We start from the raw sequence: 115,343 nt of genomic DNA, 5'->3' as shown, positions 1-115,343 counted from the left end.
TTTATGAACGCGCATGAGACAAACTCCGTCACCAATGGCGCCTTGGCCGAGGCGATCCATGGAGTGCGCGCCGTTCAGGGCATGCACCGGCAGAGCGTCAATTTCGGTCTCTTCGACGACAAGGCATATACCAACCTCAAGGCACATCTGACCGCTGCGAGATACGCACAGATCATGGTGCCGATCGTCGATACCTTGACGGGCATGGCCATGGCCATCGTCATCATCGTTGGCGGTTCCATGGTGCTGAACCACAGGCTCGATGTCGGCGTCATGGTCGCGTTCCTGTTCTACATTCAGCGCTTCTTCGACCCTATCCGCTCGCTCACTATGCAGTATTCCGTCATGCAGCGTGCCATGGCCTCTGGCCAGCGGTTGACGGATGTGCTCGATGTGCCCGTCGATATCAAGGATGCGCCGGACGCCAAGGTGCTGTCGGCGGATATGGACGGCTCGGTCGAATTCCGCGACGTCGTCTTCGGCTATGATCCGAAACATCCGGTGCTGAAGAATGTCAGCTTCAAGGTCAATCCGGGGGAGACCGTTGCGCTGATCGGGCCGACCGGCTCAGGCAAGTCGAGCTCCATGGCCCTGATCCATCGTTTCTACGACGTGCAGCAGGGTCAGGTGCTCGTCGGCGGCCATGATGTGCGCGCCCTCACCCAGGATTCGCTCGGCCGACAGATCGCCATGGTGCTGCAGGAGCCATTCCTGTTCACCGGCACCGTGCTGGAGAACATTCGCTATAACAAGGCCGAGGCCACGCGCGCGGAGATCGTCGAGGCCGCAAAAGCGGTGGGTGCGCATGAGTTCATCATGCGGCTTGCCGACGGCTACGATACCGTTCTCGGTGAACGTGGCAGCGGCCTGTCGCTCGGCCAGCGCCAGCTTGTCAGCTTTGCCCGCGCCCTCGTCGCCGACGCTAAGATACTCGTGCTCGACGAGGCAACCGCGAACATCGACAGCTATACCGAAATGCTGATCCAAAAGGCGCTGGTGAAGCTGCTCGAGGGACGCACCGGCCTTGTGATTGCTCACCGCCTCGCCACCATCCGCGAGGCCGATCGCATCATCGTCCTGCAGAATGGCCAATTGATCGAGAGCGGCAATCACCATCAGCTCATGGCCAACGGCAAGCTCTATTCGAAGCTTTATAACCTCAATTATGCGTCCTTCGACGATATTCCGGAGGAGGAAGTGAGTGCTTCGGTGCCAGTGGAATCGCGCACCTAGCAGTTCGCTTTTAAAACTGAAGACCTGGAGACTGAAGCGTTGATCACATTTTTCAGACGCTATGCAAAGGCCTCGTTGTCGATACTGTGGAGAGTTTGTCTGATCGTACTCATCGGAGGAGTGATATTTAACGGCGCTCCAGATCAGATCTTTCAACATTTCGTCGAACGCACGGAATTCAGCATAAAGCTCGAACCGGTCTTGCGAGCCACATATTTTGCGCTGATTTTCCTTGTTCTTGCCTTCTGGAGATCCCTTGCCAGAACAATATTGTTCGAGAAAAGCTCATTATTTACGGGCGAGGTGTGGCGTGAAATCTACTTGATGCTTTTTGCGTGGGCATTGGCTTTGGCAGCGCTAGACGCATTCTTAGCCCTGTATGCGTCAACCGACGTATGGGTCGCCATTGTCCGCTCAACACCGTTTCTCTTATTATTGATCTATATTTTTCTCATTTCCTTCAGATACCAAGGAAAACTCAAGCCCTTGGCCGAGCTTCCGTAACGCTGTTTAGCGAGACACCCCGCCATTCAAGCCTAGTGACTTGCATGATGATAGTAACTCATGCTATTCGCCTCGGCCATGCAGAGAACAAGCTTCAGCGCCTTCAAATGTCCTGCCGCCCGTGCGCTCGAAAGCGTCGGCGACTGGTGGAGTATTCTGATCTTGCGCGATGCGCTTCAGGGTCTGACGCGCTTTGATGAATTCCAGAAGAATCTGGGTGTGGCGCCGAATATCCTGACGCGACGGCTGAAACATCTGACGGACGAAGGCCTGTTCGAGCGCCGCCTCTATAGCGAGCGGCCGCCACGCTACGAATACGTGCTGACGGAAAAGGGGCGCGACTTCTTTCCCGTTCTCATGGCGCTGTTTACCTGGGGCAACCAGCATTTGCCGCCCGAGGAGGTTGCCATGCGGCTGGTCGACCCGACGACGGGTGAGGATCGCGATCCCCTTCTCATCGACCGCGTGACCGGCCGCGCTTTTCATCCCGAAGATACGATTCTGGTTCCCGGACCGGCGGCCGACGAGGCCGTGCATGAACGGATCGCGCAGATGAAGGCATGGTTCCTGGGCTTCGACGCCTGATAAAGATAGGAGTACTCCATTATGGATCGAATCGTCGTAACGGGCATGGGCTTGGTTTCGCCGCTGGGCGTCGGCGTCAATGCCGCCTGGAAGCGGCTGGTCGAAGGGCGCTCGGGTCTCAGGCTTCTGCCGGAGACGATGGTCGGCGATCTGGCCGCCAAGGTCGGTGGTGTCGTGCCGAGCCTTGAGGAGGATAGCGAAGCCGGGTTCGATGCCGATCGCTACGTGCCGGTGAAGGACCAGAAGAAGATGGATCGCTTCATCCTCTTCGCCATGGCGGCCGCAGAAGAAGCAATCAGGCAAGCCGGTTGGCAGCCGACCGATCCCGCAGAACTCGAACGCACCGCCACGGTCATCGCCTCCGGCATCGGCGGCTTTCCGGCAATTGCCGACGCGGTGCGCACTGCCGAGACGCGCGGCGTGCGGCGGCTGTCGCCCTTCACCGTCCCCTCATTCCTCGTCAATTTGGCAGCCGGCCAGGTCAGCATTCGCTATGGCTATAAGGGGCCGCTCGGCGCGCCGGTGACGGCCTGCGCTGCTAGCGTCCAGGCGATCGGCGATGCGGCGCGTCTCATCCGTGCCGGTGAAGCCGATGTCGCGATCTGCGGTGGCGCGGAGGCCTGCATCGACAAGGTCAGCCTCGGCGGCTTTGCCGCGGCACGGGCGCTCTCCACCGGCTTCAGCAACCGACCGGAAGAAGCATCCCGTCCCTTCGACGCCGGCCGTGACGGTTTTGTCATGGGCGAAGGCGCCGGCATGCTGGTAATCGAGACGCTGGACCACGCTCTCGCCCGCGGCGCTACGCCGCTCGCCGAACTCGTCGGCTATGGTACCGCCGCCGATGCCTATCATATGACCGCCGGTCCGGAAGATGGCGACGGGGCGCGCCGGGCGATGCTGGCGGCACTGTCGCAGGCGCGGATTTCTCCCAGTGAGGTCAAGCACCTCAATGCCCACGCCACCTCAACGCCGGTCGGCGATCGTGGCGAAATGGAAGCGGTCAAAACGGTATTCGGCCGCGACGGCGGCATCGCCGTCAGCGGCACGAAGGCAGCGACGGGCCATCTTCTTGGCGCTGCCGGCGGCCTGGAAGCGGTCTTCACCATCATGGCGTTGCGCGACCAGATTGCGCCTCCGACCCGCAATCTGCAGGAGGCAGACGCGGCGGCCGACGGTATCGATATTGTTGGCGCAACAGCTCGGCCGATGGCAATGGAATATGCCATCTCCAACGGTTTCGGTTTCGGCGGCGTGAATGCCAGCGCTCTGTTTCGCCGCTGGCAATGATCGGGTTCGGCTTCTCCGGGCTTCGGCGACTACATGGCTGATCCCTGCGATACTCCGCGTCCCTTCTGCAAAGGCATAAAGCGCGCTATGCTCTCCTGGATATTGCCGGAGATCGTCCATGCGCGCTTTATCTCTTGCAGCCGCCCTCTGCATTACCCTCGCCCTCGCCCCGGGCGCACGAGCGGAAGACCCCGTGCAATCGGCGCAGACGTTGATTCAGGAACAGATCGAAGCTTTCCTGCACAATGATGCGGATTCGGCCTATTCCTTCGCTGCCCCCGGCATCAAGGCGCTTTTTCCGGACAAGGACAGCTTCTTCGCCATGGTGAAGAAGAGCTATCAGCCGGTCTATCACCCAGGCAACTACGCCTTCGGCAAGAGCCGCGCCATCGACAACGGCGCGGTCGTCTATCAGGAAGTGCTGATCACCGGCACGGACGGCAAGGACTGGACGGCGATCTATCAGATCGCCCGTCAGCCCGATGGCAGTTATAAGATCAACGGCGTGCAGATCCTGCCGAACGCGACAAGCGAGGGAATCTGATCAGAATTCCCCTCGCCTCTTTTAGCCACCTGCCCTGCTGAAACTGACAGGCTGAACCGCCGCATCCAATGCTGGCCGCGGTAAGGGAACAGCTACAGTAGACGTTGGCGTTGCGCTGATGCTTGCAGTCGTCATTGGATCCGGCGCCGGGATCGGAATCTGGTCTGCAGGTGGCAACAAAACCGGAAATTGCGTTGTTGTGACCGTTTGCACAGGCACATAGTTCATCGCAACTTCGTAGGCCGGGAGCGGCGCTGGCGTTTCAAGGGCGCCATCCTGCCCACGCTTCTCATAGAAAGCGTTTCCGCCGGCCACGGCGACATAGTGCATGTTATTGTAAGGGAATTTCAGACCGTCCGTGTGGAAGAACATCGCATCCTTGACACCCGGATGTCGTTCTCCATTGAGAACCTCCGATGCCGCCTGGTTGAGATCAGGTTCGGCCAGGTCGCTGACCACCCTCGTCATCACGCCTGGCGCAAATTGCCTTTTTTGCGCGACGACGCCGCAGATCGACGAGGCGTAGGCACCGGAGGTCAATCTGTTCATCACGACCGATCCCACTGCCATGTATCCATCATGGTCCGAATGCTCGGACTCGAAATACATCGCTCGCTTCAAACAGTCGCGATCTTTTGCGGTGTAATTGTAGGTTACCTTCGTCGGTCGAATGGACTTGGAAGAGTTTTGGCTGGTCGAGGGTGCTTTCGCCACCGTCGTGCAGCCCGTCGCCGCCAATCCGACAAATATGAGTCCGGAAAGACAGGTCCCCAATGCGCGTTGCGCCCTCAACGGCAGGTGCCTCCTATTTTATTAGTGAGCCCTTATCGATAAAGTGGAACGCTTTGTAGCCGAAGTTCAAAGGAATTTCAAACGCAAAGCACCAAAATAGTCAGTGGATCTTACCACCGGCTGAAGGATCATTTATTACGATTCGCTGTTTTTGCAAACGCTTTCTTATCGCGCCGTCGTCTCAGGCGGCCTTTCGGAAGAGCCCAGTTAGACCACCTGAAAACGCCTAATTCATGAGACAAAGACTGAGACATAAGCCATTGCGGATATTATATTTTCTAATTGATATTTAGGTTCCGGACGCCAGCCGACTTCGACCAGAATTCGTCCTGGTGCGAAGCAATAAAACAACCAACCGCCCCGCATAGCCGACGGCGGTTTCCAGATTTCGCAGCCGGCCAATTTGGCGCGCTCGAATTGTGCGTCCACAGCCTCGCGCGACGGCAGCATGAAGCCGATGTGATAGGTGTTGCGGCCGACCGATATTGAATCAGCTCCGCCGAACCTCTCGACCGGATGGCTGATGACCAGTTCGAGCCCGGCATCGTCGCGCAGGATGGCGAGGCCGTTCGCTCCACGGGTTTCGATTTCGGTGAAATCAAAGACGGAAACAAAAAAATCCCGCGTCGCGGCGACGTCGGGAACATGTAAATCCAGGTGATTCAGTCGCATGACAGCTCCAAGGGGTCTCCCCGCAGAGGCGTGTCGCTCGAAACGGCCCACACCAACGCGGGGTACTCGGCCACAATGGCCAAGTTCCGCGTCGCGGGCCCTCATGCCTATGGCATGGAGCAGAGCTTCCGGATGGAAGGGATTGGGCCTACCGAAACCAACCCTGCCTTTTTCGACAGGCTTCAATTAGCGCGGAATCGGGACATGTTCAAGAGCAGCGCATCGCCACTCTAGCCGTTCTTGAATCACGCCGGCTCGAGATCGCCCCTTGCCCAATTCTCCTGAGTCTCTGCCATGAAATCGGCAAAGCGGCCCTCGGCGATCGCCTGGCGAATGCCGTGCATCAGTTCCTGGTAGTAGGCAAGATTATGCCAGGAAAGCAGCATGCCGCCGAGCGCCTCGTTGGCGCGGACGAGATGGTGCAGGTAGGCGCGGGAATAATCGCGCGAGGCCGGGCAGCTCGATTGATCATCGAGCGGGCGCATGTCCTCCGCGTGACGGGCATTGCGGATATTGACCTTGCCCCTACGCGTAAACGCGAGGCCGTGACGGCCCGAGCGGGTCGGCATCACGCAATCGAACATATCGATGCCGCGGGCGACGGACTTCAAGATATCGTCCGGCGTGCCGACGCCCATGAGATAACGCGGCTTCTCCGTCGGCAGCTCGGGAAGAGTGATCTCAAGCATGCGTAGCATGACTTCCTGTGGCTCGCCGACGGCAAGACCTCCGACGGCATAGCCCTTGAGGTCCATGCCGCTCAGCGCCTGTGCGGAACGGACGCGAAGCTCCGGAACATCGCCGCCCTGCACGATACCGAACATCGCCCTGCCGGGCTGATTGCCGAAAGCCACCTTGCAGCGTTCGGCCCAGCGCAGCGACATTTCCATGGCGCGCTCGATTTCCTTCGGCGTCGCCGGCAACGCCACGCATTCATCGAGCTGCATCTGGATGTCGGAGCCGAGCAGGCCCTGGATCTCGATCGAGCGCTCCGGCGACATGTGATGCGTGCTGCCGTCGACATGCGACTTGAAGGTGACACCCTTCTCGTCGAGCTTGCGCAGGCCGGAGAGCGACATGACCTGGAAGCCGCCGGAGTCAGTAAGGATCGGATGCTGCCAGCGGATCAGCTCGTGCAGGCCGCCGAGGCGGGCGACACGCTCCGCGGTCGGGCGGAGCATCAGGTGATAGGTATTGCCGAGAATGATGTCGGCGCCGGTCTCGCGTACCTGATCGAGATACATCGCCTTGACGGTACCGACCGTGCCGACCGGCATGAAGGCCGGCGTGCGGATCGTGCCGCGCGGCATGGAAACTTCGCCGAGACGGGCACCGCCATCGGTCTTTTTCAACTGGAACTGAAAGCTCTCGCTCATCTCGTCTTAGTCTTTCCGGTAGAGCAGGCTGCCATCGCCATAGGAATAGAAGCGATAGCCTGTCTCAATAGCATGGGTGTAGGCCGCGCGCATGGTATCAAGGCCGGCAAAGGCCGATACCAGCATGAACAGCGTCGAACGCGGCAGATGGAAATTCGTCATCAAGAGATCGACCGCCTTGAAGCGATAGCCGGGCGTGATGAAGATGCCGGTCGCGCCGTGCCAGGGCTTGATCGTTCCGTCATCGCCGGCGGCACTTTCGATCAGCCGTAGCGAGGTCGTGCCGACGCAGACGATGCGCCCGCCCCTCGCCTTCACCGCATTCAGCTTCGCCGCCGTCGTCGCGTCGACATAGCCGATCTCGAAATGCATCTTGTGGTCTTCAGTGTCGTCGGCCTTGACGGGCAGAAACGTACCGGCGCCGACATGCAGCGTCACGAAATGCCGCTCGACGCCCATGATATCAAGCGCGGTAAACAGCGACGGGGTAAAATGCAGGCCCGCGGTCGGCGCAGCAACGGCGCCCTCCTCACGAGCGTAGATTGTCTGGTAGTCCGTGCGGTCGCGCTCGTCTTCCGGCCGTTTGGCGGCGATATAGGGCGGCAACGGAATATGGCCTACTGCGGCAATCGCCTCATCCAGCGCCGGACCGGAGAGATCGAAGCGCAACGTGATCTCGCCGCCCTCACCCTTCTCCTCGACCACGGCGTCAAGAGCGCCAAGGATGCAAACATTTTCGCCATGGCCGAACTGGATGCGATCGCCGATCTTGATGCGCTTGCCCGGCTTGGCGAAAGCTTTCCAGCGGTCGGGCGCGGCGCGCATATGCAGCGTCGCCGACACCTGCTGGCCGGGCGCACCTTCCCGATGACGAACGCCCTCCAACTGGGCCGGGATGACCTTCGTGTCGTTGAAGACGACAGCATCGCCCGGTCGCAGGAAAGACGGCAGATCGCGGATGTGATAATCGCTCAGAGCCGCCTCGCCGTTATTCGGATCGACGACGAGCAGCCGCGCGCTGTCGCGGGGCTCGGCGGGCCTCAGCGCAATGCGCTCATCCGGCAGGTCGAAATCGAAAAGGTCAACGCGCATTCTGGCAATCTCAGCAAAGCGAAACCCGCCCCCACGCCAAAGCGCGAGAGGCGGGCTTCAGGAATAATCACGATCAGACGTCGGCGGCAACCCGAGCGGATACGATCGAGTCCGGATCCTTCACCGGCTCGCCGCGCTTGATCTGGTCGACAATTTCCATGCCGGAGATAACCTGGCCCCAGACCGAGTACTGCTTGTTCAGCCACGGAGCGTCGGCAAAGCAGATGAAGAACTGCGAGTTGGCCGAGTTCGGGTTCTGCGAACGAGCCATCGAGCAGGTGCCGCGAATGTGCGACGTTGCGGAAAATTCGGCCTTCAGGTCGGGCTTCGAGGAGCCGCCCATGCCGGCACGGCCGGGATTGAAGCTCTCGCTGCCCTGCTTGCCGTATTGCACGTCGCCGGTCTGGGCCATGAAGCCGTCGATGACGCGGTGGAAAACGACGCCATCATAAGCCTTCTCGCGGGCAAGTTCCTTGATGCGGGCGACATGCTCGGGCGCTACCTGCGGCAGCAACTGAATGACGACCTGACCCTTGGTGGTTTCCAGGACGAGGGTGTTTTCGGGATCCTTGATCTCAGCCATTTTTGTTTCCTCTTCTCTTCTCGAATTTTACTTCTTGCCGACCGTGACCTTGACCATGCGGTCGGGGTTGCTCACTTCGCCGTTCTGGCCTTCGCCGCGCTTGATCTTGTCGGCGAATTCCATGCCGGAGACGACTTTGCCGACGACCGTGTACTGACCGTTCAGGAAGTCGCCGTCGGCGAACATGATGAAGAACTGCGAGTTGGCGGAATTCGGATCCTGGGCACGCGCCATGCCGACCGTGCCACGCTTGAACGGAACCTTGGAGAATTCGGCCGGAAGATTGGGCATATCGGAGCCGCCCGTACCGGCCTTCTGAGGATTGTAGCCCTTCGACATGTTGCCGTACTGCACGTCGCCGGTCTGGGCCATGAAGCCGTCGATGACACGATGGAAGGCGACGTTGTCATAGGCACCCTTCTTCGCCAGCGCTTCGATCTGTGCGACATGCTTCGGAGCAACATCGGACATCAACTGAATGACGACAGGGCCATCCTTAAGCTGGATCGTCAGAAAATCGTCGGCCGCCGCCGAGAAGGCGCTGCCTGCGAAGGCGGCAAGGCTGAGAAAACCTGCCAATGCGAGATGAAAGAGTTTCATGGGTGCTCCGTTCGGAAAATGATTTCGGCCAGTCTTTATTGGACCGTATCTTTTAGCTTGCCTGTCAGGGCTTCAAGAACCGCTGCGGGCACGAAAGCGCTGACATCGCCGCCCATGGATGCGATCTGCCGCACCAATGTGGCGGTTATAGGCCGCGATGCCGTGCCGGCCGGCAGAAACAGGGTCTGAATATCAGGCGCCATCTGGCGGTTCATGCCGGCCATCTGCATTTCATAGTCAAGATCGGTGCCATCACGCAGGCCGCGCACCAAAAGGCTCGCGCCATGCTTGCGCGCCGCGTCGACCACCAGATTGTCGAAGGCGACAACGGAGATATCCCCAACCTTCTGCGGCAGCGCTTCGGCAAGCGACCGGGTGATCAATTCCGCGCGTTCCTCGAAGGAGAAAAGTGGTTTCTTGCCAGGATGAATGCCGATCGCGACAATAACCTTGGAGGCGACATTCAGCGCCTGCACGAGGACATCCAGATGTCCATTGGTCATCGGATCGAAGGATCCAGGATAAAAGGCTGTCGTCATACCAGACCGGCTCGTTGTTTGCAGCCTTTTGTCACGGATGGGCCGGTATCGCAAGTCATTTACAACCTCTTGGCTGCCTCTGAACAGCAGATGAATGCGACGTTCAAGCCCGTTTCAGATCAACGGTGCTTTATTCGCACCAACATCGAAACGGGCCGCTTTCATCGGCTCATCCGCCTCCGGCTCAGGGAAGATCAGGCCATGTTGGTCCTTATTGTTGCAGTCGCCGTTATCGGCTCTTTCGCTCTTGAATACGCCGTTCATCTTTTCGCGAACAACTACGAAATAGAATGGGCTTCCCCGGCTAACACCACCAATTCTGCTCAAGAAATCGCCAACGCCATGCGCAAAACGCATCGCGAATCTGAACGCCAGATGAACAAGGCATTCAAGGTCGCTTCAGATGGACGTTGGTAAACAGACGCTCAACATCAAGGCGGAACCATTCATCGGCCGCCGCGTTAAAGCCCGAACCTTAAGATTTGCTCATTGCGGTAAGAAGGAAACAGAGTATGCCCGATAAGATCACCCTTATTAACGTCGTTTGGATGACCATGATTTCGGGAATGCTTGCAGCGACAATCGCTCTCTACGATCAAAAGCCTGACCAGTCGAAGATCTACGGTCCCTTTGCTTCGGCTCGTCCCTTCGTTACCACCAGCCAGTATTAAGGGATCTGAACGCTAGTTCCACGAGAGGAAGGGAGCGATCATGTTCACGATATTAACGGTGCTTACGCTTTTCATCAGCAGCATGTTCGTTGTATCCGTCGCGTCCACAATCTCAGCGCTCCACCGCGAAAGCGAGGAGAGCAAGAAGCTGAACAAACACCATAAGGCCCTCTGAACCAAAGGGTGTTGCGATATTTCCTGATCCCGAGTGCGGCCCTCCAATCGCTCGGGTTAATTCGAACCGGACGCTCCCCCAGCGTCCGGTTTTTTTATGTCGTTACGCCGCGAACCTTTCTTCGCTCCCCGGGGCTGGTCTAGCGACAAGTAGCGCGGCAGTCGCTTCAATCGTGCTATGGCTATCGAGTTTCATAGAGGGATCGACATGCGAATTGTTCTTACGGGCAGCTCCGGGCGGCTTGGCCGTGCGATCTTTAACGCCTTAGCGACAAATCACGCGGTTGTCGGGATCGATCGTTCGCCGTTTTCGACGACGCATGTCGTCGGAGATTTTACGGATGCGATGCTGTTGCGCGAAGTGCTGAGGGGTGCGGATGCGATCGTCCATTGCGCGGCTGCCCGAAAACCACGAGATCAACAAAAAACCGGGCAGCCAAGCCGCCCGGTCGTCATTCCATGTGCTGAGTTCACTGAACCTTATTCTTCGGTCGTACCCTCGGCATCGCCGTTCGAGACTTCCGCATCGCCGTTCGCAGCGTCGTCCTCGGCACCATTGTCGCTCGCATCGTCCTCGCCGTCCGGCTCGCTGATACGCTCGACCGAAACGACCTTCTCATCCTTGGCGGTCGAGAAGATGGTGACGCCCTTGGTAGCGCGGCTGGCAATGCGGATGCCGCCGACGGGAACACGGATCAATTGGCCCCCGTCCGACACCAGCATGAGCTGATCACCCTCCTCAACCGGGAAGGCGGCCACAAGCTCGCCGATCTCGCCGGTTTTCGACGTGTCGGTAGCGCGAATACCCTTGCCGCCGCGGCCGGAAATGCGGAAATCGTAGGAAGACGAGCGCTTGCCGAAGCCTTTTTCAGAGACAGTCAGGATGAACTGCTCGAGCGCCTTCAGCTCTTCATAGCGTTCGTCGTTGAGCTGTCCCTCTTCGGTGACTTCTTCGCCAACCAGCGCGATTTCCTCGTCCTCGCCCGTCGCCGAGCGACGCTCGCTGACGGAGCGCTTGAGATAAGCCGCGCGTTCCCAAGGTTCCGCGTCCACATGGCGGACGATGGTCATCGAGATGATGCGGTCGCCGGATGCAAGGCTGATGCCGCGGACGCCGATCGAGTTGCGGCCGGCAAAGACGCGTACGTCCGAAACCGAGAAACGGATACACTGGCCGAGCGCCGTGGTCAGCAGTACGTCGTCATGCTCGGTGCAGGTCTCGACGGAGAGGATTTCGTCGCCCTCTTCCTCCAGCTTCATGGCGATCTTGCCGTTGCGATTGACCTGAACGAAGTCCGACAGCTTGTTGCGGCGCACGGTGCCGCGCGTCGTCGAGAACATGACGTCGAGATTGTCCCAGGTGCTCTCGTCTTCCGGAAGCGGCATGATCGTGGTGATGCGCTCGCCGGGCTCCAGCGGCAACATGTTGATCAGGGCCTTGCCGCGCGACTGCGGCGTGCCGATGGGCAGGCGCCAGACCTTCTCCTTGTAGACGATACCGTGCGACGAGAAGAAGAGAACCGGCGTATGCGTGTTGAGGACAAATAGCCGAGTAACGAAATCCTCGTCACGCGTGGTCATTCCGGAGCGACCCTTGCCGCCACGCCGCTGGGCACGATAGGTGGTCAGAGGCACGCGCTTGATGTAGCCGAGATGTGAAACGGTAACGACCATGTCCTCGCGGGCAATCAGGTCCTCGTCATCCATCTCCAGGCCGCCGTCGACGATTTCGGTGCGGCGCGGCGTGCCGAATTCGTCGCGAACGGCGGCAAGCTCTTCTTTTACAATGGCTTGGATACGAATGCGCGACGACAGGATATCGAGATAGTCCTTGATCTCGGCACCGATCTTATTGAGTTCGTCGCCGATTTCGTCACGGCCAAGTGCCGTCAAACGGGCAAGACGCAGCTCGAGAATGGCGCGCGCCTGCTCTTCCGACAGATTATAGGTGCCGTCTTCGTTGATACGGTGGCGCGGATCATCGATTAGCCGGATAAGGGATTCGACATCTGCCGCCGGCCAGCGGCGGGTCATCAGCTCTTCACGCGCCGATTGCGGGTCGGGCGCATGACGGATAACGCGGATCACTTCATCGATATTGGCGACCGCGATGGCGAGGCCCACCAAGACATGGGCGCGCTCGCGCGCCTTGCGCAACAGATATTTGGTGCGGCGGCTGACCACGTCCTCGCGGAAGGACACGAAGGCCCTCAGCATGTCGAGAAGGGTCAGTTGCTCCGGCTTACCGCCATTCAGCGCCACCACGTTGGCGCCGAAAGAGGTCTGCAGCGGCGTATAGCGATAAAGCTGGTTGAGGATAACCTCGGCGTTGGCGTCGCGCTTCAGCTCGATCACCACGCGATAGCCCTGGCGGTCGGATTCGTCGCGCAGGTCGGAGATGCCTTCGATACGCTTTTCGCGCACGAGTTCAGCCATCTTCTCGATCATCGACGCCTTGTTCACCTGATAAGGAATCTCGGTGATGATGATCTGTTCGCGGTCGCCACGCATCGGCTCGATCGTCGCGACGCCGCGCATGACGATGGAGCCGCGTCCGGTCTCGTAGGCCGAGCGGATGCCGGCACGGCCGAGAATCTTCGCGCCCGTCGGAAAATCCGGACCCGGGATGATCTGCATGATCTCCGGCAGCTCGATCGCCGGATTGTCGATCAGCGCGATACAGCCGTCGATCACTTCGGAAAGATTGTGCGGCGGAATATTGGTCGCCATGCCGACGGCGATACCGCCGGAGCCGTTGACCAGCAGGTTCGGGAACTTTGCCGGGACGACGACGGGCTCGCTCAATGTGCCGTCATAGTTCTCGCGGAAATCGACCGTTTCCTTGTCGAGATCGTCGAGCAGCGAATGCGCGACCTTCTGCAGGCGGCATTCCGTATAACGTTCGGCCGCCGGCGGATCGCCGTCGACGGAGCCGAAATTGCCCTGACCGTCGATCAGCGGCAGGCGAAGCGACCAGGGCTGCGCCATGCGCGCGAGCGCGTCATAAATCGCCAGGTTGCCGTGCGGATGGTATTTACCCATCACGTCACCGGTGACGCGAGCGCATTTTACGTATTTCTTGTTCCAGTCGATCCCGAGTTCCGACATGCCGTACAGAATGCGCCGATGGACGGGCTTGAGACCATCGCGAACATCGGGAAGTGCGCGGCTGACGATCACGCTCATCGCGTAATCGAGATACGACCGCTGCATTTCCTCCATGATGGAAATCGGCTCGATGCCTGGCGGGAGCTTCCCGCCGCCGGGTGGTGTTTGCTCAGTCAAAACAGATCACGATCTCTTTTAGAATCACTGCGAAATTTATAGCCGAAAGGCCCTGCAAGCGCCAATTTTGACGGGTGCTTTTGAACAGGCTTTTGCCCTCTTAACCCGCTAAATCGAACATTTCCGTGGCAGAACGTTTTGGCGAGCCCGCATTGCGCTTTGCGAAACGTCATTCCTCGCATATCAATGGGCCAACAACAAATAGAAACAAATGCCGGGGATCATATGGCGAGCGCGGACACGCTGATCAATGCCTTCACAACGCTGCTCGTCACAGTCGATCCGCCAGGTCTTGCTCCGCTGTTCATCGGCCTTACGGCTGGCATGAACCGGGCTCAACGTCATCAGGTGGCATTGCGCGGCTCGCTGATCGCATTCTTCATCATGGCGGCCTTCGCCCTGTTCGGCGCCAGCGTGCTTGGTATTCTCGGCATTTCCATCGGCGCCTTCCGCATTGCGGGCGGCCTGCTGCTGTTCTGGATCGCTTTCGAGATGGTGTTCGAGCGACGGCAGGACAGAAAGGAAAAGACGACGGAAGTCGCAATCACCAAGGATCATATCCAGAATATTGCGGTGTTTCCCTTGGCGCTGCCGCTGATCGCGGGACCCGGCGCCATTTCGGCAACCATCCTGCTGGCCGGTTCGCTGCAGACAATGCTCGACCGAGCTCAATTGATCCTCGTTATCGCGATCAATCTCGGACTGGTCTATGCGGCGTTAGCGATTTCCGAGAGGCTTGACCGTATGCTGGGGTCAACAGGCCGCGCCATCCTGACGCGCCTGCTCGGTGTCATTCTGGCCGCGCTCGCTGCCCAATTCGTCGTGGACGGCGCGAAAGCGGCGCTCAAACTCACATAAACCCATAGAAAGGCCCGCCGGAAATGCGGGCCGTTCAATTCATTTCGATACGACTTGCCGATCAAAGCGACGCGATCAAAACGGAATATCGTCGTCCAAGTCGCGCGAGAAGTTGCTGCCGCCGCTGCTTGCGGCGCCGCCACGGCCACCTCCAGCACTGCGGCCGGAGGATTGCGATGAAGGCTGGCCATAGTCGTCGCCGCCATAGTCGCCACCGTAACCACCGCCGAAGTCACCGCCGCCGCGTCCGCCGCGACCGCCTTCGACAGCGCCGCCGCCTTCGCCCCGGCCATCCAGCATAGTCAGCGTCGAATTGAAGCCCTGCAAGACGATTTCGGTCGAATAACGATCCTGGCCGTTCTGATCCTGCCACTTACGCGTCTGGAGCGCGCCCTCGATATAGACCTTGGCGCCCTTCTTCAAATATTGTTCAGCAACCTTGCAGAGACCTTCATTGAAGATCACGACACGGTGCCATTCCGTCTTTTCCCGGCGCTCGCCGGAATTGCGGTCGCGCCAGGTTTCCGACGTCGCGATGTTGAGGTTGGCGATCGGACGGCCGTCCTGCGTACGGCGGATTTCCGGGTCCGCCCCGAGATTTCCAACCAGAATTACCTTGTTCACACTACCGGCCATGATTACCTACCCTGCTTGCCGCCCATCGACGGCTCTGAAATTCTATCCACGCACCTTAGACCATTGCCGCCATGAGGCGCTATTTACGCGGCGCCATCTGCTGCGCTCATCCACAGACATTATATGAAATGCGAAATGATACGCGGCCTTGACCCGAAGGCAAATTTGTTCTTTCTTTGTTCTAATTCACCTCTATGATCCTGTCAACCGAATCGAAAACCTGGCGTTGCCCTTCATTTCAGCCTCGACTCACGGGCGGGCATCACTAAATAAGGGCAGACACCAAGGGACCGCAGACGACGATGAGCGAACTGAAGACTATTTCCATACGTGGCGCGCGCGAGCACAATCTCAAGGGGATCGATCTCGATCTTCCGCGCAACAAGCTGATCGTCATGACCGGCCTTTCCGGCTCGGGCAAATCCTCGCTCGCCTTCGACACGATCTATGCCGAGGGTCAGCGCCGCTATGTCGAGAGCCTGTCGGCCTATGCGCGGCAGTTCCTGGAGATGATGCAGAAGCCGGATGTCGACCAGATCGATGGTCTGTCGCCGGCGATTTCGATCGAGCAGAAGACCACGTCGCGCAATCCGCGCTCGACGGTCGGCACCGTTACCGAAATATACGATTACATGCGTCTTCTGTTCGCCCGCGTCGGCGTGCCCTATTCGCCGGCCACAGGCCTGCCGATCGAGAGCCAGACGGTCAGCCAGATGGTCGACCGTGTGCTTGCCTTCGGTGAAGGCACCAGGCTTTATATCCTGGCGCCGCTCGTGCGCGGCCGTAAGGGCGAATACAAGAAGGAACTGGCGGAGCTCATGAAAAAGGGCTTCCAGCGCGTCAAGGTCGACGGCCAGTTTTACGAGATTGCCGATGTGCCGGCACTCGACAAAAAGTACAAGCACGATATCGACGTGGTGGTCGACCGTATCGTCGTCAGGCCCGACGTGTCGGCGCGCTTGGCGGACAGCTTCGAAACCTCGTTGCATCTCGCCGAGGGCCTTGCCATTGCGGAATTCGCCGACAAGCCGTTGCCGCCGGAAGAAACCGCGGCCGGCGGCTCGGCCAACAAATCGTTGAACGAGACGCATGAGCGCGTGCTCTTTTCGGAAAAGTTCGCCTGCCCGGTTTCCGGCTTCACCATTCCGGAAATCGAGCCGAGGCTGTTCTCGTTCAACAATCCCTTTGGCGCCTGCCCTTCCTGCGACGGGCTGGGTTCGCTGCAAAAGATCGATCCGGCCCTGATCGTGCCGGAACCTGAGCGCACGCTTCGCGACGGCGCCGTCGCGCCATGGGCCAAATCGACCTCGCCCTATTACAATCAGACGCTCGAAGCACTCGGCAAGCATTACGACTTCAAGCTCGGCAGCCGCTGGAGCGACCTGTCCGACACGGCAAAAGATGTCATTTTGAATGGCACCGAGGACAAGATCGAGTTTCACTACGCCGACGGTGCCCGTTCCTATACGACGCATAAGAATTTCGAAGGCATTGTGCCGAACCTCGAGCGGCGCTGGAAGGAAACGGATTCCGCCTGGGCGCGCGAGGAGATCGAACGTTACATGTCGGCCGCCCCTTGCCCAGCCTGCAACGGCTATCGCCTGAAGCCGGAAGCGCTGGCGGTAAAAATCAATAAGCTGCACATCAGCCAGGTGGCTGAAATGTCGATCCGGATTGCCCGCGACTGGTTCAACGCGCTGCCGGAGACGTTCACCGACAAGCAGAACGAGATCGCCGTGCGTATCCTCAAGGAGATCCGTGATCGCCTGCGCTTCCTCAACGATGTCGGCCTTGAATATCTCAGCCTGTCGCGCAATTCCGGCACGCTGTCCGGCGGCGAAAGCCAGCGTATTCGCCTGGCCTCGCAGATCGGCTCGGGCTTGACAGGCGTGCTCTATGTTCTTGACGAACCGTCGATCGGCCTGCATCAACGCGACAATGCCCGCCTGCTGGAAACGCTGAAACATCTGCGCGACATCGGCAATACGGTCATCGTTGTCGAACACGACGAGGATGCCATTCTGACGGCGGATGACGTCGTCGATATCGGCCCGGCCGCCGGCGTGCATGGCGGCGAAGTGGTGGCGCATGGCACGCCGCAGGACATCATGGCCAACCCGAAATCGATGACCGGCAAATATCTCTCCGGCGAGCTCGGCGTGCCAGTCCCCGACGAGCGTCGCAAGGCCAAGAAGGGCAAGGAGATCAAGGTTATCGGCGCGAGAGGCAACAACCTCAAGAACGTGACGGCCTCGATCCCGCTCGGCGTCTTCACTGCAGTCACCGGCGTTTCCGGCGGCGGCAAGTCCACGTTCCTGGTCGAGACGCTGTACAAGTCGGCAGCCCGCCGCGTCATGGGCGCGCGCGAAATCCCGGCCGATCATGACCGCATCGATGGCTTCGAACATATCGACAAGGTGATTGACATTGATCAATCGCCTATCGGCCGCACGCCGCGATCGAACCCGGCAACCTATACCGGCGCCTTCACGCCGATCCGCGATTGGTTCGCCGGTCTGCCGGAAGCCAAGGCGCGCGGCTATCAGCCGGGCCGCTTCTCCTTCAACGTCAAGGGCGGCCGTTGCGAAGCCTGCCAGGGTGACGGCGTCATCAAGATCGAGATGCACTTCCTGCCGGACGTCTACGTTACCTGCGATGTCTGCCACGGCAAGCGCTACAACAGGGAGACCCTGGACGTCACCTTCAAGACCAAGTCGATCGCCGATGTGCTCGACATGACGGTCGAAGAGGGCGTCGATTTCTTCGCGGCCGTTCCTGCCGTGCGCGACAAGCTGCAGTCCCTGAAAGATGTCGGCCTCGGCTATATCAAGGTCGGTCAGCAGGCCAATACGCTTTCGGGCGGCGAAGCGCAGCGTGTCAAGCTGGCCAAGGAATTGTCGAAGCGATCGACTGGTCGCACGCTCTATATCCTAGACGAACCGACCACCGGCCTGCACTTCCACGACGTCGCCAAACTCTTGGAAATGCTGCACGAACTGGTCAACCAGGGCAATTCGGTTGTTGTGATCGAGCACAATCTCGAGGTCATCAAGACGGCCGACTGGATCCTCGACTTCGGTCCCGAAGGCGGAGATGGCGGCGGCGAGATCGTCGCGGCAGGCACGCCGGAGACTGTCGTCAAGGAGAAGCGTTCCTATACCGGTCAGTTCCTGAAGGAATTGCTGGAGCGGCGGCCGATGAAAAAGGTGGTAGCCGCGGAGTGAGCTAGCTTAAAGCGCGTCGCGATCTTTCAGACTCGCTTCTTGCGCTTTAAGTTTTTGGTTTTGTGCATGTCGTTATCGCAAAACCGCTGCACACTTTTGCGCGACATGCACTAGCCGATCAATGGAGGAGAGAATGACCACTGCAGGTACGATCCGAACCGGCATCGGCGGCTGGACCTTTGAGCCCTGGCGCGGGACATTTTATCCCGACACGCTCAAGCAGAAGGACGAGCTCAATTTCGCCAGCCGCAGGCTGAAGGTGATCGAGGTCAACGGCACCTATTACAGCACGCAGAAGCCGGAGGTTTTTGCGAAATGGGCTGCCGATGTGCCGGATGGTTTCATCTTCTCTCTCAAGGCGACACGTTTCGTCACCAACCGGCGCGTGCTCTCCGAAGCGGGAGAGTCGATGCAGCGCTTCCTCGACTCCGGCATCAGCGAATTGGGCGATCATCTTGGGCCGCTGCTTTGGCAATTCGCACCGACGAAGAAATTCGATCCGGATGACTTCGAGGCATTCCTGAAGTTGCTGCCGGATAAGCAGGACGGCTTGGCGCTGAAACACGTGGTCGAGGTCAGGCATGACTCGTTCAAGGTGCCGGAATTCATCGCTCTGCTCGCCAAATACAATATCGCGCCGGTTTGCGCTGAGCATTTCGAATATCCGATGATCGCGGATGTGACCGCCGATTTCGTCTATGCCCGTCTGCAGAAGGGCTCCGACGATATCAAGACCTGCTATCCGCCGAAAGATTTGAAGGCTTGGGCGAAGCGGTTGCAAACATGGGCCGAAGGCAAGATACCCGATGACCTGCCGTTGATCGATGAGACCCGCAAGGTCAAGGCTGAGCCTCGCGACGTCTTTGCCTTCATGATCCATGAGGGCAAGGTCAATGCTCCGCATGGCGCGATCGCGCTGCAGGAGGAAGTGGCGAAATAGTTGTTTTCAAAAGGGAGCGACACGGGCAACGAGGTCTTCGGCCGTCAGCCCTTTTCCCGCGCGCTGTCCGGCCAGGCCATGCAGCCAAACGCCAGCCGCCGCCGCTTCGAACGCAGACGCGCCCTGTGCCAGAAGTCCGCCGATGATGCCTGCAAGCACGTCGCCGGAGCCGGCGGTGGCAAGCCAGGGCGGCGCATTGGCATTGATCAAGGCTCGGCCGTCGGGAGCGGCAATGACGCTGTCGGCGCCTTTGTAGATGATGGCGGCATGAGCGCGCGCCGCCGCTGCCCTCGCCTTCTCGACCTTGCTCAACGCCTCATCGGCGGCGATATCGGGAAATAAGCGCGCGAACTCCCCCTCATGCGGCGTCAACACCAGCCGCGTCGGGCCATTGGCGAAAGCATCGAACAAGCGTTGGGGTTCATCGCGAAACGACGTGATGCCATCGGCATCCAGGACCAGATGGCGGTCACTCACGGCCAATGCGAATTGCCTGGCTTTCTCGCCGGCGCCGAAGCCAGGGCCGAGGACGAACGTCGAGAGGCGCTGGTCGGTGAGCCAAGCGCGTAACGCAGCTTCATCGTCGACCCCGTGCAGCATGATTGCCGTCAACAGTCCCGCGTTGACCATCAGCGCCTGTTCCGGGGAGGCGATGGTGACGAGCCCTGCCCCCGCCTTAAGCCCCGCCATGGCCGACATGCGCGCTGCGCCCGTAGCGGTCGCTCCGCCGGAAAAGACCACCAGATGGCCACGCTTGTATTTGTGGATATCCGTGGCAGCCGCCGGCAGGTCGGCCTGCCATTGCGCCGGCGTGTTTTCCGCGATCAGGCCGTTCGCATGGGCACGGACAATGCGCGCGGGAATGCCGATGTCGAAAACTTCCAGCACGCCACAAAGATCGCGCCCCGGCATTAGCAGGTGACCAGGCTTACGGGTCATGAACGTGACTGTACGCACGGCGCGAAAAGCGGCACCCAGCACTTGGCCGCTGCGACCATCGAGACCGGAGGGCAAGTCGACGGCAATAACGGGAATATGAGCCTCAGCAATCTCCGCGATGATCGCCGCTACCTCATCGGGGACGGGACGGGAGAGGCCGGCGCCGAAAATGGCGTCGATGACGACGTCTCCCGGGCGCGGCGAATAGCGCCCGAGTGTCTCGCCACCAACCGGACACTCCCCAAAGGCCCGGGCAGCGTCGCCTTTCAGCGTTTTGGGATCGCCGAGGTGAAAGAGTTGGACCTCCACGCCGGTTTGCCGCAGGGCACGCGCCGCGACGTAGCCGTCGCCGCCATTGTTGCCGGGGCCGCAGAGCACGATAAATCGCAATGTCTGGGGGAAATGCCGCAGGGCGCTCGCGGCCACCGCCTGGCCTGCTCTTTCCATAAGTCCGTAGGAGTCGATGCCAGACGCGGCGGCCGCTCGATCGACGGCGGCCATATCCTCGGGTGAAAGAAGCAGATCGGCGAGCGGTGACATCATGATGGCCATCATTGAATGCGAAACCTGCCTGAAAAACAACCATGATTTCGAGGCACCATTTGCTCAATCAGAATGCATTTGCATAATAATTACGCAAACGCACTCAAAATGCGCTTGAAGTACAATTGTGAGAAATACAGCACTTTTTTGCAAAATTTTGCTTCATCTCACGCGTTTCGGTGCGAAAACGCTTCCATTTTTCCGAAAAATCCTCATCAATCCGGGGTCTCGGCGCCAATTCGCCGAGATTTTTTACGGCAGGCCTCTGTGAACTGGCATGATACGTGCATCAGGTTGGGCAAGCGGGGAATGGTCCTGCTGTAACGGGAGAAGCGGAGAGACATTTTCTCATGAAAAAGATCGAAGCGATCATTAAGCCTTTCAAGCTGGACGAAGTGAAGGAAGCCCTTCAAGAAGTCGGTCTGCAAGGCATCACTGTCACGGAAGCGAAGGGCTTCGGTCGTCAGAAAGGCCACACGGAGCTTTACCGTGGCGCCGAATACGTCGTCGACTTCCTGCCTAAGGTGAAGGTCGAAGTCGTATTGGCGGACGAGAATGCGGAAGCGGTGATCGACGCCATCCGCAAGGCTGCGCAGACCGGCCGGATCGGCGACGGAAAGATTTTCGTCTCCAATGTGGAAGAGGTCATTCGAATCCGCACCGGAGAAACAGGTATAGACGCCATCTAACCGCCCGGCTGTTGCGGCCAGGCTCGTAATCGTCATCTAAGTCAAGGGAAGTAATTTTAATGACGACCGCAAGCGAAATTCTCAAACAAATTAAGGATAACGACGTCAAGTTCGTTGACCTGCGGTTCACGGATCCCAAGGGCAAGCTGCAGCATGTCACGATGGACGTCGTCTGCGTCGACGAGGACATGTTCGCCGACGGCGTGATGTTCGACGGCTCCTCGATTGGGGGTTGGAAGGCCATCAACGAATCCGACATGGTGCTGATGCCCGATACCGAAACGGTTCACATGGATCCGTTCTTCGCGCAGTCCACCATGGTCATCCTCTGCGACATTCTCGATCCGGTCTCGGGCGAAGCCTACAACCGCGATCCGCGCGGCACCGCAAAGAAGGCCGAAGCCTATCTTAAGGCATCCGGCATCGGCGACACCGCCTTCTTCGGTCCGGAAGCCGAATTCTTTGTCTTCGACGACGTCAAGTACAAGGCCGATCCGTACAACACCGGCTTCAAGCTCGACTCCAGCGAATTGCCGTCCAACGACGACACCGATTATGAAACCGGCAACCTCGGCCACCGTCCGCGCGTCAAGGGCGGCTACTTCCCGGTTCCGCCGGTCGACAGTGCCCAGGACATGCGTTCGGAAATGCTGACGGTTCTCGCCGAGATGGGCGTCGTCGTCGAAAAGCATCACCACGAGGTCGCGGCCGCTCAGCACGAACTTGGCATAAAGTTCGACACGCTGGTGCGCAACGCCGACAAGATGCAGATCTACAAGTACGTGGTTCACCAGGTCGCCAATGCCTACGGCAAGACGGCAACCTTCATGCCGAAGCCGATCTTCGGCGACAACGGCTCGGGCATGCACGTTCACCAGTCGATCTGGAAGGGCGGCAAGCCGACCTTCGCGGGCGATGAATATGCAGGCCTCTCCGAGAGCTGCCTCTACTACATCGGCGGCATCATCAAGCATGCCAAGGCGATCAACGCCTTCACCAACCCGTCGACGAACTCTTACAAGCGTCTCGTGCCGGGCTATGAGGCTCCGGTTCTGCTCGCCTATTCGGCCCGCAACCGCTCCGCCTCCTGCCGCATCCCGTTCGGCTCAAACCCCAAGGCAAAGCGCGTCGAAGTCCGCTTCCCCGACCCGACCGCCAACCCCTATCTCGCCTTTGCCGCCATGCTGATGGCCGGCCTCGACGGCATCAAGAACAAGATCCATCCGGGCAAGGCCATGGACAAGGACCTGTACGACCTGCCGCCGAAGGAGCTGAAGAAGATCCCGACGGTCTGCGGCTCGCTGCGCGAAGCGCTCGAAAGCCTGGACAAGGACCGCAAGTTCCTGACCGCCGGCGGCGTCTTTGACGACGACCAGATCGATGCCTTCATCGAACTGAAGATGCAGGAAGTCATGCGCTTCGAAATGACCCCGCATCCGGTCGAATACGACATGTATTACTCGGCATAAGAACCGAGGCGAAAGCCTCGGTCAGCCGGGGCTTTTGCTTGCTGGCAAGCGTGAGGCAGACGTATTTTCGGTCACGGCTGCCTTGCTGGACATTACAATTCGTGTATCGCGCAATCGAACAATGTAGGGCGAACAGCGTTGTTCGAATGTGACAACTGAATGAAGGAATCGGGGCAGAATCCTTGATATCGGCGGTGGAATTCACCACATGATTGCTTGAAAGGAAGTCGCGCCATGAAAGAACGCTACGCAAAATTCAACATAGGCGACGTGGTTCGGCACCGGATGTTTCCCTTCCGCGGTGTCATCTTCGACGTCGACCCGGAATTCGCCAATACTGAAGAATGGTGGAATTCCATTCCGGCAGAAGTGCGGCCCAGCAAGGACCAACCCTTCTACCACCTTCTCGCCGAAAACGACGAGACGGAATATGTCGCATACGTGTCCGAGCAGAACCTGATCAGCGACGAGAGCGGTGTCCCGCTTCGTAACCCGCAGATTGCTCAGATCTTCGATAAAGCGCCTACAGGCGAGTTCAAGCCCAAGATGAGCTTCGCCCACTAAGCGTCAATTTCATGCAAGTTTTCGAAGGGAAGACGCTCCCAACGTCTTCCCTTTCGTGTTTTTGGACTTATGGCCATTACAAAAAAGCCCGGCGCAGAGCCGGGCTTTTTTGTAAAATCTTGAAAGCGCTGCGGCTTACTGCTGCTTTGCGGCCTTCTGAGCGTCTTCCAGCTTCTTGCGGGCTTCTTCGGCCTTCTTCTGCATGCTGTCCTGCAGGCTCTTCTGGCTTTCGGCCAGCTTCGAGTCGGAGATCGCTGCGCCGTCATAGGCAGCGCCGAAGCCGTCGAGCGAGATCTTGATCGGGTTCGGAGCGCGACGGAAGTTGATCGAGGTGAAGGTCACGTCGGTGCCCTTCTTCAGGGCCGCGATCATGGCGTCGGTCAGCGGGACTTCGGCCGTGCACTTGTCCGGAAGGCAGACAGCGTAGTCGATCTTCTGGCCCTTGCCGCCGTCGACCTGCATGGTGATGCCCGGAGCGATCAGACGTGCCGTCGGAACGGAGATCTGCAGGATCTTGCGGTTGACCTTGCCGTCGACCGAGATGAGGCCGACTGCGGTCACCAACTGGCCGTTGTTGGCCATGATCAGGTTCTGAACGATACAGATATCGGCGTCGTCCTGCTTGGTGCAGGTCTTGTACCAGCCGAGGCGCGGCTGGTTGGCGTTGGCGCCACCGTCAGCGGGAGCTGCATCCGAGGCATCCTGAGCGAAAGCAGCAGCCGGAAGCGCTGCACCGATCATGAGAGCCAGAGCAGAGAGTCCTGCCCGCATTTTGTTGTCAGTCTTGAACGTCATAGCGAAACCGCCTCCTGAAATCCGATGCGGGACGACAGCCTGCCGCCCCATGCCAATCGGGTCAAACCGCCGTCCACCTGTCGAAAGATTAAGGCAAATGCATGACCCGGGAAACCCGGCACTCCTGTTACATCGCACGGGCGCGGATATCCAGCTTTTCTTTGGTCTTTTCTGTCAAGATCCAAGAATTCCGGTGGGCGCGTGTTGGATTCGGCACTCTCATGATAAGGTTCCGCAGAATCATGCCCCTTACCGGAAAGGATGCCATGCAAGCGCTCCGGATCGCTATTTTCCTGTTCTTCTCAGCATTCTGCAGTGCGGCGGCCGCCGAGCCGCTCTATGGCATCGCGATGCATGGAGATCCTGCCTTGCCGGCGGATTATACGCATTTTCCCTACGTCAATCCGAACGTCAAAAAGGGCGGCCATATCAACTATGGCGTCGTCGGCACCTTCGACAATCTCAATCCCTTTATTCTGAAGAGCATGCGCACGACTGCGCGGGGCATGTGGGATCCGGATTTCGGCAATCTCATCTACGAATCGCTGATGCAGCGCTCGCGCGACGAACCCTTCACGCTCTACGGTCTGCTGGCCCAAACGGCCGAATGGGACGACAGCCGAAGCTATATCCGGTTCAACCTCAATCCAAACGCCAAATGGTCGGACGGGCAGCCGGTGACGCCCGAGGATGTGATTTTCACGTTCCAACTGCTGCACGACAAGGGGCGGGTGCCGTTTTCCTCCTGGCTCGACACTGTCGGCAGCGTCGAGAAGGTCGGCGATCATAGCGTGCTGATCCGCTTCAACGACAAGGCCAATCGCGAAACGCCACTGATTATCGCATCATCGCTGCCGATCCTGCCGAAGCACGCGACAGACCCTGACAGTTTCGATCGGACGACGCTCAGCATCCCGATCGGCTCCGGCCCCTACAGGGTCAAGAGCATTGATCCCGGTCAACGCATCGTCTTTGAGCGCAATCCCGATTATTGGGGCAAGGATATTCCGTCGAAGGTTGGCGTCGACAATTACGACGAGATCGCCGTCAATTATTTCCTGCAGGAGACCACGCTGTTCGAAGCCTTCAAGAAAGGCGATATCGACATCTATCCTGACGGCAGTCCGGGCCATTGGCAGGCGGCCTATGATTTCCCGGCCGTGACTTCAGGCGCTATCATCAAGGACGTCTTCAGGCCGAAGCTGCCAAGCGGCATGTTCGGCTTTGTCTTCAATACGCGGCGGCCGATTTTTGCCAACAAGAAGGTTCGGCAGGGACTGACGCTAGCCTTCGACTTCGAATGGGTGAATCGGAACCTTTCCTCGAGCGCCTATACGCGCAGCGAAAGCTACTGGCAAAACTCCGACCTCTCGTCGTTCGGTGTGCCCGCGGATGCGCATGAACTCGCCATGCTCGGCCCGATCAAGGATCGCATCGATCGCGATGTGCTTGATGGCACCTACAAGCTGCCCGTCAGCGACGGTTCCGGTCGCGACCGTGCTATCCTGCGCAAGGCCGTAAATCTGCTCAAGGAAGGCGGCTACACAATCCGGGGCGAAAAGATGGTCGACAGCGCCGGGCGTCAACTCAGCTTCGAGATCATGACCCAGAACGCCGACCAGGAGCGCATCGCGATCGCCTACCGCCGGTCGCTGGCCCTGCTTGGCGTTGCGGTCACGATCCGCACGGTCGATGATTCGCAATATCAGCGCCGCACGATCAGCTACGACTACGACATGATCATCAAGTCCTATCCCTCGTCGCTGTCGCCGGGAACCGAACAGCTCGGGCGCTGGAGCTCGACCGCCGCCAAGACCGAAGGCAGCTTCAATTTTGCGGGCGTCGCCGACCCGGATGTCGATACGCTGATGTCGCATTTCCTGACGGCCCACTCGGCCGAGGATTTCCGCGATGCCGTGCGCTCCTTCGACCGCATCCTGATCTCTGGCTATTACCTCGTGCCGCTCTATCATATCGACCAGCAATGGGTGGCGCGGCGCAGCCGCATCGCTCATCCCGATGTCCTGCCGCTCTACGGTTATCAGTTGCCCGTCTGGTGGGATGCGTCGGTGCAATAAAACGCCTTTGCCGGCAGATGTTTACCCGGTTCCTTTTCGGTAACCGGTTGAAGCTGCCAGCCAACCGGCCTAGATGGGACCTTGAAGCCCCATAGAGTGGAAGGATTGAGCCATGGAACGCATCACGATCGATATCGTCTCGGACGTCGTTTGTCCGTGGTGCTATCTCGGCAAGGCCCGGCTGGAGCTGGCAATCGCCGAAGTGCAGGACGAAGTGGGCGTCGATATCAACTGGCGACCGTATCGCCTCAATCCCGACTATCCGCCCGAAGGCGTCGACCAGAAGAAGGCGCTTGAGCAGAAGCTTGGCGGCGCGGAGCGTGTCGCGCAGGGGCACAAGATGTTGACCGATCTCGGCCGCGAAGTGGGCATCAACTTCGATTTCGACGCGATCAAGATCGGCCCAAACACCCTTGACGCCCATCGCCTCATCCAATGGGCGGGAACGGAGGATCGCGAGAAGCAGGAAAAGGTGGTCAGCGCCCTGTTCAAGGCCAATTTCGAGGAAGGCCGCAATGTCGGCGACCATGCCGTGCTGCTGGATATCGCCGAAAAGGCCGGGCTCGACCGCTCCGTCATCGCCACCCTGCTCGCCTCGGATGCGGATCGCGCTCTCATCATCGGCGAAATCGACGCCGCCCAGAAGATCGGCGTCACCGGCGTCCCCTTCTTCATCTTCGATCAGCAATATGCCGTGAGCGGCGCGCAGACACCCGATGTGCTGGTTGGGGCGCTGCGCGATATCGCCAAGATGAAGGCCGAGGCGCGGGCTGGGATGAACTGAGGGAAGATTGGGGCTTTGGCGTTGGGCGGTGGATGTCGTCGGCGATGTCCAGGCCAAATTGGCGCAGGCCGCTTCCGGCTGTTGCAGCATGCGCAAAAGCCTCTATTTTGCGTCCTCAATTTAGCCGCCGGATTTGGATGATGAGCGCTTCTGCCCGCCCCGATTTAAGCGATATAAAGCTAGGCGACTGGGTGGATCGCCTGTTGCCTTCGGCATTGAGACCCTATACGCGGCTCGCACGGCTGGATCGCCCGGTCGGCATATGGCTCACTCTTTTCCCGTGCTGGGCCGCGCTTATCCAAGCCTCGCAAGGCTTTCCGGACCTTCGGCATCTGTTCATCTTCTCGCTCGGCGCATTGCTGATGAGGAGCGCAGGCTCCACGGTCAACGACATTGCGGATCGGAAGTTCGACGGCCATGTGGAACGGACCCGCTTTCGACCTTTGGCGAGCGAGCAGATCGGCGTGCCACAGGCGCTCATGTTTCTTGTAGCGGAACTCGCATTGGCGGCTTCGCTTCTGTTCTTCCTGACGCCCTATACACGCCTCGTCGCAATCTGCGTTTTGCCGCTCGTCTTTGTCTATCCGCTCTGCAAGCGGTTCACATATTGGCCTCAGGCCGTTCTTGGCGCGGCATTCAATTGGGGAATGCTGATGGCGTGGTCGGAGGTCATCGGCAAGATCCCGGCCGGTGCGCTTCTGATGTGGCTCGGAGCTATCGCCTGGCAGATCGGATACGATACCGTTTATGCCTATGTCGATGTTCGCGACGATAGGCGACTAGGCTTGAAATCGACCGCAATCCTGTTTGGTAAGCACGGCAAGGCGTGTATCGGCTTGTTCTACGCCATGACCGTTGCAGCATGGTCGGTTGGTGGATGGATGGTCGGCATGTCATTGCCCTACGTCATCGGGATGCTTGTCATCGCCGCACATCTCTGCTGGCAGACCTGGCGCCTCGATCTTTCGCGCCCCGAGGTGAATTACCGACTGTTTCTGGCGAACATTCTTACAGGCGTATTGCTGGCTGCAGCGGCCTTCGCCGGAACGCTATAATAAGCCAACCATAAAGAGAGTTGGCGTTCAACAGGCGTCTATTGTAGGCTGCGGATCGCAATTGGCGGACCGCTGAGACTTGCATGTTTCGGGGCTGCGCTAGAAGGAAAAACGCGGGATTTTCGGCACCAGATCGGGAGACAACCGGATATGTCGTCGATAACCTCTGTCAATGACAAGCAATATGCGGATAGCAGAAAGCTGGCTGCGCGCGGCCGGCTGAACAGCGAATATGCCGTTGCAGAAATCGGCTGGTTTCCATGGGTCGCCCAGCAGCTTCCGTTGAAATCCGGAGATCGCATTCTCGATATCGGCTGTGGCCCCGCTTGGTTCTGGGCGGCAACGGTCGCGTCACTACCGGCAAATCTGGACCTGACGCTTGCCGATCTTTCTCCCGGCATGATTCAAGAAGCCATGGAGCGATGCAGGGCATTGCCCTTTGCCGGCGTCACTGGTGAGCGGGCCGATGCTGCGGCCCTGCCCTTTGCGGATGGCTCCTTTGATGCCGTCATCGCGATGCATATGTTCTATCACCTGCCGGACCCTTTCAAAGCCATCGCGGAAATGCATCGCGTGCTGAAGCCGGGCGGCTTCCTCGCAGTGACGACCAACGGAGCCGGCAACATGCGCAAGATGTACGAGCTGACCACCGTATTCGGCAGCCCGCCCTATGACCCCGCCGGCGCGGCCTTCGGCTACGATGCCGCTGAACGGCTCATGCAGAGCCAATTCGGAAATGTCAGGATGACCGAGCATCCGGCTCGCCTTCGCGTGACGGAGCCGGAAGACGTGTACCGCGCCCTCACCTCCTATCCTCCCGGCGATGAGGCCGACGAGGCGCAGCTTGCCGAATTTCGCAAGGCAATTGCCGAGGCGTTCGAGGCTGGTAACGGCGTGCTTGAAACCGAGAAGGAAACGGGGCTCTTCATCAGCCGCAAAGGCGACTGATGAGCCTCCCGTCTACTTCGCCAATTCCGCCAACTGCGTCATAACCACAGCCGCGCCCTGCAGCCGCTTTTCCGGCGTCGGAAGATCTCGCGTCAGGAATACGCTCTGGTCGGGGCGGATTTTCGCCATCGTGCCCTGCTTGGCGATATAGCCGACGAGGTTGGCGGGGTTCGGGAATTCCTTGTTGCGGAATTGCACGACCACACCCTTCGGGCCGGCGTCGAGTTTTTCGACATTGGCGACGCGGCAGAGTGACTTGATATAGACGATCTTCAGAAGATGCTGCACTTCGATGGGCATCGGGCCGAAGCGGTCGATCATTTCGGCACCGAAACTGTCGATCTCCTTGATCTCGGTGATCTCGCCGAGACGGCGATAGAGCGCCATGCGCAGGTGCAGGTCCGGCACGTAATCGTCGGGGATCATGACGGGCGTGCCGACGGAAATCTGTGGCGACCAACCGGTATCCTGGATCTCGTCGATGCCCTTGACCTCGGCGACAGCCTCTTCGAGCATCTGCTGATAAAGCTCGAAGCCCACTTCCTTGATATGACCGGACTGTTCCTCGCCCAGCAGATTGCCGGCGCCGCGGATATCGAGGTCGTGGCTTGCAAGCTGGAAGCCGGCGCCGAGCGTATCGAGCGACTGCAGCACCTTCAGGCGGCGCTCCGCCGTCGTCGTCAGCACCTTGTTGACCGGCAGGGTGAACAGGGCGAAGGCGCGCACTTTCGACCGGCCGACGCGGCCACGCAACTGATAGAGCTGCGCTAGGCCGAACATGTCGGCGCGGTGGACGATCAGCGTATTGGCCGTTGGCACGTCGAGACCGGATTCGACGATGGTCGTCGAGAGCAGCACGTCATAGCGCCCTTCATAGAACGCGTTCATAATGTCTTCGAGCTCACCGGCAGGCATCTGGCCATGGGCGACGGCCACTTTCAGCTCCGGCACATCGGACTGCAGGAAGGCGTGGATGTCGGCGAGATCGGCCAGACGCGGGCAGACATAGAAGCTCTGGCCGCCGCGATAGTGCTCGCGCATCAGCGTTTCGCGGATGACTAGCGAATCGAAGGGCGAGATGAAGGTGCGCACCGCCATACGGTCGACCGGCGGCGTAGTGATCAGCGACAGTTCGCGCACGCCCGTCATGGCAAGCTGCAGCGTGCGCGGAATCGGCGTTGCCGACAGCGTCAGCACATGCACGTCGCTCTTCAGCTCCTTCAGGCGCTCCTTATGCTTGACGCCGAAGTGCTGTTCTTCGTCGATGACCAGCAGGCCTAGATTGGCGAATTGGATGCCGGCGCCGAGCAGCGCATGCGTGCCGACGACAATATCGGTCTTGCCGTCGGCCACTTCCTTCTTGGTCAGTGCCAGATCCTTGGCGCCAACGAGGCGCGAAGCCTGCTGCACACGGATCGGCAAACCGCGGAAACGCTCGGAGAAGGTCTTGAAATGCTGACGGGCAAGCAGCGTCGTCGGCACGACGACGGCGACCTGCACGCCGTTCATGGCGGCCACGAAGGCGGCGCGCAGGGCCACTTCCGTCTTGCCGAAACCAACGTCGCCGCAGACGAGGCGATCCATCGGGCGGCCGGCGCCGAGATCGTCGCGCACCGCATCGATGGCGTTCATCTGGTCTTCGGTCTCGTCGTAGGGGAAGCGCGCGGCGAACTCGTCATAGAGCCCTTCCGGCGAGGTCAGCACCGGCGCATGCCGCGTCAGCCGTTCTGCCGCGACGCGGATCAGGGCGCCCGCCATATCCAGCAGGCGCTTCTTGAGCTTGGCCTTGCGCATCTGCCAGGCGCCGCCGCCAAGCTTGTCGAGCTGCGCCTCGGTGCCCTCGCCGCCGTAGCGCGACAGGAGATCGATGTTTTCGACCGGCAGGAACAGCTTGGCCTCGTCCGCATACTGTAGCTCAAGACAGGCATGCGGCGCGCCGGCGGCCTCGATGGTGCGCAGACCGACGAAACGGCCGATGCCGTGCTCGGCGTGAACGACGATCGAGCCCTCGTCGAGACCGGCCACTTCGGAGATGAAATCGGCGGCGCGCTTGCGGCGCTTGGAGCGGCGCACCATGCGGTCGCCGAGAATGTCCTGCTCGCCGATGACGATGAGATCGCCAGCCTCGAAGCCTGCTTCCAGGCTCAGCACGGCCGCAGCCGCCTCGCCTTTCGCCAGGGTGTTGAGGTCCTTGAAAGCCTCGATTGTCTTGACGCGAGCCAGCCCGTGTTCGGCCAACACCTGCAACAGGCGATCGAGCGAACCTTCGGTCCAGGCTGAAATCAGCACCTTGCCGCCCGCAGCCCGCTTGTCGGCAATATGCTTGACGACGGCATCGAAGACGTTGACGCGCTCGCTGTCGGCACTCTCGGTCGCGGACCGCGCCCAGCGAGACCCCTGCCGGGCGTCGACGCTGACGACGCGGCGGGCCTCGCCTTCGTGTTCATTGAAAGGCGAGATGCGCATGGCATCGAAGGCATCGAGCGCCTTGGCGAAGGTGCCGCCGTCAAGATAGAGCTGGCCGGGCGTTACGGGCTTGTAGGGCGTACCCTGCGACATCTGCCCCTTGGCCGCCTGTCCGGAATTCAGACGGGCATCGTAATAGTCGAAAACGAGTTTGGAGCGCTCCTCGGCGGCTTCGCGCACTGTATGGTCGGTGACGAGCCGGAAGCCACGGAGATAATCGAAAACCGTCTCCAGCTTCTCGTAGAACAGCGGTAGCCAGTGTTCCATGCCGGCATAGCGGCGGCCTTCCGAGACGGCGACATAGAGCGCGTCGTCGCGTGTCGCGGCGCCGAAGGCGGAAAGGTAGTTCTTGCGGAAGCGGCTGATCGTATCCGGCGTCAGCGTTACCTCGCTCATGGGATTGAGATCGAGGGAGCGGATCTGGCCGGTGGTGCGCTGGCTGGCGGGATCGAAGCTGCGGATGCTTTCCAGCGTGTCGCCAAAAAAATCGAGGCGCACCGGCTCTTCCGTGCCCGGCACGAAGACATCGAGGATACCACCACGCACGGCATATTCGCCGACTTCGCGCACGGTCGCAACGCGATCGAAGCCATTGCGCTCCAGACGGCTAGCGATGTCGTCCATGCGCACCTGATTGCCCGGCCGGGCCGAGAAGGCCAGGCTTTCGATCACATCCTGCGGCGCGACCTTCTGCAGCATAGCATTGACCGTCACCAGGACGATCGCCGCATGCGGCTTGTGATGGTGGGCGATGAGGCCTGAGAGTGCCGCCAGACGGCGGGCTGAGGTATCGGAGCTTGGCGAAACGCGGTCATAGGGAAGGCAGTCCCAGGCGGGCAGCGTCAATACCGGAATTTCGGGCGCGATGAAGCCGAGCATCTGTTCGACATCGGCCATGTGCTGGCCGTCGGACATGACATAGGCAACCGGTTGGCCGGTTCTCGCCAGTTCAGCCAGCAGGAAAGGCTCCAGGCCGGCGGGAACGTGGCCGATCGTCAGCGGCTCGCTTGCCGCGATCAGTTTCTTCGCGTCGAAACCAGGGATCATCTGGTTATCCCAAGCTTTTCGGCGATCTGCTCGAAATCGGGCTTATAGGCGGCAAGGCGCGCAAATAGCGGCGTCCGTAGATGCTCCGGCACCGGCTGCGTTCCGAGTATCCATTTGACGAGATCGTTATCTTCCTCGGCCATGATGCGCTCGAGTTCATCAAGATCGGCCTCGGCAAGCCCGGGCAATTCGTTGTCGGCGAACTGACCGAACACAAGATCCATCTCGCGGATACCGCGATGCCAACAGCGAAACAGAATGCGCCGGCGGCGGGGATCGAGATCGGCACTGCTGAGAGTCAGCCCAGTCATCAAAAACACCTTTATGTTGATGCGTCTCTATAAAACCAGCCTTGAAAGGTGGGAACCGGTTTTTCGGAAAAAAGCATGCGGCGTGCAATTTTCCGGGGAGTGTGCGCCTCGAAAAGGCCAGCATGACCGTCAGGCCTTGCCAAGCCACCCTCCCCGTCGCATTTTGCCGGCCATGCGTCCCGCCGTGCTCGATCCACTCTTTGCTTCCGTCTCTTCGCTGCCCGGCGTCGGGCCGAAGCTTGCCGAACTGTTGGTGAAGCTGCTCGATCGGGAGAGCATAGACGACTGCCGCGTCATCGATCTGCTCTTCCATGCACCGCATTCCATCATCGACCGGCGCGAGCAGCCGGGCATTGCTCGCGCGCCCCAGGGCACGATCGTCACCATCACGGGCCGCGTCGACCGCCATCAGCCGCCGCCGAATCCACGCAGCAATGTGCCCTATCGCGTCTTCCTGCATGACGAAACCGGCGAACTCGGTCTGGTGTTCTTCCGGGGCAAGGCGCAATGGCTGGAAAAGCAACTGCCGATCGATGAGGTAGTGACCGTCAGCGGCAAGGTCGACTGGTTCAACGGCCGCCCGTCGATGGTGCATCCGGACTACATCATGCGCAAAAGCGAGGCGGAGAACCTGCCGCTTGTCGAGCCGGTCTATCCCCTGACCGCCGGGCTCTCGCCGAAATTCCTGCGCAAGACCATCGAAGCGGCGATGACGCGCATGCCGCAACTGCCGGAATGGGACGATGCGGCGCTCACGCAGAAGCAGGGCTTCCCCTCCATCACAGACAGCTTTCACATGCTGCACGCGCCGCGGGATGCCGCCGATATCGATCCCCAGGCGCCTGCCCGCCGCAGGCTTGCCTATGACGAATTCCTGGCCGGGCAATTGTCACTGTCGCTCGTGCGGCAGCGTCTGCGCAAGGTTGCTGGCCAGCCCGTGCATCCCTCAGGAAGAATCAGCCGGAACATATTGGAATCCCTTCCCTTTTCGATGACAAACAGTCAGAGGGAGGCCGTCGCCGATATTCTCAAGGACATGGCCGGAACGGAGCGCATGCTGCGGCTGCTGCAGGGCGACGTCGGCGCCGGCAAGACTCTGGTGGCGCTGATGGCGATTGCCGCCGTCATCGAAAGCGGTGGCCAGGCCGTATTGATGGCGCCGACCGAAATTCTGGCGCGGCAACATCATGCGACGATCTCGAAATTCGCGGCCGGTGCCAATCTCTCCGTCGAAGTGCTGACCGGGCGCACCAAGGGCCGCGAGCGCGACGCCATCCTGGAACGTATCGCCTCCGGCGAAGCGCAGATCGTCATCGGCACGCATGCGCTTTTTCAGGACAGCGTGAGCTACGCCAATCTCATGCTGGCCGTCGTCGACGAGCAGCACCGCTTCGGCGTACATCAGCGCTTGCGGCTTACGGCGAAGGGCATCTCGCCCCACATGCTGGTCATGACGGCAACGCCGATTCCGCGGACGCTTGTGCTCGCCGCCTTCGGCGACATGGATGTCTCCAAGCTCACGGAGAAGCCCGCCGGACGCAAGCCGATCCAGACGATCACCATTCCGACCGAGCGAACCGACGATATCGTTTCACGGCTAAAGAGCGCTTTATCCGAAGGCAAAAAAGCCTATTGGATATGCCCACTTGTGGAGGAAACCGAAGAATCCGATTTAATGTCGGTCGAGGAGCGGCACGCAAGTTTGACCAAGGCGCTCGGACCCGGGATCGGGCTCATTCACGGCCGCATGAGCGGACCGGAAAAAGATGCCGTGATGATGGCCTTCAAGAATGGCGAGATCCGCCTGCTGGTTGCTACGACTGTCGTCGAGGTCGGCGTCGATGTGCCGGATGCGACCATCATGGTGATCGAGCATGCCGAGCGTTTCGGCCTGGCGCAGTTGCACCAGTTGCGTGGGCGCGTCGGGCGTGGCGACGAGGCGTCTACCTGCATCCTGCTCTATAAAGGCCCGCTCGGCGAAACCGGCCATGCGCGGCTCTCGATCATGCGCGACACCGAGGACGGTTTCCGCATTGCCGAGGAAGACCTGAAGCTGCGTGGCGAGGGTGAGTTGCTTGGCACGCGCCAGTCGGGCACGCCGGGCTTCCGCATCGCCAGCCTCGAAGCCCATGCCGATCTCTTGGAAATCGCTCGTAAGGACGCCGCCTATCTCATTGAGCGCGATCCCGAGCTGACGGGCGAGCGCGGCATGGCGGTGCGCACCCTGCTCTATCTTTTCCGCCGCGACGAGGCGATCCGGTTCCTTAGGGCGGGATAGGTGGATGGACGCGGCAATCGCGTCCATCCAGATCAAAAGGCCGTTACTTGGCCGACAGGCCGGGGATCGTCACCTGGAACACCTGGAACATGGTGTCGACATCGCCTCCGCCATCGCCCTTATAGGCCGCGCCAACCTGGAAACCGTCCTGGGTGAGGAAATCGTTGTCGTTGGCGACAAACAGGAAGTAGTCATCCGGCAGCTTCGGATCCTGCACGCTGACGAGCGACATGGCCTCCCACTTTTCGGAGAGGTTGTTGCGATCGTTCGGCGCGCCATTGTGGAGACCGAAACGAGCCAGATCGGCGCTATCGTTGATATCGATGAACTGGCTGACCGCAGCCGGCTTTACCGACGGATCGAGAACGCCCTTGGGAGCGAGCGCCGTGTCGGCATCGAATTTGCTGCCGGCAATATCCGTGGCCGCCGAGACATCGACGACATTGATGCTGCGGTAAAGCGACTTATCGCCCTTCACACCGTAACCGTTGCCGCTATCGCGAGCGAGCATCAGGAAGTTTGTCGGCGACAGGGCCACGATTTCGCTCTGGGCAGCGACGAGCGTCTTGCCCTTGTCGTCCTTAAAGACCGGCAGCGGCACGACATATTCATGCACGAGCTTCAGATGCGCCAGATCAGCGGCATCGTAGATCAGCGCGCGGGTGTTCTGTCGGGTCGAGCTGGAATCGCCGCCATCCTGGCGGGTTGCCGACTGCAGCACGGCAATCAGGAACTTACCGTCCGGGGTCATCGACATGCCCTCGAGGCCCTGGTTGTTCTGGCGGCCGCTCGTCGGATCCTTCGGATCGGGAGCCGTTTCGCCCGGACCCGGATTGTTGGAAGCGAAGTTCACCGCGCCATTGCGCATCGGCAGCAGTGCAGCCGGCGGCTGGGTGGCAGACATCATTAGGCCCGTAGCGGAGAAGCGGTAGATATAGGGGCCATATTCATCGCTGATGAACATCGTACCGTCGGACAGACGGGCGATGGCCTCGTTGTCGAGCGAGATCTTGCCGTTCGGCGCTTGAGGCAGCAGCGGCATGCTGCCTTCCGGATGGCGAGTGCCGTTAGCAGGGTCGAGACCGGTCGTATCGGCGCCCTTGTTGTCGGTCAGCAGTATGGTGTCGGCAAGCTTGGCGACGACGCCAGACTGTTCCTTGCCGGCCGGCGGTGTTGCGCCCGGAGCAACCGGCGTCAACTGGATCTCGACGGTGTTGAGGCGCGGACGATAGTCGGTAGTGCCGACAGCATTATAGCCACGATCCGGCAGCAGCCACAGCGAACCCTTGTAGGAACCATCGGCATTGCGCACCCAGCTCTTGGTGTCGATGGACATGCCCGAACCGGAGCCGAAGGTCTCGCCGAACTTGTCGCGCTGATTGGCCGGGATGCGGCCGACGGCGACGCGGCCCTTGTTGACCAGCGTGACACTGCCGACGGTAACGGAATTATCGGCGAGGGCTGCGGCCGGCGCAGCGAAAATGAAAGTGGCGAGCGCTACGGAGAGCAGCGGCAAAGTCATTGAATGCACATTTTTCATGGCAATATCCTCCTGATGAAAAAGCCCTTTTGGCTGGAACGGCATTCACCTCCAGACCCGGCCTGAAGCCGCGTCGAACGATACGTCCGGCTCCACTGAGCCCAGACATTCGACAATGAGATGCGCCCGATTGCCTTTCCGGCAAACGGTCTAAGACGGCAACATGATAAGGACATGACAACTCGCCCCAAACGCGTGGGCGATAGAGGGGGAGATCAGGAAATGGCTGGCTCTAAGACAAAGTCTTTGCGGGAACAGGCGCCGGCGGAGGCAGTTCTTTGCCGATCAGCTTTTCCCGATATTCCGGTGAGACCAATCCGCCGGAGATCAGCAGTTTGGCGCCGTCTTCCGGGCTCATGTCGAGAATGGTGATCTTTTCACGCGGAACGAAAACCAGGAAACCGGCTGTCGGCACCGGCGTCGGCGGCAGGAAAACGGCCACCATGTCATGCCCCATGGCGTTAAACTTGGAGGCGATTTCACCCTTGGCATCGGTCGATATGAACACCATCGACCAGAGGCCGGGGCTCGGATATTCGATTAGGCCAACCTTCTTGAAAGACGTGCCCTGCTCTTTCAGCACGGTTTCGAAAATCTGCTTCACGCTCTTATAGATCGTTCGCACCAGCGGCACACGATGAACGATCGATTCGCCGAAACGGACGATGCTCTGACCGATGAGGTTTTTGGCGAGGAAACCAACGATCGTGATGAAGATCATCGCGATCACCAGGCCGGTACCGGGAACCGCGAAGTTCAGATAGCTTTCGGGATCATAGCGGGCCGGAATATAGGGCCTGACCCAGCTATCGGCCCAGTGGACCACAGACCAAGTGAGCCAGAGCGTAATGGCGATCGGCGCGCAGATAATCAGGCCCGCCAGGAAATTATTTCTGATCCGCGTTGCCACAGACACTTTGATGGGTTTTTCCGTCATTCGCCGTTCGAAAACTCCGTTCCGTCGCCACCGCTAACCGGCAAATTCCCCCACCATCTCCTCTGTAAAACGTGCCAGAAATCGGCGCGTCGCACAACCCGGCAGTCATGTCATCAATGGGGATCAGCGCCCCATTCACGACGACGTTATTTTAGGAAAACAGCGGGGAATGCGGCCTATTCTACCGTCACCGACTTGGCGAGATTGCGCGGCTGATCGACGTCCGTGCCCATAAAGACTGCCGTGTGATAGGCGAGCAGTTGGATCGGCAGCGAGAAGATGATCGGTGCGATGATTTCATCGACAACCGGCAGGGTGATCGTCGCCATTGTCGGCAAGGTGGAAGCCGCAGCCCCTGCCTCGTCGGTGATGAAGATGATGCGGCCGCCGCGGGCCGCCACCTCCTGCATGTTGGAGACGGTCTTGTCGAAGAAACGGTCATAGGGCGCAATGACGATAACAGGCATGTTCTCGTCGATCAGCGCGATCGGACCGTGCTTCAGCTCGCCGGCAGCATAGCCTTCGGCGTGGATGTAGGAGATTTCCTTGAGCTTCAGCGCGCCTTCCATGGCGAGCGGGAAGCTGGTGCCGCGTCCGAGATAAAGCACGTCGTTAAACTTGGAGATCTCACGGGCAAGGCTTTCCATCTGCGGCTGGATGATGTTCAGCACCCGGGCCATGATGCGCGGCATCTCAACGAGATGACCCACCATCGCCTGTTCGTCCTCAGCGCTGACCGTACCACGCGCCTTGCCGGCACCGATCGCCAAAGATGCAAGCACGGCAAGCTGGCAGGTGAAGGCCTTGGTCGAGGCAACCCCAATTTCGGGGCCGGCCATGATCGGAAACACCGCATCGGATTCGCGCGCGATGGTCGATTCTTTCACATTGACCACGGCACCGATCTTCAGGCCATGATCCTTGCAGTAGCGCAGCGATGCAAGCGTATCCGCCGTTTCGCCGGATTGCGAGATGAATAGCGCAGCCTGCGAGGGCAATAGCGGCATTTCGCGATAGCGGAATTCGGAAGCCACATCGATCTCGACCGGCAGGCGGGCATAACGCTCGAACCAATATTTGCCGATCAGGCCGGCGAGATAGGCCGTGCCGCAGGCTGAAATCGCCAGGCTGGACACGGCGCTGAAATCGATCACCGACGCATTCGGGCGCACCCGATGACTGGCGAAATCGACATATTGGCTGAGCGCATGGGAGATCACCTCCGGCTGCTCGTAGATTTCCTTTTCCATGAAGTGGCGATGATTGCCCTTGTCGACGACATAGGCAGTTGCCTGCGATATCTGCCGAACGCGGCTGACCTCCTGGCCGCTGAAATCGACAACCGTGGCGCCATCGCGGGTGATGATCGCGCAGTCGCCGTCGACGAGATAGGTAATCTCGTTGGTGAAGGGCGCCAGCGCAATCGCGTCGGAGCCGAGGAATGTCTCGCCATTGCCGAAACCGATGGCGAGCGGCGGGCCGGAGCGGGCCGCCATGAGCGTGTCGGGATCGTTCTGGAACATGACGACCAGTGCATAAGCACCGGTGACGCGGTTCAGCATCTTCAGCATGGCTGCGCGCGGATCGAGGCCCTGGCGGAGATATTTCGCCAGAAGATGCGCAACAACTTCCGTATCGGTCTGTGTGGCAAAGACCCGGCCTTCGGCCTTTAATTCCTCGCGCAGCTCTGAGAAATTCTCGATGATGCCGTTGTGAACGACGGCGACGCCTTCGACAAAATGCGGATGGGCGTTGGTTTCGTTGGGAACGCCATGGGTCGCCCAGCGGGTGTGAGCAATGCCGGTGACGCCCGGTAGCGGCTCGACATCCAGTCGCTTTTCGAGATTGAAGAGTTTTCCTTCGGCGCGGCGGCGGTCCATGACGCCGTTATGGATGGTGGCAACGCCAGCCGAATCGTAGCCGCGATATTCGAGACGCCGCAAGGCATCCACCAATCGTGCCGCCACAGGCTTCGTTCCGACAATCCCGACAATGCCGCACATGCAATTCTCCGTCTGGCCCAAAATCTTGGCGCAAGTCCTAATGATTCTTATAGTTTTCTCAATTGCCGCGATGGTCACTTTCGGTTTCCGACCGTTACGCGACCCTACTGCAACGCGGATCCAAAGGACGCGTTGAGAACGCAGTAGGACTTTAGAGTAGCGCATATTCCTTTCCTTAAATCGATTCCGATTTAAGGGCTCATGCGCTGGACTTTAGGCTTAGTGGCTGCCCTTCTTCGCTGCCTTGATGGCCAAGGCTCTCTCGCGAATGACCTTGGCACGGCCAGGTTTTACCTCCTGGCGGGCGCGACCGAAGGCAAGCGCATCGGCAGGCACATCCTCGGTGATGACGCTGCCTGAGGCGACATAGGCGTTGTCGCCGATACGCACGGGCGCAACCAGCGACGAGTTCGAGCCGATGAAGCTGTTGGCGCCGATATGCGTCTCGTGCTTGTTGACGCCATCATAGTTGCAGGTGATCGTGCCCGCGCCGATATTGCTGCCGGCGCCGACCGTGGCATCGCCGATATAGGTCAGGTGATTGACCTTCGCGCCCTCGCTGATCTTGCCGTTCTTCACCTCGCAGAAATTACCAACCTTCGAGCCGCCGGCAAGGTTCGCACCCGGACGCAGCCGCGCGAAGGGGCCGACCGTGGCGCCGGCGCTGACATGGGCGCCTTCGATATGCGAAAAGGCATGGATGACCGCGCCGCCATCGATGACGGCGCCGGGGCCGAAGACGACGTTCGGCTCGATCAGCGCGTCCTGGCCAATTACCGTGTCATAGGCAAGAAACACCGTTTCTGGCGCAATCATCGTGACGCCTGAAAGCATCAGCTCATGACGGCGCCGCTCCTGCCAGAGCCGCTCGATAACGGCGAGTTCGGCGCGGTTGTTGCAGCCGGTCATCTCCACTTCGGGCGCATCGACGGCGACCGCGCGGCCGCCGAGAGAGCGGGCGATCTCGACGAGATCGGTCAGATAATATTCGCGCTTGGCATTGTCGTTGCCGATACGGTCGAGCAGATCGAGCGCCTTGCGGCCGTTGATCGCCATCAGGCCGCTATTGCACCAGGTAACCGCAAGCTCGGCGTCGGTCGCGTCCTTTGCCTCACGGATGGCGATCAGCTCGCCGTCCTTGACGAGCAGCCGGCCATAGGCGTTGGGGTTTTCCGTATGAAAGCCGATGACGACGATGTCATTGCCATCGGCTAGCCCCTGACGTGCCGCGCGAAGGGGCGCATCGGTGAGCAGCGGCACGTCGCCGTAGGCCACCAGGATATCGTCATACCCTTTGGCGATCGCCTCGCGCGCCGCAAGCACAGCATGGCCGGTGCCGAGACGCTCTTTCTGCAGATAGGCCTCCACCTTGACACCGCCGACGGCGGCCGCCGCAGTGACCTCTTCCGCATTACGGCCGACCACGAGCGCGGCGGCGGAAATATCGGTCTTGGCGATCGCGTCCATCACATGCGCGATCATCGGACGGCCGGCGATGGGGTGCAGCACCTTGGAGATCGACGACTTCATGCGGGTGCTGTCGCCGGCGGCGAGGATGATGGCGAGGCAGGTGCGTTCCATTTCAAGCTCCGAAATACGGTCCGACGAGGCCCGAGAGCAGGCCTCATCTCCTCATAGCAACTAGTTGAGCGGTGAACTACGGCGAAATTAGACGTAGACGTCAAGCGTCCGCGAGCGCCGCGAAGGCTTGCTGGACATGCCGGCGGCCGTCGAAAATAACGAATTCCATCGCCTTGTGCGCCGCCAATTCGTCGCCGGCGGCGATAGCGTCGACGATCGCCATATGCGTATCGGCAATATTGCCGAAGCCGTTGCTGGTCGGAGGTGCGCTCATTCGGAACATGCCGACGAGGGCCGCTTCGATCAGGCCGCCGAGCGAACGCATGAAGGGATTGTGGGAAGCTTCCGTGATCGCCAGGTGAAAATGAAGATCGGCGACGGCGAGACTATCGGGCGTATGCTCCGGCGCGGCCATGGCCATCGCCAGCTTTCGCAACGACTCGATTTCTTCGGGGCTGGCCCGCTTCGCCACGAGGCTGGCGGCAAACGGCTCGAAGGCCAAACGAATGTCGTAGAGGTGGAGAAGGAACTCCTCGTTGACGCCGCTTTCAAAGTGCCAGGTCAGCACCGCGCTGTCGAACATGTTCCAATGGATCTTTTCGGTGACACGGGTTCCGACGCGGGCGCGCGGCACGACCAGGCCTTTTGCCGCGAGCGTCTTCATGCTCTCGCGCAGCACGGTGCGCGACACCTTGAACCGCTGCAGAAGATCGCTGTCGCCAGGGAGAATGCTGCCGATGGGAAAGGCGCCGGACACAATCGCTTTTCCAAGATCATCCACGACCTGAGCATGGCTCGTTCGGGATTTTCCTTCGGTTTTCCTGGTTTCAAGCAATCGGCCGCGCAAACACTCTGTCCTTCCCTAAGCGTAACGTCGATTGAAGCGGGAAAGCAGCAGAAGTCCCTTCTGCATCAGAATAAACGCAAAGAGCAGCAGCCCGATTAATATCTTAGTCCACCAACTGGAGAGCGTTCCATCAAAGGTGATATAAGTCTGAATCAAGCCCTGTATGAGAATTCCGATGAGAGTTCCTCCAACGAACCCTGCTCCCCCCGTGAGCAATGTTCCACCTATGACCACGGCGGCAATGGCATCCAGCTCGACCCCAACCGTAGCCAGCGAATATCCTGCCGACGTATAGAGCGAAAAAACGATTCCGGATAGACCGGCGAGAAAGCCGGACAGCGCATAGATCTGGATCGTTGTGCGGCCGACCGGCACGCCCATCAACTGAGCCGTCTGCACCCCGCCGCCCAGCGCATAGACGTTGGCGCCAAAGCGGGTGCGATGCGCCAGCAGGATGCCGCCGGCAAAGACGATCAGCATGATACCGCCGATCAGCGTCAGACGGCCGCCGCCTGGCAGCAATAGATAGAGATCGCTCAGTTGCGAATAGAAATCATGCTCGATCGGGATACTGTCGATCGAGAGGACGAAAGCGATGCCGCGCGCAAGAAACATGCCCGCCAGAGTGACGATGAAGGGCGGCATGCTGAGATAGTGGATGATGGCACCCATGCCCGCGCCGAAGATCGTCGTGATCGCCAGAACAAGCGCGAAGGCGAGCAACGGATGGATCGAGGTATCCCGCAGAATGATAGCCAGGAAGACGCCGGTAAAGGCGATGACCGAACCGATCGACAGATCGATGCCGCCGGAAAGGATGACGAACGTCATGCCGACGGCGGCAATTCCGAGAAAAGCATTATCCGTCAGCAGATTGCCGACGACGCGCGTCGACAGCATGTTCGGAAATTCCATCACGCAGCCGGTGTAAGCCAGCAGGAAAATGACGATCGTCACGAGCAGAGGAAGATATTTCGAATTCACTTTGCCTGCTCCTCATGGATCATCTGCGCCGCGCCCCGCCGACGCCAGAAAAACGACGAGACGGATTGGAGAGCTGGAGACTGGATGACCAGAATGATGATGACGATGACGGCCTTGATCACCAGATTGAACTCCGGCGGGAAGCCGGACAGCAGAATGCCGGTATTGACCGACTGGATGATCATCGCGCCGATCAGTGAGCCGACGATGCTGAAACGGCCGCCAAGAAGGGAATTGCCACCGACGACGACGGCCAGGATCGCGTCAAGTTCAAGCCAAAGACCGGCATTGTTCGCATCGGCGCCCTTGATATCGGCGGAAACGATGATGCCGGCGATCGAAGCGCACAGGCCGCTCAGCGCATAGACGGCAATCAACAACACCGGCGTCTGAATGCCCGACAGCGTGCTGGCCCGCCGGTTGATGCCAATCGCCTCGACGAGCATGCCGAGAGCCGTGCGTCTCACCAGAAGAATAACCGCCAATGCCACTAACAGCCAGATGACGACAGGCATCGGCAGGGAGCCGAAGGACCCGCTTCCCAAGAAGATGAGCCCATCGTCATTGAAGGTCATGATGACGCCTTCGGTGATCAATTGGGCTATCCCGCGGCCGGCGACCATCAGCACCAGCGTGGCGATGATCGGCTGAATATCGAGAACCGCGACGAGGAACCCGTTCCAGAGCCCGCATGCGAGCCCGACGCCGATGGTCAGTATCAGCGTATAGGCGAGAGAATGTCCGGAGACGATGGCGGATGCGGCAACGGCGCCGCAAATTGCAATCACCGCGCCGACCGAGAGATCGATGCCCTTGGTGGCGATGACGAGCGTCATGCCGATGGAGAGAAGCGCGACGGGCGCACCGCGATTGAGAACATCGATGATGCTGCCATACAATCTGCCATTTTGCAGTTCCAGATGAAAGAACTGTGGGAACATAATGAAATTCAATAGAAGAATCGCTGACAGCGCAATGAGCTGCGGGGCCAATCGAAGCAACAGGGCCTTGATCTGGGAACTCATGCTTCCTCCCGCTTGCTCTCGCCCGTCGCGATCGAGTCGACGATATGGCTGGCGGTAATCTTGTCGCCTGTCAGTTCGGCAATATGTTCGCGGTCACGCAGCACGATGACGCGGGAACTATAGGCCACGAGTTCCTCCAGCTCGGACGAGATCACGACTAGCGACATTCCCTGCTGGCAAAGATCTTCGATCAGTCGGATGATCTCCGCGTGCGCGCCGACATCGATGCCGCGCGTCGGCTCGTCCAGGATCAGGAAATTGGGATTGGTCGCCAGCCAGCGCGCCAGAATGGCCTTCTGCTGATTGCCGCCGGACAGCAGCCTTATCGGCTTTTCGCGGTCGGTGGTGCGGATGTCCAGCGCCTTGATATAGCGATCGGCGATCGCGTTCTGCTCGCTACGCGGTAATGGGCGCGCCCAGCCGCGGCGGGCTTGGAGCGCCATGACTATGTTTTCGCGGATGGAAAGGTCGCCGATGATGCCATCCGTCTTGCGGTCTTCGGGGCAAAAGCCGAAGCCGCTCTTGATCGCAGCGCGAGGGCCCGAAAGGGTCACATTCCTGTCCTCGATCTTTGCCTCGCCGCTGTCGGCGCGCTCGACGCCGAAAAGCACTTCCGCGGTTTCCGTGCGTCCTGAGCCCAGCAGACCGGCAATCCCAACCACTTCTCCGACCCGAACCTCCAGGTCGAAGGGCTTAATTTTGCCGCGTTTGCCGAAATTGGTGAAGCGATATCTGACCGGCCCGCTTTCGCCGACCGCCTGCTTCGCGGTCGCTTCGACCTGCGCGAGTTCGCGGCCCAGCATCATGGCGATCAGGGTTTGCCGGGAAAGGCCGTCCGCATCGCGCGTGCCTACAAGGCGGCCGTTGCGCAGAACGGTTATGCGGTCGCAGATCTGATAGACTTGTTCAAGAAAGTGCGTAATGAAAACAATGCCTAATCCGCGCTGCTTCAGATTCTGGATAATACCGAAAAGCATGGCAACTTCGTGGGTATCCAGGCTGGCCGTCGGCTCGTCGAGGATCAGAACCTTGCCGGAGAGATCGACAGCGCGTGCGATCGCGATGACTTGCTGAATTGCGACGGAGAAACGGTCGAGCTGACGACTGACATCGATGTCTATGCCGTATTGCGACAACAGGTCTTTCGCCATGCTGTTCATCGCACGGCTGCTGATCATGCCGAGCCGTCTTGGCTGCCGGCCGAGAAACAGATTTTCCGCTACACTCAAATTCGCAAGGAGGTTCACCTCCTGATAGACCGTTCCGATACCAAGCTTCTGCGCCGCCAGCGTATCGTGCGGGTCGATCTCGGCGCCATCGAGAACAAGGCTGCCTGCGTCGCGGCGATAGGCGCCGGTCATGCACTTGATCAGCGTCGATTTCCCAGCACCATTTTCGCCGAGAAGCGCATGAACCTCGCCCCGCCGCAACGTAAAATCGACATGATCCAGAGCGGTGGAGCCGGGAAAATATTTGCAGAAGCCGGTAGCCGTCAGAAGACGCTCGACATCGTGAGCCATGGAGCAAGAATTTCCTTGAATTGAGCCGGTATGCAAAGGTGCGAAATACGCCGCTCGCTAAAGCGCCGTGCGTACATCTTACTCGCATTCGGGTGGTTCACCTAAATGCGGAAGCTTCCCCGCCCGCAATGCCGCGTAGGAAAGCCCGCATCGGCCGTTTGCCAGCCGATGCGGTTCGCTTTTTTACATCAATAGCCCTGGTTCTTCTTCTCCTCGTAGACCTTCTGCGGGTCGTCAGACTGTGTGTACAGCTTCGACTCGGTCTGGATCCACTTCGGCGGCTCCTTCTTGGTCTTGAGGTAGGCGTCGAGGGCATCGAAGGCGGGGCCGGCCATGTTCGGCGTCAGTTCCACCGTCGCGTTTGCTTCGCCGGCCGCCATGGCCTTGAAGAGGTCCGGAACCGAATCGATGGATACGGTCAGGATATCCTTGCCCGGCTTCAGGCCGGCTTCCTTGATCGCCTGGATGGCGCCGACGGCCATGTCGTCGTTATGAGCGTAGAGCGCGCAGATGTCCTTGCCGCCATTTTCGGCCTTCAGGAAGCTTTCCATGACTTCCTTGCCCTTGGCGCGGGTGAAATCGCCGGTCTGGCTGCGGACGATCTTCAGGTTGTCATGGCCCTTGATGGCTTCTTCGAAGCCCTTCTTGCGGGCGATGGCCGGCGAGGAACCGGTGGTGCCCTGAAGCTCGACGATATTGCACTTCTTGTCGCCGACAGTCTTCACAAGCCAGTCACCGGCAACCTTGCCTTCGTGAATCTGGTCCGAGGTAACGGCGGTCAGATAGAGATCCTTCGGGGCGTTGATCGTGCGGTCAAGCAGGATGACGGGGATCTTGGCTTCCTTGGCTTCCTTCAGAACAGAGTCCCATCCCGTTTCCACGACGGGCGCCAGGAGAATCGCGTCGACACCCTGCGCGATGAAGGAGCGAATCGCCTTGATCTGGTTTTCCTGCTTCTGTTGGGCATCGGCGAATTTGAGGTCGATGCCGCGCTTTTCAGCCTGCTGTTTCGTAACCGTCGTTTCCGCCGCACGCCAGCCGGATTCCGAACCGATTTGCGAAAAGCCGACGACCAAATTCTTTGCCGATGCGGTCGTAAACATGCAAGCAGCAAGAATCGTGGCACTCACCAGTGCAGTCTTAAATTTCATGATGTCCTCCCAATTGGCCATCTCTAAGGCCGAAGGCAAAAAATCATATAGTAATACTTTTGTAAATCGGGATTCTATGACGCACTGCAACAAAAAAGGGCGTCCCTTGGACGCCCTTTTCAACTCAAGCGTTTTCCGCCTGATTTTCTTATTTTGAAGCCGGCAGCTTGTCGTCGACGCCTTCGATATAGAAGTTCATGCCGAGCAGCGTACCGTCATCAGCCTTCTCGCCCGCCTTCAGCCAGGGCGTGCCGTCCTGCTTGTTGATCGGGCCGGTGAAGGGCGCGAGTTCGCCGGACTTGATCTTGGCTTCGGTCTCTTCAGCCATCTTCTTCACGTCGTCGGGCATGTTGGTGTACGGCGCCATCTTCAGAATGCCGTCCTTCAGGCCATCCCAGCTCTGTTCGGCCTTCCAGGTGCCGTCAAGCAGCGCATGGACGCGTTTGGAGTAGTAGTTGCCCCAAGTGTCGACGACGGCCGTCAACTGCGCCTTCGGGCCGGAGGCGATCATGTCGGACGCCTGACCGAAGGCATGGATGCCGCGCTCTTCAGCCACCTGCATCGGTGCCGTCGTATCGGTGTGCTGCGTCAAGATATCGACGCCCTGGTCCACCATGGCCTTGGCAGCGTCGGCTTCCTTGCCGGGATCGAACCAGGTGTTGACCCAGACGACCTTGAGCTTGAAGCTCGGATCGACCGAGCGCGCGCCCTGCTCGAAGGAGTTGATGCCCATCACCACTTCCGGGATCGGGAAGGAAGCGATGTAGGCGGCACCGTGATTCTTCGACATCTTGGCAGCGATCTGACCCAGGATGTAGCGGCCTTCATAGAAGCGCGAGTTGTAGGTGGCGAGATTCGGGCCGCTCTTGAAGCCGGTCGCATGCTCGAACTTTACCTTCGGGAACTTCGCGGCGACCTTGACGGTCGCGTCCATGAAGCCGAACGACGTGGAGAAGATCAGCGAGCAGCCGGAGCGGGCAAGGCGTTCGATGGCGCGTTCGGCGTCCGGGCCTTCCGGTACGTTTTCGAGATAAGGCGTATCGATCTTGTTGCCAAACTCCTTCTGGACCTGCTGACGGCCGAGATCGTGCGCCTGCGAATAACCGCCGTCCGTGTGCGAGCCGACATAGACAAAGCAGACCTTGGTCGGAGCCGCTTCGGCCGCAGCGCCGAAGCCGACAATGGCAGCGGCCGTAGTGGCGAGTGCGAGTGCTAGTTTTTTCATGGTTACCCCTGCTGGTTTGATATTTACGAAATCCGTCCGGTTGTTGTTCTTAGCGCTCCGGAACGAAGGCCTTGCCAAGCGACGCTGGCGTGTTGATCAATGTCGCCCGACGATTTTGAGAGATGATGATGAGAACCACAATAGTCGATGCGTAGGGTAGCATCGACAGAAACTGTGAGGGAATGCCGACGCCGAAGCCCTGCGCATGAAACTGCAGGATCGTCACCGCGCCGAAGAGATAGCCGCCGGCCAGGACGCGCATCGGTCGCCACGACGCGAAGACAACAAGGGCCAGCGTCACCCAGCCGCGGCCGGCCGACATGTTCTCAACCCATTGCGGCGTGTAGACCAGCGACAACTGTGCACCAGCGAGCCCGGCACAGGCGCCGCCGAACATGACGGCGAGGTAGCGCGTGCGGATGACGTCGATGCCGAGGGCATGTGCCGAGCCATGACTGTCGCCGATGGCGCGCAGCTTCAGGCCACTCCGGCTGCGGAAGAGGAACCAGTTGACACCGATGAGCAGCGCGATCGACAGATAGAAAGTCAGATCCTGCTTGAACAGCACCGGCCCGACGAGCGGAATATCGGACAAGACCGGGAAGACGATTTCCCGCAACTGCACTCCGGGCACACTGACATAACCTTCCCCGATCATGCCGGAGAGACCGAGGCCAAGGATGGTCAGCGCCAGACCCGTCGCCACCTGATTGGTCACCAGCGTCAGCGTCAGGAAGCCGAACAACAGCGAAAATAGCGTGCCGCCGGCAATGCCGGCGATGAGACCCACATAGGGTGATCCGCTCATCTGTGCGCCGACAAAGGCGGCGACAGCACCGATGATCATCATGCCTTCGACGCCGAGATTGAGCACACCGGAGCGTTCCACCACCAGTTCGCCGAGGCCGGCGATAACAAGCGGCGTCGAGGCCGTGATGATGGTGAGGAGGATCGCTTCAAAGACACTCATACTCACGCCGCACCTCCCCGAACCCGCGACCAGACCAGTCGGATCTTATAGTTGATCAGCGTATCGCAGGAGAGCACGAAGAAAAGCAACAACCCCTGGAAGACGCTCGCCGCCTTGGCGGAGATGCCGGGGGATAATTGCGCCGCCTCGCCGCCGAGATAGGTCAGCGCCAGCACGAAGCCCGAGAGGATCGCGCCGAGCGGATTGAGACGCGCCAGGAAAGCAACGATGATGGCGGTAAAGCCGTAGCCCGGCGATATTGCCGGCTGCAGATGGCCGATCGAACCCGCAACCTCGGAAATGCCGGCAAGGCCTGCCAGCGCGCCGGAGAAGAGGAAGCCGAACCAGACCATTTTCTTGGAGGAAAAGCCGGCGAAGCGGCCTGCTCGTTCCGATTGGCCAAGAACGGTTATCTCAAAGCCCTTCAGCGTGTATTTCATCATGAACCAGGCAAGGATCGCCGCGACGATGGCAAAGGCGATCCCCCAATGCGCCCGACCGGAGTCCGCCCAGATCGCCGGCAGCACCGCCTCCGGCGGAAAATCGATGCTCTGCGGGAAATTATGGCCCTGCGGATCGCGCCAAGGGCCGCGTGAGAGCCAATCCAGGTAGAGCTGCCCGATATAAACGAGCATCAAGCTCGTCAGGATCTCATTGGTGTTGAAATGCGCCTTCAACAACGCCGGAATGGCGGCATAGAGCGCCCCGCCGACGGCGCCGGCGATCAGCATCAACGGCAGGACCATCGGCGAATGCCAATCGGTGAAGACAATCGGAATGTAGGAGCCGGCGACCGCACCGATGGTGAATTGGCCTTCGGCGCCGATGTTCCAGTTGTTGGACCGATAGCAGACGCAAAGGCCGACCGCGATCAGGATCAGCGGCCCCGCCTTGATCGCCAGTTCGTGCAGCGACCAGACTTCCAGCAGAGGTTCAACGAAGAAAGCATCCAGCGCTTCCACAGGGTCCTTGCCGAGGACGGCGAACATGATGGTGCCGGCAATCAGCGCCAGCGCGAGGGCGAGCAGCGGCGACAGGAAGCCGAACAGTTTCGAAGCCTGCGGGCGCCTTTCAAGTTCAATGCGCATGCATGGGCTCCGGATGCGTCTTTGATTCATGCAGGCCGCCCATTAGGAGACCGATCTTTTCCCGTGTCAGCTCGCCCGCCGGATAAGCCGGCGACAGCCGTCCTTCCGAAATGACGGCAATATCGGTGGCCACCTCGAATATTTCGTCGAGATCCTGGCTGATGACCAGCACGGCCGAGCCGTTGCGGGCAAGATCGACCAGCGCCTGACGAATATGGCTTGCGGCACCCGCGTCGACACCCCAGGTCGGCTGATTGACCACCAGCACCGTCGGCTGCCGGTCCAGCTCACGACCGACGATGAACTTTTGCAGGTTACCGCCAGAGAGCGAGCCCGCAGTCGGGTCCTCGCCGCTTTTGCGCACGTCCATGGCTTCGGAAATGCGCTTGGTCGCCTGTTTGACCGCCCCCCGACGGATCACGTGCAGGAAACCACCGCCGAGGAAGGCCCGGCGGTCCGATTTGCTGCGGGCCAGCACGAGATTGTCTGAAAGCTTCAGCCCCGACACCGCCGCATGGCCATGCCGCTCTTCCGGCACGAAACCGGCACCCAGCAGGCGGCGCGTGTTGATACCCTTGGTGCCGACCGCCTGGCCACACACCAGGATCAAATCGTCTGAAGGCACGGTATGTTCGCCGGAAACGACATCGAACAGCTCCCCCTGCCCGTTGCCGGCAACGCCGGCGATCGCCAGGATCTCGCCTGCGCGTACGCGCAGCGAAACATTCTTCAACGACATGGCAAAAGGCGTGCGCGCGGGCACAGAGAGACCGGCGACCTCGAGCTGGATATCGCCCTTCTTGCCAAGGCCTTCATGCTGCACGCTGGCAACATCGCTGCCGACCATCATGCGGGCGAGCGAGCCGGGCGTTTCCTGCCGTGGGTCACAGGCACCGGTTACCTTGCCATGGCGCAGCACCGTAGCGCGGGAGCAGATGCGTTGCACCTCCTCCAGGCGGTGGCTGATATAGAGCACCGAACGGCCTTCGTCCCGGAGCCGGAAGAGCGTTTCGAACAGGCGGTCGGCTTCCTGCGGCGTCAGCACCGAGGTCGGCTCATCGAGGATGATCAGCTTCGGATTCTGCAGCAGCGCACGGACGATTTCGATGCGCTGGCGCTCGCCGACGGAAAGGTCGGCGACGTGAGCATGGGGATCGAGCGGCAGGCCATAGGCTTGCGACAGGCTCGCAGCCTCTTCGGCGATCTTGCCGATCGGGATGCTGTCATCAAGGGAAAGGGCGATATTCTCAGCGACCGTCAGCGCCTCAAACAAGGAGAAATGCTGAAACACCATGCCGATGCCGAGCTTGCGCGCTTCGCCCGGCGAGCCAATCGAGACGAGTTGGTTTTGCCAGGCGATTTCGCCCTCGGTCGGCTCCAAAACGCCGAACAGCATCTTCACCAGAGTGGATTTGCCCGCGCCGTTCTCACCGAGCAGAGCGTGAATCTCGCCGGGCTGAATTTCCAGATCAATTCCATTGCAGGCAGCAAAGCTACCGAACAGCTTAGTCAGTTTGCGAACCGACAATAACGCACCGGTTGCCGGCACATCGAATGACGACACGTTCCCCTCATTTCCTTCCCACTGTCCTGCCCTTTCGGATCTATGGGATCAGCAGCGTAGTTCCACTCGTTTTTCTTGTTTCCAGATCCGTGTGCGCGCGCCCCGCATCGCTCAACGGATAGGTCTGGTTCACATTGATACGCACTTTGCTGCTTTGCACAACAGCAAATAATGCTTTCGCGCTGGCTCTCAGCTCCTCAGGCGTTGCGACATAGGCGAAAAGGCTTGGCCGCGTGGCGAAAAGCGAACCCTTCTGATTGAGGATGGCGAGATTGAAGTTCTCGATCGGGCCGGACGATTGACCGAAGGTCACCCACATGCCGCGCGGCTTCAGGCAATCGAGCGAATGTGGGAACGTGTCCTTGCCGACCGAGTCGTAAACGACGTCGACGCCCTTGCCGCCGGTAATCTCGCGGACACGATCGGCAAAGCTCTCCTTACTGTAATCGATGACGTGGTCATAGCCGTGCGCCAATGCCAGTTCGACCTTTTCCGCAGAACCGGCAGTGCCGATGACGGTGCCGGCTCCGAGAGCCTTGGCCCATTGGCCGGCGATCAAGCCGACGCCACCTGCGGCGGCATGAAACAGCAGCGTCGTCCCGGGGCCGACCTTGAAGGTGCGGTTCAAAAGATATTCGGCCGTCATTCCCTTCAGCATCATCGATGCCGCGGTTTCGAGTGGGATATCGTCAGGCACCTTCACCAGATGGCGGGTTTCTATGTTGCGCTCGATGCTATAGGCGCCGTCGCTGCCGACATAGGCGACACGATCGCCGACGGCGAAATCGGTCACGCCCGGCCCGACTTCCGTGATCGTGCCCGCGGCTTCCTTGCCGAGCGGCAGAGGAAAATAGGGTGCCTTGTAAAGGCCCGAACGGAAATAGACGTCTATGAAATTAAGGCCGATCGCAGCGTGACGGATCTGCACCTCGCCGGCGCCCGGAGACGGCAGATCGACCTCCTCGAACTTCATGACATCAGGACCGCCATTTTCGTGGATGCGAATGGCCTTAGTCTTCTTCATGATGCGCAATCCTCATTGACGCCCGAGGGACGGGAAAAACTGCAGCACGGCGCCGATGCAATAGAGATAGATGCCGCTGACGATAAACAAGACAACAGCCCATTGCGGCATGACGAAATACATCAGCAAAGAGTAAATGCCGAGGGCGGACCAAAGCAGGAATATGCCAAGATTGAGCGGCCGCAGCCGCCTGACGCGCACCGGATGCAAGAAATTGATCGGCAGGAAGGTCAGGACGACGGAGACGCCGACGAGGACCATGGCGGTTGTTGCACTGGCGTCGATGACGAAGAGCGTGAAGACCACCATGTTCCAGACGACCGGGAAACCGGAGAAGAAATATTCCTCCGTCTTCATGCCCATATCGGCATAATAAATGGCGCTGGAGACGACGATCATCCCCGCAGCGACGAAGGACCAGGGCTCGCCGATCATGCCTTTTTCGTAAAGCGCGAAAGCGGGCAGAAGCACATAGGTCACGTAGTCGATGATGTTATCCAGCGTATCGCCGGACCAATTCGGCAACACTTCCTTGACGCTGACCTTGCGGGCGATCGGTCCATCGATGCCATCGACAAGCAGAGCCAGGCCGAGCCACCAGAACATATCGACAAAGCGATGTTCCGCCGCCGCGACAACGCCGAGAAAGGCAAGGAACGAGCCGGATGCCGTCAATATATGTACGGAAAAGGCACGGATTTCCGCGTAAGGCACCCGCTTATAATTGAAGATTTTCATCCGCCCCGTTACTCGCCTGCTTATCTACCTGCCCCGGCAGGCGATTTTTCTTGCTAATATGCACCCTTTGCGCGGCGCTGCCAGCGCAAAAGCGTCCTTGTACCTCAGGCTAGCGCGAGTTCTTGTCATTTTCACCCGCTGCGATGTTTCATCCCATGGATTTCAACAGGCTAAGCGTCTATTTTCAGAAAGAAAGATAATTGAGGCATCGATATGAAGCAGGTTGAAGTGGCCGTCATCGGCGGCGGTCTGGCGGGCATGATCGCGGCGATCGCCTTGGCGCGCGGCGGGCGGGCCGTTGCTCTCGTGGCCCAGCCGCATAATAAGGCCGACCGGCGGACTACGGCGCTGATGGATCAATCGATTCGCTTCCTGGAGCGGCTGGCGCTGTGGGACAGGATTGCGCCTTCGACCGCACCCCTGACCACCATGCAGATCATCGACGGCACGACGCGATTGCTGCGTGCGCCGACCGTCGCCTTTCGCGCCTCCGAAATCGGCCTCGAAGCCTTCGGTTATAATATACCGAACGCCGCGCTGCTCAGTGCGCTCAGCGACGCCGTAAAAGTGGAGGGCAACATCACGCTTATCGAGACGGCGGCCTCCGAGGTGACTGTCCGCGATGATGGCGTCACCGTCACCCTCGAAGACGGCGAAACGCTCGACACTGCCTTTGTCGTCGGTGCGGATGGGCGCAATTCGATGGTGCGGGAAACGGTCGGGATCAAGGTCAAGACCTGGTCCTACCCGCAATCGGCCATGGTGCTGAACTTTGCGCATTCGCTGCCGCATCAGAACATCTCGACGGAGTTCCACACAGAAAGCGGGCCGTTCACCCAGGTCCCCCTGCCCGGCAATCGCTCCAGCCTCGTCTGGGTACAAAAGCCGGCGGAAGCCGCTGCCAATGCCGAAAAATCGCTGGAAGATCTCGGCCGCCTGATCGAGGACCGCATGCAATCGATGCTCGGCAAGGTTACGGTCGAGGACAGCGTGCAGGTTTGGCCGCTCTCCGGCATGACGGCCTATCGCTTCGGCAAGGGCCGCACCGCGCTGATCGGCGAAGCCGCGCATGTTTTCCCGCCGATCGGCGCCCAGGGGCTGAACCTCAGCCTGCGCGATATCCTGACGCTCGTCGAAATTCTGGCAAGCCCCACCGGACAGCCGATTTCGGCATCCGCCGGCGACAGTTTCGACCGCCGCCGCCGCGTCGATATCATCAGCCGTACGGCGAGCGTCGATCTCTTGAACCGCTCCCTGCTTTCGGATTTCCTCCCCGTCCAGATGTTGCGAGCCGCAGGACTGCACGTCCTTTCTGCCATTCCGCCGCTACGCAACATCGTCATGCGCGAAGGCATCGAGCCGGGCGGTGGCTTACGCGGCTTTCCGTCGATGTTACGGGAAAAGCTGCGCCGGTAGGGCACCGGACTTGATCAAATAAAGCACCAGCGAGACCGTCGCGACTGAACAAGCGGTGGTGATGAGGATCGTCGCGGAGGCCCGCTCCTGCCAGACGCCATATTGTTGGCCGATGACGAATACATTCGTCGCCGTTGGCAGGGCGGCGAGCAATACCGCTGATTCGATCCAGATCGGATCGAAGCCGCCGACTGCCTGCAGCGCGACATAAACGACCAGCGGATGCAGAATGAGCTTGGCCGGAACGATGTAGCCGATCTCGGTCGGGACACGCTTCAGCGGCCGCAGCGCCAACGTCACGCCCATGGCGAACAATGCGCAGGGTGCGGCAGCTTGCGCCAGATAGTCGACAAAGTGTTGGAAGGCGACCGGCTGCTGCACCGAAAAAGCAGCGGCGACGAAGCCGAGCGCGGTCGACACAATGAAGGGGTGCAGCAGCACTCTTCTGGCAATGTCGGCGACAAGCCGTCCGGACGATCGCTTGTCGCCGCCCTCGATCGCCATCAGCGCCGGCGCGACGATGAAATGCAGCGCATTTTCAAAGCAGACAATCAGGGCGACAGGAACGGCGGCCTTTTCGCCGAGCGCCAGCAGCGCCAAACCCGGCCCCATATAGCCGATGTTGCCGTAAGCGCCGGCGAAAGCCTGGATCGTGCTATCGGCCAGCGAATTGCGGCGCAGAAAGCATCCGACCAGGAACACTAGCAAAAAGATCAGATAGGTCGCCGCAATATCTGTGACGATGAAATCGGCGCGCGTCAATTGTTCGATCGGCGTTTGCGAGACGAGCTTGAAAAACAAGGCTGGCAGCGCCGCATAGATGATGAAGGTATTAAGCCAGCCAAGCGCCTCGGCCGACTGTTTCGTGATACGCGCGGCAATGTAACCGACCACGATCAGGCCGAAGAATGGCAGCAACAGACCGACAATGTCAGCCATCGGGCATATCCCATTTTGGGTGATTGGAAAGGGACCGGTGTTGCTTAGCCGATTTGCGTCAGGATTGGAAAGGTCTGCTGAAACCAGATCGCCATGTCGCTGACATAGCCGAATATGAACGCCAGACCGGTGAGCACCAGAAGCCCGCCCATGACCTTCTCCACCGTGCCGAGATGGCGGCGGAAGCGAACAAGGAAGGTCATGAAGGCACCGGAAAAACCGGCAGCGATCCAGAAGGGGATAGCAAGGCCGAGCGAATAGATGGCGAGCAGCCCCGCGCCCGCGCCGATCGTCTCACGCGAAGCCGCAACGCCGAGAATCGCGCCCAGCACCGGACCGATGCAGGGCGTCCAGCCGAAGGCGAAGGCAAGACCCATGATATAGGCGCCTGTCAGCGTCGCCGGTTTGCCGCCGCCCTGGAAACGCGCCTCGCGGGCGAGAATGCCGAGCCGGAAAACGCCGAGGAAATTCAGGCCCATGACGACGATGATCAGGCCGCCTATTTTCGCTAGGATATCGAGATGCTGGCGCAGCAGAATGCCGATCGAGGACGCGCCGGCGCCAAGCGCAATGAACACGGTCGCAAAGCCGAGCGTGAAGAACAGCGCCGAAAACAGGACATTGCCGCGAACGCTTGGCCCGGCCGCGACGGCCGCTCCGCCACCGCGAAATTGCTCGACGGAAATGCCGGCCATATAGCAGAGATAAGGCGGCACCAGCGGCAGCACGCAGGGCGAAAGAAACGAAAGCGCTCCGGCGAGCAAGGCGCTCAGAAGCGAGATATCGGCAAGCGACACGATAGACTCCGGCTATGTCATTCAGCCGTCTTACTAGCGTTGCGAGAGCCGGAAGGCCAATCACCTTTTCGAGGGGCGCGCGAGCGATGCCATTTCATTGATCCTCGGATGAAAAATCGGCCAGGAGGATCCCGCCTGAACCATGGCACTGTACAGCGGCATATACGGATGGCGGAAGCAGTTCACCAATTAGTGCCTTTTTCACATACTGCTAATATCCGAATTTACCTCGCTCGACATGGGCACCATTGTTCCTAATCGTCCCACGACTGCGAGGAGCGTGTTATGGCGTCTGTTGATATGCAGCATTTCGAAGCCTTAGGGATCGAAAATAGCGGTTCCCTTGGCATGATTCCGGTACACGATTCGTCTGCCGGTGCGATGAGGCATAAAGCCGAGTGCGTGTTGCGGCTAAAAGCCGAAGGAAAGTCGATGGATTGCATCGCCCGCGAGGCCGGCGTCAGTCGATCGACCGTGACCAGAATCATGCGTTATGTGGAGCGCGCATCCGCCGGATAATAAGCCGGCCACGGACCAAGTTGCGATTCTTCGGCGCAGCGAATCATATGTCCTGCCGTGCCCACACCTTAAGCTGCTAATTTTACTGAGTTTTTGGTGAGAGCGATGGGATTCGAACCCATGACCTACTGATTAAAAGTCAGTTGCTCTACCGGCTGAGCTACGCTCTCCCCGTCCGCGGATGATTGCACCCCGGCTGGAAGTGCGCGGAACATATGCAGACGCCCTATTGCGGTCAACCCATAAAATCGCGGTTACGACGACGTACAACGCTTTTCCGCATGTCGAAGTGGTGAAAGCTGCCTGTCTCGATGCGCAAATCGGGAAGATCAGCATTGGACGCCGCGTCTTTCTTCGCGAAAAAAGCAAGGATTGGTCGTTTTGATGATAAGAAACCGCAGAATTCCTCAATTTAAGGATTATCTTATAGGTTATACCTGCCTTTTCGGGAGATTTGCCGCACACCTTTAGAGTGGCAACTACGCTTTTCTCATTCAAATGACTGACTCGGCAATCACCGCCTCAGAATGTTACCACGGTATGATAGGATGATTTTTTTGAATGCTTGACGCCTGAATTCTTGAGACATCAGTTCAGAATCAGGTTGAGGCCGGCACTGGGTCGGGGACGCCAATGAAGCAGAAATCCGAACTCGATAAATGGTGCAAGGCACAGGAGCAATTTCTGCGTTTCCATCTGCACTGTTTGAAGCAGGGCCGCATTCGCGTACACGCCGTCGAAAACAACCGGTTCATCGACACGACCGATGAAGTCGCCGAGGAGCTGAGAAAACAGCTTGCCGATCTCAGAGCTTGCTTCGCCACGTCGGAACAACGGTAACATTCTTCCTTAATAACCGGGATCTGCACGCCAGCGACTCTGATCGCAACCCAGACGCAATTGTTTGCGGCCCGAATCGCTTTTGGTGTATATCGAAATTTATTGGCAACCCGCCGATTCCCTCAGGAGGATTTCTATGGAAGACGCACACGTCGGTTGGATCGCAGCAATCATCATTGGCGGCTTCGCAGGCTGGCTCGCCGAAAAGCTCATGGAAAGCAACATGGGTCTTATCATGAACATCATCCTCGGCATTGTCGGGGCGATTGTTGCTAGCTGGCTCCTGGGGATTCTGCACATCGCATTGCCGTTCAACGCATGGATCAACTATCTGATCACCGGCTTCATAGGCGCCTGCATCCTGATTTTCGTTGGTCGGTTGATCAGACGATAGGCGCCCGCTCAACGAGCAAAGTCCGTCAGGACAGAGATGGTCAAGGGGAAGACGGGGATATCTCGCCTTCCCTTTTTTATTGTATTTATGTGACATTTTGGCTTTCACAACCCTTTTCAACCTCGCCCGCAGCCCTAGCTTTTGTTGGTAGACGGAAGAGGAGGTTGGAAGCATGACCCAAAGCGCCAATCAGACGCCGGGCCGGAAGGTAATACGCGGTCGCCCCTACAGCATCGCCGAATTCGCACGAAAGTATCGCCTCGACGACAAGGAAGCCAAGCGGCTCTTCGACAAGTTCGGACCATCTGCTACGGAACTGGATTTGCTGATGGCTGCCAAGCGGAAGCCGCCCAGCCTTTCTTCCGCAATCGGCTATTGATCCCCTATCACGGCTAGAGAATGCCGGGCTCTCTCGCCCGGCCTTTTGACCGGTTGATTCCACCAAATCAGAACTTCGACAGGTCCGGCAAGCTCGCCAGCACCTTTCCGATACGGGAAAGACTTTGCTGTGGGTTTCGCCCGACGACGGCAGGCATTCCACGTGAGCGCGATCGTTCGATCGGAGTGCAAATAGGCTACGCCTGCATCGTCCTTTCCTGATATATCACAGTCGCTTGCCATCGCGGCAACGACATGCCAACTTTTGATATATCAATGGAATCATCCGGGAATGCAGAATTCGCAAAGCCACCGCGCCTATCTCGCCCTCGAGCATCGGATCGTTACGCTGGCGCTGAAACCGGGTGCACTGGTCACGGAAAAGCAACTGATCGAATTGGCCGGCCACGGGCGCACGCCGGTGCGCGAGGCTATCCAGAAGCTGGCATGGCAAGGGCTGATCCATGTACGGCCGCGCGTGGGATTGCAGATCGCGGAGATTCGGCTGGCAGACCATATGCATGTCATGCAGGTCAGGCGCGAACTCGAACCGATCGCCGCGTCGCTGGTCGCCAGCCATGCCACTGAGGAACAGCGGGAACAACTGCTCGAATGCGCTCGGCTGATGACCGAGTGCGCCGCAACGCGCGATCTGCCGGGCTTCTTTGCCGCCGACAAGACGTTTGATGAAATTCTCGAGGATGCCTGTCCGAACGGCTTCATCACGGCCGCACTTGGGCCAGTGCAGACCCATTCACGTCGGCTCTGGTATTCGACCGCGACGCCTGACGGCATGGACCGCTCGATCGCATTGCATGTCAGCGTCATCAGGGCGATCCATGGGGGCAACAGCGAAGATGCCCGCAAGACGATGGCGGCTCTGATCGATTATCTCAGCGACAGATGAAAAAGGCGGCCTCGCTGTCGAGACCGCCTTGCCTATTCCGATATCCGAAGGTTCAGAGAGTGGTTCAGCCTTTCATGGGAACGCAGAACCGCTTTATCTTTTTTGCAATCCCGGATGGAAAACTGCTTTAACCGACGAAGGCGCGTTCGATCACGAATTCAGCCGGCTTGCTGTTGGCGCCCTCGCTAAGACCTGCCTTCTCAAGCAGATCCTTGGTATCCTTCAGCATGGCGGAAGAGCCGCAGATCATGCCGCGGTCGATCGCGGGATCCAATGCGGGAACGCCGAGATCGGTGAAAAGCTTGCCGTTTTCGATGAGATCGGTAATGCGGCCCTTGAAGGGAAACTCTTCGCGGGTGACGGTCGCATAATGGCGCAGCTTGTCGCCGACGACTTCACTCAGGATTTCATCGTTGCAAATTTCCTCGACGAGGTCGAAGCCGTATTTCAGCTCGGCCACATCACGGGTCGTATGGGTGAGGATCACTTCCTCGAACTTCTCGTAGGTCTCAGGGTCGCGGATCAGGCTGGCGAAGGGCGCGATGCCGGTGCCGGTCGAGAACATATAGAGCCTTCTGCCAGGGGTCAGCGCGTCGAGCACGAGCGTACCCGTCGGCTTCTTGCGCATCAGCACCTCGTCGCCCGGCTTGATGTTCTGCAGATGCGAGGTCAGCGGACCGTCCGGAACCTTGATCGAGAAGAATTCAAGCTCGTCGGCCCAGGCGGGGCTCGCGATCGAATAGGCGCGATAAAGCGGCTTGCCGTCGACCATGAGGCCAATCATCGCAAATTCGCCCGAGCGGAAGCGGAAGCCCTGCGGCCGGGTCATCGTAAAGCGAAAGAGCCGGTCGGTATAATGTGTCACGCTCAGTACCTTCTCGGCAAAGACGCCGGCGGGCACTGCGGAAACAAACTCTTCGGTCTTGGCAGGGGCGTTCATTCGGTATCGGATCCCGTATTCGTCGTACACGTCATTCTTGGCAGGCTGCGTTTTGCGAGGCTGATATTATAATATAGCCCCGATTTAAAGGCATTCTATTCCATCCCACGGCGCCGGCATAAAATATGCGTGTTCCGGTCAGGATTCACGCATCATGTGAGCCGTATATACCAAGAATGCGGCAATCCGATGTATTTCGCATTGCCGGCATCCCTGGGCTAGAAGCCGAATTAGGCCGTTTTAGCCGCCTTACGGCGCCAACTAAAGGCTTGGCCATCTTCGGCTTGCCGGGCGGTCGGCTGATAGTGATGCGGAATGCCCGGAAGGCGCTGCTCCGAAAGCCTCTTCAGCGCCGTCTCGTTGGTAACCGCAAAACTGTCGATACCGACACGCAGCATCAACGGAATCTGGTCGATCAGCACATCGCCGACCGCACGCAGCTCATTGGCATAACCAAGGCGCTGACGCAGCAGCGAAGCATGGCTGAAGGCGCGGCCATCGTTGAAAGCCGGAAACGCTACGGCAACGATCTCCAAGCGAGAGAGATAGGGCTCCAGCCGCGTCACATCGTCAGCCGGCTTGATCAATACGCCGAGGCCGACATCGTTGCTTTCCTCGGCCTTGGCAATCAGGGCATCGAGGCCAAGCAGAGGCTTCTGCTCTTCGGTCGCCTTCAGCTCATCGGTCTCGATGATCCAGGGATCGTTTGTGACAAAACCGGTTTCCCGCCAAATCTTCGTCATGGCCATCTCCTTACGCCGCTTCAGCCGCAGCCGAGCCGTAGAGCGCGTCCTTGAAAGGCTGCGGTCCGACGCGGCGATAGGCGGCGAGGAAGGTTTCGGAGGGTTCCAGGCGCAGGCCGAGATAAGTATCAACGATCGTCTCGATCGCGTCGGTCACCTTGTCCGGCTCAAAGCCGCGGCCGATGATCTCACCGATCGAGGTATGCTCGTCGCCGGAACCGCCAAGCGTGATCTGATAGAGTTCCGCACCCTTCTTCTCGACGCCGAGCAGGCCGATATGGCCGACATGGTGGTGACCGCAGGCGTTGATGCAGCCAGAAATCTTGATCTTCAGCTCACCGATTTCGGCCTGACGCTCGGGCGAACCGAAGCGCTTGGAGATTTCCTGCGCGACCGGGATCGAACGGGCATTGGCGAGAGCGCAATAATCCAGCCCCGGACAGGCGATAATATCCGTGATCAGACCGGCATTAGCCGTTTCGAGACCGGCGGCGACCAGACCGCGATAGACGGCCTCGAGATCGGCCAGCGCCACATGCGGCAGGATCAGATTCTGCTCATGGCTGACGCGGATTTCGTCGAAAGCATATTCTTCGGCGATGTCGGCGACCACGTCCATCTGCGCATCCGAAGCATCGCCCGGAATACCGCCGATCGGCTTCAGCGAGATCGTCACCATGCCATAATCGGGGTTCTTGTGCGGCTGCACATTCTGCTGCACCCAGCGGGCAAAGTCCGGATCGGCTTTTTTCCAGCGGGCAAGGTTTTCCCAGCCTTCGGCACGCTCGGGCAGAGCCGGCGGCGCGAAATAGGTAGTGATCGCCTGAACGTCCGCTTCGGGAAGCTTCAGTTCCGTGTCCTTCAGCTTCGCAAACTCGGCCTCGACCTGGCGGGTCAATTCCTCAGCCCCGGTTTCGTGCACGAGAATCTTGATGCGGGCCTTGTATTTGTTGTCGCGGCGGCCGTGCAGATTGTACACGCGCACGATGGCGGTCGTGTAGGACAGCAGGTCTTCTTCCGGCAGGAAGTCGCGGATCAGCTTGGCGACCATCGGCGTACGGCCCTGCCCGCCACCGACGTAGACGGCAAAGCCGATTTCGCCCTTGTCGTTCTTCTTCAGATGCAGGCCGATGTCGTGCACCTGGATCGCGGCGCGGTCGCGCTCGGCGCCGGTGACGGCAATCTTGAACTTGCGCGGCAGGAAGGAGAACTCCGGGTGGACCGAGGACCACTGCCGCAGGATTTCCGCATAGGGACGCGGGTCGGCGACTTCGTCAGCGGCAGCACCGGCAAAATGGTCGGCCGTGACATTGCGAATGCAATTGCCCGACGTCTGGATGGCGTGCATCTCGACGGAAGCGAGGTCGGCAAGCACATCGGGTATATCGGACAGCTTCGGCCAGTTGAATTGCAGGTTCTGGCGGGTAGTGAAATGGCCATAACCGCGGTCATAGGTGCGCCCGATATGGGCGAGCATACGCATCTGGCGTGAGCTCAGCGTGCCATAGGGAACGGCGATGCGCAGCATGTAGGCATGGAGCTGCAGATAGACGCCATTCATCAGGCGCAGCGGCTTGAACGCATCTTCCGAGAGTTCACCCGAAAGGCGCCGCTGCACTTGATCGCGGAACTGCGCAACCCGTTCCGCAACAAAGGCGTGGTCAAATTCGTCGTAACGATACATGATTTCCTCAGACTGCAATAAATTCCGGATCGGCCGCGGCATAGCCCGGCGCGTATTCCATAGTGGGACCTTCGGCGCGGATGCGCTCGCGCAGGCGCAGCGGCCAGAGCTTGCCGCCGGTTTCCTGGATCTCGATCAGAGCGACATCGACAACCTTGTTGTCGGCATAGGCCTGCTTGCCGATCGCCTCGAGCGCGGCTTCCGCCTCGGCATGACGAGCGACCAGCGCCCCTTGCAGCGAGGTTGCCCACTCACCATTGGCATTCCACCAGACGGCAATGCCATCGGTCAGCCGGTTTGCGGTCAGAACCTTGTCGACCATGGATCAGCTCCTTGCAAATTCTTGAGCAGCGTCTCCTGACGGACCAGCGACTCGGACTGTTCGAAATTGGCGCCGGCGACGGCATCGCCGATGATGACCATGACCGGACCGCTCAGCTCATCGCGATGCTCCAGGTCCGGCAAATCTTTCAGTGTGCCGTGCATCAGGCGCCGGTCGCGGCGGCTGGCGTTCTCGATGACGGCAACAGTGGTCTCAGGCGGAAGCCCGGCGTCCATCAGGCGGCCAGCAACGGATGCGGCGACCGTACGGCCCATATAGACGGCGATGGTCGCGCCGGATACGGCGAGGCTTGCCCAATCCGGCAGCACGTCGCCGGTCAGGTCGTGACCAGTGGTGAAGACCAGCGATGAAGCGACGCCGCGCAGTGTCAACGGCAGCTCGAAATCGGCAGCCGCAGCAAAGGCCGAGGTGATGCCCGGAACGATCTCATAGGTAACGCCAGCGGCACGCAGGGCAGCCATCTCTTCGCCCGCCCGGCCATAGACCAGCGGATCGCCGGATTTCAGCCGCACAACGCGCTTGCCGTCGCGGCCAAGCTGCACCAGCAGATCGTTGATCTCTTCCTGGGATTTGGTATGGCAGCCCTTGCGCTTGCCGACGGAAAGACGCTCAGCGTCCCGGCGGCCCATATCAACAATGGCCTGCGGGACGAGCGCGTCATAGACGATGACATCAGCTTCCATCATCACGCGCTGGGCGCGCAGGGTCAGCAGATCTTCGGCGCCAGGACCGGCGCCAACCAGCCACACATGGCCCTCGACCTTATGCATCGAGTGCAGCAAACTGTCGGCTGCGCGTTCGGCCTGCAGCAAATGGCCGGCACTGACAGCATCGGCGACCGGACCGGAAAAGAAGCGGCGCCAGAAGACGCGGCGAGCGACGCCGCGCGGCACGAGACGATCGACGGATTTGCGATAGCTCGTCGCCAGTTCAGCGAGCTTGCCGAGCGAGGGCGAGAGTATCTGATCGATCTGCGCGCGGATCATCTGCGCCAGCACGGGGCCGGCGCCTTCGGTACCGATCGCAACGGCCACAGGGGCACGATTGACCAGCGCCGGGGTGTAAAAATCGCAATAGTCCGGCTGATCGACGGCGTTCGCCGGAATTCTTTCGGCGCGGGCGGCATCAACAATAGCGCGATCGGCTTCGGCATCGCCAGTGGCGGCGAACACGAGGGCAGCGCCCTGGACCTGATCCGGCGAAAAGGCTGCACGCACCGTCTCGATGCGGTTGGCAATCAGGAAGGAGTGATAATCGGCCTCCGGCGTCTGCGTATAGGCGACGATCTTCGCCTGCGTGTTCATCAGCAACCGCGTCTTGGCAAAGGCTTCATCACCATTGCCGAAGACAGCCGCGATCCTTCCTTCCACGCGAAAGAAGGCGGGAAACACCGAAAGCTGTTGAGTCCTGGGAGGCATTATCATTCCACTTCGAGATTGCCCGAATATCACCTTACCGGCCAGGAGATTGAAGAAACAGAAATTCTAATGCTCCGCCGAGTCCGTATTCTTTTGCTCGACATCTGTCCGATTTGAGCAAAACTCACCAGTCAGTCAGAATAGCATAAATACAGGAAATCCATAGACTTTTAGGACTTCTTGCTATCACGGATATTCCTATTGCCTGTGGCAAATGGAGTCCATACGTCATTTGCGCATTCCGCAGGGCCGACGATGCCGTTAAGATCGGGAAAAAGTTTCGGAGTGTGCCGCTTGTCCCCTAACACCATCGCCCCTCGCCTCCTCAGTGTGATGGAGCACGATATCCTGCCATTGACGCAAAGGGGCGTTGCTGCCGGAAACAAGGTGTTCGGCGCTGCGATCCTGCGCAAATCCGACCTGTCGCTGGTGATTGCCGAAACGAACAATGAACTCGAAAATCCGCTTTGGCATGGCGAAGTGCATGCGTTGAAGCGCTTCTACGAACTCGGCGAGAAGCCTGCGACCAAGGAGCTGATCTTCCTCTCCACGCACGAACCTTGCAGCATGTGCATGTCGGCAATCACCTGGGCCGGTTTCGATAATTTCTATTACTTCTTCAGCCATGAGGATTCCCGCGACGCCTTCGCGATCCCGCATGACCTGAAGATCCTGAAAGAAGTCTTCGGACTGGAACCGGGCGGCTATCGCCGGCAGAACGCCTTCTGGAACAGCTTTGCCGTCGCCGATCTCGTCGAAACCGAGGCGGACCCGCTGAAGGCGGCACTCAAGGAACAGACGGCGCGCATCAAGGCCGCCTATAACGCGCTCTCTGATAGCTATCAGGCGACCAAGAGAGACAACGACATTCCACTGAACTGAGATAGACAAGACTATAGAGGCCCCGATGCAAGCATCGAGAGACATATCCCGCCTGATCGAAATCATGGCGGCGCTGCGCAATCCCGAGACCGGTTGCCCCTGGGACATTGTCCAGACCTTCGAGACCATCAAGCCCTATACGATCGAGGAAGCCTACGAGGTTTCCGATGCGATCGAACGCAGGGATATGGACGATCTTTGCGAGGAGCTCGGCGATCTCCTGCTGCAGGTCGTTTTCCACGCTCGCATGGCCGAGGAAGCGGGCGAGTTCTCCTTTGGCGATGTGGTGGAAGCCATTACCCGCAAGATGATCCGCCGGCACCCGCATGTCTTTGCCGTCTCCGGCGCCGACACGCCCGACGCTGTGAAGCTGCAATGGGAGGAGATCAAGGCGGAAGAGAAGCGCGAGCGCGCCGAGCGGCGGGCGCGGCGGGGTATTGCCGAAGATTTCAAAACCGGTTTCCTCGGCTCGGTGCAGCGCACATTCCCCGCTTTGACCGAGGCCCTGAAATTGCAGGAACGCGCCGCCAAAGTCGGATTCGACTGGTCAGCACCCGAGCCGATCCTCGACAAGATCGAGGAGGAGATCGATGAATTGCGGGTGGCGCTTGCGAGCGGCGACAAGGCCAAGGTCAGCGACGAACTAGGCGACCTGATCTTCGCCGTCGTCAACATCGGGCGGCATGTGAAGGCAGACCCGGAGCAGTCATTGCGCGGCACCAACACGAAGTTCCGCCGCCGTTTCAATCACATCGAAACGACACTTGCCGCCGAAGGGGAAACCCTGGACGGCGCTTCTCTAGAACGGATGGAAGATATCTGGCAGGCGGCGAAGGCGATCGAGCGTCAGCTCGCCGAGTAGAGCAATCCAGTAAAAGTGCGAAGCGATTTTCCGTCCGGAATTGCGAAAAAACAAAAGGATAGAGCGGTTCTGCCATTCCGTGAAAAGCTGAACCGCTCGAGGACGCCTATTCCCAATCCTCACGCTGCGGCTTCGGGCCGTTGCCCATGCGTCGTTCCAGCTCCGCGGCCTCCGTCTCAGTCAAGCGCAGATCCAACGTGATCGTGCCATCCTCGTTGTCTTCCCGGTTATCGACGATGGCGTGATTGTAGAGCCAGGGCAACAATGCCAGCTTGTCGACGGGCAACGTGATCGTCGTCTCGGTCAGGACGCCGGAAAGCCGGCGGCTGATTTCGTTCATCAGGCGATCGACGCCCTCGCCGCTCCTTGCCGAGACCGCGATCACGTTTTCGGCGGTTGATGCCTTCTGGACGATGGCATCGTGCGCCTCCGGCTCCAGTCGATCGATCTTGTTCCAGACCTCGAGGATGCGCTCCGCCCCTTCCGCCTCGCCAATGCCGAGATCGCCGAGGATGCGCATGACATCGGCGCTCTGCGCTGGGTTGTCGTCATCCGAAAGATCGCGCACATGCAGGATCAGGTCGGCTTCCAGGACTTCTTCCAGCGTAGCGCGAAAAGCGGCCACCAGATGGGTCGGCAGGTCGGAAATGAAGCCGACGGTATCGGAGAGGATCACGGTGCGGCCATGCGGCAGCTTCATGCGCCGAAGCGTCGGATCGAGCGTCGCAAACAGCATGTCCTCGGCCAGGACGCCGGCGCCGGTAATTCGGTTGAACAGCGTCGATTTGCCGGCATTGGTATAGCCCACCAATGCCACGATCGGGTGCGGCACCTTCTTGCGCTTGGCACGGTGAAGCTGACGGGTGCGCACCACTTGTTCCAGTTCGCGCTCGAGCCGGATGATCCGCTCCTGCAGCATGCGCCGGTCGGCCTCGATCTGGGTTTCACCGGGGCCGCCCATGAAGCCCGCACCGCCGCGCTGGCGCTCAAGGTGGGTCCAGCTTCGAACCAGCCGGCCTTTTTGGTAATTCAAATGTGCGAGATCGACCTGCAGCGTGCCTTCCTTGGTGGAGGCGCGGCGGCCGAAGATTTCGAGAATGAGACCCGTGCGGTCGATGACCTTGGCGTTCCATTCCTTCTCGAGGTTGCGCTGCTGTACCGGCGTCAGCGGATGATCGACGATCACCAGGCCGGCGTTAAATTCATCGAGCAGCGCGCGGATTTCCTCGATCTTGCCTGTGCCGAGAAGCGTCGCTGGACGCGGATCGCTGATCGGCACGATCGAGCCATTGACAACGTCCAGGTCGATGGCAAGCGCCAGACCCTTGGCTTCTTCGAGCCGGCTTTCGGGGGAACGTGTAGTCGTCGTCGCACCATCTGCCTGCGCGGTGCGCGATGCGCGCGCCTGCTTCAGGACAGGCACAATGACGACAGCATGCGTATCATCCCGATGCTTTGCTGTTTCCGGGATGATGGAATCGTTTTTCGTATCGCGTGTCGTGATAACGGCAAATCCTAGTTAGGATGCGACTTCTTCGCTCTCGAACATCTGCATCGGTTGGCCAGGCATGATCGTCGAGATCGCATGCTTGTAGACGAGCTGAGAATGGCCGTCTCGGCGCAGCAGGACGCAGAAATTGTCAAAAGACGTAACAACGCCCGTGAGCTTTACGCCATTGATCAAAAAGATTGTGAGTGAAATCTTTTGCTTGCGAACAGTATTGAGAAATAGGTCCTGCAAGTTCTGAGAACGTTCCGCCATCGCGCCGCTTCTTTCTTTTTTGCCGGCCTAAGCCGGTGAAATATCAAGATATACTGAGACCCCGGACAGGAGATACCCTCATTCTCCCCTCTCCAGCGAATGTTGGTATCAAATCGCAGTCTTTTCCGCAACGTCGAAAAAGGCTTCGCGAATTTTCTGCGAAACGCTTCCCGGATGACCGTTGGCGATCGTCTCGCCATCGATGGCAACCACGGGAAAACAAATGCTTGTGGCCGCCGTGATGAACACTTCGCGCGCCGCCATCATCTCCTCGACGGAGAAAAACCGCTCGACGATGGGAAGCTCCAATTTCGCGGCAACGTCGATCAGCGTCGTGCGCGTGATGCCGCGCAGAATGCCGTGCTCGGCCGGACGCGTGACCAGGTTGCCATCGGAATCGACGATCCAGACGTTGGTCGCAGCCCCCTCCTTCACCATGCCGTTGTGATCGATATAGATGGCTTCCTGCGCGCCGGCTTCCTTGGCCTGCTGGCGAGCCAGCGCGTTCGACAGAAGCCCGACCGACTTGATGTCGACCCGATCCCAACGGTTGTCGCGCACGGTAATCGCCTTGATGCCATTGGCATTTTTCTTGGCGATGATGGACGGATCGGTGCTCTTGGCGGTGACGACGATCGAGGACGGCGTCCCTGGGGCCGGGAAAACATGATCACGCCGGGCAACACCGCGCGTGACCTGCAGATTGAAAAGGCCGTAGCGGACATGATTGCGGCGCAGAGTCTCGCGAATCACATGGATCAATGCCGCGCGGCTCATCGGCCAGGCGATGCGCAGCTCACCGAGGGAGCGGTTGAGACGGTCGAGATGCCGGGTCAGATCGACGATCAGGCCGTGACGGACCTCACAGACCTCGTAGACGCCGTCGGCGAATTGATAACCGCGATCCTCCACATGGACCATCGCGTCGCTGTGCTTGACGTAACGGCCGTTCACATAAGCTATTCTCGGCATGACGGACCCTGAGCGGAATTTTGTGAGGATATGAAGGATTTGCGTGGCAGATCGTCACTGCCGCGCAAATGATTTCAGACGCCGAGCGACTTCAGCTTGCGATGCAGCGCGGAACGCTCCATGCCGACGAACTCGGCCGTGCGCGAAATATTGCCGCCAAAGCGGTTGATCTGGGCAATCAGATAGTCGCGCTCGAACATTTCACGCGCTTCACGCAGCGGCAACGTCATGATGTGATAGTCGTTCTTGGCGGAGACCTTCGGCAGCATGTCGCCAAGATCGGTCGGCAACATCTCCGCCGTAATCGGCGTATCCGGGCCATCGGTGCGCGCCAGGATCATCAGGCGTTCGATATTGTTGCGAAGCTGGCGAATATTGCCCGGCCAATCATGCGCCTGCAGCACCGCCATGGCGTCGTCGCCGATCCGGCGCGAGCGGATGCCGGCCTGCTCGGAAATCTGCCGCATCAACTGGTCGACGAGGAATGGAATATCCTCGCGCCGCTCGGCGAGAGCAGGCACCCGCACCGGCACCACGGCCAGGCGATGGTAGAGATCTTCGCGGAACAGGCTTTCGGCGATCCGGCTCTCCAGATTGTAGGCCGTCGACGATATGATGCGCACATCGACTTTTACCCGCTTCGAGCCGCCGACGCGCTCGAATTGCTGATCGACCAGCACGCGCAGGATCTTGTTCTGCGTCTCGCGCGGCATCTCGCCGACTTCGTCGAGATAGAGGATGCCCCGATGCGCCTCTTCCAGCGCGCCGATCTTGCGTGGCTGGCCGGGCGAACCCTCGGTCCCGAACAGGGCGATCTCCATGCGTTCGGGCGTGATCGTTGCGGCATTCAAGGCGACGAAAGGACCATTGGCGCGCGACGACTTCTTGTGAATCATACGGGCCACCAGCTCCTTGCCGGAACCGGAGGGGCCGAAGATCATCACGCGGCTATTGGTGGGAGAGACCTTGTCGATGGTCTGGCGAAGCTGCGAAACGGCAACCGACGTGCCGATCAGCTCGACGGCATCACCGGTGCGGCGCTTGAGCTCCGAGACCTCGCGCTTCAGCTTGGAATTTTCCAGCGCCCGTTCGGCGATCAGGATCAGCCGGTCTGCCTTGAACGGCTTCTCGATGAAATCGAAGGCGCCGCGCTTGATGGCGGAGACGGCGGTTTCGATGTTGCCGTGGCCGGAGATCATCACGACAGGCAGCTCCGGATGCCGTGTCTTGATCTCATCCAGCAGCGACAGGCCGTCGAGCTTGCTGCCCTGCATCCAGATATCGAGGAAGATCAGCCGCGGCGCGCGGTCGGAGATCGCCGCCAAAGCGCTGTCACTATCAAACGCAGTGCGAGTCTCATGCCCCTCATCTGAAAGAATTCCCGAAACGATTTCGCGGATATCTTCCTCATCATCCACCACGAGAATATCAGATGCCATATACGCTTTCCTTGTCACTTGCTGTCTGGGCGACGGCGGCCTGCTCACGACGCGGCAAATGCACGCGGATCATGGCACCCCTGCCCTGGTCGAAATCGGCGGGAGCATCATGCAATTCGAGCTGCCCGCCATGGTCTTCAATGATCTTCTTGACGATCGCGAGACCGAGGCCCGTCCCCTTCTCGCGCATCGTCATGTAAGGTTCGAGAATGCTGTGCCGATTCTCGACCGGCAGGCCGCGGCCATTGTCGATGACGTCGACCGTAAAGCGATCGCGCTCAGCATCCAGGGATGAACGTACAAGGACCTTAGGCTCCTCGCGGGTCTCGCCGCTCGGCACGCCCTCGATCGCCTCGACGGCGTTCTTTATGAGATTGCCGAAAGCCTGACCCAGCATGCGCGTGTCAAACATGCCTTCCAGTCGCTCGTCCCCGAGTTCGCGCTCGAACTTGACGTGATTGTTGCCCATTTCGCGTAGGAACACCGCGTCGCGCAGGATGTCGCGCAGATCGCTCGGTTCCATCGTCGGTTTCGGCATGCGGGCAAATGACGAGAATTCATCGACCATGCGACCGATATCGCCCACCTGGCGGATGATCGTGTCGGTACATTGATCAAAGACCGGGCGATCGGCCTCGGCGATATTCTTGCCGAAGCGGCGGCGGATGCGCTCGGCGGAAAGCTGGATCGGCGTCAGCGGGTTCTTGATCTCATGCGCGATACGGCGGGCGACATCGGCCCAAGCGGTCGAGCGCTGGGCGATGACCAGATCGGTGATGTCGTCGAGCGTGATGACGTAGGATTCATTCGCGTCGCGCGACTCCTCGCGCGTCACCTGGACGCTCAGCGTCCGCACCGTGCCGCCGCGCACCAGGCTGATCTGCTTGCGGAAATCATTGCGATGCCGGGTCGTCGCTTCCGTCACCACCTGCTCGACCTCAGGGGCTATCTCCGCCAGGTTCTTGCCGACAAGCTCATCGCTCTTCAGGGTCAGCAGCTCTTCGGCAGATGTGTTGGCAATGGTGATGCGCCGGTCGTGTTCGACGCCGATCACGGCCGCAGTGACGCCGGAGAGCACCGCTTCGATGAAGCGGCGGCGGTCATCCACCTCGTCCTTGGCTTCAAGAATCTCGTCGCGTTGGGTGCGTATCTCCGCGATCATCTTGTTGAAGGTGCGCGACAGGCTGCCGACGTCGCCATCGGCCGCGCGCACCGGCACCAGCACATTCATGTTGCCGGAGGCGACATTGTCGGCTGCACTGATCAAAAGCCGGATCGGCCGAACGATGCGGTCGGCAACCGCGATCGCGGTCCAGATCGCCGCCAGAAGCACGATCAGCGCAAAGCCGATATAGAGCACGGCAAAGGCGATCTGCAGGGACATGCGTCCTGCTTCCATCGCCTTGTATTCGGCCGTGTTGTCTTCGACCATGCGCATGGCGTTCATGACGCGCGGATCGACGGCCCGGACGGTGTAGAGGAAGGAGCCGGGAATCTCGTCCAGTTTGAGGATGGCGCCGACGAGGTTGGTCACTCCGGGCGGTATGAGCGTCGGCTGGCCGTCGGCGGAGGCGTCGAGCGCATCCTTCGGAATTGCTGGCAGCGGACGCTCGGTCTTGATGTCGGCTTGAACGATCGCGCTGCCGTCACGGCGCACCAGGAAAGCCCCCAGTAAACCGCGGCCCTTGGCCTGACGGGTCATCAGATCGGCAAAACCGGTGCGGTCGAGGCTATAGAGCGTGCGATTGCGCTCCAGATCGTTCGCCATGGAAACGGTCTGGCCCTGCAGGTAGCTGGCGTTCTCCATCAGGTAGGCTTGGGCGACATTCTGCGAGGAACTGATGATCTGCTGCGTGCGCAGCGCAAACCAGCGGTCTAGGCCGACATTCAGCGTCAAGCTGGCGACAATGGCCACGAGGATCGCCGGGGTGATCGCAACGATGGAAAAGAGAACGACGATGCGGATATGCAGACGCGCCGCCGCGCGGCCGCGACTGCGCGCTTTCACAAGGCGCGCAACTTCGCGTGCGATCAGGGCGATCAGCCCCAGAACGAACAGGCCGTTGATCACAACGGAGGTGAAGACGACAGAGGATGTAGGGGCAATCGGTGTCAGCCCCAGAAGCATGAGAAGCGTCGCAATCGCGCACAAAAGCGCGCCGCCGGCCAAGATCAGGCCAGGGAGGGCGAAGGATGCTCGACGGTCCGTCACTTTGACGACCGCCTCGTCGCTCGCTTGCGGCGACACCGCGTCCTGCTTCATTCCCATCGTCTCCGGGCCCAGGCGGCGGTCGGCGCCTTGGCCAAAATTGCATCAGCACCGTTTTGGCAGCAGCAGGAGTGACAGGCAAAGGTGGGAACCGTCATCCGGCTTCGCGCTCGACGCAAAACCTCCGCTTCAAATCATTGGAACAATGAACTGAAACTGCTGAACAATTTCCCCTTGCGTGGGAACACACCCGACGAATCATTACCATAAAAACAGTGAACCGGCTGCGTGACCTTTAAGCAACGCATTGTGGCGAAAATGCAACGCATCCGATCACATTGTCAAGCCGTCCGGGAGCTTCGATAGACGGAAACACCCAGTTCTCTGATCTTTTTGCGCAGTGTATTGCGGTTGAGACCGAGCAGATCGGCGGCTTTGATCTGATTGCCGCGGGTTGCGGTCAATGCCGCAAGGATCAGCGGATATTCCATTTCGGTGAGGATGCGATCATAGAGCCCGGGCGGCGGCAGATTGTCGCCGAAGCTCGCGAAATAGGTGCGCATATTCTCCTCGACCGCCTGGGCGATGGTCATATTCCCCGTGCGGACCGGGCCTTTTTCGATCGGACTGTCGGGCACATCAGCCCGCAGTTCGGCATCGATGATCTCCTTGGTGATGACATCCTGCGGATAGAGCGCCATCAGCCGACGGATAAGATTTTCCAGCTCACGCACGTTGCCAGGCCAAGGATAGGCCTTCATCAGCTCTAGGGCTTCCTGGTCGAAACGCTTGGAGCCCAGCCCCTCTTTCTCAGCCTGCTGCACGAAATGGCGGACGAGATCGGGAATATCCTCGGCACGATCGCGCAGCGGCGGCAGGCGCAGCGGCACGACGTTGAGGCGGTAATAGAGGTCCTCGCGGAAGAGGCCCTGATTGATCGCCTGCTTCAAATCCTTGTTGGTGGCGGCAACGATACGGACGTCGGTGCGGATCGGCGTACGGCCGCCGACGGTCGTATATTCGCCCTGCTGCAGGACGCGCAGCAGACGGGTCTGAGCGTCCATCGGCATATCGCCGATTTCGTCGAGAAACAGCGTGCCGCCCTCGGCCTGCTCGAAGCGACCGGTCGAGCGCGTCTGCGCGCCGGTGAAGGCGCCCTTCTCATGGCCGAACAATTCCGATTCGATCAGGTCGCGCGGGATTGCCGCCATGTTGATGGCGACGAAGGGGCCATTGCGGCGCTTGCCGTAATCATGTAGCGCGCGGGCGACGAGCTCCTTGCCGGTGCCGGATTCGCCGGTGATCATCAGCGTCAGATCGGTCTGCATCAGACGCGCCAGCACACGGTAGATTTCCTGCATGGCGGCAGAGCGGCCGACCAGCGGCATTCCGTCCTGTATGTCGTCATCAAGCTTGGCGGGCTTGCGCTTCGGTTCGGACAAAGCGCGGCCGATAATGGCGATCAGCTCCGTCAGGTCGAAGGGCTTCGGCAGATAATCATAGGCGCCCTTTTCAGAGGCCTTGATCGCCGTCATGAAGGTATTCTGCGCACTCATGACCAGAACGGGCAGCTCCGGCCTCGCCTTCTTGATACGCGGCAGCAGGTCGAAGGCGTTTTCGTCAGGCATCACGACATCGGTTACAACGAGGTCGCCTTCGCCGGCGGAAACCCAACGCCAGAGCGTGGCGGCATTGGATGTGATGCGCACATCATAACCCGCGCGGCTCAAGGCTTGATTGAGCACGGTGCGGATGGCCGCATCGTCATCGGCGACAAGGATCGTAGCTGTCATCGAGTAGTCCCTGTGGAGTTCGGAAAAGGAGCGTCTTCAAGCGTAATGCCTTTGGAGGCCGGCATCAGGACGCGGAAAGTGGTGCGGTGATTCTGGCTATCGCATTCGACGATGCCGCCATGATCGCCGATGATCTTGGCGACCAGCGCGAGGCCGAGGCCGGTCCCGTTCGTCTTCGTCGTGATGAACGGATCGAAGAGATGCGGCAGAAGATCGGAGGGCACGCCCGGGCCGTTGTCGATCACACAAAATTCCAGCGGCAGCGAAATCTTTTCGCGCGTGCCGGCCACGGAAAGGCGGATGCCCGGGCGATAGGCCGTTGTCAGCATGATCTCGCCATCCGGCCGATCGCCGATGGCTTCGGCAGCATTCTTCACCAGATTGAGAAAGACCTGCACGAGCTGGTCTCTATTGGCATAAACAGCCGGCAATGACGGGTCATAATTCTCGGTGACTTTGATATTGCGCGCAAAACCGGCCTTGGCGACCGCCTTCACGTGATCGAGGACGGAATGGATGTTGACCGGCACACGGTCGATCGGACGCTCATCGGAAAAGACCTCCATGCGGTCGACCAGCGAGACGATGCGATCGGTCTCGTCGCAGATGAGGCGCGTCAACCCGCGATCATCATCCTCCACCGATTGTTCGAGCAATTGGGCCGCACCGCGGATGCCGGAAAGCGGGTTTTTGATCTCATGCGCCAGCATCGACGCAAGGCCGGTCACCGAACGGGCGGCAGCCCGGTGGGTCAATTGCCGGTCGATCTTGTCGGCCATCGACCGTTCCTGAAAGACGATCACCACAGAGCCGGGTTCGCTCGAAACCGGCGCGACATAAATGTCCACAAGCTTGTCCTGGCCGAGACGCGGCGAGCTGAGATCGACGCGGTATTCGTTGACCGGGCCACGGCGTTCGCGCACCTGATCGATCAGCGCCAGCAGCGGACTGCCGAAGGGAATGAAGGTGGAAATCTCATAGCGGGACAGATGCGAGGCGCTGGCGCCGAAAAAGGCTTCGGCCTCCCAGTTGGCAAAAGCGATCAGGCCGGCCTCGTTGACCATGACGACCGGGTTCTGGATCGCGTTGAGAACGGCCATGGCCACGCTGCCCATGTGATCCGCGGCTCCGGAATCGGATTTGGAACTCATGCGGCCTCCTGGACGCCTTGGGCGAGATCGGACGCGGTCCGCAGAGCCGCATGGAACAATGCCGCCACTTCCCGGCTGTCTTTCGAAGTCATGATCCCTGCCTTTTCAGCGCCTGTTATGGTGGGAGCGTAACGGTCCAGATACCAGCCGAGATGTTTACGGGCATGGCGAATGCCAACGGCTTCGCCATAGAACGCGAGCATCATCTGATAATGCTCCAAGGCGATATCGGCGATCTCGCTGCGGTCCGGGTGGCGATGGCCGGCAAGCACGCCCGCGTGCCACGGCCGCCCCTGACAGCCGCGACCGACCATGACCGCATCAGCGCCGGAGCGGCGAAGTATCTCAAGCGCATCCTCAGGCGTGTCGACATCGCCATTGGCCACCAGCGGAATGGAGACGACATCGCGAACGGCGCGGATCGCATCCCAATCCGCCCTGCCCTCGTAGAACTGCATGCGCGTGCGACCGTGGATGGTCACGAGCTGGATTCCAGCTTCCTCGGCTCGGCGGGCGATATGCGGCGCGTTGATGGTATTTTCGTCCCAGCCGAGCCGCATCTTCAGCGTCACAGGAATATCGACCGCCTTAACCGTCGCCTCGACTAGGCTCAGCGCGTGATCCGGATCGCGCATCAGCGCCGAGCCGGAATAGCCGCCGATGACCTTCTTGGCCGGGCATCCCATATTGATGTCGATGATGTCAGCGCCATTGTCGGCGGCAATTTTCGCCGCCTCGGCCATCCAATGCGCCTCGCGGCCGGCCAGTTGCACCATATGCGGCTTCAGGCCGGCACTTCTCAGGCGCGCCCAGGATTCCGCCGTGTCCTGCACCAATTCGCGGCTGGCGACCATTTCCGTCACGACCAGGCCGGCCCCATAGCGCAAAGCGAGCTGCCGGAAAGGCAAATCGGTCACACCCGACATCGGCGCGAGGATCACGCGATTGCGGATGGGCACCGGGCCGATGGAAAATGGGGCTGCAAGCTCGGACGGAAACAAATGATTATCTTTCAGGCACACCATATATTTGCACTATTTTTAGACAGTCTTGCGGAGCTTGCCAAGAGGTTTCGGAGAACGCCGATATTTTTTGGGCAGATGCTGGAAAATACCCATTCGAGGCGATAGACCCTGCTGGAGCGAGATCCCGCTTTGGCGATCTGCTTATCATGATCCCATCCAAGAACCGCTTCACACTTTTGGGGATCATGCTGGAGCGAAAGCCTTTCATCCCTGGGGGTTTATGACGCAAATGCACTCATTGCAACCGATGTCGATCGGAATCGTGATCGTTGCAGCCGGGCGTGGCGAGCGGGCGGGATCGCCCGAAGAAGGTCCGAAGCAATATCGCCCGATCGGCGGCCGGTCGGTTATTGCGCATACGCTTGAAAAATTCGTGACATGGCCGCAGGCGGCAAAGATCGTGATCGTCATTCATCGCGACGACGAGATATTGCTCCAAGCCGCGCTGCAACAGGTTGCCGATTCGTCCGAGGTCGAGATTGCTTTTGGCGGCGTGTCCCGTCAGCAATCGGTGCTTGCGGGGTTACGGAAACTGGAAAATGCCGACGTCACGCATGTCATGATCCATGATGCCGTACGCCCCTTCTTCGACCATGATCTGCTCGATCGCGTCGCCGCCGCGCTGGCTGCCGGTGCACCTGCCGTGCTGCCTGCCATGCCCGTGACAGATACGCTGAAACGAGCCGATGCGGCTGGACTGGTGATCGAAACCGTACCCCGCTCGGGCCTTTACGCCGCGCAGACACCGCAGTCCTTCCGCTACGCCGATATTCTGGCGGCGCATGAAAAAGCCGCCGCCGAGAATAAGACGGATTTCACCGACGATGCCGCGATCGCCGAATGGAGCGGCCTGCCGGTGACGCTCGTTGCCGGCAGTTCGGACAATATCAAATTGACGATCAAAAGGGATATCGCCATTGCCGATGAAAAGCTTTCCGCAGGCCTGCTGCCGGATGTGCGCACCGGCAACGGCTATGACGTCCACCAGCTTGAGCCGGGCGACGGGGTAACACTCTGCGGCGTCTTCATTCCGCACGATCAAAAGCTGAAGGGTCATTCCGACGCCGATGTCGCTCTGCATGCGCTGACGGACGCCCTGCTTGCCACCTGCGGCGCCGGCGATATAGGCGACCATTTTCCGCCCTCCGATCCGCAATGGAAGGGTGCCCCCTCCCGCATCTTCATCGAACATGCGGCAAAGATCGTCCGCGATCACGGCGGCACGATCATGAATGCCGATGTCTCGTTGATTGCCGAAGCGCCGAAGGTCGGACCGCACCGTGAGGCGATGCGCGCGAAACTCGCCGAGTTCCTGGGAATCAGCCTGGAGCGCTGCTCGGTGAAGGCGACCACAAACGAAAAGATCGGCTTCGTCGGCCGCCGCGAGGGCATCGCGGCTATCGCGACGGCAACGGTGGTCTATCGCGGAGGCAAGGCATGACGCATTTTCCCGACGATATTCTCGCGCTCGCCCAGGGCATCATCACCGATTTCGCCGCCAAAGGCTGGATGGTCGCCACGGCGGAATCCTGCACCGGCGGGCTGATCGCAGGCGCTTTAACGGAAATTCCCGGCTCGTCAGCCGTCGTCGACCGCGGCTTCGTGACCTATACGAATACGGCGAAGATGGACATGCTCGGCGTGCAGGAGCAGACGCTCGTGCAGTTCGGTGCTGTTTCCAGGGAGACGGCGCTGCAGATGGTGCATGGCGCCCTTTTCCGCTCCCGGGCTGACTTTGCCGTCGCAGTCACCGGTGTTGCCGGACCCGCTGGCGGCTCTGCGGAAAAGCCCGTGGGGCTGGTCCACCTCGCCGCCAAGGCGCGTAACGGCGCACTCATCCATTATGAAATGCGCTATGGCGATATCGGCCGCGACAAGGTTCGGCTCGCCACCTTGAAGACCGCATTGGAAATGCTGATCACTCTCGGCAAGTAATGCCTAACTCCCGCCTCAGGCGTAGATCTTCTTCGCGCGTGTCTCGAAGGCATCCGTGAACATACGGAAAGCGCGATCGAACATCGATCCCATCAGGGCGCCGAGGATGCGGCTCTTGAACTCATAGTCGATGAAGAAATCAATGCTGCAGCCGCCGTTTTCCGATGGCGTGAAGCGCCAGCGATTGTCGAGATATTTGAACGGCCCGTCGATATATTTCACGTCGATCGCCCGTTCCGGCTTGTTGAGCAGCACCTGCGTCGTAAAGGTCTCGCGGATCGCCTTGTAGCCGACAGTCATATCGGCAATCAGCAGGATCTTGCCGTCGCGCTCCTTGCGATTGCGGACAATCAGCGCCTCGCAAAGCGGCAGGAATTCCGGATAGCGCTCGACATCGGCGACGAGGTCGAACATCTGTTCAGGCGAGTGTGGGACGGGGCGGTGCGTTTCGAACTGAGGCATGAGCGGCAATTAAGCAGGACGGTTCAGAAGATCAAGAAGCTGACGCATTTCGCCGCGGGATTTTAGCTGCAGAACAGGCACATCGGGGCCGTGTTCGATGAGGCCCGCGAGCACTTTCGGCGCAAATTTCCGCTCCCAATCCCATATGTAACGCAGGAACTCCCAATCGATGCGCTCTGGACAACCCGGCGCCATATCGGGGCGCGACCGTCCCAGCCATCGCAACGCTCTCGATAGAGCCCCCCACATACATAGCCAGCGCGGCATACGCACCCAAAGAACAAGTTCGGTCCGCGGTAATCTCAGATCGAAGCTTGACGGCCCTGTCCCATCAATAAGCCAGCGATCCTCGGAGACTTTTCCCGCAATTAGACTCCGCTCTTCGGCCCTGTCTCTCTTTACCCAGCCTGGCAGCCAGAAAAACTCCCGATCCATTGAGAGGTAAGGTAAGTCCAGGCAAACAACGATCTTCTGCGCCAGCGTCGACTTGCCTCCACCGGAACAGCCGATGACGAGAATCCGGTTGGCACTTCTGAGAATAGACACTGCCGTCTCTATATCGACGGCATAAGGGAGCGCCTGCGGCGCGACGATCTGCTCCACGGTCCAGCTCCATAGTCGATTCTAAAGCGCCGAAACCGGTAACAAACGGCGGCGTGTCCCTTAGGCCGCTCCAATGACGAACAGATGACGGCACGAACAAAAACCGCGGCACAATCGCCGCGGTTCGTTCAAAAGGCAAGAGACTTGTATTTTACTCTGCGGCCAGCAGAATCTTCTTCTCGCGGGCGGCCCGCAGCCGGGCGAAATCGTCGCCGGCGTGGTGGGAGGAGCGGGTAAGCGGGCTGGAGGCGACCATGAGGAAGCCCTTGGTATAGGCAACCGTCTCGTAGGACTTGAATTCATCCGGCGTGACGAAGCTCATGACCTGATGATGCTTGCGTGTCGGCTGCAGATACTGACCGATGGTCAGGAAGTCGACATCGGCCGTCCTGAGATCATCCATCAACTGCAGCACTTCGTTGCGCTCTTCACCGAGACCGACCATGATGCCGGACTTGGTAAACATGGTCGGATCGAGTTCCTTGACTCGCTGCAGCAGGCGGATCGAGTGGAAATAGCGGGCGCCGGGACGTACGGTCAGATAGTTGCCGGCGACGGTTTCCATATTGTGATTGAAGACGTCCGGCTTGGCGGCGACGACGCGCTCCAAGGCGCCCGGCTTCTTCAGGAAGTCCGGCGTCAGGATTTCGATCGTCGTTGTCGGCGAAGCGGCGCGGATTGCCCAGATCACCTTTTCAAAGTGCTCGGCGCCGCCGTCTTCCAGATCATCGCGGTCGACGGAGGTAATGACGACATGGCTGAGGCCCATTTCCTTGACGGCCTTGGCGACGTTTTCAGGCTCGGCCATATCGAGCGCATTCGGCTTGCCGGTCGAGACGTTGCAGAAGGCGCAAGCGCGGGTACAGATCTCGCCCATGATCATGAAGGTGGCGTGCTTCTTGTCCCAACATTCGCCGATGTTCGGGCAGCCGGCCTCTTCGCAAACCGTGACGAGCTTGTGTTCCTTCACGATCGAGCGGGTCTCGGCATAGCCCTTCGATGTCGGCGCCTTGACACGGATCCAATCCGGCTTGCGCAGGACTTCCGTATCCGGCCGATGCGCCTTTTCCGGATGCCTGACCCGCTTTGCGTCTGGATTGATCGTGTCGAGAATCGTGACCATGAAATGTCTACTTTCCGCCGCTCAGTCGCGGCCCATTCATCGCCGGACGAGTTTGGCGAGAAATATCAGAATGCACGCACCAATGAAACCGGTGACGAAATAGCCGATCCGGCCGCCGGGCACGCCGACATGCAATTGCACCAAAATGGCAGCGGCAACGACCGAGCCGGCAATGCCAAGCACGATGTTGAGGATGATGCCGTAGCGCACCTCCATCAGCTTTCCCGCAAGCCAGCCCGCGAGACCGCCGATGATGACCAGACCCAGCCAGCCGACACTTTCCATCACATCCCCGATCTCAGGCGATTAATCTCGCCAATAGCACCACGATGATCGCACCGACGGTGGCATGGATGATTTCCACCACCAGTGCATTTTCAATGCCGAGCGAAATCCCAAAATAATGGAACAGGAAACCGCCCACGAAAGCACCAATCACGCCGCTCACCAGGCAACTGATGAGCCCGCCTCCACCGACGACCAGGCTCGCGAGAAAGCCCGCGACCAGACCGATAAGAAGAAAGACGACCCAACCTTCCGTAGTGATAGACATATTGATTTCCTTTCCTGTTTTCCACCCTCTGGATAAAGGGCGAGCCAGGAGATTATCAAGCGTTGAGCACGCGTCCGTAAGCGTCCAGCACGGCTTCCTTCATCGTTTCCGAAACGGTCGGATGCGGGAAGATCGTGTGCATCAGTTCCTCTTCCGTCGTCTCCAGGTTCATGGCGACGACGAAGCCCTGGATCAGTTCGGTGACTTCGGCGCCGACCATATGCGCGCCGAGCAGTTCGCCGGTCTTCTTGTCGAAGATGACCTTGCAGAGGCCCTGGTCCTCGCCAAGCGCGATCGCCTTGCCGTTGGCGGTGAACGGGAAGCGGCCGACGCGAATGTCGCGGCCGAGTTCTTTTGCCTTGGCTTCCGTCAGGCCGACAGAGGCGACCTGCGGCTGGCAATAGGTGCAGCCCGGCACCTTGCTCTTGTCGGTCGGATGCACGTTCGGCAGGCCGGCGATCTTCTCGATGCAGACCACGCCCTCATGCTCGGCCTTGTGCGCCAGCATCGGCGGACCGGCGACGTCGCCGATCGCATAGATGCCCGGCACATTGGTCTTGCCGTAGCCGTCGATGACGACGCAACCGCGATCGGTCTTCACGCCGAGCGCTTCCAGGCCAAGATTTTCGATGTTGCCCTGCACGCCGACGGCGGAGATCATGCGGTCAGCCGTGATCTGCTGCACCTTGCCGTCCTCGGTCTCGATATGCGCGGTGATGCTGTTCGCAGCCTTGTCGACCTTGGTGACCTTCGTCTTGGTGAAGATCTTTAGGCCGCGCTTTTCCAACTGCTTGCGGGCGATGCCGGAGACTTCGGCGTCTTCGACTGGCATGATGGTCGGCATGATTTCGACGACGGTGACATCGACACCCATAGAGCGATAGAAGCTCGCAAATTCGATGCCGATCGCGCCGGAACCCATGACCACCAGCGACTTCGGCAGGAAATCTGGCTTCAGTGCCTCAAAATAGGTCCAGATCAGCTTGCCATCCGGCTCGATACCGGGCAGCGCGCGCGGGCGGGCGCCCGTGGCGACGATGATGTGCTTGGCGGTATAGGTGCCCTCGCCCTTGACGTTCTTCGGCAGCGGATGCTGCGGCTCGACAACCGGCTTGGTCGACTTGCCGACGACGATTTCGCCGGGCTTGGTGATTTTGGCTTCGCCCCAGATCACATCGACTTTGTTCTTCTTCATCAGGAAGCCAACACCCGTGTTGAGGCGGGCGGAAACACCGCGCGAACGGGCGACGACCGCCTTGACATCCGGCGTTACCTTGCCTTCGAGGACAAGACCGTAGTCCTTCAGATGATTGGAATGATCGAGGATTTCGGCCGAACGCAGCAGCGCCTTGGTCGGAATGCAGCCCCAGTTCAGGCAGATGCCGCCCAGGTGCTCGCGTTCGACGATCGCCGTCTTCAGGCCAAGCTGGCCGGCGCGCACGGCGGCGACATAGCCGCCAGGGCCAGAGCCGATGATGATGACGTCGTAATTCTCAGCCATATGTTTCCTGCCTTTGGTTGGCGGCCGATCGAAGCGCAGCCTGCCTTAATTTTCCCGAAGCACGATGCCGAACCGAAGCGGCGAGCAAGATCGTGCTCAATCAAATAGTTAAAGTCCAAGCATCATTCGCACGATGGGCTCGAGGCCACGACCGAGCGCCCGGGTGTTTTCCGCATCGAGATGCACCCCGTCGAGCGGCGTCGTCACGGCAACCGTGCCTGCATCGAAAAAGCCGCAGCCAAGCTCGTCGGCCAGATCGCGGTAGAGCGTCGCAAGCTTCGCCGACTCCTTGATCGCGCCGAGGTAATGAGCGGCGAAAGCCGGATTGGCGGTCTCGGTGATGACGGGAGGCGCGACGATCAGAATGTCGGGGACATCATATTCGAACGCCCATGTATGATTGCGTATGAGCTGAATCAACCGGCTGATGCCCTGCAAGGCAGCAAAGGCCGAACCGGCGATCACCGGCTTCATGTCGTTGGTGCCCAGCATGATGATGACGAGATCGAGCGGCGCATGCGTCTGCAGGATCGTCGGCAATACCTTCGCGCCGTTACGGTCGCAATCGGCGAGATGGTCATCGAAAGCCGTGGTGCGGCCGTTCAGCCCTTCCGGAATCATCCGGACCTGATCGCCGAGCGCCTTTTGCAGCACGCTCGGCCACCGATCTTCGAAAGCATGACGACCAATCGTTTCGGCGCTATAGCCCCATGTCAGCGAGTCGCCATAACACAGAACGGTCTTGGTCATGCATGCCTCCGTTTGACGACAAGGCTCAGACGAGCATCCCCATCGGATTTTCGATGTAGCCCTTGAAGGCCGCCAGCAGCTCCGCACCAAGCGCACCGTCGACGGCGCGATGGTCGGTCGACAGCGTGACGGTCATCATGGTGGCGATGGCCATCTCGCCCTTCTTGACGATCACACGCTGCTCGCCCGCGCCAACGGCCAAGATGGTCGCATGCGGCGGGTTGACGACGGCGGCGAAGTTCTTGACGCCCATCATGCCCATGTTGGACACGGCCGTCGTACCGCCCTGATACTCCTCTGGCTTCAGCTTGCGTTCCTTGGCGCGCTTGCCGTAGTCCTTCATCTCGTTGGAGATGGCCGAGAGGGTCTTCAGTTCGGCGCTGCGGATGATCGGCGTGATCAGGCCGCCCGGAATGGAAACGGCAACGCCGACATCGGCATGCTTATGCTTGACCATGCTGCTGTCAGTCCAGGACACATTGGCATCCGGAACGTCACGCAGCGCCAGCGCCAGGGCCTTGATGACCATGTCGTTGACCGAGAGCTTGTAGGCCGGCGCACCGTCCTTCGACTTCGGTGCCGAATCGTTGAGCTGCGTGCGCAGCGCCAGCAGCGCGTCGAGTTCGCAATCGACCGAGACGTAGAAGTGCGGGATCGTCTGCTTGGATTCCTGCAGGCGCTTGGCGATCGTCTTGCGCATGCCATCATGCGGCACGAGCTCGTAGGAACCGGGCTCGAACAGCTTGAGGACGGCATCGTCCGACATGCCCTTCGGCGCGGCTGCGGCCGGAGCCTGTGCAGCAGCGGCCGGCTGGGCGGCGGGAGCAGCCGCCGGAGCGGCCTTGCCGACACCGCCGGAGACGGCGGCTTCGATGTCCTTCTTGACCACACGGCCATGCGGGCCGGAGCCGACGAGCGCAGTCAGATCGATGCCGGATTCCTTGGCAAGACGCCGAGCGAGCGGCGATGCGAAGGTGCGATGACCATCCGTCGAGAGAGCCGCAGGCGCGGCCGGCGCCGGCTGAGCGGCCGATGCGGACTGGGCTGGAGCCGTGTCTGCCTTCGGCGCAGGTGCAGGTGCCGCGGCGGCCGGCGCAGCGGCGCCCGAGGCAGCGGCAGAGACATCCTCGCCTTCGCCAGCCAGAACCGCGATCAGCGCATTGACCTTGACGCCTTCGGTGCCGGCGGGAACGACGATCTTGGCAACGGTGCCTTCATCGACGGCCTCGACTTCCATCGTCGCCTTATCGGTCTCGATCTCGGCGATGACGTCACCGGACTTGATCTTATCGCCTTCCTTGACCAGCCACTTGGCGAGGTTGCCCTCTTCCATGGTCGGCGAGAGGGCAGGCATGGTGATGTTGATAGGCATCGAAGAGCCCTCCCCTTATTTGTAGCAAACGGCTTTCACCGCATCGACCACTTCACCGACATTCGGAAGCGCCAGCTTCTCGAGGTTGGCGGCGTAGGGCATGGGCACATCCTTGCCAGCGATCGTCAGGATCGGCGCATCGAGATAGTCGAAGGCCTGCTGCATGACGCGGGTTGCGATTTCCGTGCCGACGGAGGACTGCGGATAGCCTTCCTCGACAGTCACCAGGCGACCGGTCTTCTTGACCGATTCGATGACGGTCGGCAGGTCCATCGGGCGGATGGTGCGAAGGTCGATTAGCTCGACATCGATGCCCTGGGCTTCGAGCTCGGCAACCGCCTTGGTGGCATAGGTCATGCCGATGCCGAAGGAGACGACCGTTGCGTCCTTGCCGGAGCGATGGATGCGGGCCTTGCCGATCGGCACAACGAAATTGTCGAGCTTCGGCACATCGAAGTGCTGACCGTAGAGAATTTCGTTTTCAAGGAAGATGACCGGGTTCGGATCGCGGATCGCGGCCTTCAGCAGGCCCTTGGCGTCGGCTGCCGTATAGGGCATGACGACCTTGAGGCCCGGAATTTGGCTGTACCAGGCGGCATAGTCCTGGCTGTGCTGAGCTGCGACGCGGGCTGCGGCACCGTTCGGGCCGCGGAAGACGATCGGAGCGCCCATCTGGCCGCCGGACATGTAGAGCGTCTTGGCAGCGGAATTGATGATGTGGTCGATCGCCTGCATGGCGAAGTTGAATGTCATGAACTCGACGATCGGGCGAAGGCCGGCCATGGCAGCACCGACGCCGACACCGGCAAAGCCGTGCTCGGTGATCGGGGTATCGACAACGCGGCGGGGGCCGAATTCCTGCAGCAGGCCCTGGGTCACCTTGTAGGCGCCCTGGTATTCGGCAACTTCTTCGCCCATGACGAAGACGTCCGGATCGGCGCGCATTTCTTCGGCCATGGCATCGCGCAGCGCTTCACGCACTGTCATCGACACCATTTCCGTGCCGGCCGGAATTTCCGGATCGGCAGGGGCGGCTTTCGGCTGTGCCGGAACGGGCGCCGGGGCAGCTGCGGCGGGCGCTTCGGTCTTGACCGGTTCGGCGGCCGGAGCGGCCTTCGCCGTCGAGATGTCCGAAGCGGATTCGCCGTCCTGCAACAGGATCGCGATCTTGGTGTTGACCTTGACGCCTTCGGTGCCGGCTTCGATCAGCAGCTTGCCGATCGTGCCTTCGTCGACGGCTTCCACTTCCATCGTGGCCTTGTCGGTCTCGATTTCGGCAATGACGTCGCCGGAGGTGACCTTGTCACCTTCCTGCTTGAGCCACTTGGAAAGGGTGCCCTCTTCCATCGTCGGAGAAAGGGCAGGCATGAGAATATCGATGGGCATGGATCGTCCCTCCCCGATTTAGAGCAGAATGTCGGTGTAGAGCTCGGAAGCATCCGGCTCCGGGTCGTTCTGGGCGAAATCGGCACTGTCGGCGACGATATCGCGGACATCCTTGTCGATCGCCTTCAGATCGTCTTCCGACGCCCAGCCCTTTTCCAGAAGGCGCGCGCGAACCTGCTCGATCGGGTCATGCTCGGAGCGCATCTTCTGCACTTCGTCCTTGGACCGATACTTGGCCGGGTCCGACATGGAATGGCCGCGATAGCGATAGGTCAGCATTTCCAGAATGATCGGGCCCTTGCCGGACCGGCAATATTCGACAGCTTCGTCGGCAGCGGCCTTGACGGCGCGGACGTCCATGCCGTCGACCTGAATGCCGGGAATGCCGAAGGAGGAGCCGCGCTTGGAGAAGTCTGCCTGCGCGGTGGCGCGCGCAGTCGACGTGCCCATGGCGTAACGGTTGTTCTCGATCACGTAGATCACCGGCAGCTTCCAGAGCTGCGCCATGTTGAAGCTTTCGGAGACCTGGCCCTGGTTGGCGGCGCCATCGCCGAAATAGGCGACGCTGACATTGTCATTGCCGCGGTACCAGTTGGCGAAGCCGAGGCCCGTGCCGAGCGCGACCTGCGCGCCGACGATGCCGTGGCCGCCGTAGAAGTTCTTTTCCTTGGAGAACATGTGCATGGAGCCACCCTTCCCTCGGGAATAGCCGCCCCGGCGTCCGGTAAGCTCGGCCATGACGCCGCGGGCGCTCATGCCGGTTGCCAGCATGTGACCGTGGTCGCGATAGCCGGTGATGACCTGATCACCTTCCTTCAGCGCCAGTTGCATGCCGACGACGACAGCTTCCTGGCCAATGTAAAGGTGACAGAAACCGCCGATGAAGCCCATGCCGTAGAGCTGGCCGGCCTTCTCTTCGAAGCGGCGGATCAGGAGCATCTCACGATAGGCCTTGAGCTCCTCATCGCGGTCGAAATCCGCGATCGCACCACCATTGGTGTCTTTGACAGGCTTGGATGTTGTCTTACGGCTGGAAACGGACGCGGTTTTTCGCGGCGCCATTCAACCCTCCCTATGTGAGTAGCCTCGTTTTGTAGTGCCGCGTAACATAGGGAAGATTGCTCGCCACAGCAATGCTATAATTGCATGGCTCATATTCTTTGCAAGCGATTGATATGCTTACAAAAAAGGCAATTAACCGAAATTCGGTTAATTGCGGCTATTTGTTGAAAATAACGATCTCGTCGGCTTTGGAATAGGTCAGTTGATAGCGCGCATATTGGTCGAGCATATCCTTGTCCAGCGAGCCATCGCTGAGCAAAGCTACTTCCTTTTCAAGGTGTTCGCGCCTGGCGACGAGATCGGCAAGCTCTTTGCCGCGGTCGATGCGCTGCTTCTCGAAAACCTCGGTTGCCTTCAGACCGTAGTCGCCGTGAACGCAGTGGTAGCCGAAATAGCTCACGAAGGCGACCGTGATAGCGGGGAGAACGAAACGGCCGAACTTTCTCTTCTTATGATATTTTGTCCACATACTCGCTTGCTCAAAAGGCTCTACCGAGAATGATCCCGACCTCAGGTCCGCACAACGGGTTTCCGGATAAGATCATGCTAAATCAAACATCTATGACAACACTAGCCGCCAGAGATTAACCATCCGTTGACTCTGCCATTTTTCCAACAAAAAACCGCGCCCGAAGGCGCGGTTCAAGAGCTGGAAATTATTGGCTTATAAGGCGACTCGGATTGTTACCCGACGCAGAATAGGCCTTTGCGAAAATCCCTTGGATTTTCAGGCATTATCAGCCGCGAAGGATGGAACGGCCGGCATATTGAGCCTGCGGGCCGAGCGCTTCTTCGATGCGGATGAGCTGGTTGTACTTGGCAAGACGATCCGAGCGCGACAGCGAGCCGGTCTTGATCTGACCGCAGTTGGTGGCAACGGCGAGATCGGCAATGGTCGAATCTTCGGTTTCGCCGGAACGGTGCGACATGACGGCCGTGTAGTTGGCCTTGTGCGCGGTTTCGACGGCGTCAAGCGTTTCCGTCAGCGAGCCAATCTGGTTGACCTTGACGAGGATCGAGTTGGCCACACCCATGCGGATACCATCGCGCAGACGAGCCGAGTTGGTGACGAACAGGTCGTCGCCGACGAGCTGCGTCTTCTTGCCGGTCAGTTCGGTCAGGATCTTCCAGCCTTCCCAATCGTCTTCGGCCATGCCGTCTTCGATCGAGATGATCGGATATTTGGCGGCGAGTTCGGCGAGGTACTCGGCCATGGCACCGGATTCCAGCGTGCGGCCTTCACCTTCCAGAACGTACTTGCCGTCCTTGAAGAATTCCGTCGAAGCGCAGTCGAGGCCGAGAGCGATTTCTTCGCCGGGCTTGTAGCCGGCCTTTTCGATGGACTTCATGATGAAGTCGAGCGCAGCCGGCGCGCTGGAAAGGCCAGGCGCGAAACCGCCTTCGTCGCCGACATTGGTGTTGTGGCCCTGCGATGCCAGTTCCTTCTTGAGGACGTGGAAGATTTCCGAGCCCATGCGGACGGCGTCGCGAAGGGTATCTGCGCCGACCGGCAGGATCATGAATTCCTGGAAGTCGATCGGGTTATCGGCATGAGCGCCGCCGTTGATGATGTTCATCATCGGAACCGGCAGCAGGCGGGCGTGAGCGCCGCCGACGTAACGGTAGAGCGGCAGGTTGGCGCTCTGGGCGGCAGCCTTGGCAGTTGCGAGCGATACGCCGAGGATGGCGTTGGCACCGAGGCGCGACTTATTCGGCGTGCCGTCGAGCTCGATCATGATGTTGTCGATCTGGATCTGGTTTTCCGCGTCAATGCCGCCGATCGCGTCGAAGATCTCGGTGTTGACGGCTTCGACGGCCTTCTCGACACCCTTGCCATGATAACGCTTGCCGCCGTCGCGAACTTCGACGGCTTCATGCGCGCCGGTCGAAGCGCCCGACGGAACCGCAGCGCGGCCCATGCTGCCGTCTTCCAGGTACACATCGACTTCGACGGTGGGATTGCCACGGCTGTCGAGAATCTCGCGGGCGATAATGTCGGTGATTGCGGTCATGATAGCTTCCTGCTCGCTGGGTTATAATCGATTGAAATCTGTCTAAGTCGAAGGTGCGGAAATTACAATGCCGCCCCGCATCCTCGATTGAAGCGCCTACAGGCCGCGTAGCGCAAATTCATGTCAGCCTGTTGAACGCCTCCCATTTCTCAGGCCTTGGCGATCGCGTCGAAGGCAAGCAGCTTTTCCAGAAGCCGCGGCATGTCCTTCAGATACACCATGTTCGGACCGTCCGAAGGGGCATTGTCCGGATCCTCATGCGTCTCGACGAAGAGGCCGGCGACGCCGACAGCGACCGCTGCACGCGCCAGGGTTTCGACGAATCGGCGGTCGCCGCCCGTCGAACCACCCTGTCCGCCCGGCTGCTGCACCGAATGCGTCGCATCGAAAATCACCGGCGCGCCCATCGCCGCCATGATCGGCAGCGAGCGCATGTCGGAAACGAGCGTATTGTAACCGAAAGACGCGCCGCGCTCGCACAGAAGCACATTGGGATTGCCGCTCTCATTCAGCTTGGCGAGCACGTTCTTCATGTCCCAGGGCGCGAGGAACTGGCCCTTCTTGACGTTGACGACGCGGCCGGTCTTTGCGGCTGCGACAAGAAGATCGGTCTGGCGCGACAGAAAGGCCGGGATTTGCAGAATATCGACCGTCTCGGCGACAATGGCGCACTGTTCTTCCGTATGGATGTCGGTCAAGACTGGAAAGCCATATTCCTTCTTGAGATCGGCAAAGACCTCCAATGCCTTTTCCAGGCCGATGCCGCGCTTGCCGGAGAGCGACGTGCGGTTCGCCTTGTCGAAGGACGACTTGTAGACAAGGCCGATACCGAGCTTGTCGCAGAGTTCCTTCAACACGCCGGCGATCATGAAGGCATGATCGCGGCTTTCCATCTGGCAGGGGCCGGCGATCAGCGACAGCTTGGCGCTATTGGAAAACAGAACCTTGGATGCGCCCTCGCCGACGATCACTTCGGAATTGGTGCTCATGCTATCTCCTCGAAGGCGAACAACGCGCCCTGTCCGGGGGCGGGCTTTGCCAAAATACGATTGTTCTTACGCGTATATGTGACGCCGTTAGCAGCCAAATGCGACGATGTCACGGAAAGATCGCGCGTCTTGAAAAGGATTGCCCGTCCGCGAAGGCCGGGATCGTCCCCCGACAAGGATAGATCGTAGAAGGCTTCCATGCCTTCTGGGGTCAGGACCTCGATCCCCGTATTGGCCGCGTGGATCGTCAGGCCGAAGGAATGATCCGATATCTTTGGCCTATCGACGACCTGCTCGAAAAAGCCACGGAACGCAGCCGGATTCGGCGCCGAGACGGCAACCCTTGCTATGCCGGTCACGCCATTGGCATGCCGCTCCAGGGCGCCGCGATCGGCCGGCAATGGATTGATGCGCTGGCAGCAGAAGGTGAAGAAATCCGGCGAACGCAAATCGGCTGCGAAAGCAAGACGGAAACCTGCCGTCACCTCCGAGCCATCCGGCATACGCATCGGCCGGGCAAAATCCAGCATGTTTCCGGCTGATATGGTGTTGACCCGGAATCGTTCGTCATCGGCGACCGCATCGTCCGTGCCGAAAACGACGGCCGAAAACCCCTCATCGCCGATGCGAAAACGGTAGGCTTGGTCGCGGGCGACGAAAACATTGCCCTCCCCCACGCTCGCCTCGCACTGCTCCTGCGATGCAACACCCAAGGGTTCCAGATAGGTCCTGTCAGCAAAGAAAACGCAGGCATTCTCCGTGCCGAAGGGATGTCGGGCATCGGACGCTACGGTGAAACCAAGCTTGCCCAGCCGCTCCCGCGCCAAGGCGATATTGACCGTCGGCAGAACGAGATGATCCAGCGGATGCGGCGATGAGGTCATGGTCTCCCCCTTCATTCGTCGGCAGGTTTGCGCCCATCTGCCGCTCAATTCAAGATCAAAGCGTCGGAGCAGACGACAGAAGAGCGCTCCCGCAAAAATCCGCACGCGAACTAGCCGAATTATATATGTGCTGGCACCAAACTCTCCCTTGTGAGAGGGCAATAATTCGAGCAATATCCGCATCATACTGCAATAAATGATCTGTAGCGCGGCAACAGGTAAGTGATACGGGTGAGGATAGCGCCGAAAAGTCCGTTTCCCGGCAGCAAGACAAAGACGCGCATTCTTCAGTTCGGATTGTCCAACGGCAACGCAATTCACCATCCGATCTCGGAAAGGCAGAAGAGCGGCCTGTCGTTACTTCTATCTTTGCAGCAGTACTCAATCTGATTGTCGGGTGCTTGGGGGAGACATGCGCTTGATGCTCGTCGAGGGGGCGCCCATACGCCCGGTCTTACATTTGACGGCTTCTCTTTGTCTGGCCCTGGTGGGCCACGTCCGAAGGTTCACGGATTCTGTCGCTCGCTTGATTTCCCTTATGCCCAGCGGCTTGGTCGCCGTTGCACTTATCCTTGTTTTCACGGCTATTGCGCCGCAACTGTGCCACGCGCAGACCCCCGAAACGGCCCCCACAGCACCGCCTGCAAAGCTATCGGAATTGCTGCGTCTGATGAATGATCCGGAGCTGCGCCAATGGCTGGAAAAGCGGCAAGCAGCCGAGCAACAGCCGGCACCTTCGGCGACGGCGACGCTGGTCGAAACCGGAGAGGCCCGCGCTCGCGCTCGATATAAGGCGCTGCGGTCGGCGATTCCCAATGTACCGGGGCAGCTCGCCGCTGCAGCGAGCAGGGTGCGTGAGCAGGCAAGGAACAACGGCTTTGCGCCTGCCGTCGTCATGTTCGCCGCATTGGTCTGCGTCGGTCTCGCTGCGGAATGGTTTTTCAAGAAAACCGTCCTGAAAGCCCAGTTTCCAAATCCTCTTGTCGCACATACGATCGGAGAATTAGGACCGTGGATCACTTTCACCCTCGTCAGCTCCGCCATTTTCCTAGCCATAGACTGGCCGCCGCTACTGCATGTGGTGATCCTGTTTTATCTGACGGCATTCATTGCTGCTCGCCTCGCATTTGCCGTCTGCAGACTATCGATGGACGCGGGCTCTCTGTCGGCCTTCGGCTATCGCAGGGCTTGTCTCTTCATTGCCGTTTTGGCGATAGCCGGCGCCACGACGTCGCTGACCAGACCGCTCTCCATCGACGGAGATGTCGGCACCGTCGTCTCCCACGGGTTCTCCATTCTCCTATTGCTGATTACGCTCGAAGCCGTGTGGCGGCGACCGGCCAAGGAAACCGCTGCCCGACAGTTAACGCTTATGAACATCCTTTATTCACTCTACGTTGCCTGCCTCTGGCTTCTTTGGGTGGCCAACTTCGTCGGCCTTTTCTGGCTTGGCATCTATGTCGTTGTTCTTCCGGGGCTATTGACTGCCGTCGGACGAACGGCCGAAGCATTTGCAAAGGGACGCTGGCCTGGTGACAACAAGAACAGTGCGCGCATGGTGCTGGCCATCCGCGGTGCGCGGGCGCTCGTCATCGTAGCCGCGGTCGCCTGGATTACCGTCGTCTGGCACTATGATCCCAACATCCTCGCACGAGAAAATCCGGCGATCGACGCCGCTGTTCGCGGTGCGCTGAAGAGCGTCGTCGTTCTGATTTTGGCCGATCTCTGCTGGCAATTGTCGAGGGCATTCATTGACGAGAAATTGAGCGCCGCCGATAGCAGTGCCTCCTCGCCATCGGCGGAAGCCGCGCGCGCGGGCCGCCTTCGCACCCTGTTGCCGATCTTCCGCAACGCACTGGCAGCCATCGTTATCGCAGCCGCCGTCCTCACCGTGCTGTCCGAAATGGGCGTGCAGATCGGGCCGTTGATTGCGGGGGCCGGCATATTCGGCGTGGCGATCGGCTTCGGCTCGCAAACGCTCGTCAAGGATATCGTCAGCGGCATTTTCTACCTGATGGACGATGCCTTCCGCGTCGGCGAATACGTTCAAAGCGGCAGCTACAAGGGAACCGTGGAATCCTTCAGCCTGCGTTCCGTCAGGCTTCGACATCATCATGGTCCGGTGTTCACAGTTCCCTTCGGCGAACTCGGCGCCGTTCAGAACATGAGCCGCGACTGGGCGATCGATAAATTCCTGCTACGGGTTCCGTTCAATACCGACGTCGCCAAGGCGAAAAGGATCGTCAAGCAAATCGGAGAGCAGTTGAAAGAAGATCCGGAAATCGGACCGCAGATTCTTGAGACCCTGAAAATGAAGGGGGTGGAGCAAATTGGCGACTTCGGTATCGAACTGAGTTTCGCTTTTACCGCCCTCCCCGGTCGGCAAACCTACATACGGCGCCAGGCCTATACCATGATCCGCGACGCCTTCATGGAAAACGGCATCGACTTCGCTCAGCCGACAGTGCAGGTGGGTGGCGAGGAAAAATCCGATGCCGCGATCGCAGCCATGACACTGCAGAGAAAGAAGATCGCTGAGCAAATGACGCAATCGGCGGCGCCGCCAACCTGAACGTTCGCGCGAGATCAGTCACCAGCCTCATCTCCGCGCCCTCTTTGGCAAGGCGACAACCCTGGAGCCGATACCGGATGACGTTGGACAGAAAGGAGATCCAATGTGCTGAACGACCATCTGACGTCTATTGCCGCGCACGTTATTCAAATAGCGCTGACACCGGTCTTTCTGCTGGCGGGCACCGCCGGGTGCCTCAATGTCTTTTCGGCTAGGCTCGCCCGCGTCTCCGACCGGGTCAACAGCCTTTTCGAACGGGTGACCTCTGAGGACCCGGATGAAACGCGGTTGCTGCAGCTCTATTATCTGCGGCGGCGAACATTGGCGCTGGAGATCGCAGTTCTGCTCGGCACGGCATCGGGCGTGTTCACATGCCTTGCGACGCTCGGCCTCATGGGCGGTGCAATTCGACAGCAATTTCGCGAGCAATTGCTGCTCTGGCTCTTTGGCCTTGCCGTCTTCGCACTCATGGGCGCCTTTGTGGCCTTTCTCGTCGAGATGATTCTGGCCGGGCGCAGCATGCTAAGGCAGATCGCCAACGACCGTACCTTGCTCGAGCACCGGCACGGGAGTTCGAGGAAAAGTTCAACCTATTGATATCCCATCGAATATTACTACGGATGGCACCAATCCCGGCCCCTCAGAAATCCGGATTCCCAGTCAGATCCATAGCTTGCTCTCCATGGTTCGGAGAGTGTCGTCCTCCAAAGAGCTTATAGAACGAAGAACATGGCTTTTCGCCGCCTTGGAGATAATCCGTTTTGGGATCGTCCGAAATTTTGCTTCGCCCGATTCCGCATATATTTCTGCTATTTAGTTTGAAGGTGCCGGGAAAAAAGTCATCTGCCCGGGACCTGTTATGTTCCCATTTATTTGATGCACCTACAAAATGTTCACCGAAATTTAAGGGCTTGCGGAACACATATGGAACATATAGTGTCCGTTCTGGATTTGTTTCACGACACCTTCTCAGTCCCGAGGTTCAAAACGATGTTGACGCGCAAGCAGCAGGAACTGCTTCTCTTCATTCACGAACGAATGAAGGAGTCCGGTGTTCCGCCATCTTTCGACGAGATGAAAGATGCGCTGGACCTTGCGTCCAAATCCGGTATTCACCGTCTCATCACGGCTTTGGAAGAACGCGGCTTCATCCGTCGCCTGCCGAACCGGGCCCGGGCGCTGGAGGTCATCAAGCTACCGGAGGCCTATAGCCCGAGCCTGCAGCCTCGCCGCGGCTTTTCGCCAAGCGTCATCGAGGGTAGCCTTGGCAAGCCGCAACTTGTGCCGCCGCCCGCACCCACCAAGCCGGTGAGTGAGGACAACAACAGTTCGGTTTCGGTACCCGTCATGGGCCGCATTGCCGCCGGCGTTCCGATCTCGGCCATCCAGAACAATACTCACGACATCACCGTTCCCGCCGACATGCTCGGCTCCGGCGAGCATTATGCGCTGGAGGTCAAGGGCGACTCCATGATCGATGCCGGCATCTTTGACGGCGATACCGTCATCATCCGCAACGCCACGACCGCCAATCCCGGCGACATCGTCGTCGCTCTCGTCGATGATGAAGAGGCGACATTGAAGCGCTTCCGCCGCAAGGGAGCCTCGATCGCGCTTGAAGCGGCAAACCCTGCTTACGAAACCCGCATCTTTGGGCCGGATCGAGTGAAGGTACAAGGCAAGCTCGTCGGTCTCATTCGCCGCTATCACTGACCGGTGACGCCGGCTTGAGCGGCGCGCCAAAAGTGTCTGTTCGCCAGTCGTAGGAGCGATGCAGGCTCCATGGCCGCGAAAGGTTTTCAAACGCTGCCGTCATTATCGGTTTATCGGTGCTAAGGCTCATTTCGATGGACCCTGTGCGGCGCAATGTTGCACCTGTGAAGAGCGTGGCGCCAGAGCGGCAGCGATCAAGACGCAGCCGTACGGAGGTGATGACGATATTGGCCGTGTCGCAGGCCGGAGCGAGATAGGCGGCATCTTCAATGGTGACAAGCATGTCGCCATTATCCAGCATTGCCACGCACCATGCACCTTTTTGGCAGGCGAAACCGCCCGGCCCGGCCGCGTCTAATGCCGCATCCATCGCCTTTCGAACGGTGCTCTGTTCTTCGGAATTCAGGCGACGATGCTTGTCTGATTTGCTGATTTTGGGGAGCTGACTATCCGGCGGAAGCATCGTTGGCGGTTGCTGCTCGGTGATCGCCAATGCTCTTTGCCACTGCTCGAAGATGAAATCCGGCGGTTTTTCGCGGTTTGTCGTCAGCGCACCGTTGCGCAACAAGGCGACCAGCGTGCCGTCCTCGGAGATCATGAGATCAGGCTTGAGGACACCGGGACTGAGTGCCACGACTGCAACCGAACCGATGATCAAGAGCGCACCTGCATGTCGCAGCCATGTTCTCAGCAAGGTCATCAACAAGAAGCCGGCTATGACCGTCGGGAACAGCCAGACCGGCAGCCGACCGAAGGGAATATTGCCGCCCCAGGCGGCAACCGTTTTGGCAATGACGATGACGACATCAAGTCCCCAGCCGGTTATCTGCCAGAAAGGGGCATCAACGCCAAATGGCATCAGTAGCGTCGCCGCCATGCCAAACGGCATGACGACAAAGGAGACGACCGGCATAGCCGCCAGATTGGCGATGAGACCATATGTCGCCAATCGGTGAAAATGCTCTATCGAGAAGATTGCCGTCGATGCGCCGCCTATAAAAGAGGTCGACAATATGCTTCCGAAGAAACGGGAAACGAAGAGCAGCGGACGCATGACCCGGAACCGGGAGAGAACGCTCTCCCGATGCGGCCTCCTCGCCCAGAGCGAATAGCCGGACACCAACGCCAGGGTCGCGGCGTAAGACATCTGAAAACTTGGTCCGAGCGCCTGCGAAGGCGACAGTATGAGAATGACTATCGCCGATAGCGCCACGTTGCGCAGGCTAATGGATGGTCGGTCGAAGAGCACGGCGATCAGTATGATAGCCATCATGATGAAGGCACGCTCCGCGGATACCCCGAAGCCGGAAATGAGATAATAAGCCGTCACTGTAACTAGCGCGCCGAAGGCCGCAATCTTCTTTGTTGGCCAAGCCTGTGCCACGCCGAAAAACAGACTGAGGGCGTAGCGTAAACCGACATAAAAGATGCCCGCGGAGAGCGCCATGTTCAGGCCGGAGATGGCGATGATATGCGCAAGACCCGAGGTCCGCAGCGCTTCCGTCGTATCGTCTGAGATCGCTCGTCTCTCATCGGTGACAAGCGAAGCCGCAAAGGCGCCGGTGTCTCCGGGCAAAAGCGTCCTGATTCTATCGCCGATATGGCTGCGCAAACCGGCAAGCCAGATATCCGCCTTGTCGAGGACCGACCCCTGAACTACATCACTAGTCGGCGACAATAATGTCTGCGTTCCATAGGCAAAACCATTCGCGCCGGTGCCATCGAAATAGGCGCTGAAGGCGAAATCGTTGAGGCCGGGCAAGGCAGGTCCGGCCGGCGGCGTCAACCGCGCTCTACCCTGAATGCGGTCGCCGAGTTCGAAGGGCTGGAGCTGTTTGCGCACGAAAATGGTGATCTGCGCCGGCGGCCGGCGAATGGTCGGTTTTTCCGTTGCCTCCAGGGCGACGACATAGCGCCAACGGCCCTTGTCGTCGGCTTCACGCCGTTCGATCCGCCCGGTGATGGTGGTCGTCACCGCAGAGTCGAGCATCACCGTCGATGCGCGCCAGGTTTCGCATTGCGCCAGAGCCATGCCGGAGCACACCAGCATGCCGGCAAACAATATGTGCCGTAGCACTCGCCCCGCCTGCTGCTGGCGGAAAAATGCGACAGCGAAGATAAGGAGGGCCGTAAAAACAGCTTGCGGCGGCGGATCGGCTCCGACCGAGAACCAGACGATCGCGCCGGCGCCGATGTAGACCGGCGCAAATAGCATCGCGCGACCGTGCGCCGCCTCTTCTTCGGCTAAATGGTAAATGCTGAGTCGGATGCTGCCTGCCGCGAGGCGAAGGCGGGCAATAAGCGCGGCGTGGTCCTGTGTCCGCTCTGGCCGCGACGCTTTGGCACGAGAAATAACCGCGCCCACGCTCTGCTCGCGCACGGCAACCGCAGCCAATTCCCGACTATCCACCTGCGGATCCGGTGCCTCTAAATTAGGCATATATTCCAGCGCCCACGCAAAACTACAGCTATAGCGGGAGTTTTGCCGTCACCGGCCAGTGATTTCAACTGAAATCGGCATCATCGCCGACAAAAGACGCTAATTCACGCTTGCGCAAAACGGTCCCTTCTACCGCAGTGCCCAAAAGTTGATACTGCAATGCACAAATAGGCGTAAGGATAACTTGGCATTAGGCTCTGGATCATATAGCTAATCGTTAGTCGCTTAACCCTTTGGCGCTTTTTAAGGCGCCAATCCCGCCAAATCTTGGAGGATCAGCATGACGGAACAAAGCGCGAAACTAACTTGGGGTGAAAAGACGGTGGATTTGCCGGTTAAGTCCGGAACCATCGGCCCAAGTGTCATTGATATTGGTGCCCTTTATAAGAACACCTCCACTTTCACCTACGATCCTGGCTTCACTTCGACTGCGTCGTGCGAATCCAGCATCACCTTTATTGATGGCGACGAAGGCGTTCTGCTGCATCGCGGTTATCCGATCGAACAGCTTGCCGAACACGGCGACTTCCTCGAAGTCTGTTACCTGCTGCTCTACGGCGAATTGCCGACCGCAGCCCAGAAGAAGGACTTCGATTACCGGGTCGTGCACCACACCATGGTGCATGAACAGATGTCTCGCTTCTTCACCGGCTTCCGTCGCGATGCGCATCCGATGGCCGTCATGTGCGGCTGCGTCGGCGCTCTGTCGGCCTTCTATCACGACTCCACCGACATCACCGATCCGCACCAGCGCATGGTCGCAAGCCTGCGCATGATCGCCAAGATGCCGACGCTTGCCGCCATGGCTTACAAGTACCATATCGGCCAGCCCTTCGTTTACCCGAAGAACGACCTCGATTATGCGTCGAACTTCCTGCGCATGTGCTTTGCCGTGCCCTGCGAGGAATATGTGGTCAACCCGGTGCTTGCCCGCGCCATGGACCGCATCTTCATCCTGCACGCCGATCACGAGCAGAATGCGTCGACATCGACGGTTCGCCTCGCGGGCTCTTCCGGCGCCAATCCCTTCGCTTGCGTCGCCGCCGGCATCGCCTGCCTCTGGGGTCCCGCTCACGGCGGCGCCAACGAAGCTGCGCTCAACATGCTGACGGAAATCGGCACGGTTGACCGCATTCCGGAATATATCGCCCGCGCCAAGGACAAGAACGATCCGTTCCGGCTGATGGGCTTCGGTCATCGCGTCTACAAGAACTACGATCCGCGCGCCAAGATCATGCAGAAGACGGCGCACGAGGTTCTCGGCGAACTCGGCATTAAGGACGATCCGCTGCTCGACATCGCGATCGAACTGGAGCGTATCGCGCTGACCGATGACTATTTCATCGAGAAGAAGCTTTACCCGAATGTCGACTTCTACTCCGGCATCACGCTGAAGGCTCTCGGCTTCCCCACGACCATGTTCACGGTGCTGTTTGCGCTTGCCCGCACCGTCGGCTGGATCGCCCAGTGGAACGAGATGATCGAAGATCCGGAACAGCGTATCGGCCGCCCGCGCCAGCTCTATACCGGCGAACCGCAGCGCGAATACGTTCCGGTTTCCAAGCGTTAAGCCGAAGAAGCGAGACAACAAAAAACCCGGTCAGAAATGGCCGGGTTTTTTCTTGGACAGGACATCGAGAACGATCGCCGCCGCCTTTTCGCCGGGCGGCTCCTCGGTCTGCATCCGCTGCCAGACCAGATCGTAACCCTGAAGCATGGCTGCACGCTCGGGCGTATCGCTCGATAGCCGCTCCATATAGCGCGCCAGCAGACCAGGGCGCAGCACATCGTTGATCAGTTCGGGCACGACGGCATAGTCGGCAATCAAATTCGGCAGAGCTGCCGTCCAGGTCTTGATGCGCGAGAGTACGAATCGGGCAAGCCACTCCGTCTTGTAGGCCGAGACGACGGGAACGCCCGCAAGGCCCAATTCCAGCACCACGGTGCCGGAAGCCGCCATCGCCGCATCCGCTTCCGCGAAAGCGTTCCATTTGGCATCCTGGCCGACGAAGACATCCGGCTTGAGGCGCCAGTTTTCAAGGAGGGAGCGCACCAATGCCTCCTGTCGCGGAACGGTCGGCAACACGTAACGAACGCGATCGTTTCGCCGGCTAATCTCCGTCACCGCCTGCTCGAAAACCGGCAGAAGCTGACGGATTTCCGAGGAACGCGAACCGGGAAGCAACAGGATCGTCTTCTCTCCGTCAGGCGCGCCGAGAGGGCGAAGCGCACGCCGGCGGCGGGTTTCGACCAGGCTCGAATCCACCGTCAGCCGATGGCCGACATAGGTCGTGGCCGGCCCCGCCAAGCGCTGCATCGCTGCCGGCTCGAACGGCAGGATGGCGAGGACATGATCGACATAGGCGAGCATTTTCTGCGCGCGATATTCTTTCCACGCCCACACGCTCGGGCAGACATAGTCGACGACCGGCAAGTCCGGCAGCGCCGCGCGCACCTTCTTGGCAACGCGATGGGTGAAATCCGGGCTATCGATGATCAGGAGCACGTCCGGCTTGGCTGCGATAATGGCGTCCGTCGTCTGGCGGATGCGGGCAAGCAGTTTCGGCAGTCGCTTGATGACCTGCGCAAAACCCATAATCGACAGTTCGGAATAATCGAAAAGCGAACGCAGACCCTGCGCTTCCAGGGCATCGCCACCAACGCCGATCAGTTCGACGGCGCCATCATAACGTTGCTTCAATGCCGCGACGAGATCGCCGCCGAGCAGATCGCCGGAGACCTCGCCGGCTACGACAGCAAGCTTTAACGGCACACCGCTCACATAAAGCCCTCCGCGCTAAGGCCGCGATCGATGCCGCAGACGAACAGCCCGGCTTCGTCGGCAGCCGCAATGACCGCTTCGCGCTCCAGCACCAGCGCCCTGCCCGCCTCGACGGCGACGCCGGCAAGGCCGGCCTTCTTTGCGTTGAACACGGTCGAAACCCCGATCGACGGAAGGTCGGCGCGCACGTCCTGCTGCGGCTTGCAGAGCTTCACCAATACGCCCCGGCGACGCGCCGATATGCGCCCTTCGGCCCGCAAACCGGCGACGCGCTCGATCATCTTGTCTGTGCCCTCGGCGCCCTCCAGCGCCACGACGCGGCCGCCGACGCTGACGGCACCCTGCCCGACATCCAGCAATCCAAGGGCAATGGCTGCCTTCGCTCCCTGCGCGATATCGCGCAGATCCTCTTCCGATGGCGAGAAACGGCCGAGCGGCCCGGTGGTCGCCAGCAGATCCGGCGCGATCTCATGCGCGCCGACGACGCGGACACCGCCGGCCTCGATCAAACGGATAACCATCTGCAGCACAGCATTGTCGCCACCGGAAAGAAGGGTGCGGATGGTCGACGGCAATTCCTTGATCACGCGCCAAGTCGGACGCACATCGCGCCAGGGCGGACGACGCGCGACAGCGCCGGACATGACGACCCGGTCGACTCCATAGCGGCGAAACATGGCCTCCAGGCCGGCAAAATTGCCGACGCCGAGATTGGCATGATCGAAAGCGGACCAGTCGCGATCCGCCTCATCCGTCAGCGCAATGATAACGGGATTTTCGCCTGCCTGCCGGGCGGCATCGGCAACATAGGCCGGCAAAAAGCCGCTGCCTGCGATGATCGCCAGCCTGCCCGCATGGTTTTGACCGCTCGCGGCCACCTCAGCCCTTACCGCGATTGGGCGACGACAATGCGCGATCGCTTTCGGCGGCGATGAAATCGAGGATCTCGATCACTTCCTTACAATCGGCATATTCTTCGCGGATCGCCGCCGCATTGTCGCGGATCGAGCCCTCGCCTTCGAAAATGCTCTTATAGGCGCGGCGAACCGTATGGATGACCGAACGCTCAATTCCGGCGCGCGTCATGCCGACAATATTGAGACCCGAGAGTACGCCTGGATTTCCGTTCAGCATGCCATATGGAATGACGTCATAGCTGGCGGCCGAAAGACCGCCGATGAAGGCTTGACGGCCGATGCGGGTGAATTGATGCACCGCGCAGCCGCCGCCGAGGATGGCGCGGTCTTCGACGGTGACATGCCCGGCCAGCATGACATTGTTCGACATGATGACGTTGTTGCCGACGCGGCAATCATGGGCGACGTGGGAATTGGCAAGGAACAGGTTGTTGTTGCCGATGATGGTCTTGCCGCCGTAGTCGGCGGTACCGGTATTGATCGTCACGCCTTCGCGAATCGTGCAATTCTCGCCGACGTCCAGCGTCGTCTCTTCGCCGCCGTGATGCACGCTCTGCGGATCGCCACCGACGACCGCCATCGGGAATATCTTCGTGCCCTTGCCGATCGTCGTCCGGCCGGTCACAACCACATGCGTCAAGAGCTGAACAGCATCATGCAACACGACCTTGGGGCCGACATGGCAGAACGGGCCGACGACGACATTCTCGCCGATGACCGCTCCATCCTCAACGACCGCGAGCTTATGAATGCGCGCGCTTTTTGCAATACTGCTCATGCCTGCTCTTGGTCCTTCCGTACGATCATCGCGCCGATATCGGCCTCGGCAACCAGCGAGCCATCGACCTTGGCGTCGCAATGGAACTTCCAGATCGTACCGCGCTGCTTCAGCTTGACAACGTGGAATTCAACACGATCGCCAGGTACGACCGGCTTGCGGAAGCGGGCATTGTCGATCGTCATGAAGTAGACGAGATTGCCGCCGATTCCGTCCTTGCGGGCGCAGATCGCGCCGGCCGTCTGCGCCATACCTTCGATGAGCAGAACGCCCGGCATGATTGGCGATCCCGGGAAGTGGCCGGTAAACTGCGGTTCGTTTGCGGTGACGTTCTTGATGCCGATCGCGGAATTATCGCTATCGATCTCGATGATCTTGTCGACCATCAGGAAGGGATAGCGATGCGGCAAAAGCTTCATGATCTCGATGACGTCTGCCGACGACAGCGACGTCTTGGCTTCTTCAGTCATGCTCCGCACTCCCGTCCTTCTTTTCTCTGGCTCCTGACCGTTTTGCGATCTCCGCCGACTCTCTTAGAAAATCCCACAATGGCCGTGCCGGAAGGCCCGCATAGCGCTCGCCCGCCGGAATGCTGTTCATCACGCCGCTTTTGGCACCGATCTGAACACCGTCGCCGATATGAATATGGCCGTTCAAGCCCGCCTGACCACCGATCTGCACACCGTCGCCGATCACCGTGCTGCCGGCAATGCCGACCTGGCTGACGATCGCGCAGTGGCGGCCGATGCGGACGTTATGTCCGATCTGCACCTGATTGTCGATCTTGGTGCCCTCGCCGATGACAGTGTCATCCATGGTGCCGCGATCGATCGTGGTATTGGCGCCGATCTCGACATTGTCCTGAATGATGACACGGCCGATCTGCACGATCTTCACCATACCACGCGGGCTCGGCGCATATCCAAAACCATCCTGGCCGATACGCGCGCCATTGTGAATGATGACGCCATTGCCGAGGTAGGAGCAAAGCACGCTGGCGCCGCCGCCGATCGTGCAATTGCGCCCGATCTTGACACCCGGCCCGATCATCGCGCCGGCTCCGATGCGCGTACCCTCCCCGATCTCAGCACCCGGTCCGATAACCGCGCACGGCTCAACGCCGACGTCAGCCTCAAGCTTGGCGGTCGGATCGATGAAAGCTGCCGGCGAAATCAGCGTTGGCGCAGAGGTCAGCGCAACCGGACGCATGGCTTGCGGATGCAGCAGAGCGCCCGCCAGCGCGAAATCCGTGTGCGGCTTTCTGGAAAGGAGAACCGGGATATGCGCGGGAACGAAAGACCTCAGCGCCGGCAAGCAAATGATCGCCGAAGCCCGACAGGTCTCCAGTTCCGCACGATTCTTCCGGGAGAGAATGTAGCAAACGTCGCCTTCGCCCGCCCGATAGACGGGAGCGATGGACTTGATGACGATGCCGGCAAAGGCCTCGTCAGCAAGTTCCGCCCCAAGATACTCAGCCAGCGCACGGAGGCTGACGCCATCATGGGACGGGAAAAAATCGATATGTTCCATAAGCACCAGCTCCAGAACGGTGTTAAGCCCGCAGTTCTGGGCTGCCGATATCAGAACTGGTTGGCGATGCCAAACCGGAAATTCTCAGTCTTGTCGTAGTCTTCCTTGAGAACCGGCACGGCATAGTCAACTCGGATGACGCCGAAGGGCGACGACCAGATCAGGCCCGCACCCAACGAAGCACGGATCGAGCTGTCGTTGTGCAATACGTCACCGAAGAGGTCAGCCTTGTTGCCGTAGAGCGTACCTGCATCGGCAAAGGCTGCGACGCGCAGACCGATATCCTGCGGAACGCCCGGCATAGGCATGCTTGCTTCAGCGGAAGCCGTGAAGTAGGTCGTGCCGCCCAGCGCATCGCCATGCGACGAACGCGGACCGATACCGGCATTCTCGAAGCCGCGGATTTCACGGCCACCGAGCGTGAACTGATCGAAGACGTTCAGGTGATCGCCTGTCGGCATGACATAACCGGCGCCAACCGTCAGCGAGCCGATGATGTCGGCTTCGTCGCTGATCATCTTGTAGTAACGCGCCTTGCCGCTCAGCTTGTAGAAGTCGGAGTCGCCGCCCAGACCCGCATATTCATGCGTGAACTTGGCGATGATACCTTCGCGCGGCAGATTCTGATCGTCGAGCGTGTTGTAGGTAAAGGTCTGCGAAATCGTCGACTGCACCCACGGGCTGTTGTTCACGAGATTCAGATACGGAGCCGACAGATTGTTCTCCCAATCGTCGGTGCCATCATACTGAAGACGCTTGTAGTTGTAGCGCAGGGTCGTCGCCAGGTTCTCGGTGATCGGCGCGGTGACGCGCAGCGAGAAGCCTTCTTCCGAATAATCGTAGAAATCGTCGCTCGAGGTCTGGTTCCTGAAGATGTCAAAGCCGGCAGCCAGACGATAGCCGAGGAAATAGGGCTCGGTGAACGAGATGTTATAGGTACGGTTGCCTTCCGTGCCGGCACCTGCGGCGATACGGATGTACTGGCCACGGCCGAGGAAGTTCTTTTCTTCGACCGAAGCTTCGAGCAGCAGACCGCCGTTGTTGCCGACGGCGTAACCAGCACCGATACCAAACGAACCGGTCGGCTGGTCTTCGACGTTGACGATCACGACGACGCGATCCGGAGCGCTGCCCTGGGCCGTGCTAATGTCAACCTTGGTGAAGTAGCCGAGGGCGTCGAGACGACGCTTGGCGCGGGTGATCATTTCCTGGTTGAAGGCATCGCCTTCATTGAGATCGAACTCACGGCGAATGACGTAATCGCGCGTGCGGGTGTTGCCGCGGATTTCGATGCGCTCGACATAGGCGCGTTCGCCCTGATCGACCAGATATTCAATACCGATCGTGTGGCCGGTGAGGTCACGATTGCCGCGCGGCGTGATGCGGGCGAACGGATAGCCGGCCGCAGCAACGCGCTTGGAAATGTTCTCGATCGAGGTCTGGATATCCTTGGCGCTGTAGACATCGCCCTTGTGGGTGATGACCAGGCTCTTCAGGTCGTCCGCATTGATGCCCTCGACCGTCGACACCACGTTGATGTCGCCATAGGTGTAGCGCGGACCTTCATCGACGTTGAAGTTCAGCGTGTATTCGTTGTTCTGCTCGTTCAGCGTCGCATCGGCACTGACGATGCGGAAGTCGGCATAACCGTGATTGTAGTAGAACTGACGCAGCGCATCCTGGTCCGCCTGTTGGCGCTCGGCGCTATAGACGTCCTTGCGGGTCAGGAACGACAGGAAGTTCGACTTCTTGGTGCTGATCACCGAAGCAAGACGGCCGCTGCTGTAAGCCTGGTTGCCCGAGAAATTGATCTTGTCGATCTTGGTGCGGTCACCTTCGTTGATGACGAAGGCCACGTTGATGCGGCCCTCAGCGACCGGAACGGTCTGCGTCGTCACCTGGACTTCATTACGGCCGATTGCGGCGTAAGCGTCCTTGATGGTCTTGATGTCGGCCTGGACCTGGGTTTCGCTGTAAGGACCGGCGGCATGGGTCTGAACGATGCCCTGGAGCTTATCGTCCTTGATCTTATGGTTGCCGTTGAAAACCACGGCATTGATCAACTGGTTTTCCTTGACGGCAATGACCAGCGTGCTGCCAGAGACAGTCATGTTTACATCGGAGAAGTATCCGGTGGCATAAAGTTGCTTTACCGAATTGTCGATGTCGGCTGGCGAAAAGCTCTTGCCGGGCTTGATCGTGATATTGTCGCGAACAGCCTCTGCACCAACGCGTCCAGCTCCCCTGACATCGACCCGCTGTATGACAGCGGCTTCTGCGACTGAGGCAGAAGCAAGGGTGATAACACCAGCGCCCGACGCAACAACACCTGCAGACAGCGCTACCGCCGACACTGCGTTCAATAATCTTGAACCAGCCTTCATTTTCACTTCTTACCTTTTTATCAGTCGTCCCCAGCCCCGAGCGAACCCGATTCCGGCCACGTGTGTCGTTTTACCCGCTTTTGACATACAAGCAAGGGAGCAAGTTAATTTCTGTTTACTTCATTTCAAACCGTGGCTCATTCGCCACTACAGCTTTGAAACATCGTAAATAAATCGTAATTTCCTCTCTAAATGCCCCATCAGCCTATCCTGGAGCTGATGTCATTCCATGTCGCAAACACCATGAGTGACAGCACCATCGCAAAACCAATTCGGAAAGCGATGTCTTGTGCCCGAGCACCCAATGGTTTTCCCCTCACGGCTTCAATCGCATAGAACATCAAGTGCCCGCCATCAAGTACCGGCACCGGCATCAAATTTAATAACCCAATGGAAACAGAAAGTATGGCGGCGAATTGGAGCACCGCCGAAAAGCCCAGGGTTGCCATTTGGCCGGAAAGCTGAGCCACCCGAATGGGGCCGCCGAGCTGATCCGCCTTCATGTAACCGCCGATGACATTGCCGAGATATTCGAAGGTGCCGGACACGATGCTGCCGGTCTGCCTGACGCCTTCGCCCAGCGCCTGAAACGGGCCATATGCCTCATAACGGAGCTTGAAGGGCTTCTGGCCGTCGGTAATCCCGATGCTGTTGATCTCCATCTCGTTGCCGAAGGCATCCGGCTCTTCGGTCTTCTTCGGAGTGACCTGGACGTCAAGTGTCCCGCCGCTACGCTTGACGGACAACGTCACGGGCTTGTCCTGACGGGACGCCACATAACGCTGCACTTCGCCGATGGAATCGATCACACGCCCATCCACGGAGAGGATACGGTCGCCAAGCGCGATGCCAGCCTCTTGCGCTGGGCTATCCGGTGCGATTGAAGCGACGAGCGGGTCAATCGGCGAAATGCCGATGCTGCCGACGTCCTTCTTCTTTCCGGAAGCGTCTGTCGCGGTCAATGTTTCCGGCACCATCGGAAAATCGCGCGTCTGGCCGTTGCGTTCGACCGTCAAAACGAGGTTTTTTCCAGCGCGATCGGTGACATAGCGGGCGATATCATAATAGGTCGCGACATTATTGCCGTCGACGGCGATCAGGCGATCGCCCGCCTGCACGCCCGCCTTCGCTGCCGGTCCGCCCGGCTCGATCGCCGTTACCAGCGGATCGACGAGCGCGATGCCGATGCGCCCCATTTCCATCTTGTTGCCGAACTGATCGGTGTCTTCCACGAGTTTCGGCACGATGCGGAAGTCGCGCTTCTGGCCGTCCCGTTCGACGGTCAGAACGATATTGCGACCGGGCCGCAGGCCGACATAACGCTGCACCTCGTCGAACGTCGTCACCTTGGTGCCGTCGATCGCGACGAGACGGTCGCCGCGTTCGATCCCCGCTTCAGCGGCGGCACCGCCGCGCATGACCACGGCCACGACCGGATCGGCGACGGTACGGCCATAGACGCCGAAGAGGACGGCGAAGATTGCGATGGCGAGAATGAAGTTGGCGATCGGACCCGCGGCAACGGTTGCGGCCCGCTTCCAGAGCTTGGCGCCGGCGAAGGACCGGGCGCGCTCCTCTTCCGTCATGGCCGAGAGCTGATCGACATCGGTCTTGCTGGAGGCATCCTCGTCGCCGAAGAAGCGGACATAGCCGCCGAGCGGAATGATCGATAGCTTCCAGCGCGTGCCATGGCGGTCAGTGAAGCCGGCAACTTCCGGACCGAAGCCGATCGAAAAGGCCATAATGCGGATGCCGGACCAGCGCCCGACCAGATAATGACCCATTTCGTGCACGAAGACGAGCAATGACAGAACGAAAACAAACGTGATGACGTTGTTCGTCAAGAAGCCGATGATGCCTGCCACGCTACCCATGCAACGATCCTGTTCGCGTTGATTTCAGACACCGAGCAGAACGCCGCCCAATGACATAGTCTCGCCGCTCATTGTCAGTGATATTACGATAGCCAACAAAAACGCCGCAAAACAAGCAAAAATTAGTCCATCGACCCTGTCCATGACGCCGCCATGGCCGGGAATCAGATGGCTGGAGTCCTTGACGCCGAAGCGGCGCTTGAGGAAAGACTCGAATAAATCGCCAATTTGACTGCAGATTGACAGAACCAGCGTAAGCGCAGGAATCCATAAACCATCTGCCGAGAAAAAGCTCCAGACGACCGCTGTTCCGGCCACCACCGCGGCGATGGCGCCGCCGATGGCGCCCGACCAGGTCTTCCCAGGCGAGATGCGTGGCGCAAGCTTCGCTCCACCGATGGCGCGGCCGACGAAATAGGCAAAAATATCCGTCGCCCAAACGGTGGCGAAAATGAACAGCATCAGCACGAAGCCGCGCAGATCGTCATCCCGAATCTCGGCAAGGGCGATCGCCGTCAGTCCGGCATAGAATATTCCACCGGGCAACCACCAGCTTTTATGGCGCACGGTGACCATGATCGCCGTGACCGCAACAAAGATGACCAAAACCTCGAGGGAATAGACGGATTCCGCCATCAGCGTCGCGCCGGCTATGAGCACCAGGCCCAGCCAGCCAAGCGCATTGCCCTGCGGATCACGGCCATGCAGGTCCGTTATCGTCGACCATTCGTAATAGACGAGCAGGCCGATCGCCGCCGCCAGGATACGAAAGCTCAGACCGCCATACCAGGTGGCAGCCAGAACGACTACGGCAAGAACGATGCCGGAAATGATGCGCAGCCTGAGTTCGCGGCTCATCAGGACCCCACGGCCGCCGCCTGTTTGGCGGAAAGACCGCCAAAGCGTCGATCACGCGCGGCGTATTTTTCCAGCGCGGAGAAGAACAGGTCGCGGCTGAAGTCCGGCCAATATTCCGGCATGAACATGAATTCCGAATAGGCGGCCTGCCAGAGCAGGAAATTCGACAGCCGTTCTTCGCCGCTGGTGCGGATGATGAGATCGGGATCGGGAATTCCGGCGGTATCCAGCCGTGCATCGATCAATTCGGGACGGATGTCCTGCGGGCGCAGGCGCCCGGTCTCGACATCCTTGGCGAGGCTGACGAAAGCACGGGTGATCTCATCGCGGGAGCCGTAATTGAAGGCGATTACCAGCGTCAGCGCCGTGTTGTCCTTGGTGGTCTCTTCCGCTTCGATCAACAACGGCAGGATATCGCTGCGCAGATTGTAGCGGTCGCCAATCACGCGGATGCGGACATTCTGGCGATGCAGTTCTGCAAGATCCCGGCGAATGAACGCCTTGAGCAGACCGAGGAGATCGCTCACCTCGGTTTCCGGACGACGCCAATTCTCCGAGGAAAAGGCAAAGAGCGTCAGATATTTTATACCGACATCGCCCGCCGCCCGTACGGTTTCGCGCACAGCCTCCACGCCCTTGCGGTGGCCCATGGTGCGCGGCAGACTGCGCGCGTTGGCCCAACGCCCGTTGCCATCCATAATAATGGCCACGTGATCAGGTATGGCAGAGAACGTGGGAACTGTCATATGGATCCGGTTTCGTTCGGCAGGAAAATGCTCTAGGGCTTCAAATCTAGCGCACCCTCGCCGCTTTCAATATTTCCCCATTGAAAGCGGGATGCTCTAGCGTGCAATCAGACCTGCATGATTTCCTTTTCTTTGTCGGCTAGCAAGCGGTCGATGTCGGAAATCGTATCGTCCGTCATCTTCTGTACACGCTCGGACTGGGCACGGCTTTCGTCCTGACCGATTACACCGTCCTTTTCGGCCTTTTTGAGACCGTCCATGCCATCACGGCGGACATGGCGAATCGCCACCTTCGCCTTCTCGGCATATTCATGGGCGACCTTGACCAGCGAGCGACGGCGCTCCTCGTTGAGTTCCGGCAACGGAATACGCAGATTTTGGCCATCGACGATCGGGTTGAGGCCGAGATTGGATTCGCGGATCGAGCGCTCGACGGCGCCGACCATCGACTTGTCCCAAACGGAGACGGTCAGCATGCGCGGCTCGGGCACGGTGATGTTGGCGACTTGGTTCAGCGGCATGCGCGAACCATAGGCTTCAACTGTGACCGGATCGAGAATGTTGGCGGACGCGCGCCCGGTGCGCAGCGAGGCGATATCGCTCTTGAATGCCGCGATGGCGCCGTCCATGCGGCGCTTCAGTTCCTTGAGGTCGGTGCCTTCACTCATGTTTTTATACTCCCGTGTAATAGGCGGCGCCGGGAAGGCCCGGTGCCACAGGAACGTCAATTGTCGGATACGATGGTCTTACGACCGCCGCCGGTCAAGATTTCTGCGAAACCGCCCTTTTCATGAATGGAAAAGACGATGATCGGAATTGAATTTTCCCGTGCAAGCGCCACGGCGGCCACATCCATGACGGCGAGGCCCTTTTCCAGCACTTGGCTGTGGGTCAAATGTTCGAAACGCTCGGCGTCCGGGAACTTCTTCGGATCGGCGGAATAGATGCCATCGACCTGCGTTCCCTTGAAGATCGCTTCCGCACCCATTTCGGCGGCACGCAGCGCTGCGGCGGAATCGGTGGTGAAGAAGGGATTGCCGGTGCCGCCAGCAAAGATCACCACGCGGCCGAGCGACAGATGATAGAGCGTCGCACGCTGCGAGAAACTCTCGCAGATCTCCGGCATGGAAATGGCTGAGAGCACCACCGTATCGATGTCCAGCTTGCGCAGCGAGGTGGCCAGCGCCAGAGCGTTGATGACGGTGCCGAGCATGCCCATGTGGTCGCCGGTCACGCGGTCTCCGCCCTTGGAGGCCACGGCAACGCCACGGAAGATATTGCCGCCGCCGACGACGACGCCGACCTCGACACCCATTTCGCGCGCTGCGGCAATATCGGATGCAATGCGGTCAGCGACGGTAACGTCGATACCGAACCCCTGGCTGCCCATCAGAGCTTCGCCGGAGGCCTTGAGCAATACGCGCTTGTAGATCGGCTGGGACATTGTCGCTCCTTGAAGTGATCGCGGGGTAATAATTGTGAATGCCGGATACACGAAGGGCACCGCGTTGTCACGCGATGCCCACGGGTTTCCCCTGATATGGTTTCACCTATCTGGGATATGGTTTCGTTTCGTCAACAGACGAAATGAATTCGTTGATCAGCCCTTGGCGGCAGCGGCGACTTCGGCAGCGAAGTCGGTCTCTTCCTTCTCGACGCCTTCGCCGAGAAGCAGACGAGCCATGCCGGTGATTTCGATCGGCGCGCCGGCGGTCTTTTCAGCTTCCTTGAGGGCAGCGGCGACGGTCAGGTCCGGATTAATGACGAAAGCCTGCGACAGAAGAGCGACTTCTTCGAAGAACTTGCGCATGCGGCCTTCGACCATCTTTTCGATGATGTTGTCCGGCTTGCCGGAGGCGCGGGACTGCTCGATGAAGACGTTACGTTCGCGTTCGGCGACGGCAGCGTCAACTTCTTCCGGACGGATGGCGAGCGGGTTCGTAGCAGCAATGTGCATGGCAACCTGGCGGCCGATCGACGTCAGAACGGCCTTGTCACCGACCGACTTCAGGGCAACCAGAACGCCCAGCTTGCCGATACCGTCGCCAGCAGCGTTGTGAATGTAGGTCGCCACGACGCCGTGCTCAACTTCCAACTTGACCGCACGACGAAGCGCCATGTTTTCGCCGATGGTTGCGATCGCGTCCTTGATGGTGTCGGCGACCGGCTTGCCGGACGCGGGATAGGTCGCAGCCGAAACGGCTTCGACAGTACCGTTGGTGGACAGCGCAACTTCGGCGATGCCACGAGCAAGATCCTGGAAGGCATCGTTACGGGCAACGAAGTCGGTTTCAGAGTTGAGCTCGACCACGACGGCCTTGTGGCCGGCGCCGGCAATGGCGACCAAGCCTTCAGCGGCGGTGCGGCCGGACTTCTTGTCGGCCTTGGAGATGCCCTTGGCGCGCAGCCAGTCGATCGCGGCTTCGATATCCCCGTTCGTCTCGGTCAGCGCCTTCTTGCAGTCCATCATGCCTGCGCCAGACTTTTCGCGCAGTTCTTTCACCAGTGCAGCCGTAATCTCGGTCATAAGCTTCCTCTTGTCGGTTCATACGGTGCGGCAAACGGCTTTAATCCGAAGCGGCACCGATTTGAGGGACGAAATGTACCCGTAAGTATGACAGCGTTATGAAGCAGCGTCATACTGTGGAATTCTGTTTGGAACATGCCTGGATTTTCCGCCCAGGCGAGGCGTTACCAAAAACGCGATAAGGCCGCTCGAACTCCTTGAAGTCGCAAACGGCCTTATCCCGGATATCAATACGCTCGGGCGGACAAGCTTTTGTCCGCCACAAGACGCGATCAGGCTTCGGTGCCGTCCGCCAGGGTCGGCTCGACAGGAGCTTCGACGGAAGCGCCGAGGTCGCGGCCGGATGCGCTCTGCTGGCGGGCGATGCCGTCGATGGCAGCGCGCGAGATCAGGTCACAGTAGAGAGCGATGGCGCGCGAGGCGTCGTCGTTGCCCGGGATCGGATAGTCGATCAGGTCCGGATCGCAGTTCGAGTCGATGATGGCGACGACCGGAATGCCGAGGCGCTTGGCTTCGTCGATCGCGATCTTTTCTTTGTTGGTGTCGATGATGAACATCAGGTCCGGAGTGCCGCCCATATCGCGGATACCGCCGAGAGCCTTGTCCAGCTTTTCGCGCTCGCGCTCAAGGTTCAGACGTTCCTTCTTGGTAAAGCCCTGGGCTTCGCCGTTGAGGATTTCGTCGAGCTTGCGCAGACGCTGAATGGAATTCGAAATCGTCTTCCAGTTGGTCATCATGCCGCCGAGCCAGCGGGCGTTGACGTAGTACTGAGCCGAGCGCTTGGCGCTGTCGGCGATCAGTTCGGACGCCTGGCGCTTGGTGCCGACGAACAGAACGCGGCCGCCACGGGCAACGGTGTCGCTGACGACCTGCAGAGCGCGGCTCAGCAGCGGAACCGTCTGGGCGAGGTCGATGATGTGGATGTTGTTACGATCGCCGAAGATATACGGCTTCATCTTCGGGTTCCAGCGATGCGTCTGGTGGCCGAAGTGAACACCAGCTTCCAGAAGCTGACGCATAGAAAAATCAGGCAATGCCATGCCTTTGACTCCTTTTCCGGTTGAACCTCCGCAAGGCGAACAGCCTCCTCTTCGAGGAAGCCACCGGGCGGAACGATCCGGATTTCTCCCGGACAATCCCATGCCTTACGTGTGGAATGCGGCTGCCCATACATTCGATTTACCGAGAATGCAAGGCTTGCGCAGAAAAAATGCGACAGACCCCTGCCCTCAGCTCGCGACCTTATTGAGTAGCGCCAGCATGACGTTGGCGTCCGGCATGGGCAAGACCGCGTCGATTTCGTCCGGCAGCAGGCCCGCAATGGCCTCATGTGCATTTCCGGTCGCCGTGCCCAATGGCCCACGGAAACCGTGCTTGGTCCAGGCAAGTTCCTGCAGCTTCGGGCTTGTCAGCGCATCCATCAGCCGGTTGGCGGTCTCGTCGACGACGATCAGAGGATGCGAGGAATAGACGGTCGGATGCGGGTAGAGGACGACGGGCTTTGCCGTCGAGCTCGCTTGAACGCGCTTCCAGCGTTCGGGATCGGCGATGATCCATTCGACCAACTGATTCTCGTAGCCGACGATCATCGGTTCGCCACCAAGACCGCCGGCCAGATATTGATCGAAAAGCTTGCCGGATGACGGCGACTTGAAGCCCATGTTGCGGAAGATCGTCTGCGCCTTGTCGCCGGACTGTGTGAGATCTGCGGCAGTCGCGACGTTGCCGGCAAACAGGCTCAGCACCAATCCGGCAAACATGAAGCCGGAATTGGAGCGATTCGGATCGGTCGAAACGATACGCGCCTGCCCGTAGAGCGAGGCGACCCCGAGCTTGGACCAGTTCGTTCCTGCAAGGACGGCATCGAGCAATGCCTTCAGATCAAGCTGATGCTGTCCCGTGGGTGTCACAGTAACCAGCCCGGATTTTATCAATCCGTCGACCACCGGCTGCCAGGTGTAGACAACCACCGGCGTATTCAGCACGACACGGTCGTTGCGGATCTTGATGCCGTTCTGCCGGGCGATATCGACCATGATCGAGGAGGATGGCCAGAGGAAAGCGGGGTTCTGCTGCAGAAGCGCCTGCTCGCGCACCATCTCGACGGAGCCGGCCACACGCGTATCTATATCCAGTCCGTAGCCCCGCAGGGCGCCGACGACATCCTCGTCAGCCAGAAAGGATTCTTTCTCCCCGCCGATGAAACCGAAGAGTTTCGTGCGGTTGCCGAGTAGCCCCTGGAACTCCGGCCTGTCCTTCGCGGCGAAATAGCCGCCGGTGCCGGCGACGCTGGCAGCAAGAAGTCCCACTCCAAAGGCGCGGCGAGAAATGGCCATCAGCGTCCGATATCCTCTTTGAGCGAAGCCTGTATGAGGCGCAGTTCCGTGTCCAACGTGTCGAGCCTGTCGTCGACGAGGCT

At 59.6% G+C, this 115,343-nt stretch carries 105 protein-coding genes, 1 tRNA gene and 1 pseudogene (2 of these 107 running past the window's edge); 33 read left to right on the top strand and 74 right to left on the bottom strand.

The genetic code is table 11. From position 1 onward, the window contains the following. The 5 genes from QA648_RS06760 to QA648_RS06740 form a co-directional block, all read left to right on the top strand. Nucleotides 1-1,233, top strand: the 3' portion of a protein-coding gene (locus QA648_RS06760; protein WP_283050397.1) for an ABC transporter ATP-binding protein. The gene continues 669 nt to the left of window position 1, outside the view; only the last 1,233 of its 1,902 coding nucleotides appear in the window; its start codon lies beyond the left edge, outside the window; its stop codon occupies nt 1,231-1,233. Between the two features lie 39 nt (nt 1,234-1,272). After that, entirely contained in the window at nt 1,273-1,737 is a 465-nt protein-coding gene (locus QA648_RS06755; RefSeq protein ID WP_104823067.1) for a hypothetical protein, read from the top strand. A gap of 78 nt (nt 1,738-1,815) precedes the next feature. Next, the gene (locus QA648_RS06750) at nt 1,816-2,322 is read left to right on the top strand and encodes a helix-turn-helix domain-containing protein (RefSeq protein ID WP_283051240.1); all 507 of its coding nucleotides are present in this window, start codon (nt 1,816-1,818) and stop codon (nt 2,320-2,322) included. A gap of 21 nt (nt 2,323-2,343) precedes the next feature. Next, entirely contained in the window at nt 2,344-3,609 is a 1,266-nt protein-coding gene (gene fabF / locus QA648_RS06745; RefSeq protein WP_283050395.1) for a beta-ketoacyl-ACP synthase II, read from the top strand. Nucleotides 3,610-3,727: 118 nt separating this feature from the next. Next, nucleotides 3,728-4,153, top strand: coding sequence for a DUF4864 domain-containing protein (locus QA648_RS06740; protein ID WP_283050393.1), 426 nt, complete (start codon nt 3,728-3,730; stop codon nt 4,151-4,153). Nucleotides 4,154-4,174: 21 nt separating this feature from the next. Here the strand turns inward: QA648_RS06740 and QA648_RS06735 are convergent, their stop codons facing one another. From QA648_RS06735 to coaD, 7 genes are all read right to left on the bottom strand, one after another. Then, the gene (locus tag QA648_RS06735; RefSeq protein WP_104823065.1) at nt 4,175-4,945 is read right to left on the bottom strand and encodes a cell wall hydrolase; all 771 of its coding nucleotides are present in this window, start codon (nt 4,943-4,945) and stop codon (nt 4,175-4,177) included. Between the two features lie 231 nt (nt 4,946-5,176). Further along, nucleotides 5,177-5,617, bottom strand: coding sequence for a VOC family protein (locus tag QA648_RS06730; RefSeq protein ID WP_104823064.1), 441 nt, complete (start codon nt 5,615-5,617; stop codon nt 5,177-5,179). Nucleotides 5,618-5,862: 245 nt separating this feature from the next. Further along, nucleotides 5,863-6,993 carry a tRNA guanosine(34) transglycosylase Tgt gene (tgt, locus tag QA648_RS06725; RefSeq protein ID WP_283050390.1) on the bottom strand — a complete coding sequence of 377 codons (1,131 nt, stop codon included), beginning with the start codon at nt 6,991-6,993 and terminating at the stop codon, nt 5,863-5,865. Between the two features lie 6 nt (nt 6,994-6,999). Further along, nucleotides 7,000-8,085: a tRNA preQ1(34) S-adenosylmethionine ribosyltransferase-isomerase QueA gene (queA, locus tag QA648_RS06720; RefSeq protein WP_283050388.1), complete on the bottom strand. Its 1,086-nt coding sequence runs from the start codon at nt 8,083-8,085 to the stop codon at nt 7,000-7,002. 73 nt (nt 8,086-8,158) lie between these two features. Continuing rightward, nucleotides 8,159-8,668 (bottom strand): peptidylprolyl isomerase, encoded by a 510-nt coding sequence (locus tag QA648_RS06715; RefSeq protein ID WP_104823061.1) that lies wholly within the window; start codon nt 8,666-8,668, stop codon nt 8,159-8,161. A 27-nt stretch (nt 8,669-8,695) separates the two neighbouring features. After that, nucleotides 8,696-9,268, bottom strand: coding sequence for a peptidylprolyl isomerase (locus QA648_RS06710; RefSeq protein ID WP_283050386.1), 573 nt, complete (start codon nt 9,266-9,268; stop codon nt 8,696-8,698). A gap of 35 nt (nt 9,269-9,303) precedes the next feature. Next, a complete protein-coding gene (gene coaD / locus QA648_RS06705) occupies nt 9,304-9,807 on the bottom strand; it encodes a pantetheine-phosphate adenylyltransferase (protein ID WP_199773545.1) in 504 nt (167 codons plus the stop codon). Between coaD and QA648_RS06700 the strand changes: the two genes are divergently transcribed. The 3 genes and pseudogenes from QA648_RS06700 to QA648_RS06690 form a co-directional block, all read left to right on the top strand. Then, a complete protein-coding gene (locus QA648_RS06700; RefSeq protein WP_283051470.1) occupies nt 9,757-10,224 on the top strand; it encodes a hypothetical protein in 468 nt (155 codons plus the stop codon). The genes coaD and QA648_RS06700 overlap by 51 nt on opposite strands. A 95-nt stretch (nt 10,225-10,319) precedes the next feature. Beyond that, nucleotides 10,320-10,478 carry a hypothetical protein gene (locus QA648_RS06695; RefSeq protein WP_162950149.1) on the top strand — a complete coding sequence of 53 codons (159 nt, stop codon included), beginning with the start codon at nt 10,320-10,322 and terminating at the stop codon, nt 10,476-10,478. Between the two features lie 352 nt (nt 10,479-10,830). Next, nucleotides 10,831-11,016: pseudogene (locus tag QA648_RS06690) on the top strand (hypothetical protein); the annotation flags it as partial. 116 nt (nt 11,017-11,132) lie between these two features. On the opposite strand, the gene gyrA reads toward QA648_RS06690, so the two are convergent. Further along, nucleotides 11,133-13,937, bottom strand: a complete 2,805-nt coding sequence (gene gyrA / locus QA648_RS06685; protein ID WP_283050382.1) for a DNA gyrase subunit A — start codon at nt 13,935-13,937, stop codon at nt 11,133-11,135. Between the two features lie 225 nt (nt 13,938-14,162). On the opposite strand from gyrA, the gene QA648_RS06680 reads away from it, so the two are divergent. Next, nucleotides 14,163-14,795: a MarC family protein gene (locus tag QA648_RS06680; protein ID WP_104823057.1), complete on the top strand. Its 633-nt coding sequence runs from the start codon at nt 14,163-14,165 to the stop codon at nt 14,793-14,795. A gap of 75 nt (nt 14,796-14,870) precedes the next feature. Here QA648_RS06680 and QA648_RS06675 read toward each other — a convergent pair whose 3' ends face one another. Continuing rightward, the gene (locus QA648_RS06675; RefSeq protein WP_283050380.1) at nt 14,871-15,431 is read right to left on the bottom strand and encodes a single-stranded DNA-binding protein; all 561 of its coding nucleotides are present in this window, start codon (nt 15,429-15,431) and stop codon (nt 14,871-14,873) included. Nucleotides 15,432-15,733: 302 nt separating this feature from the next. Between QA648_RS06675 and uvrA the strand changes: the two genes are divergently transcribed. Both uvrA and QA648_RS06665 read left to right on the top strand, forming a co-directional pair. Continuing rightward, complete coding sequence (uvrA, locus tag QA648_RS06670; protein WP_283050379.1) at nt 15,734-18,655, top strand: excinuclease ABC subunit UvrA; 2,922 nt, start codon at nt 15,734-15,736, stop codon at nt 18,653-18,655. A 133-nt stretch (nt 18,656-18,788) separates the two neighbouring features. Further along, nucleotides 18,789-19,595, top strand: a complete 807-nt coding sequence (locus tag QA648_RS06665; protein WP_283050377.1) for a DUF72 domain-containing protein — start codon at nt 18,789-18,791, stop codon at nt 19,593-19,595. Nucleotides 19,596-19,601: 6 nt separating this feature from the next. Here the strand turns inward: QA648_RS06665 and QA648_RS06660 are convergent, their stop codons facing one another. Next, on the bottom strand, nt 19,602-21,077 hold the full coding sequence (locus QA648_RS06660; protein ID WP_283050375.1) for an NAD(P)H-hydrate dehydratase: 1,476 nt from the start codon (nt 21,075-21,077) through the stop codon (nt 19,602-19,604). Nucleotides 21,078-21,427: 350 nt separating this feature from the next. Here QA648_RS06660 and QA648_RS06655 point away from each other — a divergent pair, with 350 nt between their 5' ends. The 3 genes from QA648_RS06655 (at nt 21,428) to hspQ (ending at nt 23,799) form a co-directional block, all read left to right on the top strand. Then, a complete protein-coding gene (locus QA648_RS06655) occupies nt 21,428-21,766 on the top strand; it encodes a P-II family nitrogen regulator (protein ID WP_003539626.1) in 339 nt (112 codons plus the stop codon). A 59-nt stretch (nt 21,767-21,825) separates the two neighbouring features. Then, on the top strand, nt 21,826-23,235 hold the full coding sequence (glnA, locus tag QA648_RS06650; RefSeq protein ID WP_104823053.1) for a type I glutamate--ammonia ligase: 1,410 nt from the start codon (nt 21,826-21,828) through the stop codon (nt 23,233-23,235). A 234-nt stretch (nt 23,236-23,469) separates the two neighbouring features. Further along, nucleotides 23,470-23,799 (top strand): heat shock protein HspQ, encoded by a 330-nt coding sequence (hspQ, locus tag QA648_RS06645; RefSeq protein ID WP_104823052.1) that lies wholly within the window; start codon nt 23,470-23,472, stop codon nt 23,797-23,799. Between the two features lie 135 nt (nt 23,800-23,934). Here the strand turns inward: hspQ and QA648_RS06640 are convergent, their stop codons facing one another. Then, a complete protein-coding gene (locus QA648_RS06640; RefSeq protein ID WP_104823051.1) occupies nt 23,935-24,594 on the bottom strand; it encodes an invasion associated locus B family protein in 660 nt (219 codons plus the stop codon). Between the two features lie 266 nt (nt 24,595-24,860). On the opposite strand from QA648_RS06640, the gene QA648_RS06635 reads away from it, so the two are divergent. The 4 genes from QA648_RS06635 (at nt 24,861) to QA648_RS06620 (ending at nt 29,459) form a co-directional block, all read left to right on the top strand. Further along, nucleotides 24,861-26,672 carry an extracellular solute-binding protein gene (locus QA648_RS06635; protein WP_283050355.1) on the top strand — a complete coding sequence of 604 codons (1,812 nt, stop codon included), beginning with the start codon at nt 24,861-24,863 and terminating at the stop codon, nt 26,670-26,672. Between the two features lie 112 nt (nt 26,673-26,784). Beyond that, nucleotides 26,785-27,456 (top strand): DsbA family oxidoreductase, encoded by a 672-nt coding sequence (locus QA648_RS06630; RefSeq protein ID WP_104823049.1) that lies wholly within the window; start codon nt 26,785-26,787, stop codon nt 27,454-27,456. 140 nt (nt 27,457-27,596) lie between these two features. After that, nucleotides 27,597-28,511: a 4-hydroxybenzoate octaprenyltransferase gene (gene ubiA / locus QA648_RS06625; protein ID WP_283050354.1), complete on the top strand. Its 915-nt coding sequence runs from the start codon at nt 27,597-27,599 to the stop codon at nt 28,509-28,511. A 150-nt stretch (nt 28,512-28,661) separates the two neighbouring features. Further along, nucleotides 28,662-29,459: a class I SAM-dependent methyltransferase gene (locus QA648_RS06620; RefSeq protein WP_104823047.1), complete on the top strand. Its 798-nt coding sequence runs from the start codon at nt 28,662-28,664 to the stop codon at nt 29,457-29,459. A gap of 12 nt (nt 29,460-29,471) precedes the next feature. Here the strand turns inward: QA648_RS06620 and mfd are convergent, their stop codons facing one another. Next, nucleotides 29,472-32,972 (bottom strand): transcription-repair coupling factor, encoded by a 3,501-nt coding sequence (gene mfd / locus QA648_RS06615; RefSeq protein WP_283050351.1) that lies wholly within the window; start codon nt 32,970-32,972, stop codon nt 29,472-29,474. Then, nucleotides 32,969-33,283, bottom strand: a complete 315-nt coding sequence (locus QA648_RS06610; RefSeq protein WP_283050349.1) for a succinate dehydrogenase assembly factor 2 — start codon at nt 33,281-33,283, stop codon at nt 32,969-32,971. The genes mfd and QA648_RS06610 overlap by 4 nt, the downstream gene beginning before the upstream one ends. A 172-nt stretch (nt 33,284-33,455) precedes the next feature. Here QA648_RS06610 and recG point away from each other — a divergent pair, with 172 nt between their 5' ends. Then, nucleotides 33,456-35,561: an ATP-dependent DNA helicase RecG gene (gene recG, locus QA648_RS06605; protein ID WP_283050347.1), complete on the top strand. Its 2,106-nt coding sequence runs from the start codon at nt 33,456-33,458 to the stop codon at nt 35,559-35,561. Between the two features lie 43 nt (nt 35,562-35,604). On the opposite strand, the gene QA648_RS06600 is transcribed toward recG, so the two are convergent. The 15 genes from QA648_RS06600 to pcsA form a co-directional block, all read right to left on the bottom strand. Beyond that, nucleotides 35,605-37,083 carry an esterase-like activity of phytase family protein gene (locus QA648_RS06600; protein ID WP_283051239.1) on the bottom strand — a complete coding sequence of 493 codons (1,479 nt, stop codon included), beginning with the start codon at nt 37,081-37,083 and terminating at the stop codon, nt 35,605-35,607. 250 nt (nt 37,084-37,333) lie between these two features. After that, nucleotides 37,334-38,038, bottom strand: coding sequence for a DUF502 domain-containing protein (locus QA648_RS06595; protein ID WP_104823043.1), 705 nt, complete (start codon nt 38,036-38,038; stop codon nt 37,334-37,336). A 176-nt stretch (nt 38,039-38,214) separates the two neighbouring features. Further along, the gene (gene glmS, locus QA648_RS06590) at nt 38,215-40,041 is read right to left on the bottom strand and encodes a glutamine--fructose-6-phosphate transaminase (isomerizing) (protein ID WP_283050345.1); all 1,827 of its coding nucleotides are present in this window, start codon (nt 40,039-40,041) and stop codon (nt 38,215-38,217) included. A 219-nt stretch (nt 40,042-40,260) separates the two neighbouring features. After that, nucleotides 40,261-41,622, bottom strand: coding sequence for a bifunctional UDP-N-acetylglucosamine diphosphorylase/glucosamine-1-phosphate N-acetyltransferase GlmU (gene glmU / locus QA648_RS06585; RefSeq protein WP_283050343.1), 1,362 nt, complete (start codon nt 41,620-41,622; stop codon nt 40,261-40,263). 100 nt (nt 41,623-41,722) lie between these two features. Beyond that, nucleotides 41,723-42,469, bottom strand: coding sequence for a FadR/GntR family transcriptional regulator (locus tag QA648_RS06580; RefSeq protein WP_104823040.1), 747 nt, complete (start codon nt 42,467-42,469; stop codon nt 41,723-41,725). A 15-nt stretch (nt 42,470-42,484) separates the two neighbouring features. After that, a complete protein-coding gene (gene yjfF, locus QA648_RS06575) occupies nt 42,485-43,453 on the bottom strand; it encodes a galactofuranose ABC transporter, permease protein YjfF (protein ID WP_283050341.1) in 969 nt (322 codons plus the stop codon). Next, complete coding sequence (locus QA648_RS06570) at nt 43,450-44,478, bottom strand: ABC transporter permease (protein WP_104823038.1); 1,029 nt, start codon at nt 44,476-44,478, stop codon at nt 43,450-43,452. The genes yjfF and QA648_RS06570 overlap by 4 nt, the downstream gene beginning before the upstream one ends. Next, nucleotides 44,475-45,998, bottom strand: coding sequence for a galactofuranose ABC transporter, ATP-binding protein YtfR (gene ytfR / locus QA648_RS06565; protein ID WP_283050339.1), 1,524 nt, complete (start codon nt 45,996-45,998; stop codon nt 44,475-44,477). The genes QA648_RS06570 and ytfR overlap by 4 nt, the downstream gene beginning before the upstream one ends. Nucleotides 45,999-46,186: 188 nt before the next feature. After that, a complete protein-coding gene (ytfQ, locus tag QA648_RS06560) occupies nt 46,187-47,149 on the bottom strand; it encodes a galactofuranose ABC transporter, galactofuranose-binding protein YtfQ (RefSeq protein ID WP_104823036.1) in 963 nt (320 codons plus the stop codon). A 148-nt stretch (nt 47,150-47,297) separates the two neighbouring features. Beyond that, nucleotides 47,298-48,374 (bottom strand): BMP family ABC transporter substrate-binding protein, encoded by a 1,077-nt coding sequence (locus QA648_RS06555; protein ID WP_283050337.1) that lies wholly within the window; start codon nt 48,372-48,374, stop codon nt 47,298-47,300. Between the two features lie 49 nt (nt 48,375-48,423). Further along, complete coding sequence (locus tag QA648_RS06550) at nt 48,424-49,344, bottom strand: ABC transporter permease (RefSeq protein ID WP_283051237.1); 921 nt, start codon at nt 49,342-49,344, stop codon at nt 48,424-48,426. A gap of 2 nt (nt 49,345-49,346) precedes the next feature. Next, on the bottom strand, nt 49,347-50,432 hold the full coding sequence (locus QA648_RS06545; RefSeq protein WP_283050335.1) for an ABC transporter permease: 1,086 nt from the start codon (nt 50,430-50,432) through the stop codon (nt 49,347-49,349). Continuing rightward, on the bottom strand, nt 50,422-51,996 hold the full coding sequence (locus QA648_RS06540) for an ABC transporter ATP-binding protein (RefSeq protein ID WP_283050333.1): 1,575 nt from the start codon (nt 51,994-51,996) through the stop codon (nt 50,422-50,424). The genes QA648_RS06545 and QA648_RS06540 overlap by 11 nt, the downstream gene beginning before the upstream one ends. A 40-nt stretch (nt 51,997-52,036) precedes the next feature. After that, nucleotides 52,037-53,020 carry a quinone oxidoreductase gene (locus tag QA648_RS06535; RefSeq protein WP_104823031.1) on the bottom strand — a complete coding sequence of 328 codons (984 nt, stop codon included), beginning with the start codon at nt 53,018-53,020 and terminating at the stop codon, nt 52,037-52,039. Between the two features lie 12 nt (nt 53,021-53,032). Next, complete coding sequence (gene pcsA / locus QA648_RS06530) at nt 53,033-53,758, bottom strand: phosphatidylcholine synthase (protein WP_283050331.1); 726 nt, start codon at nt 53,756-53,758, stop codon at nt 53,033-53,035. Nucleotides 53,759-53,971: 213 nt separating this feature from the next. On the opposite strand from pcsA, the gene QA648_RS06525 reads away from it, so the two are divergent. Continuing rightward, nucleotides 53,972-55,174, top strand: coding sequence for a UbiH/UbiF family hydroxylase (locus QA648_RS06525; RefSeq protein WP_283050329.1), 1,203 nt, complete (start codon nt 53,972-53,974; stop codon nt 55,172-55,174). Here the strand turns inward: QA648_RS06525 and QA648_RS06520 are convergent. Both QA648_RS06520 and QA648_RS06515 read right to left on the bottom strand, forming a co-directional pair. Beyond that, nucleotides 55,151-56,113 (bottom strand): AEC family transporter, encoded by a 963-nt coding sequence (locus QA648_RS06520; protein ID WP_283050328.1) that lies wholly within the window; start codon nt 56,111-56,113, stop codon nt 55,151-55,153. The genes QA648_RS06525 and QA648_RS06520 overlap by 24 nt on opposite strands. Nucleotides 56,114-56,157: 44 nt before the next feature. Then, nucleotides 56,158-56,910, bottom strand: a complete 753-nt coding sequence (locus tag QA648_RS06515; RefSeq protein ID WP_283050326.1) for a cytochrome c biogenesis CcdA family protein — start codon at nt 56,908-56,910, stop codon at nt 56,158-56,160. Nucleotides 56,911-57,195: 285 nt separating this feature from the next. On the opposite strand from QA648_RS06515, the gene QA648_RS06510 reads away from it, so the two are divergent. Beyond that, nucleotides 57,196-57,429, top strand: coding sequence for a helix-turn-helix domain-containing protein (locus QA648_RS06510; RefSeq protein WP_104823026.1), 234 nt, complete (start codon nt 57,196-57,198; stop codon nt 57,427-57,429). 94 nt (nt 57,430-57,523) lie between these two features. Here QA648_RS06510 and QA648_RS06505 read toward each other — a convergent pair. After that, a tRNA-Lys gene (locus tag QA648_RS06505) sits at nt 57,524-57,599 on the bottom strand. 463 nt (nt 57,600-58,062) lie between these two features. Between QA648_RS06505 and QA648_RS06500 the strand changes: the two genes are divergently transcribed. From QA648_RS06500 to QA648_RS06485, 4 genes are all read left to right on the top strand, one after another. Beyond that, nucleotides 58,063-58,269, top strand: coding sequence for a hypothetical protein (locus QA648_RS06500; protein ID WP_283050324.1), 207 nt, complete (start codon nt 58,063-58,065; stop codon nt 58,267-58,269). Between the two features lie 136 nt (nt 58,270-58,405). Further along, nucleotides 58,406-58,663 carry a GlsB/YeaQ/YmgE family stress response membrane protein gene (locus QA648_RS06495; protein ID WP_104823023.1) on the top strand — a complete coding sequence of 86 codons (258 nt, stop codon included), beginning with the start codon at nt 58,406-58,408 and terminating at the stop codon, nt 58,661-58,663. 172 nt (nt 58,664-58,835) lie between these two features. Continuing rightward, a complete protein-coding gene (locus QA648_RS06490; protein WP_104823022.1) occupies nt 58,836-59,042 on the top strand; it encodes a hypothetical protein in 207 nt (68 codons plus the stop codon). A 291-nt stretch (nt 59,043-59,333) separates the two neighbouring features. Next, a complete protein-coding gene (locus tag QA648_RS06485; protein ID WP_104823021.1) occupies nt 59,334-59,948 on the top strand; it encodes a GntR family transcriptional regulator in 615 nt (204 codons plus the stop codon). A gap of 127 nt (nt 59,949-60,075) precedes the next feature. On the opposite strand, the gene QA648_RS06480 is transcribed toward QA648_RS06485, so the two are convergent. The 5 genes from QA648_RS06480 to cysG all read right to left on the bottom strand — a co-directional run bounded on the left by QA648_RS06480 (nt 60,076) and on the right by cysG (nt 65,082). Continuing rightward, nucleotides 60,076-60,888, bottom strand: a complete 813-nt coding sequence (locus QA648_RS06480) for a ferredoxin--NADP reductase (protein WP_283050321.1) — start codon at nt 60,886-60,888, stop codon at nt 60,076-60,078. A gap of 230 nt (nt 60,889-61,118) precedes the next feature. Then, entirely contained in the window at nt 61,119-61,631 is a 513-nt protein-coding gene (locus QA648_RS06475; RefSeq protein WP_283050319.1) for a DUF934 domain-containing protein, read from the bottom strand. Nucleotides 61,632-61,641: 10 nt separating this feature from the next. Further along, entirely contained in the window at nt 61,642-63,315 is a 1,674-nt protein-coding gene (locus QA648_RS06470; RefSeq protein WP_283050317.1) for a nitrite/sulfite reductase, read from the bottom strand. A gap of 7 nt (nt 63,316-63,322) precedes the next feature. Then, nucleotides 63,323-63,637: a DUF2849 domain-containing protein gene (locus QA648_RS06465; protein ID WP_104823017.1), complete on the bottom strand. Its 315-nt coding sequence runs from the start codon at nt 63,635-63,637 to the stop codon at nt 63,323-63,325. Beyond that, nucleotides 63,619-65,082 (bottom strand): siroheme synthase CysG, encoded by a 1,464-nt coding sequence (gene cysG, locus QA648_RS06460; protein WP_283050315.1) that lies wholly within the window; start codon nt 65,080-65,082, stop codon nt 63,619-63,621. Before cysG ends, QA648_RS06465 begins: the two co-directional genes overlap by 19 nt. Nucleotides 65,083-65,370: 288 nt before the next feature. On the opposite strand from cysG, the gene QA648_RS06455 reads away from it, so the two are divergent. Beyond that, complete coding sequence (locus tag QA648_RS06455; protein WP_283050313.1) at nt 65,371-65,958, top strand: nucleoside deaminase; 588 nt, start codon at nt 65,371-65,373, stop codon at nt 65,956-65,958. A gap of 25 nt (nt 65,959-65,983) precedes the next feature. Beyond that, nucleotides 65,984-66,820 (top strand): nucleoside triphosphate pyrophosphohydrolase, encoded by an 837-nt coding sequence (gene mazG / locus QA648_RS06450; RefSeq protein ID WP_283050311.1) that lies wholly within the window; start codon nt 65,984-65,986, stop codon nt 66,818-66,820. A 106-nt stretch (nt 66,821-66,926) separates the two neighbouring features. On the opposite strand, the gene hflX is transcribed toward mazG, so the two are convergent. The 8 genes from hflX to dusB form a co-directional block, all read right to left on the bottom strand. Further along, nucleotides 66,927-68,291 carry a GTPase HflX gene (gene hflX / locus QA648_RS06445; RefSeq protein WP_199773572.1) on the bottom strand — a complete coding sequence of 455 codons (1,365 nt, stop codon included), beginning with the start codon at nt 68,289-68,291 and terminating at the stop codon, nt 66,927-66,929. A 48-nt stretch (nt 68,292-68,339) separates the two neighbouring features. Beyond that, entirely contained in the window at nt 68,340-68,582 is a 243-nt protein-coding gene (gene hfq / locus QA648_RS06440; RefSeq protein WP_007693481.1) for an RNA chaperone Hfq, read from the bottom strand. A gap of 108 nt (nt 68,583-68,690) precedes the next feature. Further along, nucleotides 68,691-69,554, bottom strand: a complete 864-nt coding sequence (locus QA648_RS06435) for a D-amino-acid transaminase (protein WP_283050303.1) — start codon at nt 69,552-69,554, stop codon at nt 68,691-68,693. A 74-nt stretch (nt 69,555-69,628) separates the two neighbouring features. Further along, nucleotides 69,629-70,993, bottom strand: a complete 1,365-nt coding sequence (locus tag QA648_RS06430; RefSeq protein ID WP_104823011.1) for a sigma-54 dependent transcriptional regulator — start codon at nt 70,991-70,993, stop codon at nt 69,629-69,631. Further along, nucleotides 70,983-73,256, bottom strand: coding sequence for a PAS domain-containing sensor histidine kinase (locus QA648_RS06425; RefSeq protein WP_104823010.1), 2,274 nt, complete (start codon nt 73,254-73,256; stop codon nt 70,983-70,985). Before QA648_RS06425 ends, QA648_RS06430 begins: the two co-directional genes overlap by 11 nt. A 287-nt stretch (nt 73,257-73,543) precedes the next feature. Beyond that, nucleotides 73,544-74,995 (bottom strand): nitrogen regulation protein NR(I), encoded by a 1,452-nt coding sequence (ntrC, locus tag QA648_RS06420; RefSeq protein ID WP_104823009.1) that lies wholly within the window; start codon nt 74,993-74,995, stop codon nt 73,544-73,546. Continuing rightward, complete coding sequence (locus QA648_RS06415) at nt 74,992-76,146, bottom strand: nitrogen regulation protein NR(II) (RefSeq protein ID WP_283050299.1); 1,155 nt, start codon at nt 76,144-76,146, stop codon at nt 74,992-74,994. Before QA648_RS06415 ends, ntrC begins: the two co-directional genes overlap by 4 nt. Continuing rightward, nucleotides 76,143-77,171, bottom strand: a complete 1,029-nt coding sequence (dusB, locus tag QA648_RS06410; RefSeq protein WP_283050297.1) for a tRNA dihydrouridine synthase DusB — start codon at nt 77,169-77,171, stop codon at nt 76,143-76,145. The genes QA648_RS06415 and dusB overlap by 4 nt, the downstream gene beginning before the upstream one ends. A 220-nt stretch (nt 77,172-77,391) precedes the next feature. On the opposite strand from dusB, the gene QA648_RS06405 reads away from it, so the two are divergent. Then, nucleotides 77,392-78,612, top strand: a complete 1,221-nt coding sequence (locus tag QA648_RS06405; RefSeq protein WP_283050295.1) for a bifunctional 2-C-methyl-D-erythritol 4-phosphate cytidylyltransferase/2-C-methyl-D-erythritol 2,4-cyclodiphosphate synthase — start codon at nt 77,392-77,394, stop codon at nt 78,610-78,612. Then, on the top strand, nt 78,609-79,106 hold the full coding sequence (locus QA648_RS06400; protein ID WP_283050294.1) for a CinA family protein: 498 nt from the start codon (nt 78,609-78,611) through the stop codon (nt 79,104-79,106). The genes QA648_RS06405 and QA648_RS06400 overlap by 4 nt, the downstream gene beginning before the upstream one ends. 15 nt (nt 79,107-79,121) lie before the next feature. Here the strand turns inward: QA648_RS06400 and QA648_RS06395 are convergent, their stop codons facing one another. The 14 genes from QA648_RS06395 to QA648_RS06330 form a co-directional block, all read right to left on the bottom strand. After that, nucleotides 79,122-79,568 carry a type II toxin-antitoxin system RatA family toxin gene (locus tag QA648_RS06395; RefSeq protein WP_104825088.1) on the bottom strand — a complete coding sequence of 149 codons (447 nt, stop codon included), beginning with the start codon at nt 79,566-79,568 and terminating at the stop codon, nt 79,122-79,124. Nucleotides 79,569-79,577: 9 nt separating this feature from the next. After that, nucleotides 79,578-80,162 carry an AAA family ATPase gene (locus tag QA648_RS06390; protein ID WP_283051235.1) on the bottom strand — a complete coding sequence of 195 codons (585 nt, stop codon included), beginning with the start codon at nt 80,160-80,162 and terminating at the stop codon, nt 79,578-79,580. A 160-nt stretch (nt 80,163-80,322) separates the two neighbouring features. Next, the gene (gene lipA / locus QA648_RS06385) at nt 80,323-81,294 is read right to left on the bottom strand and encodes a lipoyl synthase (RefSeq protein ID WP_283050292.1); all 972 of its coding nucleotides are present in this window, start codon (nt 81,292-81,294) and stop codon (nt 80,323-80,325) included. 36 nt (nt 81,295-81,330) lie between these two features. Continuing rightward, nucleotides 81,331-81,579: a GlsB/YeaQ/YmgE family stress response membrane protein gene (locus tag QA648_RS06380; protein ID WP_104823003.1), complete on the bottom strand. Its 249-nt coding sequence runs from the start codon at nt 81,577-81,579 to the stop codon at nt 81,331-81,333. Nucleotides 81,580-81,592: 13 nt separating this feature from the next. Further along, a complete protein-coding gene (locus tag QA648_RS06375; RefSeq protein WP_104823002.1) occupies nt 81,593-81,847 on the bottom strand; it encodes a GlsB/YeaQ/YmgE family stress response membrane protein in 255 nt (84 codons plus the stop codon). 55 nt (nt 81,848-81,902) lie between these two features. Then, the gene (lpdA, locus tag QA648_RS06370) at nt 81,903-83,348 is read right to left on the bottom strand and encodes a dihydrolipoyl dehydrogenase (RefSeq protein ID WP_260303856.1); all 1,446 of its coding nucleotides are present in this window, start codon (nt 83,346-83,348) and stop codon (nt 81,903-81,905) included. A 108-nt stretch (nt 83,349-83,456) separates the two neighbouring features. Then, the gene (locus QA648_RS06365; protein ID WP_104823000.1) at nt 83,457-84,098 is read right to left on the bottom strand and encodes an SGNH/GDSL hydrolase family protein; all 642 of its coding nucleotides are present in this window, start codon (nt 84,096-84,098) and stop codon (nt 83,457-83,459) included. A gap of 25 nt (nt 84,099-84,123) precedes the next feature. Continuing rightward, entirely contained in the window at nt 84,124-85,470 is a 1,347-nt protein-coding gene (locus QA648_RS06360) for a pyruvate dehydrogenase complex dihydrolipoamide acetyltransferase (protein ID WP_283050290.1), read from the bottom strand. 15 nt (nt 85,471-85,485) lie between these two features. Beyond that, nucleotides 85,486-86,856, bottom strand: coding sequence for a pyruvate dehydrogenase complex E1 component subunit beta (locus QA648_RS06355; RefSeq protein ID WP_104822998.1), 1,371 nt, complete (start codon nt 86,854-86,856; stop codon nt 85,486-85,488). Nucleotides 86,857-86,874: 18 nt separating this feature from the next. Then, a complete protein-coding gene (pdhA, locus tag QA648_RS06350; protein ID WP_104822997.1) occupies nt 86,875-87,918 on the bottom strand; it encodes a pyruvate dehydrogenase (acetyl-transferring) E1 component subunit alpha in 1,044 nt (347 codons plus the stop codon). Nucleotides 87,919-88,075: 157 nt separating this feature from the next. Further along, complete coding sequence (locus tag QA648_RS06345) at nt 88,076-88,387, bottom strand: septum formation initiator family protein (protein WP_104822996.1); 312 nt, start codon at nt 88,385-88,387, stop codon at nt 88,076-88,078. Nucleotides 88,388-88,655: 268 nt separating this feature from the next. Then, entirely contained in the window at nt 88,656-89,930 is a 1,275-nt protein-coding gene (gene eno / locus QA648_RS06340; protein WP_104822995.1) for a phosphopyruvate hydratase, read from the bottom strand. Nucleotides 89,931-90,079: 149 nt separating this feature from the next. Continuing rightward, nucleotides 90,080-90,919 (bottom strand): 3-deoxy-8-phosphooctulonate synthase, encoded by an 840-nt coding sequence (kdsA, locus tag QA648_RS06335; RefSeq protein WP_283050286.1) that lies wholly within the window; start codon nt 90,917-90,919, stop codon nt 90,080-90,082. Next, a complete protein-coding gene (locus tag QA648_RS06330) occupies nt 90,916-91,803 on the bottom strand; it encodes a VOC family protein (protein ID WP_283050284.1) in 888 nt (295 codons plus the stop codon). The genes kdsA and QA648_RS06330 overlap by 4 nt, the downstream gene beginning before the upstream one ends. 538 nt (nt 91,804-92,341) lie before the next feature. Between QA648_RS06330 and QA648_RS06325 the strand changes: the two genes are divergently transcribed. From QA648_RS06325 to lexA, 3 genes are all read left to right on the top strand, one after another. Continuing rightward, the gene (locus QA648_RS06325; protein WP_283050282.1) at nt 92,342-94,375 is read left to right on the top strand and encodes a mechanosensitive ion channel family protein; all 2,034 of its coding nucleotides are present in this window, start codon (nt 92,342-92,344) and stop codon (nt 94,373-94,375) included. Nucleotides 94,376-94,480: 105 nt separating this feature from the next. Continuing rightward, nucleotides 94,481-94,972: a DUF2721 domain-containing protein gene (locus tag QA648_RS06320; protein ID WP_104822991.1), complete on the top strand. Its 492-nt coding sequence runs from the start codon at nt 94,481-94,483 to the stop codon at nt 94,970-94,972. A 393-nt stretch (nt 94,973-95,365) separates the two neighbouring features. Further along, on the top strand, nt 95,366-96,088 hold the full coding sequence (gene lexA, locus QA648_RS06315) for a transcriptional repressor LexA (protein WP_104825086.1): 723 nt from the start codon (nt 95,366-95,368) through the stop codon (nt 96,086-96,088). On the opposite strand, the gene QA648_RS06310 is transcribed toward lexA, so the two are convergent. Continuing rightward, nucleotides 96,069-98,528, bottom strand: coding sequence for a ComEC/Rec2 family competence protein (locus QA648_RS06310; protein ID WP_283050280.1), 2,460 nt, complete (start codon nt 98,526-98,528; stop codon nt 96,069-96,071). The genes lexA and QA648_RS06310 overlap by 20 nt on opposite strands. Before the next feature lie 280 nt (nt 98,529-98,808). Between QA648_RS06310 and gltA the strand changes: the two genes are divergently transcribed. Beyond that, nucleotides 98,809-100,098 (top strand): citrate synthase, encoded by a 1,290-nt coding sequence (gltA, locus tag QA648_RS06305; RefSeq protein WP_104822989.1) that lies wholly within the window; start codon nt 98,809-98,811, stop codon nt 100,096-100,098. A gap of 30 nt (nt 100,099-100,128) precedes the next feature. Here the strand turns inward: gltA and lpxB are convergent, their stop codons facing one another. From lpxB to QA648_RS06230, 15 genes are all read right to left on the bottom strand, one after another. Continuing rightward, on the bottom strand, nt 100,129-101,310 hold the full coding sequence (gene lpxB / locus QA648_RS06300; RefSeq protein WP_283050278.1) for a lipid-A-disaccharide synthase: 1,182 nt from the start codon (nt 101,308-101,310) through the stop codon (nt 100,129-100,131). Beyond that, on the bottom strand, nt 101,307-102,188 hold the full coding sequence (locus QA648_RS06295) for an LpxI family protein (protein WP_283050276.1): 882 nt from the start codon (nt 102,186-102,188) through the stop codon (nt 101,307-101,309). Before QA648_RS06295 ends, lpxB begins: the two co-directional genes overlap by 4 nt. A 1-nt stretch (nt 102,189) precedes the next feature. Then, the gene (gene lpxA / locus QA648_RS06290) at nt 102,190-103,005 is read right to left on the bottom strand and encodes an acyl-ACP--UDP-N-acetylglucosamine O-acyltransferase (RefSeq protein WP_104822986.1); all 816 of its coding nucleotides are present in this window, start codon (nt 103,003-103,005) and stop codon (nt 102,190-102,192) included. Beyond that, the gene (gene fabZ, locus QA648_RS06285; RefSeq protein ID WP_028755031.1) at nt 103,002-103,475 is read right to left on the bottom strand and encodes a 3-hydroxyacyl-ACP dehydratase FabZ; all 474 of its coding nucleotides are present in this window, start codon (nt 103,473-103,475) and stop codon (nt 103,002-103,004) included. The genes lpxA and fabZ overlap by 4 nt, the downstream gene beginning before the upstream one ends. Next, nucleotides 103,468-104,535, bottom strand: a complete 1,068-nt coding sequence (lpxD, locus tag QA648_RS06280; protein WP_283050273.1) for a UDP-3-O-(3-hydroxymyristoyl)glucosamine N-acyltransferase — start codon at nt 104,533-104,535, stop codon at nt 103,468-103,470. The genes fabZ and lpxD overlap by 8 nt, the downstream gene beginning before the upstream one ends. Nucleotides 104,536-104,585: 50 nt before the next feature. Beyond that, nucleotides 104,586-106,919, bottom strand: a complete 2,334-nt coding sequence (bamA, locus tag QA648_RS06275; protein ID WP_104822984.1) for an outer membrane protein assembly factor BamA — start codon at nt 106,917-106,919, stop codon at nt 104,586-104,588. A 200-nt stretch (nt 106,920-107,119) separates the two neighbouring features. Then, nucleotides 107,120-108,793, bottom strand: a complete 1,674-nt coding sequence (rseP, locus tag QA648_RS06270) for an RIP metalloprotease RseP (protein ID WP_283050271.1) — start codon at nt 108,791-108,793, stop codon at nt 107,120-107,122. A 24-nt stretch (nt 108,794-108,817) separates the two neighbouring features. Further along, nucleotides 108,818-109,651 (bottom strand): phosphatidate cytidylyltransferase, encoded by an 834-nt coding sequence (locus QA648_RS06265; RefSeq protein WP_283050269.1) that lies wholly within the window; start codon nt 109,649-109,651, stop codon nt 108,818-108,820. Further along, nucleotides 109,651-110,397, bottom strand: coding sequence for an isoprenyl transferase (locus tag QA648_RS06260; protein WP_104822981.1), 747 nt, complete (start codon nt 110,395-110,397; stop codon nt 109,651-109,653). Before QA648_RS06260 ends, QA648_RS06265 begins: the two co-directional genes overlap by 1 nt. A gap of 107 nt (nt 110,398-110,504) precedes the next feature. Then, entirely contained in the window at nt 110,505-111,065 is a 561-nt protein-coding gene (gene frr, locus QA648_RS06255; protein ID WP_028755025.1) for a ribosome recycling factor, read from the bottom strand. 56 nt (nt 111,066-111,121) lie between these two features. Beyond that, nucleotides 111,122-111,841: a UMP kinase gene (gene pyrH / locus QA648_RS06250; RefSeq protein ID WP_104822980.1), complete on the bottom strand. Its 720-nt coding sequence runs from the start codon at nt 111,839-111,841 to the stop codon at nt 111,122-111,124. Between the two features lie 156 nt (nt 111,842-111,997). Then, entirely contained in the window at nt 111,998-112,924 is a 927-nt protein-coding gene (tsf, locus tag QA648_RS06245; RefSeq protein WP_104822979.1) for a translation elongation factor Ts, read from the bottom strand. A 272-nt stretch (nt 112,925-113,196) separates the two neighbouring features. Next, nucleotides 113,197-113,964: a 30S ribosomal protein S2 gene (rpsB, locus tag QA648_RS06240; RefSeq protein WP_028755022.1), complete on the bottom strand. Its 768-nt coding sequence runs from the start codon at nt 113,962-113,964 to the stop codon at nt 113,197-113,199. A gap of 189 nt (nt 113,965-114,153) precedes the next feature. Next, nucleotides 114,154-115,260: a substrate-binding domain-containing protein gene (locus tag QA648_RS06235; RefSeq protein ID WP_283050265.1), complete on the bottom strand. Its 1,107-nt coding sequence runs from the start codon at nt 115,258-115,260 to the stop codon at nt 114,154-114,156. After that, nucleotides 115,260-115,343 carry the 3' end of a 5-bromo-4-chloroindolyl phosphate hydrolysis family protein gene (locus QA648_RS06230; RefSeq protein WP_104822976.1) on the bottom strand. Its footprint extends 534 nt past the window's final position, so 84 of the gene's 618 nt are visible here — the last part of the coding sequence; its start codon lies off the right edge, out of view — the gene reads right to left on this strand; it ends in the stop codon at nt 115,260-115,262. Before QA648_RS06230 ends, QA648_RS06235 begins: the two co-directional genes overlap by 1 nt.

The sequence above is a fragment of the Rhizobium sp. CB3171 genome (assembly GCF_029714265.1).
Lineage (GTDB): Bacteria > Pseudomonadota > Alphaproteobacteria > Rhizobiales > Rhizobiaceae > Rhizobium.
This window is presented reverse-complemented; position numbering and strand designations above follow the sequence as displayed.

What these genes read in the sequence shown, in the direction of transcription:
- QA648_RS06630 (WP_104823049.1), top strand. Translation starts at nt 26,785, where the DNA reads ATGGAACGCATCACGATCGATATCGTCTCGGACGTCGTTTGTCCGTGG.
- QA648_RS06355 (WP_104822998.1), bottom strand. Translation starts at nt 86,856, where the DNA reads ATGCCCATCGATATTCTCATGCCTGCCCTTTCTCCGACGATGGAAGAG.
- QA648_RS06750 (WP_283051240.1), top strand. Translation starts at nt 1,816, where the DNA reads ATGCAGAGAACAAGCTTCAGCGCCTTCAAATGTCCTGCCGCCCGTGCG.
- kdsA (WP_283050286.1), bottom strand. Translation starts at nt 90,919, where the DNA reads ATGAGCACCAATTCCGAAGTGATCGTCGGCGAGGGCGCATCCAAGGTT.
- QA648_RS06655 (WP_003539626.1), top strand. Translation starts at nt 21,428, where the DNA reads ATGAAAAAGATCGAAGCGATCATTAAGCCTTTCAAGCTGGACGAAGTG.
- dusB (WP_283050297.1), bottom strand. Translation starts at nt 77,171, where the DNA reads ATGGTGTGCCTGAAAGATAATCATTTGTTTCCGTCCGAGCTTGCAGCC.
- QA648_RS06525 (WP_283050329.1), top strand. Translation starts at nt 53,972, where the DNA reads ATGAAGCAGGTTGAAGTGGCCGTCATCGGCGGCGGTCTGGCGGGCATG.
- mfd (WP_283050351.1), bottom strand. Translation starts at nt 32,972, where the DNA reads ATGATCCCTGGTTTCGACGCGAAGAAACTGATCGCGGCAAGCGAGCCG.
- QA648_RS06710 (WP_283050386.1), bottom strand. Translation starts at nt 9,268, where the DNA reads ATGAAACTCTTTCATCTCGCATTGGCAGGTTTTCTCAGCCTTGCCGCC.
- QA648_RS06325 (WP_283050282.1), top strand. Translation starts at nt 92,342, where the DNA reads ATGCCCAGCGGCTTGGTCGCCGTTGCACTTATCCTTGTTTTCACGGCT.
- QA648_RS06600 (WP_283051239.1), bottom strand. Translation starts at nt 37,083, where the DNA reads ATGACTTTGCCGCTGCTCTCCGTAGCGCTCGCCACTTTCATTTTCGCT.
- QA648_RS06595 (WP_104823043.1), bottom strand. Translation starts at nt 38,038, where the DNA reads ATGACGGAAAAACCCATCAAAGTGTCTGTGGCAACGCGGATCAGAAAT.
- QA648_RS06310 (WP_283050280.1), bottom strand. Translation starts at nt 98,528, where the DNA reads ATGCCTAATTTAGAGGCACCGGATCCGCAGGTGGATAGTCGGGAATTG.
- pdhA (WP_104822997.1), bottom strand. Translation starts at nt 87,918, where the DNA reads ATGGCGCCGCGAAAAACCGCGTCCGTTTCCAGCCGTAAGACAACATCC.
- ubiA (WP_283050354.1), top strand. Translation starts at nt 27,597, where the DNA reads ATGAGCGCTTCTGCCCGCCCCGATTTAAGCGATATAAAGCTAGGCGAC.
- QA648_RS06695 (WP_162950149.1), top strand. Translation starts at nt 10,320, where the DNA reads ATGCCCGATAAGATCACCCTTATTAACGTCGTTTGGATGACCATGATT.
- lexA (WP_104825086.1), top strand. Translation starts at nt 95,366, where the DNA reads ATGTTGACGCGCAAGCAGCAGGAACTGCTTCTCTTCATTCACGAACGA.
- QA648_RS06375 (WP_104823002.1), bottom strand. Translation starts at nt 81,847, where the DNA reads ATGTCTATCACTACGGAAGGTTGGGTCGTCTTTCTTCTTATCGGTCTG.
- QA648_RS06675 (WP_283050380.1), bottom strand. Translation starts at nt 15,431, where the DNA reads ATGGCCGGTAGTGTGAACAAGGTAATTCTGGTTGGAAATCTCGGGGCG.
- bamA (WP_104822984.1), bottom strand. Translation starts at nt 106,919, where the DNA reads ATGAAGGCTGGTTCAAGATTATTGAACGCAGTGTCGGCGGTAGCGCTG.
- QA648_RS06665 (WP_283050377.1), top strand. Translation starts at nt 18,789, where the DNA reads ATGACCACTGCAGGTACGATCCGAACCGGCATCGGCGGCTGGACCTTT.
- queA (WP_283050388.1), bottom strand. Translation starts at nt 8,085, where the DNA reads ATGCGCGTTGACCTTTTCGATTTCGACCTGCCGGATGAGCGCATTGCG.
- pyrH (WP_104822980.1), bottom strand. Translation starts at nt 111,841, where the DNA reads ATGTCCCAGCCGATCTACAAGCGCGTATTGCTCAAGGCCTCCGGCGAA.
- QA648_RS06330 (WP_283050284.1), bottom strand. Translation starts at nt 91,803, where the DNA reads ATGACCTCATCGCCGCATCCGCTGGATCATCTCGTTCTGCCGACGGTC.
- fabF (WP_283050395.1), top strand. Translation starts at nt 2,344, where the DNA reads ATGGATCGAATCGTCGTAACGGGCATGGGCTTGGTTTCGCCGCTGGGC.
- tsf (WP_104822979.1), bottom strand. Translation starts at nt 112,924, where the DNA reads ATGACCGAGATTACGGCTGCACTGGTGAAAGAACTGCGCGAAAAGTCT.
- QA648_RS06235 (WP_283050265.1), bottom strand. Translation starts at nt 115,260, where the DNA reads ATGGCCATTTCTCGCCGCGCCTTTGGAGTGGGACTTCTTGCTGCCAGC.
- QA648_RS06405 (WP_283050295.1), top strand. Translation starts at nt 77,392, where the DNA reads ATGACGCAAATGCACTCATTGCAACCGATGTCGATCGGAATCGTGATC.
- QA648_RS06510 (WP_104823026.1), top strand. Translation starts at nt 57,196, where the DNA reads ATGGCGTCTGTTGATATGCAGCATTTCGAAGCCTTAGGGATCGAAAAT.
- QA648_RS06550 (WP_283051237.1), bottom strand. Translation starts at nt 49,344, where the DNA reads ATGAGTGTCTTTGAAGCGATCCTCCTCACCATCATCACGGCCTCGACG.
- QA648_RS06380 (WP_104823003.1), bottom strand. Translation starts at nt 81,579, where the DNA reads ATGGAAAGTGTCGGCTGGCTGGGTCTGGTCATCATCGGCGGTCTCGCG.
- QA648_RS06730 (WP_104823064.1), bottom strand. Translation starts at nt 5,617, where the DNA reads ATGCGACTGAATCACCTGGATTTACATGTTCCCGACGTCGCCGCGACG.
- ytfR (WP_283050339.1), bottom strand. Translation starts at nt 45,998, where the DNA reads ATGGCTCACGATGTCGAGCGTCTTCTGACGGCTACCGGCTTCTGCAAA.
- QA648_RS06555 (WP_283050337.1), bottom strand. Translation starts at nt 48,374, where the DNA reads ATGAAAAAACTAGCACTCGCACTCGCCACTACGGCCGCTGCCATTGTC.
- tgt (WP_283050390.1), bottom strand. Translation starts at nt 6,993, where the DNA reads ATGAGCGAGAGCTTTCAGTTCCAGTTGAAAAAGACCGATGGCGGTGCC.
- QA648_RS06435 (WP_283050303.1), bottom strand. Translation starts at nt 69,554, where the DNA reads ATGCCGAGAATAGCTTATGTGAACGGCCGTTACGTCAAGCACAGCGAC.
- coaD (WP_199773545.1), bottom strand. Translation starts at nt 9,807, where the DNA reads ATGACGACAGCCTTTTATCCTGGATCCTTCGATCCGATGACCAATGGA.
- QA648_RS06680 (WP_104823057.1), top strand. Translation starts at nt 14,163, where the DNA reads ATGGCGAGCGCGGACACGCTGATCAATGCCTTCACAACGCTGCTCGTC.
- QA648_RS06635 (WP_283050355.1), top strand. Translation starts at nt 24,861, where the DNA reads ATGCAAGCGCTCCGGATCGCTATTTTCCTGTTCTTCTCAGCATTCTGC.
- QA648_RS06545 (WP_283050335.1), bottom strand. Translation starts at nt 50,432, where the DNA reads ATGCGCATTGAACTTGAAAGGCGCCCGCAGGCTTCGAAACTGTTCGGC.
- QA648_RS06400 (WP_283050294.1), top strand. Translation starts at nt 78,609, where the DNA reads ATGACGCATTTTCCCGACGATATTCTCGCGCTCGCCCAGGGCATCATC.
- gltA (WP_104822989.1), top strand. Translation starts at nt 98,809, where the DNA reads ATGACGGAACAAAGCGCGAAACTAACTTGGGGTGAAAAGACGGTGGAT.
- QA648_RS06425 (WP_104823010.1), bottom strand. Translation starts at nt 73,256, where the DNA reads ATGAAGCAGGACGCGGTGTCGCCGCAAGCGAGCGACGAGGCGGTCGTC.
- fabZ (WP_028755031.1), bottom strand. Translation starts at nt 103,475, where the DNA reads ATGACTGAAGAAGCCAAGACGTCGCTGTCGTCGGCAGACGTCATCGAG.
- QA648_RS06490 (WP_104823022.1), top strand. Translation starts at nt 58,836, where the DNA reads ATGACCCAAAGCGCCAATCAGACGCCGGGCCGGAAGGTAATACGCGGT.
- cysG (WP_283050315.1), bottom strand. Translation starts at nt 65,082, where the DNA reads ATGATAATGCCTCCCAGGACTCAACAGCTTTCGGTGTTTCCCGCCTTC.
- QA648_RS06715 (WP_104823061.1), bottom strand. Translation starts at nt 8,668, where the DNA reads ATGGCTGAGATCAAGGATCCCGAAAACACCCTCGTCCTGGAAACCACC.
- QA648_RS06260 (WP_104822981.1), bottom strand. Translation starts at nt 110,397, where the DNA reads ATGACAGTTCCCACGTTCTCTGCCATACCTGATCACGTGGCCATTATT.
- rpsB (WP_028755022.1), bottom strand. Translation starts at nt 113,964, where the DNA reads ATGGCATTGCCTGATTTTTCTATGCGTCAGCTTCTGGAAGCTGGTGTT.
- lpxA (WP_104822986.1), bottom strand. Translation starts at nt 103,005, where the DNA reads ATGAGCAGTATTGCAAAAAGCGCGCGCATTCATAAGCTCGCGGTCGTT.
- QA648_RS06475 (WP_283050319.1), bottom strand. Translation starts at nt 61,631, where the DNA reads ATGACGAAGATTTGGCGGGAAACCGGTTTTGTCACAAACGATCCCTGG.
- ytfQ (WP_104823036.1), bottom strand. Translation starts at nt 47,149, where the DNA reads ATGAAATTTAAGACTGCACTGGTGAGTGCCACGATTCTTGCTGCTTGC.
- QA648_RS06700 (WP_283051470.1), top strand. Translation starts at nt 9,757, where the DNA reads ATGTCCATTGGTCATCGGATCGAAGGATCCAGGATAAAAGGCTGTCGT.
- hspQ (WP_104823052.1), top strand. Translation starts at nt 23,470, where the DNA reads ATGAAAGAACGCTACGCAAAATTCAACATAGGCGACGTGGTTCGGCAC.
- glmS (WP_283050345.1), bottom strand. Translation starts at nt 40,041, where the DNA reads ATGTGCGGCATTGTCGGGATTGTCGGAACGAAGCCTGTGGCGGCACGA.
- QA648_RS06740 (WP_283050393.1), top strand. Translation starts at nt 3,728, where the DNA reads ATGCGCGCTTTATCTCTTGCAGCCGCCCTCTGCATTACCCTCGCCCTC.
- QA648_RS06660 (WP_283050375.1), bottom strand. Translation starts at nt 21,077, where the DNA reads ATGATGTCACCGCTCGCCGATCTGCTTCTTTCACCCGAGGATATGGCC.
- frr (WP_028755025.1), bottom strand. Translation starts at nt 111,065, where the DNA reads ATGAGTGAAGGCACCGACCTCAAGGAACTGAAGCGCCGCATGGACGGC.
- recG (WP_283050347.1), top strand. Translation starts at nt 33,456, where the DNA reads ATGCGTCCCGCCGTGCTCGATCCACTCTTTGCTTCCGTCTCTTCGCTG.
- QA648_RS06465 (WP_104823017.1), bottom strand. Translation starts at nt 63,637, where the DNA reads ATGGTCGACAAGGTTCTGACCGCAAACCGGCTGACCGATGGCATTGCC.
- QA648_RS06610 (WP_283050349.1), bottom strand. Translation starts at nt 33,283, where the DNA reads ATGACTGGGCTGACTCTCAGCAGTGCCGATCTCGATCCCCGCCGCCGG.
- QA648_RS06535 (WP_104823031.1), bottom strand. Translation starts at nt 53,020, where the DNA reads ATGAAGAAGACTAAGGCCATTCGCATCCACGAAAATGGCGGTCCTGAT.
- QA648_RS06640 (WP_104823051.1), bottom strand. Translation starts at nt 24,594, where the DNA reads ATGACGTTCAAGACTGACAACAAAATGCGGGCAGGACTCTCTGCTCTG.
- uvrA (WP_283050379.1), top strand. Translation starts at nt 15,734, where the DNA reads ATGAGCGAACTGAAGACTATTTCCATACGTGGCGCGCGCGAGCACAAT.
- QA648_RS06485 (WP_104823021.1), top strand. Translation starts at nt 59,334, where the DNA reads ATGCAGAATTCGCAAAGCCACCGCGCCTATCTCGCCCTCGAGCATCGG.
- QA648_RS06470 (WP_283050317.1), bottom strand. Translation starts at nt 63,315, where the DNA reads ATGTATCGTTACGACGAATTTGACCACGCCTTTGTTGCGGAACGGGTT.
- QA648_RS06265 (WP_283050269.1), bottom strand. Translation starts at nt 109,651, where the DNA reads ATGAGCCGCGAACTCAGGCTGCGCATCATTTCCGGCATCGTTCTTGCC.
- rseP (WP_283050271.1), bottom strand. Translation starts at nt 108,793, where the DNA reads ATGGGTAGCGTGGCAGGCATCATCGGCTTCTTGACGAACAACGTCATC.
- pcsA (WP_283050331.1), bottom strand. Translation starts at nt 53,758, where the DNA reads ATGAAAATCTTCAATTATAAGCGGGTGCCTTACGCGGAAATCCGTGCC.
- ntrC (WP_104823009.1), bottom strand. Translation starts at nt 74,995, where the DNA reads ATGACAGCTACGATCCTTGTCGCCGATGACGATGCGGCCATCCGCACC.
- QA648_RS06395 (WP_104825088.1), bottom strand. Translation starts at nt 79,568, where the DNA reads ATGCCTCAGTTCGAAACGCACCGCCCCGTCCCACACTCGCCTGAACAG.
- lpxD (WP_283050273.1), bottom strand. Translation starts at nt 104,535, where the DNA reads ATGGAACATATCGATTTTTTCCCGTCCCATGATGGCGTCAGCCTCCGT.
- lpdA (WP_260303856.1), bottom strand. Translation starts at nt 83,348, where the DNA reads ATGGCTGAGAATTACGACGTCATCATCATCGGCTCTGGCCCTGGCGGC.
- QA648_RS06620 (WP_104823047.1), top strand. Translation starts at nt 28,662, where the DNA reads ATGTCGTCGATAACCTCTGTCAATGACAAGCAATATGCGGATAGCAGA.
- glmU (WP_283050343.1), bottom strand. Translation starts at nt 41,622, where the DNA reads ATGGAACGCACCTGCCTCGCCATCATCCTCGCCGCCGGCGACAGCACC.
- eno (WP_104822995.1), bottom strand. Translation starts at nt 89,930, where the DNA reads ATGACCGCAATCACCGACATTATCGCCCGCGAGATTCTCGACAGCCGT.
- QA648_RS06480 (WP_283050321.1), bottom strand. Translation starts at nt 60,888, where the DNA reads ATGAACGCCCCTGCCAAGACCGAAGAGTTTGTTTCCGCAGTGCCCGCC.
- mazG (WP_283050311.1), top strand. Translation starts at nt 65,984, where the DNA reads ATGCAAGCATCGAGAGACATATCCCGCCTGATCGAAATCATGGCGGCG.
- lipA (WP_283050292.1), bottom strand. Translation starts at nt 81,294, where the DNA reads ATGGTCACGATTCTCGACACGATCAATCCAGACGCAAAGCGGGTCAGG.
- QA648_RS06495 (WP_104823023.1), top strand. Translation starts at nt 58,406, where the DNA reads ATGGAAGACGCACACGTCGGTTGGATCGCAGCAATCATCATTGGCGGC.
- glnA (WP_104823053.1), top strand. Translation starts at nt 21,826, where the DNA reads ATGACGACCGCAAGCGAAATTCTCAAACAAATTAAGGATAACGACGTC.
- QA648_RS06415 (WP_283050299.1), bottom strand. Translation starts at nt 76,146, where the DNA reads ATGAGTTCCAAATCCGATTCCGGAGCCGCGGATCACATGGGCAGCGTG.
- QA648_RS06345 (WP_104822996.1), bottom strand. Translation starts at nt 88,387, where the DNA reads ATGTGGACAAAATATCATAAGAAGAGAAAGTTCGGCCGTTTCGTTCTC.
- QA648_RS06520 (WP_283050328.1), bottom strand. Translation starts at nt 56,113, where the DNA reads ATGGCTGACATTGTCGGTCTGTTGCTGCCATTCTTCGGCCTGATCGTG.
- QA648_RS06570 (WP_104823038.1), bottom strand. Translation starts at nt 44,478, where the DNA reads ATGAGTTCCCAGATCAAGGCCCTGTTGCTTCGATTGGCCCCGCAGCTC.
- QA648_RS06360 (WP_283050290.1), bottom strand. Translation starts at nt 85,470, where the DNA reads ATGCCTATCAACATCACCATGCCTGCCCTCTCGCCGACCATGGAAGAG.
- QA648_RS06365 (WP_104823000.1), bottom strand. Translation starts at nt 84,098, where the DNA reads ATGACCAAGACCGTTCTGTGTTATGGCGACTCGCTGACATGGGGCTAT.
- QA648_RS06500 (WP_283050324.1), top strand. Translation starts at nt 58,063, where the DNA reads ATGAAGCAGAAATCCGAACTCGATAAATGGTGCAAGGCACAGGAGCAA.
- QA648_RS06430 (WP_104823011.1), bottom strand. Translation starts at nt 70,993, where the DNA reads ATGGCATCTGATATTCTCGTGGTGGATGATGAGGAAGATATCCGCGAA.
- hfq (WP_007693481.1), bottom strand. Translation starts at nt 68,582, where the DNA reads ATGGCGGAACGTTCTCAGAACTTGCAGGACCTATTTCTCAATACTGTT.